This window comes from Vibrio sp. QJM3NY_15 (assembly GCF_057785995.1).
Map to the genome: position 1 here is coordinate 3,229,139 of NZ_CM173517.1, position 114,030 is coordinate 3,343,168.

Sequence of the window (114,030 nt, forward strand, 5' to 3'; positions counted from 1 at the left end):
TTTTTGCCGCATTCTTATTCGCAATGCTACAAATCAGCCGCAGTGAGAAGAAGAATGGTGATGCCTTTCTTGAAGAGCAAGAATCTGAAGTTCCTGAAGGTGTAAGCAACCCTAAAGCCGCAATGTGGGTGGTGGTTGGTCTAATTGTTCTGCCTCTCGCTGCCAATATGCTGGTTGATAACGCGGTTGTTATCGCGAAGTTCTTTGGTATGAGCGACCTTGTGATCGGTTTAACTATCATTGCCGTTGGCACCAGCCTACCTGAACTTGCAGCCTCTCTTGCAGGTGTAATGAAGGGTGAAGATGACATGGCCGTGGGTAATATCATCGGTTCAAACGTATTCAACATTCTTGCGGTTATGGGTATTCCGGGCATCTTAAATCCATCAATATTGAGTGAATTTGCGATGGGTCGTGATTTCTGGGTAATGCTAGGCGTATCCCTACTGCTTGTTGTAATGGCACTCGGTAAATCTCGCAGTGTGAATCGTATTGAAGGTGGCGTATTGATTGTGACGTTTGTGGCGTATCAAAGTTACCTACTAATGAACATGTCAGCTTAATTATTGATTTAACTTCCCGTACTTGGAGTATTTGATGTCTCAGTCATTCGATTATCGCAGTGTTGCAAAGCAAGTTTTGGAAACCGAAGTTGCAGGTCTTACTCAATTGGACCAATATTTTAATGATGATTTTTGCAAAGCTTGCGACCTTATCCTGAACAACAAAGGAAAAGTGGTTGTGATGGGAATGGGGAAATCTGGTCACATCGGCAACAAAATAGCAGCAACATTGGCAAGTACAGGTACATCCGCTTTCTTCGTACACCCTGGGGAAGCCGCGCACGGTGATCTAGGCATGATCGGAGCTGGTGATGTTGTGATAGCGATATCCAACTCGGGTGAATCAGGTGAGATCCTGAGCTTATTCCCAGTATTGAAGCGTTTGAACATCAAAATCATCAGCATGACTGGTAAGCCAGCTTCAAACATGGCGACGTTATCTGATATTCATTTACAAATATCCGTGCCAGAAGAAGCGTGCCCGCTAGGACTTGCACCAACAACCAGCACCACGGCAACCTTGGTGATGGGTGATGCATTAGCCGTCGCACTTTTACAAGCCAGAGGCTTTACTGCGCAAGATTTTGCTTTGTCTCACCCTGGCGGTGCTTTAGGTCGACAACTATTATTGAAGCTTGAAGATATCATGCACACTGGTGACGCACTCCCTGTCGTTGCACCTGATGCCCTAGTCAGAGACGCTCTACTAGAAATATCGCAGAAAGGTTTAGGTATGACCGCGGTTGTTGGCGATGACGGTCAAATGGCGGGTATTTTTACCGACGGTGATTTACGTCGTATCCTAGACAAGCGCGTTGATATTCATAGCACGCAGATCGGCGATGTAATGACACAGAACCCAACCGTTGCAGAACCAAACATGCTCGCGGTTGAAGGCTTAAATCTGATGCAAGCAAAAAGCATTAATGGTTTGATGTTATGCCATGAAGGTAAGCTAGTTGGCGCCCTAAATATGCATGACTTACTCAAAGCAGGAGTAATGTAATGACAAACACAGTAGAAACCTTATACGGCACAGCAGACGCAGCCGTATTTGAATTGGCAAAAGATATCAAGCTACTGATTTGCGATGTCGATGGTGTATTCTCAGATGGTCGCATCTACATGGGCAACAACGGCGAAGAGCTGAAAACCTTCCACACTCGTGATGGTTACGGCATTAAATCACTGATGAACGCAGGCATTGAAATCGCGATCATCACCGGTCGTAAATCTCAAATTGTTGAGAACCGTATGACAGCTCTTGGTATTAAACTTATCTACCAAGGTCAAGATGATAAAGTTAAAGCCTACCAAGATATTTGCGATAAGCTTTCTGTAGACCCAATCAATACGGGTTACATCGGTGACGATCTGATCGATTGGCCAGTGATGGAAAAAGTTGGCTTGAAGGTATGTGTGGCAGATGGTCACCCACTGCTTGCTAGACGAGCGAATTACGTGACAACCATTAAAGGTGGTCATGGTGCGGTGCGCGAAGTCTGCGACCTTATCCTACAAGCAAGAAATGAACTCGACATGCATAAAGGTTTAAGCATATGAGTTTTACTCGTATTATCTATTTAATACTCATATTTATTGCTTCTTGGTCGACCTATTACTTGTTCGACAAAGAGCAACAATCAACGATACAAGTAGCTCCAAATTTAGAGCTGCCGGCTTTTAGCGGCAAAAGCCTAGATAACATCAGTTATGACGAAAGCGGTATTCGTAGCTATCAGGTTGAATCAACCTACTTGGAACACTACTCCGTTGTTGGTGATACACATTTTCAAAACCCGGTTCTCTCAGTTTTCCGTGAAGGGCATACTATTGAATGGCAAGTGACCGCTGATCGCGCGATCATGGATGAAAATCAAGTCGTCACTTTTTATGATAACGTTGTAGCCAAGAACCTATTGCCAGAGGCGAGCTTCGATACCATGACAACCGATAAAATGGTTGTTGAGCTCACTAGCCGAGATTTTTATTCAGATACTCCGGTCCATATGATCGGTACATTTTTTGAAACTGAGGGACAAGCAATGAAGGGTAACTTCGGTACCAACAATGCAACCCTCTTTAATTCTGTTCAAGGTAGATATGAAACTCTTACACCTTAGTTTACTTGCTTTTGCCTTTGCTGCGCCAAGCGTATACGCCCTATCTTCGGATAGCGAGCAGCCTGTCTACATTGATTCAGACAGTCAGCAGCTGGATATGAAAAGCAACAAAGTCACATTCATCGGCGATGTTGTTCTTAAGCAGGGCAGCATCAATATCAATGCTGATAAAGTGATTGTTACTCGAAATGCGGTCAACGGTGAAATTGAAGAAATTCAAGGCTTCGGTAAGCCTGCAACCTTCTCTCAGCTTACTGACGACGGAAAGACACTTTATGGCGAAGCTGACGACTTACATTATCAGCTTGTTGCTGACAGATTGATCATGACTAAGAATGCAATGCTATCGCAAGATGGCAGCATCATTCGTGGCTCTAAAATCACTTACCAGATCGGCTCTCAAAAATTAGTCGCTGACAGTGGTGAAAACAAACGTGTATCAACGGTTTTACAACCTACTGAAGTGAACAAGTAATCATGGCAGTCCTTACAGCAAAGAACCTAGCGAAAACATACAGCAAGCGTAAAGTCGTAACCGACGTAAGCTTACAGGTAGAGTCAGGCCAGATCGTAGGATTACTTGGCCCCAACGGCGCAGGTAAAACCACGTCTTTCTATATGATTGTTGGCTTAGTTGCGCGTGATGAAGGCACTATCAGCATTGATGACCTCGATATCAGTATCTTGCCAATGCACAGTCGTTCACGCCTTGGTATTGGTTATCTGCCTCAAGAAGCGTCGATTTTCCGTAAGTTGTCAGTTGAGAATAACATCATGGCCGTTTTACAAACGCGTGATGAGCTGACTCACGAACAGCGTCAGGATAAGCTAGAAGACCTGCTTGAAGAGTTCCATATCCAACATATCCGAACCAGTAATGGTATGGCTCTGTCGGGTGGTGAGCGCCGTCGTGTTGAGATTGCCCGCGCACTGGCAGCCAATCCTCAGTTTATTTTATTGGATGAACCGTTTGCTGGTGTTGACCCAATCTCGGTTATTGATATCAAGAAAATCATTGTTCACCTACGTGATCGCGGCTTAGGCGTTTTGATTACCGACCACAACGTTCGTGAAACATTGGACGTGTGTGAAAAAGCTTACATTGTGAGCCAAGGACACCTGATTGCAGAGGGTACTCCTGAAGATGTTCTCAATAACGAACAAGTTAAACAAGTTTATCTAGGCGAACAATTCCGTCTATGATTATATAGAGAGTATCGAGAGTTCTTAGAATAATAACTAGGTAAGTACCACTGAATGAAACCCTCATTACAACTTAAGCTAGGCCAACAGTTAGCAATGACTCCTCAATTGCAGCAAGCGATCCGTTTGTTGCAATTGTCTACATTAGATTTGCAGCAAGAGATTCAAGAAGCACTAGAATCCAACCCACTACTCGATGTCGAAGAAGGCAATGAAGAAACGCCTACATCAGAAGAGAAACCTAGCAGTGACGAGAAAGAAACAGTTGAAACCGCAGAACCGGACTTACCTGATAGCTCCGAATTAATCGAAAAATCAGAGATTGGCAACGAACTAGAAATCGATACCACTTGGGAAGACGTTTATAGCGCAAATACCGGAAATACGGGTATTGCCATTGACGACGATATGCCCGTCTATCAAGGTGAAACAACTCAAAGCCTGCACGACTACCTACTTTGGCAACTCGACCTAACACCATTTTCTGAAACTGACAGAAGCATTGCTTTCGCGCTGATTGATGCCATTGATGACTATGGCTACCTCACTGTATCTTGTGAAGACATCCTTGAAAACTTCGATAGCGAAGAAGTAGAGCTTGATGAGATTGAAGCCGTCCGCAAACGAGTTCAGCAATTTGACCCACTCGGTGTTTGTTCAGTGAACCTACAAGATTGTTTGCTACTGCAACTGGCAACCTTCCCTCAAGACACACCTTGGCTCAACGAGGCTAAGTTAGTACTTACTAGCCATATCGATCAACTCGGTAATCGTGATTACAAACTGGTCATCAAAGAGACTAAGTTGAAAGAAGCCGAACTACGTGAAGTTTTGCAGCTCATTCAACAACTGGACCCTCGTCCTGGCAGTAAGATAACCCCAGACGAAACTGAATATGTCGTTCCCGACGTATCGGTATTCAAAGATCTGGGTAAATGGTTAGTGACCATTAACCCCGACAGCGTGCCTAAACTAAAAGTAAATCAGCAATACGCTGACTTAGGTAGCAAAGGTAATAGCGCCGATAACCAATACATCCGCTCAAATTTGCAAGAAGCGAAATGGTTAATTAAAAGCCTAGAAAGCCGAAATGAGACGCTACTCAAAGTTGCACGATGTATTGTTGAACATCAACGCGGTTTCTTCGAACATGGCGCAGAAGCCATGAAGCCGATGGTACTGAATGATGTGGCTTTAGCCGTCGACATGCACGAGTCGACCATTTCTCGTGTAACGACTCAGAAATTCATGCACACCCCTCGTGGCATATTTGAACTCAAATACTTTTTCTCTAGCCATGTCAGTACTGACAATGGCGGTGAATGTTCATCAACAGCAATTCGCGCGCTCATTAAGAAGCTTGTCGCGGCTGAAAATACCGCAAAACCTCTCAGTGATAGTAAGATTGCTGCTTTACTGGCTGACCAAGGAATTCAGGTAGCTAGACGTACGATAGCGAAATACCGTGAGTCTCTGGGCATTGCCCCATCGAGTCAGCGTAAACGTCTGCTGTAGCTTATTTAGTTAGCTATTTAAGTGATATATCAGGCAACAAACTGAAAAGGAAAGTCTATGCAAATCAATATTCAAGGCCATCACGTTGATCTTACCGATTCAATGCAAGACTATGTTCACACCAAATTCGACAAACTTGAACGCTTTTTTGACCATATCAATAGTATTCAAGTTGTTTTAAAAGTTGAGAAAATCAATCAGATTGCAGAAGCGACCCTTCATATAAATCAAGGCGAAATTCATGCAGCAGCAACAGATGAAAGTATGTATGCTGCGATTGATTCATTGGTTGATAAACTCGTTCGCCAACTCAACAAACACAAAGAAAAGCTAAGTAGTCACTAACATGCAATTAAGCGAAGTACTTTCATTGGACTGCACCAAAAGTGCAGTCCAATGCACAAGCAAAAAAAGAGCCCTTGAGCTCATCAGTCAAATCGCCGCTGAAAGCTGCGGTCAAGATTCAACAGAACTGTTTGAGTGCATGTTGAGCCGTGAAAAGATGGGCAGTACTGGCATCGGCAATGGCATCGCGATTCCGCATGCTCGTATGAATGTCAGTGATAAAGCGATTGCTGTATTACTGCAATGCCAAGAACCCATCGAATTTGATGCGATTGATAACCGTCCTGTCGACCTATTATTTGCTCTGCTTGTTCCTAGTGAACAATGTAAAGAACATCTAAAAACCCTTTCTTGTATGGCAGAACGACTTAACGATAAGCAGACCCTTAAACAGTTGCGTAATGCTCAGAGTGATCAAGAGCTTTACGACATCATGATTCAAGTGCCAACTTGCGAGCAATAGCATGCGATTAATCGTTGTTAGTGGCCAATCTGGGGCCGGTAAAAGTGTTGCGCTACGAGTCCTTGAAGACTTGGGATATTACTGTGTTGATAACCTACCAGTAAATCTACTCAGCGACTTTGTCGAATCAGTGCGCGAAATCAATCAGAACGTTGCCGTCAGCATTGATATCCGTAATCTGCCGAAAGAACCGAAATTGGTCACAGATACGCTAGAACAGCTAGAATCTGCAACCGACATCGACGTCAATGTGTTGTTCCTAGATGCAAGCAAGCAGACGCTACTGAAACGCTACAGCGAAACGCGCCGAATCCACCCTCTTTCGATTGGCCAAGACAAGTTATCACTTGAACAAGCTATCGACTTAGAGAAAACCCTTCTTACACCTCTCGCAGAGCAAGCTTGCATCGTCATTGATAGCAGTGACTGCAATCTTTACGAGTTAAGTGAAAAGGTTCGATTTAAAGTTGAAGGAAAAGAGAAGCAAGAGTTAATCATTGTCTTTCAATCTTTCGGTTTTAAATATGGTCTGCCTAGTGATGCAGACTATGTGTTTGATGTTCGTTTCTTGCCAAACCCTCACTGGGAGCCGGCTCTTCGACCATTGACTGGGCTTGATGCGCCTATCCATTCTTTTCTAGAAAAACACTCTGAAGTGCTTGAACTCAAACAACAGATCCAAGGCTTTGTTGAGCAGTGGTTACCGATGTTAGAGAAGAACAATCGCAGCTATCTAACAGTCGCAATTGGCTGCACCGGAGGCAAACATCGCTCGGTGTATTTAACGCAGAAAATTGGTGAATACTTCGACCAACTTGGACACCAAGTCCAAATTAGACACGCCTCCCTAGAGAAACAACAGCAGGTTTAACCATGGAATTAACTCGAACTGTACTGATCCAAAACCGTTTGGGTCTTCATGCTAGAGCGGCGGTAAAGTTAGTTGAGCTCGCACAAAGCTTTGATGCCACTATCACTATTCACAGTGAAGAAGACAAAGTCGCGACAGCTGACAGTGTTATGGGGCTGCTCATGCTGGAATCAGCGCAAGGCCAACATATCACCATTCAAGCCGCAGGGACTGATTCGCAACAAGCCTTGGATGCTGTCTGCCATTTAATTGAAGACAAGTTTGATGAGGGCGAGTAGCTCAAGATCACGACGCCAAATACCCAATAGTCCGGAGCAACTTCCGGACACGATTAAATCTTAGTTCTAGCTAAGTTTATGATTTAAATAAGCCCCAGAATTAAGTTACTATTCCAAGCATTGTTAGAATAATGAGATAGGAGGAAAATATGGCAGAGCAATTAGAATTCGACCAAGCTCACCAAACCCTCCAAGAAGTCAGCGAAGCCCTAGAAAACGGCCGATTTGTTCACGTACGCCGACTACTTCAGGACATGGAGCCTGAAGATATTGCACACCTTTTAGAAGCCTCCCCTCGCAAAAGTCGTGATGTACTCTGGCAACTCACCGATCCTGAAGACTACGGTGAAATTCTTGATGAGCTAAACGAAGACGTCAAAGATGCTCTTGTGTCGAAAATGGCACCAGAAACCTTGGCAGAAGCAACCGAAGGTATGGAAACCGATGACGTCGCGTACGTACTTCGAAGCCTACCCGACGATGTTTCTCGCGAAGTCCTTTCTCAAATGGACTCCGTTGATCGTGCCTTAGTTGAAACAGCACTATCGTACCCAGAAGATTCAGCGGGTGCGTTAATGAACACCGACGTAATCACGATCCGTGGTGATGTCGATGTTGAGGTCGTCCTGCGTTATTTACGTATGCGTGGTGAATTACCAGACGCTACCGATGCATTGTATGTTATTGACGACGACGAACGCCTGATAGGTAACCTATCGCTCAGCACACTGATTACGACGCAACCCGATGTTGCGGTTTCCGAAGTGATGGAAGATGCAGACGAAGCTATCGCGGTTGAAACCAGCGCCTCTGATATCGCTAGCCTGTTCGAACGTCGTAACTGGGTGTCAGCTCCTGTTGTCGATGTAAATCAACACCTTGTCGGTCGTATCACGATCGATGATGTGGTTGATGTCATTCGTGAAGATGCCGAACACTCAATGATGAGTATGGCGGGTATGGACGATGACGAAGATACCTTCGCTCCGGTCGTAAAATCCGCACGTCGTCGTAGTGTCTGGTTAGGCGCAAATGTTTTGGCAGCACTCGCCGCAGCGTCTGTGTCTAACATGTTTGAGGCGACACTGAATGAGATGGCAGCCATCGCTGTTTTGATGACCATCGTACCGTCCATGGGTGGTGTTGCAGGTAACCAAACCGTCGCTCTAGTCATTCGTGGTTTAGCACTTGGTCATATCGGTGACAGTAACAAACGCGAACTACTACTCAAAGAAGCCTCTATCGGCTTCCTTAACGGCATTCTATGGGCCGTTATCATTGGCGGTATAGTCGTAGCTTGGAAAGGCAATTGGATCTTGGGAGGCATTATCTCAGCAGCGATGATGACGAACTTGATTGTCGCGGGTATTGCAGGTGTAACCATTCCAGTGATGCTGAAGAAGATGAATATCGACCCCGCGCTTGCTGGCGGTATGGCTCTCACTACGGTAACCGATGTGATTGGCCTATCGGTGTTCTTAGGCTTAGCGACCATACTGATCTAGTTAGCAAAAACAGCTAGCCAATTTTTGGCGAAATATAGAAAACCAAAAGGGAGCCAATGGCTCCCTTTTTTAATTCGTCAATTAGTGTTAATTGAATTATTCGCCCGCGACTTTCATCGACTCAAGCAAGATAGAACCGGTTTGAATTTGCGAACGTGTTTCAACGTCGTTACCTACCGCTACAATCTGAGTGAACATGTCTTTTAGATTGCCCGCGATCGTCACTTCCGATACCGGGTATTGGATCTCTCCATTCTCAACCCAGAAACCTGCTGCGCCACGAGAGTAATCACCGGTTACGGTATTCACACCTTGACCCATCACTTCAGTCACAAGGAAACCTGTGCCTAATTCTTTTAGCATTTGCTCAAAGTTTTGACCGGTAGATTTAACGAACCAGTTATGAATACCACCCGCATGGCCTGTCGGTGTCATTTCCATCTTACGTGCTGCATAGCTAGTAAGAAGGTAAGTTGCTAACACACCATCCGTGATAATTTCACGATCTTGAGTGTAAACACCTTCGCTGTCGAACGGACTTGAAGCCAAACCACGCAAGATATGTGGACGCTCAGAAATATTGAACCAATCTGGCAGGATTTTCTGACCTAGGTGATCCAGTAAGAACGAAGACTTGCGGTAAAGGTTGCCACCGCTAATTGCCATCACAAGGTGGCCAATTAGGCCTGTAGCGACGTCGTTAGCGAACATAATTGGGTATTGACCTGTTGGAAGCTTCTTCGCATCCAAACGGCTTACAGTCTTTTCTGCGGCTTCTTGACCAACACGCTCAGGCGTCCAAAGCTCATCACGGTGACGTGCAACGGTGTAGCTGTAATCACGTTCCATTTCGCCATTAGCACCTTCACCAATCACACAACAGCTTGTGCTATGACGGCTTGATGCGAAGCTGGCTAGTAGACCGTGACTATTACCATAAACCTTAACGCCATAATGGCTGTCGTAGCTTGCGCCATCACTTTGTTTGATCTTGTCGCTGTACGCGAGCGCTTGTCTTTCGGCAGCAATCGCAATCTCAGCGGCATAGTCAGGGTTCGGCTCGTCAGGGTGAAAAAGATCCAAATCAGGAATTTCTTTCACCATATATTCTTTAGGTGCTGGACCTGCAAACGGGTCTTCAGAAGTGTATTGAGCAATATCAAGCGCGGCTGCGACGGTTTGAGCAATCGCCTTCTCGCTCAGATCAGATGTAGATGCGCTGCCTTTCTTCTGGCCGCGATAAACAGTAATGCCTAGAGCACCATCACTATTAAATTCAACGTTTTCCACTTCACACATACGTGTTGAAACACTTAAACCCGTTGACTTAGTAATAGCGACCTCAGCTGCGTCTGCACTCACTGATGCCATATCCAACGCTTTAGCTACTGCGGCTTCTAGCTCAACTCTTTGCTGGGCGACTTGCTGTTTTACATCCATATCTATTCTAATTTTTTAGGTCAATATTACGTAGGATAACAAGAATTTCGCTTTCTCCCCAAGATTCTTGCTAAAATAGGCAATATATTCGTTTGAGATAGTGACATAGGCAGAAAAGATGGCTCGCAAAAACCAAAAAGCCCCATGGGAACCAGAAGAAGAAATCATCTGGGTAAGTAAGACTGAAATGAAAACGGACATGGACGCCCTGCAAAAGCTGGGAGAAGAGCTTGTTGAACTAAAGCCTTCTATTCTTGATAAGTTTCCTTTGTCTGAAGATCTGGCTTTAGCGATTAAAGATGCACAGCGCTTTAAAAATGAAGCAAAGCGCCGTCAGCTTCAATACATTGGTAAAGTAATGCGTAATGTAGATCCAGAGCCGATTCAAGCGGCTTTAGATAAGATTCGCAACAAACACTCTCAAGCAACAGTTGAACTGCACAAACTAGAGCAACTGCGTGACCGCGTTGTTGCTGAAGGCGATGCTGCCATTTCAGACGTGATGGATATGTACCCTGAAACAGACCGTCAGCGTCTTCGTCAGCTAGCTCGTCAAGCTAACAAAGAGAAAGCGGCAAATAAACCTGCTAAGTCTTCTCGTGAAATCTTCCAAATCTTAAAAGAGCTAAAGCTAGGCGATTAATCTTCGTCTCCCTTTACTCAGAAAGATAGTAAAAGACCTAGCACATGCTAGGTCTTTTTGTATTCGACGCTCTCAATATTAAGAAGTATTCAATATCAGGAGTCAGTCGTTATTCTCCGGCTCGAACAAAGGAACTCAATTCGCCTTGTGGGTGATCGACAGTTAGTGCATCTATCGAGTCTTCGACTAAAACCTTACCCAGGGCCACAAACACAAACTTGTTCGCGATACTGCGCGCATCACCTAAGTGGTGTGTCACCATCAAAACAGTAATGTTTCGCTCTGCTGCTAATCGCTTCACTAAGCTCAGCATCTCTTCACGAAGCAAAGGATCAAGCGCCGAAAAGGGCTCATCAAGCAGCCAAATGTCATGTGGCTGTACGAAGCATCGAGCTAGCGCTACACGCTGACGTTGACCGCCCGATAAATGCTCCGGCAATCTATCCAAATACTCCGCGACCCCAACTTGTGCGGCTGCTTGCTCAACTTCAAGCTTTTGGGTTGCCGTAAGCTTTAACCCTGGGTGCAGCCCCAAACCAATATTTTCACGCACGGTGAGATGGGCAAACAAGTTATGCTCTTGGAACAACATAGCTAATGGGCGTTGGTGCGCCTCTTTACCTATCAAAGATTGCCCTGCTACCGAGATCTCACCCGATGTCGGCTCAATAAAACCAGCAACCAGTGCCAGCAGTGTTGATTTACCCGCCCCACTAGGCCCCATCAGTGCAACAATGTCGCCCTGCTCTGCTTGAAAATCAAAACTAAACAACTCTCGGTGATAGTGGTAGTCCACATCTTTCATCACTAACATCATCGGTTCCTTAACCCTTTAGCATCTAGCTTTGAGTTTCGTGTAAATAAAAATTCAATCAGACTAAAACTGCTGACACTCAATAACAGCAGACTGACCGAAACAACGGCGGCGGCTTCCATCTGATAGCTGCCTAGCAATTGGAACAGATACAAAGGTAGTGTTCTAAAATCATGACTGCCAAACAAGGCAATCGCACTTAAGTCTCCCATTGCAAGCATGAAGCTAATCGAGAATGCGTGCGCCATAGGTTTACGTAATGCCCGCCATTCCACGAGTCTGAATCGGGTAAAGCCGGTCATCCCTAAGCTCGCGCACACATATTGATACTGCTGAGACAGGTGCAACATAGGTTGAGCCAAGGTTTTAATCACGTAAGGCAGCGCCATCAAACTGTTTACTGCAATCACAATAAAGAAAGCCAAGCTGAACACATCGGTAAATGAACGCAGCAATAAGAAAAGACCAGTACTGATGACTAGACCCGGCGTCACTAAGATAATAGTGCCAATCAGTTCGATTTTATCGGCTCGAAAATTCTTATTCTGCAAACGCCACGCACGACTGGTAAGCAGTATCGCAATACCAATAAAAACGGCGATAACACTGGCCAAAGAAGCGACACGAACTGAGGTCATTAACGCCGCCCAAAACGGTTCACTGCTGAGTACCGTCAATGCTTGTGAATTAATACCACTAAAGATAACCATGGCTAATGGCGGCAATACCAGCATTGAGACTACGATGATCCAAAAGCTATCCCAAGCCTTTGACCACCAGCTGTCCTTAACCAAATATTTCTCTTCCGACAGCTGGCTGGCTGTCACGGAGATAGGCTTAGACAGGCGCTGAATACTCACCGCTAACACACCACACAGTAGCATTTGCCATATTGCGAGTAACGCACCAGCCTGTAAGTCAAAGTCGAATTTAATCGCTTGATAGATGGCTAGTTCAATAGTGGTCGATTTCGGGCCGCCACCAAGAGCCATCACTGTCGCAAAGCTGGTAAAGCACAACATGAAAACTAAACCACAAACATGTGGTAATTGCTGCCTTAAACGCGGCCATTCAACCCATTTGAATTTATTCCAATGGCTCATCCCCAAATGCGCACACAGCTTGTGTTGCTCGGCAGGCACGGTATCCAAAGCTTGTAAAAGTAAACGGCTAGCATAAGGCAGATTAAAGAAGACATGCGCCAGCAAAATGCCATTCAAGCCATAAATCGAGAATGGTAATTCAATGTCGAAGTTAGCCAAAAATTTAGCTAACCAACCACTATTCCCATAAATCGCGAGCAAGCCAAAGACACCGACTAACACAGGCAGAACCAAAGTCGACGCGAACAGTCTTAACAACAAAGCTCGTCCAAAAAATTGCCTGCGACACAGAGCGTGAGCAACGGGTATAGCAAAGCCAACACTCAGCACAGTTGAGAGTATCGCTTGATAAAAACTGAATTTCGTTACATGCCAATAGTAAGGATCTGACCATACTTGGCTGATATCAAGAGAAGGGGCATTGCTAAGCAATGCCCCAACTGCTGAAACCACGAAGGCGGTAATGAGTATCGCAACCCAGATCCCGACCTTAGGTGTTTTCTTTATCATAAATAAATTATTTACCGTAAATGGCTCATTCCAAACATCACGAATAAGCCTTTTAATTACAGGACGCTCATTTTTTTAATAGTAAGTTAAAAAGTAAGTGCACTCTGCCATTCACGAATCCAAGGCTTGCGCTTAGCGGCAATTTCTTCAGGCGTAAAGCTCAGAGCTTTCTGCGGTACCGTTAACTGTTCGAACCCTTTTGGTAGTTCGATGTCAGTCACTGGGTACATCCAGTTGCCCGTTGGCATCGCTGATTGGAACTCGTCACTTAGAATAAACGCCATAAACTCATCAGCAAGTTTCTCGTTCTTGCTGCCTTTGACCTTAGCTGCCACTTCAACTTGAGTGTAATGACCTTCTTCAAAGCTTGCTGCTGCGTACTTAGAATCACTTTCTGCAATGATGTGGTAAGCCGGAGAAGTCGTGTAAGACAACACTAAATCCGACTCGCCTTCTAAGAACATAGAGTAAGCTTCAGACCAACCTTTAGTCACAGTAACCGTTTTCTGAGCGAGCTTCTTCCACGCGGCTGTCGCTTCATCACCGTAAACCGACTTCATCCATAGCATCATGCCTTGGCCTGGTGTTGATGTACGTGGATCTTGATAGATAACCTTGAGGTCATCACGCTGCTCAACCAATTCTTTCAAACTCTTAGGCGGGTTTGCTAATTTCTCTTTGTTATAGATAAACGCAAAGTAACCAAAATCATAAGGAACAAAGGTGCTGTCGTTCCAACCGTTAGGAAGTGTCACTGATGACGTATCAACACTGTGCTCAGCTAATAAGCCCGTCGCTTTCGCCTCAGCCATTAGATTGTTATCTAGGCCTAACACGATGTCTGCTTTGCTGTTACCACCTTCAAGACGCAAGCGGTTAAGAATAGACACGCCATCTTCTAGCGCGACAAAATTCACATCACAGCCACACTTTTCTTCAAATGCTTTTTCAACGACAGGACGAGGGCCCCAATCCGCAGCAAAAGAATCATAGGTATATACAGTTAGAGTATTGTCTGCAGCAACGGCAGAAAAAGAGATGGCTGTAGTAACAGCAAGGGTTGTTAATGTGAATTTCACTGGACGCTCTCCATGGTCTGAGCGGCACAGGTTTGAGGGAGGAGAACGGTAGAAGTTGTTCCTAACTCAATTCCTACGCCAGCATTATCTGGTTCAGGTTTACGGGTCCCAAGCACTTGCTTGATCTCAGCTCGCATTCATTATTTGAATGGTTAGCTCCCCGATGAGTGTTCAGAATTGTAATTCGAATTTTAACAATAAGCTATCAAGTTTGGATCAATTACGTTGATCGTAACCCCAACGTGGCACTAAACCTTGCTCAATACCAAGATGATCCAAAATACGCGCCACCATAAAATCGACCAGATCTTCGATCGACTTAGGTTGGTGATAAAAACCCGGAGCCGCAGGCATGATCGTTACGCCCATGGTCGAGAGTTTGTGCATGTTCTCTAGATGCAGCGTAGAAAATGGCGTCTCACGAACCACCAACAGCAGCTGGCCTCGCTCTTTCATAACCACATCAGCAGCTCGCTCAATCAGGTTATCTGATAGACCATGAGCAATTGAAGCTAAGCTTCCCGCAGAACATGGACACACCACCATCTGCTTCGGTGCTGCAGAACCAGAGGCAACCGGTGAGAACCAGTCATCTTTGCCACACACCACCAGCTTTTCTGGGTCGCAACCTAAATGCTTAACCAAAGCTTGTTTCGCAGCATCTGGCCCAGCAGGTAACTTAAGTTCATGCTCAGTCGCCAACACCACTCGCGCTGCCGACGATATCAGCAAATAGACCTGATAATCTGCCGCCAATAGGCATTCAAGTAAACGCAGTCCGTAAGGCGCACCAGATGCGCCTGTGAAAGCGAGGGTTATAGCTTTATCGTGTTTTGTCATGTTCTCAATTACTTCAAATTATAGGGTCTTGGATCAGTTAGCCCTGAGTGCCAACGCATCCAACAGTTTCTGGTGAATACCACCAAAGCCACCGTTACTCATTACCAAGATTTGGTCGCCCGCTTGTGCCTCTGAGACAATTTTAGCAACGAATACGTCCATGTCATCACTCACGTGTGCGGGTTGATGGCACGCATCGGCCACGTCTTGTACAGACCAATCAATGTTATCCGGTTGGAATAAGTAGGTAGAATCCGCCTGCTTGAGCGAATCAGCCAAGGTTTCTTTGTGCACACCACGCTTCATGGTGGCAGAACGAGGCTCTAAAACGGCAATGATTTTCTTTGTGTCGACCTTATTACGTAAGCCACCCAGCGTAAGTTCAATCGCTGTAGGGTGATGAGCAAAATCGTCATAGACAGAAACACCTGCCACTTCGCCTTTAAACTCTAAGCGACGCTTGGTATTAATGAACGTCGCCAGTGATTCGCACCCTAAATCGGGGGTGACACCCACATGCCTTGCCGCCGCAATCGCCATCAAAGCATTGTTGACGTTATGATCGCCAACCAAATCCCAGTCTACGGTTCCAACACATTCGCCTTGGAGGTACACCTCAAATTTAGAGCCGTCTTTAACCAGTTTCTTGGCATCCCAATCACCGAGTTCACCACTCGACTCAGTTTCACTCCAGCAGCCACGAGATAACACATCTTGGATCGCGGTATCTTGCTTCGGTGAGAAAATACGACCATTACTTGGCACAGTGCGAACCAAATGATGGAACTGTCGCTTGATCGCTTCAAGATCGTCAAAGATATCCGCATGATCAAATTCGAGATTATTCATCACTAACGTTCTTGGGTGGTAATGAACAAACTTAGACCGCTTATCAAAAAAAGCACTGTCGTATTCGTCGGCTTCAACCACAAAGAACATGCTTTCACCAAGACGAGCAGAGATACCAAAATTACCCAGCACACCGCCGACAAGAAAGCCCGGTGCATAACCGCAGTCTTCAAGGATCCAAGCCAGCATGCTCGATGTTGTTGTCTTGCCATGCGTTCCCGATACCGCCAGAACCCAACGGTCATGCAACAAGAACTCTTGCAACCACTGCGGCCCTGAAGTGTATCTAAGGTTGTTATCCAATACATACTCAACACACGGGTTACCACGGCTCATCGCATTGCCAATGACTACTAAGTCAGGTCTTGGTTCTAATTGGCTCGGGTCGAACCCTTCAATAATCTCAATCCCCTGAGACTCCAACAAGGTACTCATTGGAGGATAAACATTCGCGTCACTACCAGTAACCTTGTGACCTAATTGACGAGCCAATACCGCAGCACCACCCATGAAGGTGCCACAAATTCCTAAGATATGAATATGCATATATTGCTTCCAAACGCTTGGCTAAATGAGCCATGTCTAAATCAAACTACTTGCACTCATTATCATTAAATGGCGATTAAAAGCGAGCCACAATGCAAAACAAATTTAGTCGACATAGTAAGTGAGATCTGTGTCGCTTAGTTCATTACCATTAAAAAGATCTAACCTTTAGAATTTAGGTAAGCGTCTAGATGAATAAAGCCCATATAAGAGGCTAATTCTACAGTGCTCAAATCCCCCCTAATATTCAGAGAAGTTTAAGGAAATAACATGTCTGAGATGCGCACCCTTGGTGAATTCATTGTTGCAAAACAAAATGATTTCCCCCATGCAAGCGGTGATCTATCATCCCTTTTGTCATCAATTCGTCTTGCTGCGAAAATTGTTAACCGCGAAATTAACAAAGCAGGTCTTGTCGACATTACTGGCGCTGTTGGTACAGACAACGTTCAAGGTGAAGAGCAACAAAAGCTAGACCTATACGCGAACGACAAGTTTAAAGCTGCACTTGAAGCCCGAGACCAAGTTTGTGGTGTTGCGAGTGAAGAAGAAGACGAAGCCGTTGCCTTCAATAAAGAGCTCAACAAAAACGCAAAATACGTCGTGCTGATGGATCCACTTGATGGTTCTTCAAACATCGATGTGAATGTATCGGTTGGTACAATCTTCTCTATCTACCGTCGAGTATCACCGATTGGTACTCCGCCAACACAAGAAGATTTCCTACAACCTGGGCACAAGCAAGTTGCCGCGGGTTACGTAATTTACGGTTCTTCAACCATGCTTGTTTACACAACAGGTGCTGGTGTAAATGGTTTCACCTATGACCCATCACTGGGTACCTTCTGTCTATCTCATGAAAACATGATGATCCCTGATGAAGGCAAGATCTACTCGATCAACGAAGGTAACTACTTCCGCTTCCCAACGGGTGTTAAAAAGTACATCAAGTACTGCCAAGAAGATGAACCGAGTGACAACCGCCCTTATACTTCTCGTTACATTGGTTCTCTAGTATCAGATTTCCACCGTAACCTGCTAAAAGGCGGCATCTACTTATACCCAAGTACACAAAGCCACCCTCAAGGTAAGTTGCGTTTGCTTTATGAGTGCAACCCAATTGCTTTCCTTATGGAACAGGCTGGTGGTATCGCTTCAGACGGTGTTCAACGTATCATGGATATCAAACCAACAGAGTTACACCAACGTGTACCTTTCTTTGTTGGCTCAACAGACATGGTTCGCAAAGTAGAAGAGTTTCTTGAACTTAACCAAGACTAATCCTCTCGTTTATTTCTCAAAATAACGTCATTAAAAAAGCCAGCATTCACATGCTGGCTTTTTGTTTATTCGGTTATCGAGTATCGACTCTGTGATGTATTCATCAACTAAAACTATTGTTCCGCTTACACCAGTCACCCGAAAGTATTTCTTTATTAGCTGTTAGATCAAGCTGATACAAATATACCCATGCTAATCCAAATATAGTCTCTATTTGCTCGCGACGATACTCAACAGGAACATCTTCTAGCCGATCGAGCGACTCCAAAATTTCGTCGTTAATGATATAGACCTCGCCAGCGACACTTTTCTTTCCAAAAATCATCGCCGGATAGGCACCTAAATCAAAAAGGGCAAACGACTCTGGTGTATCAAAGCGCCCCAACAACTCACAACTCTGCAAATAGTGGTGATTGTATTGGCCTTGTCTCAACGTGCCATAAACGAACACAAGATGCTGCATAAACCCTCCACAAGCCCTTCATACTTGTACTTAGATGAATGGCTGAAACATTATCGACTCGCTCTCAAATTGCTTTATTCGAACTCAAATTGATAAAGAAGGTCCACAGCACTGTCTAGGCCCGATACGGCTTCAACATAGAGATCCTGCATCAATCGATAACGAACAGTAAATTCACCTAACGAGTTGAAGATACCCACGCCATATTTCACCTGTAAGCCAGGCAGAATGTAGCCACTTACCGTTACTTGTGAGTCATCACCAGAACCTGCGGTATCCAGTTGTAAATCTTGCACACCAAACGCTTCACCGATTTCGCCGACAACTTTACCGCTCTTCGCCAAGCTCAAGCCAATTAAGGTGGTTGTCATCGAACCGCTCGACTCGCCGTCGATATCTTGGCCACGCAATATATAAGACAGCGCATTCGCTTGAGGCATCGCTGGGTCAGAATAAATCTCAATGGTCGGCTCTGTCGCAGGGCCTGTCACTCGAATACCTGCAGTCACATCGTCCTGAGTATTATCTGGGTTACGTATCGCATTGATTGCTACGTATGGTTGGTCCGGCGGACCATTCATAAGAATCTTACCTTCTTCGATCAACAGGTCTTGTCCGAATGATTGGTAAGTACCATCGACGATGTTCACTTCACCGGTAATGAATGGACCTTGGTCTTTTTGAGCCACATTGAGCTTACCAACCAAGTCGCCTTCAAGACCGAATGCTGACAATTTAAAGTCATCCCCAATGGAGATGTTAATATTGGTCATCACATTGAACGGAATCGTATCTTCATTTTCTGGCTCAAGATCTTTATTCAAGATAACTTGATCAGAGGACACACCAACCGCTGATGGTGGCAAGTCTTCAACAACAATACGTCCCCATGGTAATGCAATGTCACCGGTTATTTTCGCAAGCTCTGGCGTGACATCAATGGTCATGTCGGGAACAACCTTCACTTTAACCATAGGCGGGATAACAACCATCAACTCGTCGGCAAACACTCTGACATTAGAGTGCCATGCTTGAAGGTCCTGCCAACCCCCAGAGCCTTCGATATCAAGGTGACCATCCGGTGTTTCAACATTGGCATCTAACTTCGCGCTGTAGCCGTCAAAGTCGAGGTCAATACGGCCATCTTTAATATCGACTGGCGTGACATCGCCTTTGACTTGAATACCATCAACAGAGAATTGGCCAAAGACTTGAGGATGCATCAAAGAGCCTTTTACTTTTAAATCACTCTCAAGATCCGCCTTCAATAGGCTATATTCACCAAGAATCGGCTGCAAGAAATCCAGATGGAACGTTGTCAGCTTAATTGCCGCATCAACCATTTTGTCTTCAGCGAGGATATCCGGTAGCGACACCGTGCCAGACAAGTCGCCATTGTCGGAAACATCCAACTTAAAATCGGCATCCAGTTTGTTATCTTTCAGTTGGGCATTCAATGCAACACTTTCCCAACCTAGTGTGATTGGCTCACCAACTTGCTGAACAACCTGACCTTTCGGCATATCGACGCTAACCGTCACCTCAGGTTCACCTTGTTCCGACCACTTAGCATGAGCGGTCGCGTTCACTAAGCCCTGTAGTTGTGTTTCTTTAGGCACAAAGGCTTTAATCTGTTCGAAGTCGAATTGGTTGATCGCCAATTTGGCCTCACCCGACTTTCCGACACGCACGTCTTCATCCAGACACACACTCGAACCCGATTGCTTCCAACAGTGCGCTTGTACATCAGCAAACTGATTATCGACATCCGCCTTAATTGCGACAGGTTGATCTAATATCCAAGGCCCCTGCTGAGTGGTAATTTTGACTCTGTCTAACGACCCATCCCAAATAAGAGAAGGCTTTTGAATCAACTCACCAGAAATCGCTAAGCTTGTAGACACGATGTCGGATATCACATCAAGTGTCACGGTATGCTTCTTCTCACCACCACTCACCGTTAAGTCGATGCTTTCAACGCTTTGATCTTGATAGGTTAAGTTCTTGGCTTTTAGTACAAGATCAGCTTGAGCTTCAGGTAATGGCAGTGGAACCACAGAGCCATTAAGAGACAAGGACTCCAGTGTAGCCTCGTTATTCCAATCGACCTTATCAACATTCAAAGCAAGGTCGACTTCAGGCTCTTTCGTTGGACCGCTCAGTTGAATGCTACCAATCACTCTGCCTTTCAACTCGGGAATACTTTTTGCGAGCTCAGGGAAGAAGATCTCAACGCCCATGTCCCATTGCTTATCAAGCTCACCCAGCGCCTTAATCGAGTTAACACCGTGAGCCAAACTCAAACCACTGGTTTTCAGTTTAGGTTCACCGCTCGCGCTGCGATCAGACGCTGACAACTGCCCTTCGATATCCAGAGGGTATTCTCGCAAGATCCCTTCGATATCGAGCTTAGGCAGTTCAATCGCCCAACCACCCGCTTCCGTCAACTCACCCGAAGTGACGATGCCTCCGCTAATGTTACCTTCGGCTTCTGGCCACTGTAGACCCGGTTGAATGTCTTTGAGCGTCACATCGGCTTGCCAATTAACGAGCTTCTTCCAGTTCGCTTTGACTACACCATTGAGTTCGCCACCCAAGGTATTCAGTTTCAAGCGTTCAAGTTCAATCTGTTCTGTGGTGCCTTTGCCTTGCAGGTCGATGGCTAACGCAGGTATCTCCTTACCATCTCCTTTACCTTTAAGCTGCACATTAAAACCATCTAATGAACCATCGGCTTTGAATTTCTCAATCACAGCTTGGTAGTCACTTTTACCTGTCAAAGGCCATTGCGCTTTACCTCCCTCTAATAGAAGGTCAAATGGCAGAGTCGGCTCTAAAGGTTGAATGTCCCCAGACAGTTGTGCCTCAATCAATTCAGAAAACTGAGAATCTAAGTGCAGCTTAGCCACGCTGCCTTGTGCTTTCAGCGATAGTTTCTGACCAGCGAGGTCGGTTTCTTTCACTAACGCATCCAAAGAAAGTTCTAGCGGATAACCATCCTTGAGCTCAACCTTCGTCGCTAAATTCGCGCTTACTTGTGGCATATCGAGTTCGAGAGTAGAAACATCGACCGTATGTTTCCCTGCTCGAGCTTCTAATCCAAGGTGGTTTACCACAATCGGTGTTTCTTGTTCTAAAGTGAAATTGTTGAGATCAAAACGCTCAAGTACAACCTGCAAAGGAATTAAGACTTCAGGCAACTCGATAGCCGTTTTAGTGGCAGCCTCTGGTTCTACCGTTTCTGTTTGCGGTTCTTCTGTCGATTCTGCAAGCTTAACTTTTAGGTCATTGAACAAGGTTGGCGATACCGTCAGCGTTTCCCCCTGCATACTCAGAGCCGTTGAGAACAAACCCCATTCAATTTCATGACCTAAGATATTCAGTTTGATATCAGATAAAGCGATTCGATTGATCACGATTGGTAGTGGTGTTTTCACCGATGTCACGGGCGGAGTCGGTTCTGCTTCTTCTGTAGAAGCTGGTGGTAATTCAGTAAATGCGAAATCCAAACCTTGAATCGCTAAGCGGTCGACACACAATTTAGGGTCGAGTAAACAACGAGGATTAATCGCCAAGTTAAGCTTTTGAACCTTGGTGTCGATATGCAGGCTGTCATCTTTAAACTGAACATTATTAAGCGTAAAGCTTGGGAACAGAGCCCCTTTAGTGCTTTCTACTTTAAGTTGTGGCAATGCTTTTTCAGCGCCCCATAGCACTGTATTCAACCCAGGATTGGTGAACAAAACAAAACCGAGTAGGGCTATCAAAAACAGCAAAATAGACGTCAGTGAAATTGACGTCCATTTTATGCATTTACCCATCACTTTGATCATAATTCTGGCCCTAAGCTAAAGTGTAACTGGAACTCATCACCTTTTGCTGCATCTAGACCCCAAGCAAAATCTAAGCTCACAGGGCCGACGGGCGACGCCCAACGAACCCCGACGCCGGTACCATGTTTCCATTCAGGTTTATCATTGAAGGCATCACCAATATCGTAGAAAGCCGCACCCCACCAATTACCAACCAATCGGTATTGATATTCAAAAGAGCTGGTTGCAATAAATTTTGCACCCGTTAGTGCACCACTTTCATCACGAGGAGAGATAGATTCATAACCATAACCACGAATACTGTTATCACCACCGGCAAAGAACCTTAGCGAGGGAGACAGCTTCTCAAACTCGTCGGCAAAGTTTCCGCCGAATTGAAGGCGAGTTAAACCGCGGTGATTATTACCAATGCTGCGAATCCATGCTGTTTGTCCTTGAAAACGCACTACCTTAGTTTCAGATAATAAGGTGTCATCAGCCGCTTCAAACATAATGGTTTGTTTATCGCCCCACATCGGCATCGACCCACCACGCGTTCGAGTTCGCGAGAAAGAGATACCCGGCAACACGAATTGCGCTAAGTCATCTTGCAAACCTTGTTCATAGTTTTCGACCAAGTATCGAATAAATACAGTACGTTGCCAGCCATTATCCAGACGCCAATATCTTTCTAAGGCTAAGTTTGACTCCAAACTTTTGGTATCTCGGTTATCCAAGTTCTTCATACCGTACTTAATTTGATAGTAGTCATTAAGCACGTCATCCAATGGGATTTTATAAGCCGCGGTAATCGTCTGCTCGGGCTTGGAGATCGACAGGCTACTATTGAAGCTATGACCTTTCTCGTTAACCCAAGGTTTCTTCCATTTTAGGGTGCCTTTTACACCAAGGTCTGTTGATACACCGATACCGGTTTCGATTTGGTTACGCGCTTGCGGAGCAAGACTCACCTTCATCGGTATTTCACGGCCTTCGCCCAATTGGCTTAAATCAGGTTCCACAAAAACAGAAGAGAACCAATCCGTATTGGACAGGTTTTGGTTGTACTCACCAACTTTGGTTATCGAGTAAGGTTCGCCATCCTCAAATGGTTTGAGTGACTGCACCTTATCTTCTTCAATCTGGCTACCGGTAACCTGAGTGGTACCAAAGTGGTAGCGGATACCACTGTCATAATGAAGGCGAACATAAGCACGGTTTAATTCGGGAGCGACTTCGAGCTTACTGAGGTCGTAAGCCCCATCAAAATAACCTTTCGCTAATCCAAGGTTACGTATCGACGATTTCAAAGAATCATAATTACCATGATTAAGCACTGAGCCTTTAGACAGATTGCTCTTGGCGATCAAAGCCAAAAAGTCAGGATCATCTTTGGCTTCACCAGTTAGAACGATATCTGAAGTATAAATAACAACAGGCTCTCCCTGCTCAACCGTGACCGTCAGCTCGGTATCATCTTCGGCGTGAGTAAATGTGATGCGAGGTTGGTAGTAACCTAATGCTTTTAGAGCTTCTTTGATCATAGATTCCAAGCGTGATTGGAACCTTAGCGAAACCGAATACTCTTCTTCAGGGATCGCACTCAGATAAGCATCAACATTATCCTCAAGCGCTCCATCTAGCCCTTTAATTTCAAGGGAAACGTCAGCGAAAGCGAGCGTCGATGACAGTAGAGTGCCAATCAGAACTGGTAAAGTTTTTCTTATCATGTTTAATTGGTGAAGAAGTTATCAATACGTTAATAAGTGAAAAGAAATAATACCGCTAAAAAGGCATTGAGTCTGTAATAAATCCTGCAATAACACGGTCTAATTTAAAGACTTAGTCAATATGAACTAACCGTTGATATGAACCTACAGTTAGTAAAAGCCAACGCGGTAAACGTATGCGAAAAGGAATATAACATGCTAAACAAACAACAACTGGTTTCCGCAGCAACCGCATTACCGGGAAATGCTGACCCAATCCAAATCACTGAGCGCCATTTTGTCAATCAAACGGACCTACTCAATGCTCCGACGGGTTCTCAACAAGAAGTCCTACTTGGTATGGGATGCTTCTGGGGAGCTGAGCGTTTGTTCTGGCAACTGGATGGCGTGATCTCCACATCCGTTGGCTACGCAGGTGGGTACACGGTCAATCCTACTTATGAGCAGGTATGTAGCGGGCAAACTGGTCATACCGAAGTTGTTCGTGTCATTTTTGATAGCGAACAAACGTCTTTAGCTCGAATACTTGAGACCTTTTGGGAACGCCATGACCCAACTCAAGGTATGCGCCAAGGCAACGATTTGGGGACCCAATATCGCTCGGCAATTTACACATTCAGTGAACAGCAGCAAGCTGTCGCCGAACACTCCAAACAAGAATATCAACGAGCGATGACTGAATCTTTAGGCAACGAGATCACGACGGAAGTTCTACCTGCTGGAAAATATTTTTTCGCGGAAACCTACCACCAACAATACCTAGCAAAAAACCCTAACGGTTACTGTGGGTTGGGCGGTACGGGTGTGTGCTTCCCTCCGCAATAATGTGTGTTAGGCATACCAACTAGAACGTCACCCATAAAAAAAGGGCTTCCACTTAGGAAGCCCTTTTTCACTATAAATCTATTTAATACAAGACAACTCAATACAGCTTAGTTACACCGGCAGTGCAGCAATAGTGCCGTTAACTTCTTTAAAAATAGTGAGCTTTTGTTTGTCTGAAACTTCAGGAAGAAGCACCTTGCCTTGGTCGAAGCGAAACTCTCCGATACCTTCAATAGCAAACTGGCCTTTGAACAGGACTTTAACGAAACGCGCCACCTGATGTGGACGGTAAGTAGAAAATTTTCTTAACATAATACAACCTCAATTCCATTTGAGTACTACAGTCACGCACCTGAACACCACCGCATTCAAAGCACATTAAATCGCTAATTCCTTTAGCAAACAGCAAGATAATCTATTGTTCATCTCGATATTGATGCATTATACCTTTTGATAACAAGCCTGCAACTTATTTCTACGTCGTACGATAAAAAAGTTAAAGAGGCATTTTTCAAATTTCATATTATACTTCCAGAGCAAACCAATAAGCGGAACAAAAAATATAATGAAAAACAAAACTCTACTGGCTTTTTTAGCCGCAGCCTCTCCACTCTTTGCCAATGCTCACAACTTATCTGTAGGTGAAACTCTGCCTGCTGTCGATGTTAGCAACTATGGTGAAATCGTACTAAACGACGGAAATACTGGATATCAAGCTTGGGCAACCAACGCTCTTCTAGGTAAAGTTCGCGTCGTTCAAGCAATCGCTGGCCGCAGCAGCTCTAAAGAGCTCAACGCACCACTGATGGCAGCCATTACAGCATCGAAATTCGCAGAAGACAGCTACCAAACCACTACCATCATCAACCAAGATGATGCGATTTGGGGTACGGGGTCTTTTGTTAAATCATCAGCCGAAAGCAGCAAAGAAGAATTTCCATGGTCTTCTATGGTGCTAGATGAAGACGGAGCCGTCGCGTCATCATGGGCTTTAGCAGAAGAAAGCTCAGCGATTATCGTTCAAGACAAGCAAGGTAAAATATTGTTTGTTAAAGAAGGCGCTCTCAACGAATCAGAAGTCACGCAAGTTATTGAATTGATTAAAGCCAGCCTTTAATCAGATAATCGCGTCTTTTTCGAGACCTGACCAAAGGATATTGTTATATTATAACAGTATCCTTTTTTAATTCTGTGGTTAATCATCCTCATGTGGCAAAACACACCTAACAATGTGAAACGCAAAACAGGCTTGTTGCTTGGGCTGATGCTCATGTTAAGCGTGTTAGCAGCGACGCATATTGTGGATATCGACCCAGATCATCACTCTTCACATCATTGTGAACTGTTTTCGATAAATCAGTTCATTACGGCGCACTCACTGCCACAGATCCCAGAGTTCCATTCAGAATTTACTGCCACTATCACAGAATCAGTAATTTCGTTACAGCGCTTGTATTTCGCTTATTTAGCACGTTCACCTCCTGTAAAGATCGCTTAATTACCACTATTTTTTAATTAATCTTTATTCAGGAAAAAAACATGAAACCTACTATTTTAGCCGTTGTTATCGGCATGACTGTCTCTGCGAATGTTCTAGCTAACGAAGAGTTCCGCTCTCACGAAGCACACGTGCACGGTAAAGTTGAAGTAAACATCGCTCAAGATGGACAAGAACTGCTTGTTGAAGTAACGGCTCCCGGCGCTGATGTGGTTGGCTTTGAACATGCTCCAGAGACTGCCGAGCAGAAGAAAGTGTTTGAGCAAGCTATCGCGCAATTAAATAAGCCAGAAGAGCTATTTGGTTTCAACAATGCAGGCTGTACGCTGAAGTTCAAGTCAGTGACGAACACCTTGGAAGGCGATCATGATGACCATGAAGGCCATGACCACGCAGAACACGATCATGACGACCACAAAGGCCATGACCACGCAGAACACGATCATGACGACCACAAAGGCCATGACCATGCTGAACACGATCATGACGACCACAAAGGTCATGATCATGCTGAACACGATCATGATGACCATGAAGGTCATGATCACTCAGAAGGTGGGCACGGTGAGTTCACTGTCGAGTATCATTACCAATGTTCAAACATTGCGAAGCTGGATACCGTTAACACCCAATGGTTCTCTAAATTCGGCAACACCAAGTCTATGACTGTGAACCTGTTAACTGACAGCGCGCAAATTCAAGAAATACTTAATGCCGAGCGTATTAGTTTTCAATTCTAATCACGATTAGATTGAATTAAACGCAGATAAACAGCCAAGTAACGACCTGCTTACTTGGCTGTGCAAATCGGTGTGTTCTGGGAATTTATTTTTCTAATAGCTGTCCAGTAAATACACCGCTTTAATCATTGGAGCTAATATGTCTTTTGACAGTTCATCACTTGTGGTCAAACTCGAAAATATCAGCTTTCGTTGGAAGCCTGAATTATCCCCAACGCTAGAGATCCCCTCACTGCATATCCAAGCCCAAGAGCACCTTTTCATCAAAGGGCCTAGTGGTTGTGGGAAGTCAACATTATTAGGGTTATTGACCGGAATTAACCAAGCAGAGCAAGGTGAAGTTTCTATCCTTGGCCAAGATCTCACACAGCTAACACCTCGTCAGAGAGACAAGTTCAGAGCCGATCATATTGGCTATATATTCCAACAATTTAATCTGCTTCCTTACTTATCAGTGATCGACAATGTGACGCTCCCTTGCCAATTTTCAAAGATTCGTAAACAGCAAGTCACTGAAAGTCAGAACAGCCTGCAAGCCACCGCTCAAGAATTATTGCTCAGATTAAAGCTACCGCAAGCCTTAATGAACAAACCTGTTACTGAGCTGAGTATTGGTCAACAGCAACGTGTCGCTGCAGCTCGCGCTTTAATCGGCCAACCAAAGATCATCATTGCCGACGAACCAACATCGGCTTTGGATCATGACAACCGAGAAGCCTTCATCGAATTGTTACTCGAGCAAGCAAATCAAGCCGGGTCTACTCTGATATTTGTCAGTCACGATCCAACATTAGAAAAGCTGTTCACTCGAACCATAGATTTAAAAACCGTTAACCAAGCTAAGGTTGTCGTATGAAAGTAATTACTCACTTAGCCCTAAAAAGCGTACTCAACCGTAAAGCCACCGCTATTCTGACGATTCTCACCGTGGCAGTGTCAGTGATTCTATTACTCGGTGTTGAACGCGTAAGAACCGAAGCAAAGAGCAGTTTTGCTAATACGATTTCAGGTACTGACCTTATTGTTGGTGGCCGCTCTGGTCAGGTAAACCTACTGCTTTATTCGGTATTTAGAATCGGTAATGCGACCAACAATATCGACTGGAAAAGTTACCAAGAATTTAGCCAGCATAATGCCGTAAAGTGGGCGATACCCATCTCGTTGGGAGATTCGCATAAAGGCTTCCGTGTTATGGGTACAAACCATAGCTACTTCGAAAACTATCGCTATGGAAGTAAGCAACCACTTACTTTTCAGCAGGGTAAGGAGTTTAAACAGCTATTTGATGTAGTGATTGGGGCTGATGTCGCGAAGAAGTTAGATTACAAAATCGGTGATCACATCATTCTTGCACACGGTATCAGTGATGTTGCCTTTAGTCGCCATGACAACCTGCCCTTCACAATTGTCGGAATACTTGCGCCAACTGGCACACCAGTAGATAAAACCGTGCACGTTTCGTTAGAGGCTATTGAAGCGATTCACGTGGGCTGGGAATCAGGAGCCAACCTAGGGCACACGCCAGATGCAGAAACATTAAAGACCTACGACTTCCAACCTAAGCAGATTACCGCGATGATGGTTGGCCTGAAATCGAAAATCCAAACCTTTGCACTGCAACGAGAAATCAATAACTATCGCCAAGAACCTTTGAGCGCCATTATGCCGGGTATTGCGCTTCATGAGTTGTGGGGAATGATGGCTGTGGCAGAACAAGCACTACTTATTGTTTCAGGGTTTGTTGTAGTCGCGGGACTATTAGGAATGCTAAGTAGCCTACTGACTAGCTTGCAAGAAAGACGTCGAGAGATGGCAATTTTGCGTGCGATGGGAGCAAGGCCTCGCCATGTCTTTGGTTTACTGATCAGTGAAGCAAGTGCACTGACCTTCCTTGGTATAACACTAGGGGTTGCAGTTTTGTTTGCCCTAATCGCAGTAGTTGCTCCTATTGTGCAACAAAGCTATGGTATCAATATATCGATATCCGCAATCACCCCTCATGAGTGGAAACTGCTTATACTGGTACAAGTTGCCGGAATCATTATCGGCTTTATTCCCGCTTTCAGGGCTTACCGTCAGTCATTGTCTGATGGCATGACTATTCGAATCTAAAATAGGAACCTACGATGCAACGCAAATTCCTACTGATATTTGGGCTACTTCTATTCCCATTTATCAGCACAGCTCACGCTGAAACCGCACCGACTGACGAATCGGTACTAACTCTGGATTGGATTGATTTGATTCCGGAATCAGAACGGGCTCAGTTGGATTCGTTCGGCATGCCGACGGTTAACCACGACAGTATGGACAAACCTCAACAATCGACACTTGGCGCTGTTCGCCCTGAGCTGAATGGCAGCACAGTAAAGATTCCTGGCTTTGTGATTCCATTGGAAGGTGATGAAAACATGATCACTGAATTTCTGCTGGTACCGTACTTTGGCGCATGTATCCACGTGCCGCCACCGCCGCCGAACCAAATCATCTACGTGAAGTTCCCTAAAGGTGCACCAATACAGCAGCTATGGGATGTGATTTATTTAGTAGGTACGCTAAAAACCGAGTCAATAAGCCACGACTTAGCTCAAACAGGTTATCTTATTGAAGGTACAGCGATAGAAGAATATGACGACATGTAGTCATTAGAAGGGTGGCTCACGGATGAGCTGCCATCACTGAACAAGTGAACTTATTCAATAACAGTTTCATAACGATATTGTTTGACTAGATTACGCGATGTAATTAGACAAATATGCTAGGACAGCTACATAAGTAGCGAGTAATAACCCTATACTAAGCTGTTTCTTCAGCTTGTTATCATTGACTTGATTCATAACTCCTCCTTGAGAATTACAACAAATTTAACATTTTATTATCATTATAAAAAGTAAAATTTTGTTGAAACCTTCAACTCTGCACGCAAAATCTAGCCACCAATAAGATAAAGAGTTACATTTTAGACAGTTAAGTCGTCTCCTAACGGTACTCTTATGTCAGAAACCAAACAGCCAGTGATCATTGAGCATGCTAGCGATACACAGCACAAGCATGAGAAAAAGCCTCATATTGCCGACAGCACAAGCAGAATGCTGCACATAGCACAGAGCTTCGGCTTAGATTCCTTAATCAGTCATAGTGCAAAACCAATCGATAAAGCTGAGAGTACGCTTATCGAGCGGGCGCTATTACGAGAGAAAAAACGTAAAGAACTGCGACAGAAGAATCTAGAACAGATTCTGAAATTGGCGCACTCTTCATGTAAGGATGAAGCGGCTGGAGATCCTGATCAGGACTGGTTATATCGCTTTTTCGATATGGCACAAGAGATCCACAATACATCGATGCAGAGACTATGGGCTCAGGTATTAAAAAGAGAAGTCACCAATCCAGGTTCGACGTCGATGAAGGCACTGCAGATCTTGCAAGACATGACACCAAAAGAAGCACTCACCCTACAAAGAGCGGCGTCACTTGGCTGTAGTTTTGGTAGTGATAGCAGCAGAAAGCTATTACTTGGTTTCAAATCTCATGCTGGAATATTCAGTTTCGGCAAAAGAGACACCACCATCACCATCAACCTTGGTGGACACAACCTGCCCTACTCTAGCCTACTCCATTTAATTGAGCTCGGTATCATTCTAGGCACTGAATTAGAGTCTGGTGAGATTGACTTCGACCCAGCGTTGCACCTGACTTATCAAGGTAAGAGCATGTCACTGGCGCCTATCTCAAAAGGGGTTAAGCTTGTTTACTACCGATTCAGCCCAACAGGTAATGAACTGTGCACCTTACTTGGTAACAAACCCAACATGCAGTATTACGACCAACTGATTGCTCTATTAAGTCAGAAGTTCACGGTACAGACAGAAGTCAAAAGCAGTGTGAATTACACCGTCTAGGCACTCGACGGTGTAAAAGGTGAAGAGTATTAAGAAGAATAAAGAGAATCTAGAGGATAGGTTTCTTGTCTCGGTAAACCAAGGCTGCACTATTTATCGGCTGTGAAGAAACAGATAAACAGCTGAGTAGCCTTAGTCATACCAACGATCTCAATTGGCTAAGATATTACGCTTCTCTAAAGCATCAATACACAATTCGACCAGTTCATCGAGTGTCTTCTCACCCGCAGGTAGATCTATCTCAGGGTTCTGAGGCGCTTCGTACACTGAGCTAATGCCAGTAAAATTCGGAATTTCTCCAGCGCGCGCTTTCTTATACAAACCTTTAGGATCACGCTGTTCGCAAACCTCAAGTGGCGTATTAACAAACACCTCTAGAAACTCACCTTCCGGCAATAAATCACGCACCAACTGTCTCTCCGCTTGATGTGGAGAAATAAACGCTGACAACACGATCAAACCCGCGTCCGCCATCAATTTAGCGAGCTCACCAATACGACGAATATTCTCTCGACGGTCTTGCTCAGAGAAGCCCAAGTCGCTACATAATCCGTGACGGACATTATCACCATCCAATAAGTAAGTATGGTAACCAAGCTGTGCCAAGCGGTTTTCTAATGCTCCAGCGACTGTCGACTTCCCAGAACCAGACAACCCCGTGAACCAGAGCACGGCTGGTTTTTGTGATTTCAGATTAGAGCGAAATGCTTTATCAATCGAGTGTTGATGCCACACAACATTCTCATCTTTTGGTTTGAGTACTGCGGTCATAATTAGTCCTTTAAATAAACAGCATTAAAATGGGAAAAAGTAAGGAATTAGGGTCAGCACCAAGCCCGAATAGACAATCGAGATTGGGATGCCGATACGCAGATAATCCGTGAGATGGTAATTACCTACGCTATAAACAAGTAAATTAGTTTGGTAGCCGTATGGCGAAATAAAGCTGGCACTGGCACCAAATAGAACCGCCATAATGAATGGCATAGGGTCAACGCCATAGCCGATAGCCATGCTGTAGCCGATTGGGAACGAGAGTGCTGCGGCCGCATTATTGGTCACCAACTCAGTCAGAACCAACGTCATAAAGTAGGTCGCGACTAACGCACCAAACACGCCCCAGCCATTAAAGGCTTCCATAAACATCAGCCCCATCCGCTCAGACAAACCCGATGAAATCATCAATTGAGCAATAGAAAGTGCAGAGCCAACGATCACCACAATATCAACCGGAAAACGGCGACGAAGCTCACCCAGTTGCACCACACCAAAGGCCACCAGCAACAGTAAGAAACCAGCCAGCCCTTTGATAATCGGCACGACTTCAGCAAGAGCTAAACCAATCACACTGGCAAAACCGAGCAACACAAACGTCGACTTATCCGCATCAAGCTTGGCACTTGAATCTAAGTCATTCATCAACACAAACTCTTTGTTGTGTTGCTGGCGCTGCTCTTCAAAGCGTTTGCCAGGAACCAGAATCAAGGTATCGCCAGCGGTTAGTGTGATGTTTCCAAGACCACCTTCAAGGCGCTCATGGCCACGACGAATGGCAACCACAACCGCATCGAAACGGTCTCTGAACTGGCTGGTTTTCAGGGTTTTGTTACAGAAGCTTGCCGACGAGCTCACCACAACCTCAACAAAGCTCTGGCCGTTAAGGTGATGTTGGCCAAACAGGGTTAATCCTTGGATTTCTTGCAGTGTCGCCACACTCTCGACATCGCCACAAAACAGCAGTCGGTCACGAGCTTGCAATATGAAATCAGGGTCGATAGACGCCGTGGTTTTACCGTCTCGAATCACTTCCGCTAAGAACAATTTTCTCAGAGCTCTAAGATTATTTTCGCTAACACTGCGGCCAACTAACGGTGAACCGGGCTCAACTCTAGCTTCTAGAAAGTAAGGCAAATCATCTTGGGAACCATCATCGTAGCTTGGTAAGAAGTAACTCAGAGGAATAAGGATCAACACGCCACCGACCAAGACCGCCAGACCGATCAAGGTTGGTGTGAAAAAGTTTAAGCTCGGCAGCCCTGCATCTTCAACAAAGCTATTGATGATCAAATTGGTTGAAGTGCCGATCAATGTCAGCGTTCCACCTAAAATGGCAGCGTAAGACAAAGGGATAAGTAACTTAGATGGCGCGTGCTGCTGATTGCGTTTGATCGCTCCGATCAAAGAGACAACCACCGCTGTATTGTTGGTAAAAGAAGAAAGTAACGCTGTGGAAATACCCAACTTCGCAACCACGGTGCCTAGCCTACCTTCAGAGATATTGCGGCTAACCCAGCTGATTAAGCGAGTTTTCTCCAACGCACTTGATGCGAGGATCAGAAGAATTAAAGTCAGTAACGAGGAGTTAGTGAAATTGTTAGCTAGGCTCGACAAGTCGATCATGCCAGCCATAAAAGCAATAAACGCCGCGCCAGCAAAGATAAAGCTTGGCTTAATACGGGTAACGAGCAGGCAAGTAATGATGCCGAGCAAAATCGCTAATACAAATCCTTGTTGCCACATATACCCGTCCTTTATGGCGGAAACGATGGGTTTCCGCCTGATTCAATAAGCTGTTGCTTAGTCGTTTATGACTTCAGTAGTTGGCTTAGATCTTTGGCATCCCAATGAGGGAAATGCTTACGAACCAGAGCGTTGAACTCAAGTTCAAATGCAGAGAAGTTACCGACTTGCTGTTCAACAGAATCCAAACGGTCTCGAATCAAACCCGCACCAACCGTCACGTTGGTTAGACGGTCGATAACGATGAAGCCACCGGTATCGGCACTTTCACGGTATTTATCCAATGCGACAGTCTCGTTCAGTGACCATTCACACAAGCCAATACCATTCAGTGGTAACTCATCGACAGCGTGAGTCGACAGATTGTTGATGTCATATTGATGACGAACCGTTTCAACCTGACCGACGGTTTTCTTGCCTGCGATTTTGATGTCGTAAGCTTTACCCGGTTGCAATGGTTGCTCTGTCATCCACACGATGTCTGCCAATACGTGGTTAGTGGATTCAATTTGCGCGTTTTCCAGCACAATCAAATCACCACGACTGATATCAATTTCATCTTCAAGAGTCAGTGTTACCGCCAAACCCGCTTGTGCTGATTCAAGTTCACCATCAAAGGTCACAATGCTTGCCACCTTAGAGGTTTTACCTGAAGGCAACGCCTTGATTTCATCACCCACGCTGACACGACCAGAAGCCACAGTGCCGGCAAAGCCACGGAAATCTAGGTTAGGACGATTGACGTACTGCACTGGGAAACGGAATTCGCCCGCTGAACGTTTTTGGTCAATGTCGACGTTCTCTAACACTTCTAATAGAGACGGACCTTCGAACCATGCAAGCTCTTTGCTTGGCGCAGCAACGTTAATACCTTCAAGTGCCGAAACTGGCAAAATCTGAATGTTAGTTTCGCCCTCTAGGTTTTCAGCAAACTCTAGGTACTGATCGCGAATCTCCTCAAAACGATCTTGCGAGTACTCGACGAGATCCATTTTGTTGACTGCGACTATGAAATGCTTCAAACCAAGTAGGTTAGAAATAAACGAGTGACGACGTGTTTGATCCAGTACGCCCTTACGAGCATCAATCAAGATCACAGCCAGATCACACGTTGAAGCGCCTGTTGCCATATTACGCGTGTACTGCTCATGCCCTGGGGTATCAGCAATAATGAATTTACGTTTTTGAGTCGAGAAGTAGCGGTAAGCCACATCGATCGTGATCCCTTGCTCACGCTCAGCCTGCAGGCCATCAACAAGCAATGCTAAGTCAGGTTTCTCACCTGTAGTACCCACTCGTTGGCTATCTGAGTGAACCGCTGCTAGCTGATCTTCATAAATCTGTTTTGTATCATGGAGCAAGCGACCGATTAGCGTACTTTTACCATCATCTACCGAGCCACAAGTTAAAAATCTAAGCATAGATTTATGCTGATGCTGACTTAGATAACCTTCAATCCCTAGTTCAGCCAATTCGGCTTCTACTGCACTATTCATTTTTCTTTCCTTAGATTCTTAGAAATAACCTTGGCGCTTTTTCAGCTCCATAGAGCCCGACTGATCATGGTCAATCGCTCGGCCTTGACGTTCACTGGACGTTGCCACCAGCATCTCTTCAATAATGCCTGTTAGCGTATTCGCCTCAGATTCAACGGCTCCGGTTAGTGGGTAACAGCCCAAAGTACGGAAGCGAACGCTTTTCTCTTCAATCACTTCACCTTCTTGCAGTTCCATACGGTCATCATCAACCATGATCAGCATGCCATCACGCTCAACCACAGGACGTTTGTCTGAAAGGTAAAGTGGAACAATATCGATGCTCTCTAGGTAGATGTATTGCCAGATGTCGAGCTCAGTCCAGTTAGATAGCGGGAAAACACGAATGCTTTCGCCCTTATTAACCTGACCGTTGTAGGTGTGCCAAAGCTCAGGACGCTGGTTTTTTGGATCCCATGTATGGTTCTTGTCGCGGAAAGAATAAACACGCTCTTTCGCTCGAGATTTTTCTTCATCACGACGCGCACCACCAAAAGCGGCATCGAACCCGTACTTGTTTAACGCCTGCTTAAGGCCTTGAGTTTTCATGATGTCAGTGTGCTTAGAAGAACCATGTACGAACGGGCTACATCCCATCTCAATACCTTCTGGGTTCTTATGTACTAAAAGGTCGAAGCCGTACTTTTTAGCCGTACGATCACGAAACTCAATCATCTCGCGGAATTTCCAATCGGTATCAACATGCAATAGTGGGAATGGAATCTTGCCTGGATAAAACGCTTTGCGAGCTAAATGAAGCATCACAGAAGAATCTTTACCGATGGAGTACATCATCACTGGGTTATCAAACTCAGCAGCAACTTCACGGATAATATGAATACTTTCCGCTTCAAGCTGTTTTAGGTGGGTTAAACGTTCTTGGTCCATTTCAGTGCTTCCTTTAAGGCTCGCAGTACGAGCAATTCATTACTTGGTCTTGCCAAGCAAGGGATTTAACTCATCCACTTGAGTGAATGGGAGTATTGGCACTAGAAGAAAACAGAAGCTTCGTTTTGAGCTATCCTTGCTATTCATCTGCCTGATACGTCCTTGATATAGGCATTATGACGAGCCTCTCATATTACTGGAAATTCTAAAATTTCATTTTTTATTCGAAAAGCTGATAAGGGATGAGATTCATCGATAAATAGGTGAAATGAATGGACTAATACTATCGATGTGATTTGTACATTGATTGAGCAGGTTTGGGAGGCGTCTTGCAGAACACCATAAAGTAATCGATCTAAGTCACGAATTAACATTCGTTGTAATCATTGTTTCATTCGGTTTTGTTACATTACGCAACGAATTTTCTACTATCCACTTTGGAGCTACAAAATGAAAGTTGCAATGAAACCTTTGTCATTGGCTGTACTTGCGGGTCTTGGTTTGACTCTAGCAGGCTGCACAACAACACCAGATACCGATGAAGTGATTAAATTACGTGTCGTAGAAACGACGGATATCCATACCAACCTAATGGATTACGACTACTACAAAGACAAGCCATCGAAAAAAATCGGCTTAGCACGTACTGCAACTCTAGTAAAAGAAGCTCAAAGCGAAGTAACCAACAGCGTATTAGTTGATAACGGTGACTTGCTGCAAGGTAGCCCAATGGGTGACTACATGGCAGACAAAGGTATCGAAGCGGGCGAAGTTCACCCTGCATATAAAGCAATGAATCAACTAAGCTACGACGCTGCAAACCTAGGTAACCACGAATTCAACTACGGTCTTGAGTTCCTAGAAGAGTCTATCAACGACGCTGATTTCCCATACATCAGTGCTAACGTTTACGACGCAGAAACTAAAGAACACTACTTCACACCTTACATCATCAAGACGCACACGTTTGAAGATACTGCTGGCGTAAAACATGAAGTAAAAGTCGGCTACATCGGTTTTGTTCCACCACAAATCATGACGTGGGATAAGAAGAACCTTGAAGGCAAAGTGATCGCTCGTGACATCATTGAGACAGCTAACGAGTTAGTGCCTCAAATGAAAGCGGAAGGCGCTGAAGTTATCGTTGCTATCCCTCACTCAGGCGTATCAACTGACCCTTACAAAAATGGCGAAGAGAACTCAACGTTCTACCTATCTGAAGTAGATGGCATTGATGCAATCGCATTCGGTCACTCTCACGCAGTGTTCCCTGGCAAAGGTTTTGATGACATCCAAGGCATCGACAACGAAACGGGCACAATGAACGGCGTTGCGGCAGTAATGCCAGGTCGTTGGGGTAGCCACGTTGGTGTTATGGATCTAACACTTGCACAAAAAGACGGTAAGTGGGAAGTCGTTAAAGGCCAATCAGAAGCACGCCCTATCTACGACAAGATCGAGAAGAAATCTCTTGCTGCCGCTGATGAGGGCATCGTAACAGCACTAGAAAAAGACCACGCAGGTACTCGTGAGTTTGTTAACCAACCTATTGGTAAAGCAGACGATGTGATGTACAGCTTCTTATCTCTAGTACAAGACGATCCAACAGTTCAAATCGTTAACCTTGCACAGAAAGATTACGTTGAACAGTTCATCCAAGGCGACCCAGACCTAGATGGTACGCCTGTACTTTCAGCAGCTGCACCATTCAAGGCCGGTGGCCGTAAGAATGACCCAGCAAACTTCACTGAAGTTGAATCTGGCCAACTGACATTCCGTAATGCAGCTGACCTGTACCTTTACCCGAACACGCTAGTCGCGATGAAGGTAACAGGCCACGAAGTAAAAGAGTGGCTTGAGTGTTCTGCAGGTCAGTTCAACCAAGTGGATGTTAACTCAACAGCACCACAACAGTTGATCGAGTGGGATAACTTCCGCACTTACAACTTTGATGTTATCGACGGTGTTGATTACCAAATCGACGTAACTCAACCTGCTAAATACGATGCAAACTGTAAAGTCGTTAACCCTGACTCACAACGTATTGTTGGCCTAACTTACCAAGGTAAGCCAATCGACATGAAGCAAGACTTCCTGATCGCAACCAACAACTACCGTGCATACAGTGCTAAGTTCCCAGGTACCGGTGAAGACTTCATCGCATTTGATGCACCAGATGAAAACCGTACTGTTCTTGCGAACTACATCTCTCGCGTAAGCAAAGAGCAAGGTCAAGTTAGCCCAACGGCTGATAACAACTGGTCATTTGCCCCAATCAAAACGGATAAAAAACTAGATATCCGCTTTGAAACATCGCCAAGCGACAAAGCGGCAGAGTTCATCAAAGAAAAGGGTCAATACCCGATGAAACGTGTTGCGACTGACGATGTTGGTTTTGCTGTTTACCAGATTGACCTAACTAAATAGATTACCCAGTAATCCATAGTTAACGTTCTGAAAGGCTGAGTTTAACGACTCAGCCTTTTTCTTTTGTTATTTATAAATCGAATCTACTGCCCTACTTTTCTCACCGTAAACGCCCGCTAATTCAATACCCAAACAACACGACTCAAACCGTCAATCGATTTAAGTCCCCACAAAAAAAACACTAATAAGCTGTAAGTTTTTCTCTGCTCCTCCTGTCTATTTAATTTACTACACTCAATGAATGGCCAATAAGCCATTCATCTATAGGATAGATAAGGGTATTTGATGAGCACCGTCGAGAGTATTCAAGCATGGTTAAATACAGGAGAAGAATCGCTGCTATGGCTGATGCTTGGCATTATCGTGCTTTCTTACTTGCTTGAAGATCTGGCGATTGTTACAGCGGCAGGTTTAGCAACTCAAGGGCTCATGCTTCCTCAATATGCGTTGCTTGCTATTTTCATCGGCATTGCCACCGGTGATCTCGGTCTCTATTACCTAGGTAAATCAGGACGTTATTTCCGAGGCATCCGTTACAAAGCCCTCACCAACCGATACTTTCGTGCACTTCGCTCTAAATTACGTCAAAACGCTTTCAGCAGTCTTTTTGTCATCCGCTTTATTCCCGGGCTTCGTACCGTCGGTTTTACCTTAAGCGGCTTTTTCGCAATCCCACTGCCTACTTTCTTGTTTGCCGTTATTAGTGCCACTGCGCTCTGGACTGGCATTGTCTTCTCTGCCATCTACTATTTAGGGACATCAGCGTGGCTGCAAGCCTCTGAATATCAATGGATCATCATCCCGTGTGCCTTCGCTTTGCTGTTTATCGGCAACCGATTAATGAATAGAACCTACTCTAGAGGATTATCATGAGTTCACCGCAAGATATTCGCATCATTCCAGCACATCAAATCAATGCAGGCATGCCCTTGCTTGAAAAAGATACCGTGCGCAGTGTCTCTCCTTATGAGTTTCTTCCAACTTGGTTCTTCTACACGCCAGTGGTGATTCAAAGCCTGATGCAAGGGTTACGGCACTTTGACTGGGCGCTGCCGCTCATCGCCAACCCGAGTATTAAGTTAAGCGGCATGGTAGGCGAATCAAAACACGAGATACTGAGCCTTGCCGGATCATCGAGCCAGCGTTGGATCTCTCCGTTTATCACCTTAACCAAAACGGATCTTAGCAGTAAGAAACAAGCCGAAGATGCGCGTAGCGCACTCATACAGTCGGATCTCGATTTCCCGATTGTGGCTAAACCGGATCTTGGCTGTCGAGGTGTTGGCGTTAAGCTGATCAACACGCAAGATCAACTTGAGCAATATGTTGAATCTTTCCCAAATAATGCTCGCTTTCTATTGCAAGAAAAGGCGCCTTATCAAGCCGAAGCGGGTGTTTTCTATGTTCGCTACCCAAATAAAAAGCAAGGCGAGATCATCTCGATCACACTCAAATACGCACCAATGGTGGTGGGCGATGGCAGCTCGACACTCAAGCAGTTAATTGAAAATAGCCCGCGTGCTGGGCAGCTTAGTCACCTGTATCTGCCAAGGCATCAAGATAAATTGGATCAAGTGCTCGCAGAGGGCGAAGAGTTCCAACTCGCGTTTGCAGGTAGCCATAGCCGTGGCTGTATCTTCCGAGACGGCAACCAATACATCACTCAGGCTTTAACCGAACGCTTAGACGAGATATTCGACGACTTCGATGGCTTTCACTTTGGACGACTCGACGTCAAATTCAAGGACATGCACAGCCTAATGAACGGCGAGGACTTCACTATCCTTGAGGTCAATGGCGCAAGCAGTGAAGCCGGGCACATCTGGGATCGCAACACTCCGCTGCGAGAGATATTTTCGACGCTACTCCTGCAATACCGCATTCTTTTTGATATTGGCGCTCAACAAAAACAAAGAGGCCACCAGCCTCCTTCTTTCAAGAGCTTATTTAACGCGTGGCAAGAAGAGCGACGCCTTGTTCAACAATATCCGACCACCGATTAACTTTGTACGAGGATCATGAATGAACCCCATAGCCCAACCGAGCGCCCTCACCTCTTTCTCTCCTAGTATCAAGGGAGCGGTAGAGATATTGAATCAGGGTTTAGAGTTTTTGTTAGCGATATCTGACAGCGACTATCTGACACGAGCAAAGCCGCACGTCACAAGCTCTATTGGTGAGCATACTCGTCACACGCTCGATCTTTTTCACGCTCTGATTTTAAAAGAGAATGCGACCGTTGATTACAACACTCGTCGTCGTGGTCACCCCGTCGAATTCGATAGGTCGATTGCGCTGAAAGAGATCCACTATGTGATCAACTGGCTTGAACGGTTAGACCGTAGAGATCTCGAAGCGCCTATCATGATCCAAACCGAAGTTTCGATGGATACACAAGTATTTGCCAGCCTGCCTTCTACGCTAGAAAGAGAGGTTACCTTTGCTGCGCTGCACGCCAATCATCATTACGCGATGATCAAAGTGATCACAACCTTTCTTGATGTCGAAACATGCAACACCTTTGGTTATGCCCCAACCACCAGCAGCTATTTGAGGGAGCAATAATCATGTGTTCAGTATCTTGGCTGCTTGAAGACAATGGCTATCAGGTCTTCTTTAATCGTGATGAACAAAAGACACGTGCACTGGCGATGCCACCTAAACAATATCGAGTTAACGGCGTCGATATCATCATGCCACTCGACCCAACCGGTGGTGGTAGCTGGATCAGTATCAATGAGTTCGGGCTTTCGTTATGCCTACTCAATAACTATCAAGGCATCGTACCTGATGGCCTTTTAGTCAGCCGTGGTTTGTTACTCAAGAACCTATCATCGAGTCGTAATATCAGTCAGCTCTCTGAAGCATTTCATAAGCTCGACCTGCACTCTTTTGCCCCATTTACCTTGCTGGCTTTCGCGCCGAACTTAACTCAACACCATGGTTTGGTTATCGCCTACATGTGGGATGGCATTCAACAAAAAATAGTCGACACCGATTCTCCACTCTTCTCATCCGGTGTTGATTTAGAGCGAGTACAAGCCTATCGACAAGCAAAATACGATCAGCTTATGGCAACGGGTAAGAATCAACAGAACTTACTTCAGTTTCACTCTCACCATCACAGCGAACAACCTCATTTAGCGACCTGTATGCATCGTGAAGACGCGCGCACCGTGAGCTTTACACATTTACGCAATCTACACGGCCAAGCCTCGATGTTTTACGCACCCGGCTCGCCTTGTGAACCCATTAAACCATGCCAGATAAATCAACAGCGTTTTACCTTCGATTTATCACCAGCAATCAATCTATAGATGGAGTCCATCATGAGAAAACTATTAACCATGGTCATGCTACTTGTTAGCCCATATGTATTTGCCGCCGATGAAATCTACACAGGGTTCTTTAGCAGTAAGGCGCTCGATGGCTACGACACTGTGGCTTATTTCACTTCAGGTAAGCCCACTGAAGGCAGTAAAAAATTCAGCACAGAATACAAAGGCGCGGACTGGTATTTCTCTTCTGAAAAGAATCTGACTTTATTTGTTAATAATCCTGAAAAATATGCCCCTCAATATGGTGGTTATTGCGCTTGGGCTGTTTCAGCAAAAAGTGATTTTGCACCCGGAGACCCGAATCAATGGACGATTGTTGATAACAAGCTTTACCTCAACTACGACCAAGAGATTAAACAGCGTTGGGAACAAGACCGAGCACAACATATTCAAAAAGCCGACACCATTTGGCCGCAACTGATCAAATAAGGGAATAACCATGACATTCACTCCAGCTAAACATATCCCTGCGGCATTTATTGCGTTTGTGTTCATTCAGTCGCTATTTTTTAAGTTCACCGGCTCATACGAAACTGAGCATATCTTTGGCACCTTGGCGACATGGTCTGGCTTAAGTTGGTTCGGTTCATTTGGCGGCTACTTGATTGGGGGCGCTGAATTGATTGCGGCCATTTTGCTGTTTACTCGTTGGCATGGCCTAGGTGCCATCATGAGTATGGGAATTATGAGTGGTGCGATTTTCTTCCATCTGTTTACGCCGCTCGGTATTCAAATGCCTGAGTTTAATGCAGCGGGTGAAATTGTTGGTTATGACGGTGGATTACTGTTTGGTATGGCATGCCTAGTGTGGCTGTGCGGTGCATTTTTAAGTGTGAAAGATTTCAAGAATCAAGACGGTTTCCTAAACAACTTTAGTCAATAAGGTAGCTTCATTATGATTGATAGTCCTTTTCGTTTACCACGTTACACGCCTTTTGGTTTAGGTGAGTCTGTTGTCGAGTGGGCAACTGGGCTATCTAAGCTAGACAAACTCTATCAAGATAGACCTGATGAGTTGTCTAGTTTTGAATTCATGCATCACACCCTGTCGGCATTGAATATCGACTATTCTGTTTCCGCAGGCGCCACTGATAATATCCCAGAAGAAGGGCCAGTAGTCATTGTGGCTAACCACCCGCTTGGCGCAATTGAAGGTGTGATCCTTGCCGATCTCGCAGGATCAGTAAGGAAGGATGTGAAGGTGCTGGCCAATGAGTTACTTAAGCGCCTGCCTGAGCTGGATGATCTTTTCATCGGTGTAGATGTCTTTAACAGTAAAGAATCAAAACGCACCAATGCCAAAGCCATTCGAGATGCCAATCGTCATTTGGCAGACGGTGGATTGTTGATTGTGTTCCCTGCTGGCGAAGTATCGAGTTACCGTAAAGGGGCAAAAACACTAACAGACATCGAATGGAGCAAATCGGTTGCCAAGTTTGTTAAGCGTCACCAAGCCACCACAGTGCCTATCTTTATCAATGGTAAAAATAGCGAGCTTTTCTACCAAGCCGGACGAGTTCATCCACTGTTACGAACTGCTTTACTTGGTCGTGAACTTCTTAATAAACGAGCGACTACCATCTCTATCTCTATTGGCTCTTCGATCCCATATTCAGAGATAAAATCGTTTGAACAAGAGATGGATATCGTCAACTATCTGCGACTCAATACCTATCTGATGAGTCAACAAGATAGCCCTAGCACGCCAATCCATGCACCCTCTTTTGACACTCAGGTTATTGCTCCTATTCCATCAGAAGTACTCTCTATAGAAGTCGCGTCACTTCCTCAAGAAATGAGATTACTTGAACAGGGCGATTTTGAGGTGTATTGCACACCGAGCCAATCGATCCCCAATTTAATGCGCGAGATTGGTCGAGTAAGAGAAGAAAGCTTTAGAGAGGTCGGCGAAGGCAGCGGGCTTGCCTGTGATTTAGATGAGTATGACCTTTACTACCATCAACTGTTTGTGTGGAACAAAGCTAAGACTGAACTGGTCGGGGCGTACCGACTTGGTATGGTCGACAAGTTGATCACTGAGCACGGGCTTGATCAACTCTATTCCCGCAGTCTGTTTAACTACAATCAAGAATTCATCGATACCTTAGACAACAGTATCGAGCTTGGGCGTTCTGTAGTGAGTAAGCCTTATCAAAAGAGCCTTAACTCACTATTATTATTGTGGAAAGGTATCGCGACCTTCGTATATCGTCATCCTCAATACACTCACCTATTCGGCCCAGTCAGTATCAGTAATGATTACAGCCACAATGCGCGCCTGTTGATTGCGACGACTTTATCGATACATCATTATGACGAAGAAAAAGCAAACTTGGTTTCTCCTTCGTCACCACTCAACACCAGTAATCATGTGTTCTGGCAAAATCATCTGTTATCGTCATTGGCAAGTGTTCCTCTGCTCTCTAAAGTGTTAGCACGTATGGAGCAAGGAAAAGGCCTACCAGTACTACTGCGCCAGTATCTAGGGATGAACGGTAAGTTGGTGTGCTTTAACGTCGACCCATCATTTAATGATGCTCTAGATGGCTTGATTGTGGTTAACCTTAAGAAAGTACCACTGAAAACTCTTGGTAAATACATGGGTAGAGAACTTGCTCAAGATTATCTAGAACAGCACGCTCGACGCTGATTTAGCCTGCTCTGTACCTATACTCAAATAAGTGCGATGATTTCGACACTTATTTGGGTTAGGTTATTTCCATGCACACCTCTTTTATCGAACAACTACAAAGCTTTGACTTCTCTGAAAGTCAGATTGAATCTCTATTAGCCGTCGCCAAGCCGCTTGAGCTACCAACCAGACACATCCTGATCAATCAAGGTGAAATGGCGAGTTCAATCTACTTTGTACTCGAGGGATTGTGCCACGCTTGCTACCTCACCAATGACGGCAAGCAATACAGCAAAGAGTTCTACTGGGAACAAGATTGGATCATCGGCTTTGAGAGTTTGATAAAAAACCAAGCGTCCCCTTACCTGTTAGAAACGCTCACACCAATTACTATGTTAGAACTGCCAATGAATGCGGTTATCGAGTGGCGCGCATCAAACAACCCTTTGTATTTAAAGCTGTTAGAAACACAACTGATGCATAAGGAAAACAAAGAACGCTTCATGCTGCTCTATACCCCTGAGCAACGTTATCAGCTTTTCTGCGAACACTACCCAGACCTTGAACAACGCCTCAACAACAATCAAATTGCCGCTTACCTAGGAATAACTGCGATCAGTCTGAGCAGAATTAAAGGTCGAATTAACAATAGTTAATGCCAACAATCATCGCACATAGTACATTCAGAGCATCGATAACCTCTGGATGTAAACATGATCACTTGGCACTCAATTCCCTTCTCTGAACTTTCAACACAACAGCTTTATCAACTACTTAAATTACGAGTAGATGTGTTCATCGTTGAGCAAAATTGTCCTTATCCAGAGCTCGACGGTAAAGATATAATCACGGGTGTTGAACACTTGCTTGGCTATGCTGATGCAGAGCTAGTAGCGTGTGCACGCTTGTTACCACCAGGAACTTCTTACGACAACACCAGCATCGGCCGAGTGGCGACTAAGCAATCAGCAAGAGGTGATGGTTTAGGGCATCAATTGATAAAAGAAGCGTTAACACGCTGTGAGGCTCTTTGGCCTAGCACGACTATCGATATTGGTGCGCAACAACACCTAGAAAACTTCTATGCGAGCCACGGCTTCAAAACGATCTCTGAGATGTACTTGGAAGACGATATTCCGCACGTTGATATGAGATTAGAGAAGTAATGTCGAATATCACTGTCGGTATCCTATTGCTGATCGCAGGTAATTTGTTTGCCTCGCTTTCTGACGTAGCGGTAAAACTGTTGAATGGCGAAGTGCCACCTCTTCAGTATATTTTTTTCCGACAGTTGATATCTCTGCTCATCATCACCCCTTTGTGGCTACAGCAGAAAAAGGAACAACGACGCTTACAGCAAGCCAAAGTGACCATCATACGCGGACAGCTGATACTAATTGGCAGTGGATGTATGGTTGTCGCGATTACCCATTTATCTCTGGCTACCGCCAACGCTGTATTTTATGTCGCACCCTTGTTGATGCTGCCTTTATCGATGTTTCTACTCAAAGAGCAACCCGCACTGGGTAAGGTGATAGCAACCACTATCGGTTTTATTGGCGCATTGATTGTCTTAAGGCCATCGCAATTTCATTGGGCAGCATTGTTTGCACTAGGCACAGCGCTGACGCTCGCACTGTTCAATGTGTTGGTAAGAAAGCTTCCAAGTGAGCAAACGGTAGTCACTACGCTGTGGTGGACAACGTTATTCTCTATACCAGCATCATTAGTGCTGTGCTTCCTATACTGGCAACCGGTCTCCGTGGAGCATTTGGGATACATAGCACTCAGCGCAACACTCATATTGAGTTATAACGGACTTGCTGTTTCCGCCTACCAGAAAGCGCATTCGAGCCAAATCGCCTTGGCTGAATATTCAGGATTAGTGTTTGTCGCACTAATAGGCGCAATATGGTTTGATGAGATTCCAGATACGTTAACCTTTATCGGAATCATGCTTATCATCTTGCCACTCGCCCCTTTCAAGCGACCAAAAAAAAGAGCTAACAGTTAGCTCTTTTCTATCGTCTATCTATGTCTACCGAAACGTTTTAGCGCACGGCTCTATATTAAACCTATTTGCTGCGGCCAAAACCACCGTCAGACAAACGGAAAAACATCACTGACGTGTCGCCCTTCTCTAGCTGCAGAATATCCAGTTGCCCAGTTTCGGCTAGCTTGAATCTAACTAGCTGACCTTTTCTGATCTGACTCAGTGGCTTATCTGAACCTTCAATCCGTACTAGCGCATTCAGATCAGACAACGGCAAATCGTTGTTTCGAAAAACCTGTGCCAACGTATCGCCCTGTTTAACCAGGTACTCCTGCCAGTTGTTGTTGCTCGGTTCTGATGAACTGTTCTTGGCATTTTGCTGTTCGCTTAAGCCGACGGTGTTTATCTCAAGCTCAACGCGCGATGTGGTTGGAGCAGCGTCTACTTTAGGTTCTGGTAGCGGCACGAAAAGTAAGATTAATACGATCGGCGAAATCACCATCAATAGTCTCTGGTGTAATTTCGGTAGTGATCCCCAAGTTTGTACGGTTGAGGTTTTCATTTTCTTTATATCGATCGAACTTAATTTCTCTTTGACCTGATTCAGTCGATCCTTGAACTCTGCTAAGTGGTCTACTTTCTGTTTTTTCTTTTGACGACGATTCATGCCACTGCGTCCTATACATTGAATAACTACAGTATAAAAACCAAAGTACCAACAGTATAGATCTTTCCGCTACAACAGAGACCAAAGCAAGAAAATTGACATAGCTGTGATTTGGACACGGTAAAGCGTAAGTGATCAGGGGCTAGCCGTTTATTCAGGCTGCTAATACTGGTATTCTTACCCTTTTCGTACTGACAAAAAGAGTGACTTTTCATGTCTGAAGTAAAATTTGAAACTGTAGAGCAAAAAGCTAGCTACGGTATCGGTCTACAAATGGGCCAACAACTTGCTGGTTCTGGTCTTGAAGGCCTAAACGTTGACGCAATCGCTGCTGGTATCGCAACAGCTCTAGTTGGTGACATGCCAGCTATCGAAGTTGACGAAATCAACAACGCACTACAAGAGCTACACACTCGTGGTGAAGCTGCACGTCAAGAACTAGCTAAAGCTGCAGCTGCTGACGGCGAAGCTTTCCTATCTGACAACGCTCTTCGTTCAGAAGTAACAGTTCTTGAGTCTGGCCTTCAGTACGAAGTACTAACTGAAGGTACTGGCGAAATCCCTACTGCAGACAAGCAAGTACGTGTTCATTACCACGGCGAACTAACTGACGGTACTGTTTTCGACAGCTCTGTATCTCGCGGTCAACCTGCTGAATTCCCAGTAACTGGCGTAATTCAAGGTTGGGTACAAGCTCTACAAATGATGCCTGTTGGCTCTAAGTGGAAGCTATACATCCCTCAAGATCTAGCATACGGTGAGCGTGGCGCAGGTGCTGCAATCCCACCATTTGCTGCTCTAGTATTCGAAGTAGAACTTCTAGCTATTCTTTAATTTTTATAAAAACCTTTAGTAAAACAAAATACTATAGGCAAATAAAATTGAAATAATTCAACGGCGATGTGACTACATCGCCGTTTTTCGTTTATAGTGAATAGGTCGATTACTTTATTACTTAAGGAAGAATAATGAAGAAGATACTCATCACTGTACTCAGCAGCCTTGCTGTAGTCTCTTGCGCTAGCACGAGCGATTCTGAACAAACCGGTTCATCATCAGATACCAACTATTCCCAACTATCACAAACTGCACTGATGGCAGCGGTGAATATGTGGTCTCAACAAAATGAAACAACGCCACTTGCTGATACCGTTGCTGACCAAGCATCTGTAACAAGCGATCAAGCTATCGGCGGAATCGGTTCAATGTTGGCGCTTGCACAAAATTCACTTGGCTCTGCCGACAATAAAGAACTTGCGACGCTTATTCCTGGAATGTCTTCACTTGAATCTACTGGCTTATCATCGGTTCTAAGCTCACAAGGTGCTGTTGAAAGTGCGTTTGCTGGGTTAGGTATGGATTCGTCAATGGTTACGACATTTGCACCAATCATTCTTCAGGCGCTTCAATCTCAAGGTGCAACCAGCGGATTGATGGATTCACTTGCCGCTATTTGGCAGTAGGCCTTCGCGAATAACGAATAGTTGAAGAATATTGTAAGGGCACTTCGGTGCTCTTTTTTGTGCGTGGAAGAAAAGGTATTTGAGATACGAGATACGAGATACGAGATACGAGATACGAGATACGAGATACGAGATACGAGATACGAGATACGAGATACGAGATACGAGATATTTTTGAAAAGTGAAGCAGAGAAGGCAAGAATAAATGCCAAATATCGTGGTACAAGTTTCTTACTCTAAAGACACAAAATCCAGATACAAAAAAGCCGAGCTAATGCTCGGCTTTTGTATTAAGAATCTAGTATAGATTACTCAGCAGCTTCTTCAGCAGCTGGGCGGTCTACAAGCTCAATGTAAGCCATTGGAGCTTTATCACCAGTACGGAAACCACATTTAAGAATGCGAGTGTAACCACCTTGGCGAGCCGCAAAACGCGGGCCTAGTTCATTAAATAGTTTTGCCACAACTTCGTTATCACGAGTGCGAGCAAATGCAAGACGACGGTTAGCAACACTGTCTGTCTTAGCTAGGGTAATCAACGGCTCAATTACGCGACGTAGTTCTTTTGCTTTAGGCACGGTAGTTTTGATAACTTCGTGACGAACAAAAGAGCTAGCCATGTTGCTGAACATCGCTTTGCGATGACTGCTGTTGCGGTTGAGTTGACGACCACTTTTACGATGGCGCATGACCTAATCCTTCTAACTTTTCGATTAATCTTCAGCGATTGACGCTGGTGGCCAGTTTTCTAGGCGCATGCCTAGAGAAAGACCACGTGAAGCAAGCACATCTTTAATCTCTGTAAGAGATTTCTTACCAAGGTTTGGCGTTTTAAGTAGCTCAACCTCAGTGCGCTGTACAAGATCACCGATGTAGTGAATCGCTTCTGCTTTCAAACAGTTAGCAGAGCGAACTGTTAGTTCAAGATCGTCTACAGGACGCAGTAGGATAGGATCGAATTCTGGCTTCTCTTCCTTCTCCTCAGGTACACGTACATCACGAAGATCTACGAACGCATCCAGTTGTTCAGCTAAAATAGTAGCTGCACGACGGATTGCTTCCTCAGGTTCAAGAGTACCGTTCGTTTCCATATCGATAACAAGCTTGTCTAAGTCAGTGCGTTGTTCTACACGTGCCGCTTCTACAGCGTAGGCGATTTTATCGACCGGGCTGTAAGTAGCGTCAACAAGTAGACGACCGATTGGACGCTCATCTTCTTCAGTATGGATACGAGCTGAAGCTGGAACGTAACCACGACCACGTTCAACTTTGATACGCATAGCGATCTCAGCGTTGTCATCCGTTAGGTGACAAATAACGTGCTCAGGGTTAGCGATCTCTACATCACCATCGTGGGTGATGTCACCTGCAACAACAGGGCCTGAGCCTGATTTGTTCAGTGTAATAAACACTTCATCTTTGCCTTCAGCAACGCGTACAGCCAAACCTTTAAGGTTTAGAAGGATTTCTAGGATATCTTCCTGAACGCCTTCTTTAGTGCTGTATTCGTGTAGCACACCTTCGATTTCAACTTCTGTTACGGCACAACCCGGCATAGAAGATAGAAGAATGCGGCGAAGAGCATTACCTAGAGTATGGCCGAAACCGCGCTCTAATGGCTCAAGAGTTACTTTCGCGTGTGTCGTATTGATCTGTTCAATGTCAACAAGACGCGGCTTAAGAAATTCTGTTACAGAACCCTGCATTGTGTCCTCTCTTTTTTTAACCTTACTTAGAGTAAAGTTCGACGATCAAGTGTTCATTGATGTCAGCTGATAGGTCAGAACGCTCAGGCATACGCTTGAATGTACCTTCCATCTTGCTAGCATCTACTTCAATCCAAGTTGGCTTTTCACGTTGTTCAGCAACTTCTAGAGCCGCTTTAATACGAGATTGCTGTTTAGCTTTCTCGCGGATAGAAACAACGTCGTTTGCCGCTACTTTGAAAGAAGGAACGTTTACAACTTTACCGTTAACTAGAATAGACTTGTGGCTAACTAGTTGACGAGATTCAGCACGAGTAGCGCCAAAGCCCATACGGTAAACTACGTTATCAAGACGACCTTCAAGAAGCTGAAGCAGGTTTGCACCTGTGTTGCCTTTAAGACGTGCAGCTTCTTTGTAGTAGTTGCGGAATTGTTTTTCTAGAACGCCGTAAATACGACGAACTTTTTGCTTCTCACGAAGCTGAACGCCATACTCAGATAGACGACCGCGACGAGCGCCGTGTACACCTGGTGCGTTATCAATTTTACACTTGGTATCGATCGCACGGACACCAGACTTAAGGAATAAGTCAGTACCTTCGCGACGGCTAAGCTTCAGCTTAGGACCCAAATATCTTGCCATGATCTTTCTCCAATATTCCTAGAAACGAAACTTAAACGCGACGTTTCTTAGGTGGACGACAACCGTTATGAGGGATTGGTGTCGCATCAACAATGTTAGTGATACGGAAACCAGCAGCGTTCAGTGCACGAACAGTAGATTCGCGACCTGGACCTGGACCCTTAACCATAACTTCCAAGTTCTTTAGGCCATATTCTTTAGCCATTTCACCACAACGCTCAGCTGCAACTTGTGCTGCGAACGGAGTAGATTTACGAGAACCACGGAAACCTGAACCACCAGCTGTAGCCCATGCAAGAGCGTTGCCTTGACGGTCAGTGATAGTTACGATTGTGTTGTTGAAAGAAGCATGGATGTGCGCTACGCCATCAGCTACTTGCTTGCGTACGCGCTTACGCGCGCGAGTTGGTTGTTTTGCCATTGTACTCTACCTTATCCGACTATTTCTTGATCGGCTTGCGCGGACCCTTACGGGTGCGAGCGTTGGTTTTAGTACGCTGTCCACGTAGTGGTAGACTGCGACGATGACGAAGACCGCGGTAACAGCCAAGGTCCATAAGACGCTTGATGTTCATCGATACTTCACGACGTAGATCACCTTCTACAGTGTACTTAGCTACACCATCACGCAGTTGATCGATCTGCTCTTCAGTTAGTTCACTGATCTTAGCATCTTCAGCAATACCCACTTCAGCTAGAATAGCTTGAGAGCGAGTTTTACCGATACCGTAGATTGCAGTAAGTGCAATTACAGAATGCTTATGATCAGGAATGTTAATGCCGGCTATACGGGCCATTATTCACTCCTAAGGGGTTCATAAAAGAATTATCCGCAGCAAAGCCCGTGATGGATACGCTGCGGCATACTACTTCTTTTGCACGCAAAAGGTAGGCCGAGGAATATACTCGACTCTACCTTGTATTTCAAGTAAAAATTTCTGCTAATTAGCCTTGGCGTTGCTTATGCTTTGGCTCACTGCAAATCACGCGAACGACACCGTTACGCTTGATAACTTTACAGTTACGGCAGATTTTTTTAACGGAAGCACGAACTTTCATTGCTAAACTCCGTAATGGAATCTAAATGCTACAACCGAATTAACGGCCGTAACCTTTAAGATTCGCTTTCTTTAACACAGAATCATACTGTTGTGACATCAGATGAGTCTGTACCTGTGCCATGAAATCCATGATAACAACCACTACGATTAGTAGGGATGTGCCGCCAAAGTAGAAACGAACGTTCCACGCGACCATCATGAACTCAGGAATCAGACATATAAAAGTAATGTATAGAGCGCCCGCTAGGGTTAGTCTAGTCATCACTTTATCGATATATTTCGCTGTCTGCTCACCTGGGCGGATACCGGGTACGAATGCACCAGACTTCTTCAAGTTATCAGCTGTTTCACGTGGGTTAAACACCAACGCTGTATAGAAGAAACAGAAGAAGATTATAGCTGCTGCATAAAGCATTACATACAAAGGTTGACCTGGGCTAAGAGCTAATGACACGTCAGTTAACCAACCGAACGCGCTGCTTTCACCATTTTGACCAAACCATTGCGCTAATGTTCCTGGGAACAAAATAATACTTGATGCAAAAATCGCTGGTATAACACCTGCCATATTAATCTTAAGTGGCAAGTGAGAACTTTGTGCTGCGAACACTTTACGACCTTGTTGACGCTTCGCATAGTTAACGACGATACGACGTTGACCACGCTCCATGAAAACCACGAAGTAAATTACAGCAAAAGACAATACCGCGATAAACAACAGAAGAAGCACATGCAATTCACCTTGACGCGCTTGCTCGATTGTTTGACCGATTGCAGAAGGCAATCCAGCAACAATACCTGCAAAAATCAGAATGGAAATACCATTACCGATTCCTCGCTCAGTGATTTGTTCACCTAACCACATCAAAAACATGGTACCAGTTACTAAACTCACGGTAGCAATAAGCGTAAACATGGTTTGGTTGATAACAACCAGATTGTCGACCATGTTTGGTAAGCCTGTTGCGATACCAATAGCTTGGAATGTTGCAAGTACAAGCGTGCCGTAGCGTGTATATTGGCTTATCTTACGACGGCCTGCTTCACCCTCTTTCTTGAGTTCCGCTAACGCTGGATGAACTACAGTTAGCAATTGGACTACGATCGATGCCGAAATGTACGGCATGATACCCAATGCTAATATAGATGCACGCTCAAGAGCACCACCGGAGAACATGTTAAACATTTCTACGATGGTACCTTTTTGCTGATCGAACAAATCGGCAAGTACAGCTGCGTCAATACCAGGGATCGGCACAAAAGAGCCGGCTCGGAATACTAAAAGTGCACCAATTACGAATAACAAGCGCGACTTTAATTCACTTAAGCCGCTCTGAGCACTACGAAAATCTTTTCCTGGTTTCTTAGCCATCTGTACCTCGTTCCTCGAGATTATTCCTCGATTTTACCGCCTGCAGCTTCGATTGCAGCTTTAGCGCCTTTAGTCACGCGTAGACCTTTAACAGTCACAGCTTTGCTTAGGTCACCAGAAAGAACGATCTTAACAAACTCGATGTTCTTAGTGATAACGTTAGCAGCTTTAAGGCTGTTAAGATCAACTACGTCACCTGTTACTTTCGCTAGCTCAGCTAGACGAACTTCAGCAGACACTAGGCTCTTACGAGAAGTGAAACCGAATTTAGGTAGACGTTGTTTTAGAGGCATTTGACCGCCTTCAAAACCTGGACGAACAGAGCCGCCAGAACGTGACTTTTGACCTTTGTGACCGCGGCCACCTGTTTTACCAAGGCCAGAACCGATACCACGACCTACACGCTTCTTAGAAGGTTTAGAGCCAGCAGCCGGTGATAGAGTATTCAAACGCATTCTGATTACTCCTCAATCTTAACCATGTAGTAAACCTTGTTGATCATACCGCGTACGCACGGTGTATCTTCAAGTTCTACTGTATGGTTGATGCGACGAAGACCTAGACCTTTAAGACACGCTTTGTGCTTAGGTAGGCGACCAATTGAGCTTTTAGTTTGAGTTACTTTAATAGTTGCCATCGTGTTCTTACTCCGAAATAGATTCAACAGTTAGACCACGTTTAGCAGCAACCATTTCTGGTGACTTAACGTCTACTAGAGCACCAATCGTTGCGCGAACAACGTTGATTGGGTTCGTTGAACCGTATGCTTTAGAAAGTACGTTATGTACGCCTGCAACTTCAAGTACGGCACGCATTGCACCACCGGCAATAACACCTGTACCTTCAGCAGCTGGCTGCATGTAAACTTTAGAGCCCGAATGACGACCTTTCACCGGGTGGTGAAGAGTGCCTTCGTTAAGCGCAACAGTAACCATGTTACGACGCGCTTTTTCCATTGCTTTTTGAATCGCAGCAGGTACTTCACGAGCTTTGCCGTAACCGAAACCTACGCGACCATTACCGTCACCAACTACTGTTAGTGCAGTGAAGCTCATGATTCGACCACCTTTAACCGTCTTAGATACACGGTTAACAGCGATCAGCTTTTCTTGCAAATCATTAGCTTGTTGTTGTTCTTTAGCCATCTTCCAACCCTACCTTAGAATTTCAGACCAGCTTCGCGAGCAGAATCTGCTAGCGCCGCTACTCGACCGTGGTATTGGAAACCAGAACGATCAAATGCAACTGTAGCTACGCCTTTTTCAAGAGCGCGCTCAGCAACAGCTTTACCAACTGCTTTAGCTGCATCAACGTTACCAGTGTTCTTAACTTGCTCACGGATCGCTTTTTCTACAGTAGAAGCAGCTGCGATAACCTCAGAGCCGTTTGCCGAGATAACTTGAGCGTAAACGTGGCGAGGAGTACGGTGTACTACCAAGCGAGTTGCGCCAAGTTCTGCAATCTTACGACGTGCACGTGTAGCACGACGGATGCGAGATGCTTTCTTATCCATAGTGATACCTTACTTCTTCTTAGCTTCTTTAGTACGCACATTTTCATCTGCGTAACGAACACCTTTGCCTTTGTAAGGCTCAGGAGCACGGTAAGAACGAATGTCAGCCGCAACTTGACCTACTACTTGCTTATCGCAACCAGTAATGATGATCTCAGTTTGGCTAGGGCACTCAGCTTTAATACCTTCAGGTAGAGCGTGCTCTACTGGGTGAGAAAAACCAAGAGTTAGAGCTACAGTATTGCCTTTCATAGCAGCACGGTAACCAACACCCTTAAGAGTTAGCTTCTTAGTGAAGCCCTCAGTAACACCCACAACCATGTTATTAACTAGAGCGCGAGCTGTACCAGCCTGTGCCCATGCGTTAGTAACGCCTTCTTTCGGACCGAAAGTAAGGTTGGTTTCTTCCTGTGCAATAACTACGGCGCTGTTAAGAACGCGAGTAAGCTCACCTTTGCTACCTTTTACAGTAACTTCTTGGCCGTTTAGTTTCACCTCTACGCCAGCTGGAATAGCGACAGGTGCTTTAGCAACACGAGACATAATCTACTCCTTAAGCTACGTAACAGATGATTTCACCGCCAAGACCTGCTTTACGAGCAGCACGGTCAGACATCAGACCCTTGGAAGTAGAAACAACTGCAATACCAAGACCACCCATCACTGTAGGTAAAGAGTCTTTATTCTTATAAACTCTTAGACCAGGACGTGATACACGCTTGATTTGCTCGATTACAGGTTTAGCTTGGAAGTACTTAAGAGTAACTTCTAGCTCAGGTTTTGCTTCGCCGTCAACAGCGAAGTCTACGATGTAACCTTCAGCTTTAAGTAATGCAGCAATTGCAACTTTAAGCTTTGAAGAAGGCATTTTTACAGCAACTTTGTTTGCTGCCTGACCGTTGCGAACGCGGGTCAGCATATCCGAAATCGGATCTTGCATGCTCATAAGATTTACTCCAAATGATTAAGTGGCAATTACCAGCTAGCCTTACGAAGACCCGGAATCTCGCCTTTCATGCAAGCTTCGCGAACCTTAATACGGCTTAGACCGAATTTACGTAGGTAACCGTGTGGACGACCAGTTTGGTTGCAACGGTTGCGCTGACGTGATGCACTTGAATCACGTGGAAGAGATTGCAGTTTAAGAACCGCATTCCAACGATCTTCTTCAGATGCGTTTACATCGCTAATGATAACTTTTAGCGCAGAACGCTTTTCAGCGAACTTAACTACTAGTTTTGCACGTTTAGCTTCACGTGCTTTCATTGATTGTTTAGCCATAACAGTAACCCTACCCTTACTTACGGAATGGGAAGTTAAAGGCAGCCAGCAGAGCTCGGCCTTCCTCATCGGATCCCGCAGATGTCGTGATAGTAATATCAAGACCGCGGACACGATCGACTTTATCGTAGTCGATTTCCGGAAAGATGATTTGCTCGCGAACGCCCATGCTGTAGTTACCGCGTCCGTCAAAAGACTTAGCGCTAACACCACGGAAATCACGTACACGTGGAAGTGCGATAGAGATTAAACGCTCTAAAAATTCCCACATGCGCTCACCACGCAAGGTTACTTTACAACCGATTGGGTAGCCTTCACGAATTTTGAAACCAGCTACAGATTTACGCGCTTTAGTGATAAGTGGCTTTTGACCAGAGATCGTTGCCATATCAGCTGCTGCGTTTTCTAGCAGTTTCTTATCGTTGATTGCTTCACCAACGCCCATGTTTAGGGTGATTTTCTCAATCCTAGGGACTTGCATGACGCTTGTGTAGCTGAACTCTTTGGTAAGCTCAGCGACTACAGACGACTTGTAGTAATCATGCAGTTTCGCCATAGTAGAACTCCAAATTACTTCTAATTAGTTAGAAACAGTTTCGCCGTTAGATTTGAAGAAACGAACTTTCTTACCATCTTCGATACGGAAACCGATACGGTCTGCTTTACCAGTAGCCGTGTTAAAGACTGCAACGTTAGAAGCATCAATAGCTGCTTCTTGTTCAACGATGCCACCTTGTTGACCTAGAGCCGGAACCGGCTTTTGGTGTTTTTTAACAAGATTGATGCCTTCAACAACAACTTTACCAGTTGTCAGAACCTTAGTTACTTTACCTTTCTTGCCTTTATCTTTACCAGCAAGAATGATTACTTCGTCATTACGACGGATTTTAGCTGCCATGTTGCCGCTCCTTACAGAACTTCAGGTGCTAGTGATACAATCTTCATGAATTTCGCGTTACGAAGTTCACGAGTCACAGGACCAAAGATACGTGTGCCGACTGGTTGCTCAGTAGTGTCATTTAACAATACACAAGCATTACTGTCGAAGCGAATGACAGAACCGTCTGGGCGACGAACGCCTTTACGGGTGCGCACTACTACCGCCTTCAGAACATCACCTTTCTTTACTTTACCGCGAGGAATCGCTTCCTTCACTGTAACCTTGATGACGTCACCGATATGTGCATAACGGCGGTGAGAGCCACCCAGAACCTTAATACACATTACCTTGCGCGCGCCAGAGTTATCTGCTGCGTCAAGTGTACTTTGCATCTGGATCATTGTTAGTGCTCCGCTAAATATTAAAACTAGACCCTCTCGGGTCGGGCTGCCTCTTTAAAAGGGACGCGAATTGTACCACCCTTTTTTTAAATTGGGTAGACAAAAAACAAGCGGCTCCAAAAAATTATTTGGAGCCGCTTTAAGTCATAGAATTACAAAGATTAAATCTTCGCCTTTTCTAGAACTTTAACCAATGTCCAAGACTTAGTCTTAGACAGAGGACGACACTCAGCGATTTCAACTTTGTCGCCTAGGCCACAAGTGTTGTCTTCGTCGTGTGCGTGTACTTTAGTCGTGCGTTTGATGAACTTACCGTAAATTGGGTGTTTTACAGTACGCTCAATAGCAACAACGATAGACTTGTCCATCTTGTCACTTACTACACGGCCTTGCTGGATGCGGTTAGTTTCGCTCATTATGCGCCTGCCTTTTCAGTCAAAACAGTTTTCACACGTGCGATGTCACGGCGTACAGCTTTTAGAGTATGAGTTTGCTGTAGTTGACCAGTTGCAGCTTGCATGCGCAAGTTAAACTGTTCACGTAGCAAATTCAATAGCTCAGCGTTAAGCTCTTCAACGTTCTTTTCGCGTAGATCTTGTGCTTTCATCACATCACCTGCTTAGTTACAAAAGTAGTTTTAACAGGCAGTTTACGTGCCGCTAGGCGGAACGCTTCACGTGCCAACTCTTCAGGTACGCCATTCATCTCGTACATAACTTTGCCTGGTTGGATTTGAGCAACCCAGTACGCAACTGAACCTTTACCTTTACCTTGACGAACTTCAAGAGGCTTTTCAGTAATCGGTTTGTCTGGGAACACACGGATCCAGATTTGACCTTGACGCTTAATGTGACGTGTCATAGCACGACGTGCCGCTTCGATTTGACGTGCAGTCAGACGACCACGGCCAACAGCTTTAAGACCGAATTCGCCGAAGCTCACTTCAGTACCTTTAGCTAGACCACGGTTACGACCAGTCATAACCTTGCGGAACTTAGTACGTTTTGGTTGTAGCATCGTTCGACTCCTTACTTACGGCCTTTACGCTGCTTCTTAGGCTTATCGCCTTTAGGCTCTACTGCGTTAGCAGCTGGCATACCGCCTAGAATCTCACCTTTGAAGATCCAAACTTTAATGCCGATCACACCGTATTGAGTGTGAGCCGAAGAAGTTGCGTAATCAATGTCTGCACGTAGAGTGTGTAGAGGCACACGGCCTTCACGGTACCACTCTGAACGTGCGATTTCAGCGCCGCCAAGACGGCCGCCTACTTGTACTTTGATGCCTTTAGCGCCTAGACGCATAGCATTTTGTACCGCACGCTTCATTGCACGACGGAACATAACACGACGCTCTAGTTGAGACGCGATGCTATCAGCTACAAGCTGACCATCTAACTCAGGTTTACGTACTTCAGCGATGTTAATCTGCGCTGGTACACCTGCGATTTTAGCTACAGCTGCACGTAGTTTCTCTACGTCTTCACCTTTCTTACCGATAACAACGCCAGGGCGAGCAGTGTGAATAGTCACACGGATGCTCTTAGCTGGACGCTCGATAACGATACGAGATAATGATGCTTTTTGTAGTTCCTTAGTAAGGAACTGACGTACCTTGAAGTCGCCGTCTAGGTTGTCAGCGAATTCGTTGGTATTAGCAAACCATGTAGCATTCCAAGGCTTAACGATGCCAAGACGAATACCATTAGGATGTACTTTCTGACCCATTGCTTAATCTCCTAGTCTTTAGCGATCTGCTACAACAATAGTGATGTGGCTTGAACGCTTCAAGATACGATCCGCACGACCTTTAGCACGAGGCATAATGCGCTTCATGATAGGGCCCTCATCTACGAAGATTTTAGCGACATTTAGATCGTCGATATCTGCACCTTCGTTATGTTCCGCGTTAGCGATAGCTGACTCAAGAACTTTCTTAACTAGTACAGCAGCTTTTTTGTTGCTGAAAGTTAGAATTTCTAGAGCCTGGTCTACCGACTTACCGCGAATTTGGTCTGCAACTAAGCGAGCTTTCTGTGGAGAAATACGAGCAAAGTTATGTTTAGCTAAAGCTTCCATCATCTACTCCTTATTTCTTCTTAGCTTTCTTATCTGCAGCATGACCGCGATAAGTACGAGTTGGTGCAAATTCGCCCAGTTTGTGACCGATCATTTCTTCGGTAACGAAAACTGGAACGTGCTGACGACCATTATGGACAGCGATGGTCAAACCAATCATTGTTGGGATGATCATTGAGCGACGGGACCAAGTCTTAATAGGCTTTTTGTCTCCGCTTTCCACCGCTTTCTCTACCTTCTTCAGCAAGTGTAGGTCAATAAAAGGACCTTTCTTGAGAGAACGTGGCATGGCGATTCCTCTTTATAGATTATTTATTACGACGACGTACGATGTACTTGTCAGTGCGTTTGTTCTTACGAGTCTTGAAGCCCTTAGTAGGAACGCCCCAAGGAGAAACTGGGTGACGACCACCAGATGTGCGGCCTTCACCACCACCATGTGGGTGATCCACCGGGTTCATTACTACACCACGTACGGTTGGACGTACGCCGCGCCAGCGTGAAGCACCAGCTTTACCAAGTTCACGTAGCATATGCTCAGAGTTACCAACTTCACCGATCGTTGCACGACCTTCAGAAAGTACTTTGCGCATCTCACCAGAACGTAGACGGATAGTTACGTATGCACCATCGCGAGCGATGATTTGTACATATGCACCAGCCGAACGAGCTAGTTGAGCACCTTTACCAGGCTTAAGTTCAACACAGTGTACAGTAGAACCTACTGGGATGTTGCGCATCGGCAGAGTGTTACCTGCTTTGATTGGCGCATCAGAACCAGATTGAATCTGGTCACCTGCGTTAACACCTTTAGGTGCAATGATGTAACGACGCTCACCGTCTGCGTACAGAACTAGAGCGATGTTAGCACTACGGTTTGGATCGTATTCTAAACGCTCAACTTTCGCTGGGATACCGTCTTTAGTACGTTTGAAGTCAATCAAACGGTAATGGTGCTTATGACCACCACCGATGTGACGTACTGTGATACGACCGTTGTTGTTACGACCACCGTTCTTAGAGTTTTTCTCTAGAAGTGGTGCGTATGGCTTACCCTTGTGCAGGTCAGCGTTAACAACTTTAACGACGTGACGACGACCAGGGGAAGTCGGCTTACATTTAACAATAGCCATTTTTACTACTCCTGTTATTCCGCGCCGCCAACGAAGTCAAGATCTTGACCTTCTTTCAAAGTAACGTAGGCTTTTTTCACGTCTGAACGACGGCCTTCACGCATACCTTGACGTTTGGTCTTACCCTTTTGTACAAGAGTATTTACTGACTTAACTTCAACTTCAAATAGCTTTTCTACAGCTGCTTTGATCTCTTTCTTAGTTGCATCTTTAGCTACTTTGAAAACGATAGTGTTCGCTTTCTCAGCCGCCATAGTTGCTTTTTCAGAGATGTGCGGAGCACGTAGAACTTTTAAGATACGTTCTTCAGTGATCATGCTAGCATCTCCTCAACTTGCTTAACTGCGTCAGCAGTCATTAGAACCTTGTCGAATGCAATTAGAGATACTGGATCAATACCAGCAACATCACGTGCGTCAACTTTGTACAGGTTACGAGCAGCTAAGAATAGATTTTCATCTACTTCGCCAGTTACAATCAGAACGTCGTTAAGCTGAAGCTCATTAAGCTTAGCTAAAAGTTCTTTTGTTTTTGGTGCTTCTACAGAGAAGTTATCAACAACGATTAGACGCTCTTGACGAATCAACTCAGAAAGAATGCTTTTCATAGCACCGCGGTACATTTTCTTGTTAACTTTTTGGCTGTGATCTTGTGGTTTCGCAGCAAAAGTAACACCACCTGTACGCCAGATTGGGCTACGAATTGTACCAGCACGTGCACGGCCAGTACCTTTTTGGCGCCATGGCTTAGCACCGCCGCCTGATACTTCAGAACGAGTCTTTTGAGCACGAGTACCTTGACGAGCACCTGCTGCATACGCAACAACTACTTGATGTACTAGAGCTTCGTTAAAGTCACGTCCGAAAGTAGTCTCGGAAACAGTTAGTGCATCAGCACCTTTAACCATCAATTCCATTACTTACTCCTAGACGTTATGCTTTAACAGCAGGTTTTACGATCACGTTACCGCCTGTTGAGCCTGGTACTGCACCTTTAATAAGGAGTAGATTGCGCTCAGCGTCAACACGTACGATCTCTAGGTTTTGAGTCGTTACACGCTCAGCACCCATGTGACCTGCCATTTTCTTGCCTTTAAACACGCGGCCTGGAGTTTGACATTGGCCAATTGAACCCGGTGCGCGGTGAGACAAAGAGTTACCGTGAGTCATATCTTGAGTAGAGAAGTTCCAACGCTTGATAGCGCCTTGGAAGCCTTTACCTTTAGATGTACCAGTAACGTCTACTTTTTTAATTTCGTTGAAAAGTTCTACGTTTAGCTCAGCGCCAACTTCAAACTCTTCGCCGTTTTCTAAACGGAATTCCCAAAGACCGCGACCTGCTTCAACACCCGCTTTCGCGAAGTGACCAGCTTCAGGTTTAGTTACACGGTTAGCTTTCTTAGCACCAGTAGTTACTTGGATTGCTGCGTAGCCGTCTGTCTCAAGAGTTTTAACTTGAGAAATACGGTTCGCTTCAACCTCAACAACAGTTACTGGGATAGAAACGCCTTCTTCGGTAAATACGCGGGTCATACCCACTTTACGTCCGACTAGACCAATCATTATTCTTATCTCCCTTAACCTAGGCTGATTTGAACATCAACGCCAGCTGCAAGATCAAGACGCATTAGAGCATCAACAGTTTTATCTGTTGGCTCAACGATGTCGATCAAACGCTTGTGAGTACGAATTTCGTACTGGTCACGTGCATCTTTGTTGACGTGTGGAGAGGTAAGAACAGTGAAACGCTCTTTACGAGTAGGAAGTGGAATAGGACCACGAACCTGTGCGCCAGTACGTTTTGCTGTTTCAACGATTTCCGCAGTTGAAGCATCGATTAACTTGTAATCAAACGCTTTAAGGCGGATACGAATACGTTGGTTCTGCATGAGACAGAGCTCCAATTATTAAAAATTACACAAACAATATCGCCACTCAAGCTCGAAAGAACGAGAGAATGCCGATTGATTTATGTGAAACCGTAGCATCCAAAATCAGGACGCATTGTCAGTTAACTTTTGAAGTAAACACAAGGTTTACTATTTTTATTAACCGCGAACATAAGCTGAGTATACATTACTAGGTAAGACCTACTCCTCAGTGCTCATTGGTTCACAAACCGGCGTTAGCCAGTGCGATGCATTATACAGATCACATTTTGGTATGCAAGTGGCGTTGGAAAAATAATCGGAATATATTTGATGAAAGCAATCGATGGTAGCTGAATGACGAAAGTCGAATAGCAAAGAACGGGGAAACACTTGGGGAATTGTAGAAACGAAAAAGGTTAGAAAAATAAAAGGGAAGCCGAAGCTTCCCTTTTTTAATGCAGTTCTTCTAATGAAGAGTGTGCAAAATCAATACGCGATTAAGCGAAGATTTTAGCTACAACACCAGCACCAACAGTACGGCCACCTTCGCGGATTGCGAAACGTAGACCTTCGTCCATTGCGATTGGAGCGATTAGCTCAACAGTCATTTGAACGTTGTCACCTGGCATTACCATTTCTACGCCTTCAGGTAGAGTGATATCGCCTGTTACGTCAGTTGTACGGAAGTAGAACTGTGGACGGTAACCCTTGAAGAAAGGAGTGTGACGGCCGCCTTCGTCTTTAGAAAGTACGTATACTTCAGACTCAAACTTAGTGTGTGGGTTGATTGAACCTTTAGCAGAAAGTACTTGGCCACGTTCAACGTCATCACGCTTAGTACCACGTAGAAGTGCACCAACGTTCTCACCTGCACGACCTTCGTCAAGCAGTTTACGGAACATTTCAACACCAGTACAAGTAGTAAGAGTAGTCTCTTTGATACCAACGATTTCTACTTCGTCACCTACACGTAGGATACCGCGCTCGATACGACCAGTAACAACAGTACCACGACCTTGGATTGAGAATACATCTTCAATAGGAAGTAGGAACGGTAGGTCAACAGCACGCTCTGGAAGTGGAATGTAAGAATCTAGTGCTTCTGCAAGCTCAACGATCTTGTCTTCCCACTGCTTTTCGCCGTTTAGAGCGCCAAGTGCAGAACCTTGAATTACTGGAAGGTCGTCTCCTGGGTACTCGTACTCAGAAAGAAGTTCACGAACTTCCATTTCTACTAGCTCAAGTAGCTCTTCGTCATCAACCATGTCACATTTGTTCATGAATACGATGATGTAAGGGATACCAACTTGACGACCAAGTAGGATGTGCTCACGAGTTTGTGGCATAGGGCCATCTGTAGCAGCAACAACTAGGATACCGCCGTCCATTTGAGCAGCACCAGTGATCATGTTTTTAACATAATCGGCGTGTCCAGGACAGTCTACGTGTGCGTAGTGACGTTCAGGAGTATCGTACTCAACGTGAGAAGTTGCGATTGTGATACCGCGCTCGCGCTCTTCTGGAGCGTTATCGATAGATGCGAAATCTTTAGCAACACCGCCGTACACTTTTGCAAGTGTAGTACAGATAGCAGCAGTTAGAGTTGTTTTACCGTGGTCAACGTGGCCGATAGTACCAACGTTTACGTGCGGTTTCGTACGTTCAAATTTTTCTTTAGACACAATCGTGTTCCTTCCTAGTTATGATTCGCCACGTTCATTATTGAGCGAGACGCGCCAGAAATTGCTATTTTATGCGCCAACTCTCGTTAGCGCAATATTTGGACGCATTGATCTTTCAAAAAATGAAAAAAATGCATCCCTTTTGTTTAACCACGCTCTGCAATGATTGCATTAGCAACATTTTTTGGCACTTCGGCGTACTCACTAAACTCCATAGAGTAAGAAGCACGACCTTGTGTCGCAGAACGTAAATCAGTTGCGTAACCGAACATGACAGACAACGGAACTTGTGCACGAATTATCTTCAGGCCAGCTGTCCCCTCGTCCATACCTTCGATGATGCCGCGACGACGGTTAATATCGCCAACAACGTCACCCATCCAGTCTTCTGGAGTAGTTACTTCAACTTTCATCATAGGCTCAAGCAAAACTGGTTGCGCTTCTAGTGCACCCGTTCTGAAAGCCATAGAGGCAGCGATTGTAAACGCCATCTCACTTGAATCTACTTCATGGTAAGAACCATCATATAGTGTAGCTTTGATATCCAAAACTGGATAGCCCGCTAATACACCATTGTTCATTTGCTCTTCAACGCCTTTAGCGACAGAGGTAATGAACTCTTTTGGCACGATACCATTGGCAATTTCATCTACGAAGACAAAGCCTTCACCGGCTTCTGATGGTTCCAGTTTCAGCCACACGTGACCGTACTGTCCTTTACCACCATGTTCGCGGATAAATTTACCTTCAGCTTTCGCTGTACCACGAATGGTTTCACGATAAGCAACTTGCGGATTACCAACGTTGCAGTTCACACTGAATTCACGCTTCATGCGGTCAACGATGATATCTAAGTGCAGTTCACCCATGCCAGAGATTAGTGTCTGACCAGTTTCGTCATCCGTTTCAACACGGAACGATGGATCTTCTGCCGCTAGCTTACCTAACGCGATAGTCATTTTATCTTGATCAGCTTGAGAGCGAGGCTCTACAACGATCTGAATAACTGGATCTGGGAATTCCATACGCTCAAGAACAATTTTATGGTTCTGGTCACATAGAGTTTCACCAGTAGTAACATCTTTAAGGCCGATAATGGCTGCGATGTCACCTGCTCGTACTTCTTTTACTTCTTCACGTTTGTTTGAGTGCATTTGAACAATACGCCCTAAACGTTCACGTTGTTTCTTCACAGAGTTGTAAGCTGTTTTACCGCTTTCAACAACACCAGAGTAAACACGGATGAAAGTTAAAGTACCAACAAATGGGTCTGTTGCAATTTTAAATGCTAGCGCTGAGAACGGTTCTTTGTCGTCCGCGTGACGCTCGATTTCATTCTCGTCATCATCGATACCTTTAATTGCAGGTACATCGACTGGAGAAGGAAGGAAATCAACAACTGCATCTAGAACAGCTTGTACGCCTTTGTTTTTGAAAGCACTACCGCAAGTTGCAAGTACGATTTCATTGTTAAGGGTACGAGTACGAAGACCTTGTTTGATTTCAGCTTCTGTTAATTCACCTTCTTCAAGGTACTTATCCATCAGCTCTTCATTTGCTTCTGCAGCAGCTTCAACAAGTTCTGTACGATATTCTTCAGCCATTTCTTGCATGTCTGCTGGAATGTCTTCGTACGTAAAAGTCATGCCTTGGTCAGCTTCGTTCCAGTTGATTGCCTTCATCTTAATAAGATCGACAACACCTTGGAAGTTTTCTTCAGCACCAATGTTCAGTTGAATCGGAACAGGAGTCGCACCTAGGCGGTCCTTGATCTGTTCAACTACGCGCAAGAAGTCTGCGCCGGTACGGTCCATTTTGTTAACGAAAACCATACGTGGAACTTGGTACTTATCAGCTTGACGCCATACTGTCTCTGACTGAGGTTCAACACCAGATGAGCCACAGAAAACAACAACTGCACCATCAAGTACACGCAGAGAACGTTCTACTTCAATTGTGAAGTCAACGTGTCCAGGAGTATCGATGATGTTGATACGGTGGTCAGAATACTGAGCTTCCATACCACGCCAAAACGTAGTAGTTGCTGCTGAAGTGATCGTAATACCGCGCTCTTGCTCTTGCTCCATCCAGTCCATGGTTGCTGCACCATCGTGAACTTCGCCGATTTTGTGAGAAAGACCGGTATAGAACAGAATACGTTCACTTGTGGTTGTTTTACCTGCATCTACGTGAGCAACGATACCGATATTACGGTATTGCTCAATAGGAGTTTTACGAGCCACGGTTGAATCCTCTTATTAGAGACTTAGGGACTATTGCTATGTCTAGATTGTGCGTTAAAAGCGATGCTTCGCTAAAAAGCTTTGCCCTAGAAATAGCAATAGTTCCTAGCATAAGCATAGGAACTAAAGAAGTGCTGCAAGGAACCTTGCAGCACTGAAAAGGTATTACCAGCGGTAATGTGCGAACGCTTTGTTTGCGTCAGCCATGCGGTGAACGTCTTCACGTTTCTTAACCGCAGTACCTTTGTTCTCAGACGCGTCTAGCATTTCAGCAGCTAGGCGTTGAGCCATAGATTTTTCACCACGCTTACGCGCAGCTTCAACTACCCAACGCATAGCAAGAGCGTTACGGCGAACCGGACGAACTTCTACAGGTACTTGGTAAGTTGAACCACCCACACGGCGAGATTTAACTTCTACCGCTGGGCGAACATTTTCAAGAGCTTCTTCAAATACAGCTAAGTGATCTTTACCAGATTTCTCAGCCATAGTTTCTAGTGCAGTGTAAACAATCTTCTCTGCAGTAGATTTTTTTCCGTCAACCATAAGGATGTTAACGAATTTTGCCAGCAGTTCAGATTTGAACTTAGGATCTGGAAGGATCTTACGCTGGCCTATTACGCGACGACGTGGCATGGAATTTCTCCGTTGTCTTCTTCAGGTTTTTTCCAAAACTTTTCAGAATAATAAATAAATAGTGTTTGGCCTTACTTAACGCTTTCTTTTAAAAAAAGACGCATTAAGACTTAGGACGTTTCACACCATACTTAGAACGACCTTTCTTACGGTCGTTAACGCCTGCACAGTCAAGTGCACCGCGAACAGTGTGGTAACGCACACCTGGTAAATCTTTAACACGACCACCACGGATAAGAACAACACTGTGTTCTTGAAGGTTATGACCTTCGCCGCCGATGTATGAAGTAACTTCAAAGCCGTTAGTTAGACGAACACGACATACTTTACGTAGTGCTGAGTTCGGTTTTTTTGGAGTAGTAGTATATACGCGAGTACATACACCACGTTTTTGTGGGCACGCTTCTAGTGCAGGCACGTTGCTTTTAACAACCTGCTTTACACGAGGAGTACGTACCAACTGGTTAATAGTTGCCATTAACTAGCTCCTGATTTACTTGAAAGTAAGCTTGATGAAAAATCTAGCCCTATTACACATAGTGTAAATAGGGACGCAAAATTCTATTCAGCAGTGGGATGTGTGTCAAGAAATATACAGATCTTTTTTAGCCGTCTAGAGCTCAGGATGGTCTTTTTTTAACCATACTGATAAAACACAGCTACCAAGTTACTGATTTGTCGTTCAAAACCGTCAGTTTGACGAATCCATCGAAGTCCACTTGATTCAGAGTGCTTGAAGCAAGTTGTTGTAAACCTCGGCTATCTAGATCTGTTTTTAATACCGACACGTGTTCAACGGTTGAGATTTGATTGAATAACTCATGATTTGGTAGGCAAACATACACCGCATCTTCCAACAAAAGGATGTGATCCTGTTGTTGCGAGTACGCTAATGCAAGCTTGAGTTTATCTACTGATTTTACAATATGAAGCATAACGTTCCCTAGAAAGTCAGTATTTTTTGGCTCTGAGCTAACTTCTGCGTCAACTCACTCACTTCTAGCGCAGTCACATCGATCAACAAGTTATCTGTCGAGAGGCCGAACTGATTGAGGCTATGTTGGCACACGTAAACCTGCTCTATGTCGTAGAGATCCATGAGCTTGAATGCAGAAATATAGTCACGTGATAGGGATTCATCTGGCTGTTGAGCCTTGAGAAGCTGTGTAACGCCATCACCGACAAAGAATACGGTAATGTCTTCACTATAGGCTGAAGCCGCTAGCAGTGCGTCTAGCCCTTCCCTACCCGCAGCCGTCGTATGAGGAAAAGTGTTAAATACAAAGGCCAATTTGCTCAAAACTGCACAACCCTATCTTGCGTTAAAAGTGCTTCAGATAAGCTCCCTAACCCAGCTTGGGTAAACCCAGCCGCCAAGTTAGAGGCACTCAATTGATGTTGTGTGGCTTCGTCCGTACTGATCACTCCGCGTCTGAGCGCAGCAGCAACACATGTCTCTAGGCTAATATTGTGCTCATCCGCCAGTTTTTGCCAAGCGGAAGCCAAGTCAAATTCATCATTAGCAGGTACAGTAATGCCAGAGCCATTGCTAACACCATCTTGATAGAAGAACACACTGTGGAGTTTGTGGCCCTGTTTCAATAGAGCCACTGCAAACTGATAAGCACTTCTTGCGGATTGTGAGCCGTAAACCGGCCCATTAACTAGGAGTGTGTAGCTTAACAACCCTCTTCATCCTCTGTTTTGCGTTGACGAATGTATAAGTAAACGGTGTGCTTAGAGATATTCAATCGCTCAGCTACACGGTTAATCGCGTCTTTAATATCGAAAATACCTTTGTCGTAAAGCTCCATCACGATTTGACGGTTCTTAGTATTGTTCGATACTGATTTGTCTGCATTGATTTCTTCAATGGTGCGTTCAACCGTTTGGTCGACAAGCTCTTCCACATCACTTGCAAAGTTTACTGATGATGCAGCTTCGTCCGCATCTTGCGTAGGCATGAAAGATTGCAGTACTTGTGAGAATGGCGCATCTAGGTTTACGTTAATACACAACAAGCCAATCACTCGGTCTTCACCATTGCGGATAGCAACCGTGATCGACTTCATCAATACTCCGCCTTTAGCACGAGTAAAGTATGAACGTGAGAAGTTACGCTTAGAACCTTCAATATCTTTCAGCATCTTTAATGCAAGATCGGTGATCGGCGAACCAACCTGACGACCTGTATTTTCGCCGTTGGCAATTTTAATCGCAGAAGTATTGAGGTCTTCTAAAGAGTGTAAAACGATTTCACAAAACGGACCGATAAGACTCGCAATACCGTCAACCACGGCCTCATAAGATCTTAAGATAATTTTATCGTGTTCACTGAATGGCATGACGTGGACTGATTCCATTTCAAGTAACACATCCGCATTGACTGTTTCTGTAGTAGTCACTTATTCCTTACCTTCGTGTGAAAAATCAACAAATTTATGTAAGTTTATCAGAAAATTTTAATTGCACACCTAGCTAACATTGCAACTAGTGATTTAGAACAACTTTAAAAATCAAATACTCATTTAAAAAGCAAAAAAAAGCCCAACTCAACGTTAGGCTTTTTATTCAATCCACGAATTTTAATACGAAATATTCATTCGATACTTTCGTTCGATATTACTGAGCAGGAGCTGCTTCAGCGTTATCGATTTTCAGTAGCTCAACTTCAAATACTAGTGTTGAGTTAGCTGGGATAGTCGGTGTGTCTTGCTCACCGTATGCTAGCTCTGGCGGGATTACGAATTTGTACTTAGAACCAACTTGCATCAGTTGTACGCCTTCAGTCCAACCCGGGATTACGCGGTTTAGTGGGAATGTTGCTGGTTCGCCACGATCGTAAGAGCTGTCGAACTGAGTACCGTCTGTTAGCGTACCTTTGTAGTGTACTTGAACCGTATCAGTGTCTTTTGGAGATGCGCCTTCGCCAGCTGTCATTACTTGGTAAAGTAGGCCAGATTCAGTTTGCTTCACGCCTTCAGTTTTAGCGAACTCAGCGCGGAAGTCATCACCCACTTTCTTCACTTCAGCTGATTTCTCTGCCGCTTGTGCTTGCATTGTTTCAGCAACACGCTTGTCTAGAGCTTCAAGCGCAGCGCGAGTTTCTTCTTCGTTCAGTGCAGTTTTTTCTGCAAATACGTCTTCGATACCTTGAAGAACCATATCTTTGTCTAGGTTGATGCCTAGCTCGCTTGGCTTATCAATGCTTGTGCTTAGGTAGTTCGCGAAAGATACGCCGATTGCGTATGCCGCTTTGTCGTCTTCTGTTTTAAAGTTTACTGCTGCAACTTTAGCTTCTTCTACCTGTGGAGCTTCTGCCTTTGGTTCTTCTTTCTGACAACCAACTGCTAGCATAACCGTTGCGGCAAGCAGTGATACTTTTAAAACTGATTTCATTGAATTCTCCAATTAATGGCCAAGCCATTGGTTATTGTGCACAAATCTAATGATTAGATTGGTGTGAATACGTTAGTTATAACAATATACTAGTCATATGTCTTTCGACAAAAACCGGATTATTAGACGTGATGCAAATATTTTTCCATTCATTGCTATGTGCAATTGTCATCACCTTGTTAAATGGATGTTTTTTCTTCCAAGATGATGAGCAACGTTGGGAAATAGAACCCAATGGTGCCACCAGCTTTGCCCTAAGCAGAGATGGACGCTTCGCGCTACTCTACTCTCAGCAAAAACACTTACTGCTCTGGGACTTAGACCAAAACAAAGAGCTCGCTCAACTCGGCCCGCAAGACCAATCCGAAAACCAAATATCGCGGATTCGCATCTCTGACAATGGTCGCTTTGCGATTACCGCCAGTCAGATGAATTTCGCCGTTTGGGACCTATCTTGGACTCAAGCTGAAGGGCTATGGTCTATTTCCGATGGCTTGATTCGCGATGTCGACATATCCAGCAATGGTGAAAAAGTCTTACTTGGCCTGTCTAACGGCAAAGCCATCTATGTGGACTTAGTCACCGGACGCCGTCTGGAGTTCCTCGCTCACCGAGAAAAAGTTAATTCCGTCTCCCTCTCTTCGAATGGGCGCTACGCATTATCGGGCGGTAACGACTACAAAGCTTACCTTTGGGATACCGAATCCGGCTTGGTGTTACGTACTTTCGAGCATGAACAAAGAGTAGTACGAGTTGCACTACAACGGGATGGAGAATTGGCTTTTACTTCCGATGGCGGCAACCAAGCGATGATTTGGGATCTAGAAACGGGTGAACCTCAAGCGCAATTGCAGAGCTGGTCTCGACAGCTGATATTCTCTAGTGCTCGCTTTTCTGACGACGGTAGTATGTTGGTGACGGGTACGCCATCAAGCCAAGTGAGCGTGTGGAATACTCAAGATGGAAAACGAATTTCTCGCCACGATGCTAAGCCATTAAAAGATGCTCGCCCTCCCCGTGCGGTAGTGTATGATGCAGCCTTTGATGAAAAGAACCGTGTGATATCGGGCACCTCTGCGGGCATCGCCCAAGCTTGGAATGTGGATTAAGAACGATGACAGAAAAGCGAATTGAACAACTAGAAAGCCGCGTGAATGACCTAGAATGTCAGTTGGCTTTCCAAGAACAAACCATTGAAGAACTCAATGAAGCGCTTAGCCAACAACAGATGTTGATCACGAGAATGCAAGATCAAATGAAGTTCGTGGTGGGTAAAGTGAAAAATATGGATGGCTCAAACCTCGCTGACGCATCAGAAGAGACGCCACCTCCCCACTATTAAGTGCGGCTCCAAATAACGAATGGGTTCTAGTGACGCACATCGCTAGTCTCTCGTCCTCGATGTGTAAGCACATTTCAGGACGGAACATAGAAAACTAAAAGGGCGACAGATGCTTATCTGTCGCCCTTTTGTTTGTTTAGTCTGCACTAATTCAACTAAAGCCAGTTAAGCCAATACAAGCTTAGTCATCGGCATAAATCTTCACTTCTACGCAGCCGTTCGTATCAACACTCGCGCGATACATTCCTGAACTGTTCATACCGAAGTGAATATCACCTTGGCCATCGATAGCAATCAAGCCACCTTCACCGCCCATGGTTTTCAGTTCACCTTGAATGATGTGTTCACAAGCCGTATGCACATCTTCTTTGAGATAACGCATTCGTGCTGCTACATCACCGGCAACCATCTTTCTAAGGAAGAACTCACCCATGCCTGTCGTTGACACGGCCACGTTGCCATTTTCAGCAACAGTGCCTGCACCGATAATTGGAGAATCTCCCACACGGCCGTATTTTTTATTGGTTACGCCACCAGTGCTGGTTGCGGCCGCTAAATTGCCTGCTTGGTCTAACGCCACCGCGCCAACCGTGCCGTACTTTTTGTCGTCTGGGTATTTCTGAGCTTGTTGTTCATCATATTTCGCTTCAGACAGAGCAAAGATGCCTTTCTCTTTCATCGATTGAAGTTGGTCATAACGACGCTCAGTAAAGAAGTAATCTTGCTCGGTGAAGGTGTACTCATGCTCAAACGCAAACCTCTCTGCGCCTTCACCAATCAGCAGTACGTGATCGCTTTTAAGCATCACGTCACGAGCCAGCTCTACCGGGTTTTTGATATGACGGACACCGGCAATAGCACCCGCATCCATTTCGCGACCGTGCATGACAGAAGCATCCATCTCAACAAATTCATCATGAGTCAGAACCGAACCTTTACCGGCATTAAAATGCGGACTGTCTTCCATCACTTTAACCGATGCAACCACCGCATCCAGAGCATCACCACCCGATTGCAACACTTGATAACCGGCCAAAACAGACTTTTCCAAAGCCTCGGTAATACCCGTTTTTAATTCATCGCTCATTTGCTCTCGTAAGATGGTGCCTGCACCACCATGAATGGCAATTGAAAAAGGCTGTGACATGCGAACTCTCCACTGACGTCGTCTTATAATGTTGTGCTATCAATACCACATCCAAGGTTTGATGTCTGATAGCGAAAACCAAACTTTTTACGAATGCTTAGATTTACGGATGCTTAGATTTAAGGATACTGAGTTCGGTAGATTAAAAGCCAGCTCAGAAAGCTCCGCTCCTAAACGAAAAAAGCCTCCGCAAGGGAGGCTTTCAATATTCTTAAACTAAACCGTTAATTCGGTATTAGTGAGAACCACAGCTACCGCCGCCGCAGCAGCCGTCTTTTTTCTCTTCACCGTGGTCATGGCCTTCGCCACCACAACAACCGCCTTCGTGGTCGTGATCATGGTCGTGACCGTGGCTGCCACAGCCGCCTTCTTGGTGTACGTGACCGTGCTGAACTTCTTCTTCAGTCGCTTCACGAACCGCTACAACTTCAACGTCAAACGTTAGAGTTTGGCCAGCAAGCATGTGGTTACCATCAACAACAACTTCGTCGCCGTCTACTTCAGTAACTTCAACTGGGATTGGACCTTGGTCAGTATCCGCTAGGAAACGCATGCCAACTTCGATTTGCTCAACACCTTGGAACACGTCAGCAGGAACACGTTGAACTAGGTCATCGTTGTGATCGCCGTATGCGTCTTCTGGAGTAACAGTTGCTGAGAACTTGTCGCCAGCTACTTTGCCTTCAAGCTCTTTTTCAAGACCTGTAATTAGGTTGTTGTGACCGTGAAGGTAATCTAGTGGAGCTTCTGCAGTTGATTGGTCAACTACTACGCCATCTTCAAGTTTCACTTGATATGCAACACTAACTACTACGTTCTTTTCAATTTTCATGAGAGCTCCAAGGAGGTTTGGACTAAACTCGAACAGTTGAGCTTAGGAAAAATTCTGTACCGGGATATTATGGGGATCAATTAACGAAACTCAATCATTCTGGCTTAAAAATACCGATCATTTCTTGATTTGCGTGTTCAGATTTCTCTACAGTTTTCGGTTTACGCTGCTCGGTGAAGTCACAATCGACGCATTCCACCAGCTCGATATTATTTTCAACCCACCAACGGAGTGTGTCTTGAGTACTGCAGCTTGGGCAGCTCGCCCCAGCGATAAAGCGTTTTTTCTGTTTCACGTTCATATCCTTTACTACTCTGGATTCGCAGTTCTTCTATTCATCTCTGAGTTAAAGACTCTGTAGAGACCGCGTTTATTATTAGGGTGTATTGTTGTTGACTATAATATCTGGATTTTAAGTTCTGAAGAGCTATTCACTCCAGACTATTGCCAGTAATTTCGAGATTGGTGATCGTTTTCCATCTCGTGTCCAAAAATCTCTTCGAGCTCTTTACGAGCCTCTTTCGCTCGCTGGGCTAACTCGGCATCTTCATTATGCTGAGGAAGTAACTCTTTCAGCATACCATTATCCAATTTCCTAAAGTGTGCTTCTGCTCGCTTCGCTTTATATGGATGCATGCCAAGTTCGGTCAATGTTTGACGACCTAAATCTAATGCCCCAAGGAAGGTTTCACGCGAGTAGTTACTCACACCATGGTTAAGTAATTGATACGCTTCAACACGGCTTCGAGCACGCGCTAAAATCTTTAACTGTGGGAAATGCTGCTTACATAAATCCACGGTCTTCATGATTTCATCGGGAGAATCGGTACACAACACAATGGCTTCTGCCTTATCAGCTCCCGCAGCTCGTAATAATTCAAGGTGAGTAGAATCACCGTAGAACACCTTGTAACCGAACTTTCTAAGGATGTGTATTTGGCTGGCATCACTTTCAAGGACAGTGATACGAATCTTATTGGCATACATCAGACGACCAATGATCTGACCGAAACGACCAAAGCCCGCAATAATCACTCGAGGGCTACGATCAACCACATCCGAAGACATCGCACTTTCACTGATTTGGTTAAGTTGACGAGCAAAGAATCGGTCTTGCAGTTTAAGCATCAATGGCGTGGTCACCATAGAAAGGCTTACAACAACCAATAAGAACGACACTTGGTCGCCGCTTAAGATGCCTTGTGCACTCGCTGCGGTAAAAATAACGAAGGCAAACTCACCACCTTGGCTGAGAATCATCGCCATTCGGCTACGCGCTTTAGCTTGAGTGCCGAAGATACGAGCCAGCGCATACAGCACCAAACCTTTCAATACGACCAGAGACGACACTGCGATAAGTATTGCGAATGGGCTTTCTGCCAATAAACCTAGGTTTACCGCCATACCCACAGAGATAAAGAACAGACCAAGCAGTAACCCTTTGAATGGATCAATCGCGATTTCTAACTCGTGTCGATATTCACTTTCAGCCAGAAGGACGCCCGCCAAGAAAGTACCTAATGCCATCGATAAACCAATCTGCTGCATGATGACGGCAATACCAATCACCAATAACAACGCTGCAACCGTGAACAACTCACGCACACCGCTCATGACTACATACCGGAACAGTGGTCTCAACAAGAAGTGACCACCGACAAGCAAGCCAATCACACCGCCTAGCATCCACAACATGTCAGCCCAACTGCCGCCCGTATTACCCGCGAGCAAAGGCAGCATCGCCAACATAGGGATTACGGCAATATCCTGAAAAAGTAAGACTGCAAAGCCTGACTGCCCCGCTTCTTTGCCACCAAGTTCTCGCTCTTCAATAACGCGCAAGGCAATGGCTGTCGAAGACAGCGCTAAACCCATACCTATTACCAGGCTGGTTTGCCAAGTTAACCCGAACAGACAGGCGATGGCGGTAATAATCAGAGTGGTGATCAACACCTGCGCGCCACCCAATCCGAGAATAGGCGCCCGCATCTGCCACAATTTTTTAGGGTTAAGCTCTAAACCAATCAGAAAGAGCAGCAGTACCACCCCGAACTCGGAGAAGTGCAGAATCGCTTCGACATCACTGATTAAACCAAGCCCCCAAGGGCCAATCGCCACGCCAGCTAATAGATAGCCGAGTACTGAGCCTAGGCCAGCTCGCTGCGCGATAGGAACCGCGACCACAGCAGCCGCTAAAAAAATAACGCTACTTTGTAGAAAATCGTTAGTCAGAGCCATCATTCGCTCCTATATCTTGTAGCGGGTCTCGCAACCAGTTTCGATAAGCTTCCGCGTGTTGGTAACGCGTCATGTCCGAGACGTTTCTTGCCCAGTGTAAAACCAAAGGTGACATCCAGTGCATCTGACACAAAGCAGCGGTTAACTCGAATGGCTGCAAAATCTCTTGTAATGGATATTTATTATAGCCTGCCTCTCCAAACGCCTCTTCTTTACCACCAGTCGTGATCACACTGCGCCAGTGTTTTCCCTTAAGGGCACTCTGCTCACCAAACGCAAAACCTTTGCCTAATACTCGGTCAAACCACTCTTTCAGTAGTGATGGGCATGAATACATAAACAAAGGGTGTTGGAAGACAATCACATCATACTGAAGCAGTAGCTCATGCTCATAAGGCACATCAATAAAGAAATCAGGATACGTCGCGTAGAGATCATGGATTTTGACATGCCCAAGCGACTCTATCTTTTTAACCATCATTTGATTGGCAATAGAGGTTTGTGGCTCAGGGTGTGCGTAGATCACTAGCACCTTTGGCACAGCTTTTTGTGTCGAGGGAGTATTACTCATTCCTTTGAAACATTCCTTTTAGAGCTAAACGGTGGCAAGGCCACAAGAATTTAAGCAAAAGTTATTAATATGTTATTGGCATCATAACGCAAATTGCATTGTGATCGACTTTTATCTGGATTCAGCCTACTATGCAGGCGTCTGTTCACCTCTAATTTCTATGCTACCTCTATATGATTACTTTCTCTGATATTCAATTGCTACGCGGCGGTAAGCCACTTCTCGACCAAGCATCTGCAACCCTTCATCCTGGCGACAAAGTCGGTTTAGTCGGTAAAAATGGCTGTGGTAAATCTACGTTGTTCGCCTTAATTAAAGACGAGCTATCGATTGATGCCGGTTCATTCAGTAAACCCGCTCACTGGGAAATGGCTTGGGTTGCACAAGAAACCCCTGCATTAGAAAGAAAAGCCATTGAATATGTGATTGATGGTGACAGAGAATATCGTGGCCTTGAAGAGCAGCTGGCAAAAGCGGAACAAGCCGACAACGGCACACTGGTAGCAGAGATACACGGCAAGATTGAAACCATTGGTGGTTACACCATCAATTCACGAGCAGCTGAATTACTTGATGGCCTTGGTTTTCGCCAAGAGCAAATGACATGGAACCTGACCCAATTTTCGGGTGGTTGGCGTATGCGTTTGAACTTAGCGCAAGCCCTTCTATGTCGCAGTGACTTACTGCTACTCGATGAACCAACCAACCACTTAGATTTAGATGCTGTGATGTGGTTAGAGCGCTGGCTACAAAACTACCCAGGCACACTGGTTCTTATCTCGCACGATAGAGACTTCTTAGACCCTATCGTCAACCGCATCGTGCATGTTGAAAACCAACAGCTGAACGAATACACCGGTAACTACTCGTCGTTTGAGACTCAACGTGCTCAAAAACTTATTCTGCAACAAGCGATGTTCCAAAAGCAGCAGAAACAAATGTCTCACATGCAGAGCTACATTGACCGTTTCCGCTACAAAGCTTCAAAGGCTCGCCAAGCTCAAAGCCGTATTAAAGCGCTTGAAAAGATGGAACAAGTGCTACCCGCTCAATTTGATAACCCATTCAGCTTTGAATTTAGAGAGCCAGACGCGCTGCCTAACCCAATCATGATGATGGATGAGGTATCAGCGGGTTACGACGACAACCTGATTCTAGAAAAGATTCGCCTTAACCTTGTTCCGGGTAGCCGTATCGGTCTACTGGGTCGAAACGGTGCGGGTAAATCGACACTGATCAAACTGCTTTCAGGCGAACTGAAACAGCAAGGTGGTGAGCTGAGCTATTCGCAAGGCGTTAAGATGGGTTACTTCGCTCAGCATCAATTAGAGACGCTGCACCCAGAAGAAACGCCACTGCAACACATGATGCAGATTGCGCCAAAACACACTGAGCAACAACTGCGAGATTACCTAGGCAGCTTTGGCTTCCAAGGTGAAAAAGCACTCGATAAAGTGGCTCCGTTTTCGGGTGGTGAAAAAGCACGATTAGTACTGGCTCTGCTGGTATGGCAAAAACCAAATCTATTATTACTCGATGAACCAACCAACCACTTGGATCTCGACATGCGTCAGGCGCTGACCTTTGCACTGCAAACGTTTGAAGGTGCGATGGTTATCGTATCGCACGACCGTTACTTACTGCGAGCAACCACCGATGACTTGTACCTAGTACATGACCGTCAGGTTGCGCCGTTTGATGGTGATCTTGACGATTACTATAAATGGCTGACTGAACAGCAAAAAATTGAACGTAAAGAAGCGCAAGCGTTAGCTCCGGCTAAAGACAGTGCAAACAGTGCGGCATCGAAGAAAGAACAAAAACGTAAAGAAGCCGAGTTCAGAAAACTGACCGCGCCTATTCGCAAACAATTGACTCAGTTTGAAAAGAAAATGGATAAGTTGACGCTTGATCTTGAAGAGGCTGAACAGCAATTATCTGACACTTCACTTTATGAAGCTGAAAATAAGGCTAAACTGAATAAAGTACTCGCTCTGCAAGCGAGCAGTAAATCACAGCTAGAAGAAGTTGAAATGGATTGGATGTCCACTCAAGAAGAGCTTGAGCAAATGGAACAGGAAATGGATAGCTTATGAGCCCAGAGCACGCCCCGATATCACTAACACTGGAACGACTATGGCAATTTAGCCTTCAGTATTACAGTGTGCGCGGTGTAAAGGATGCGTGCTTAGCTTTGCAAAACCAGTTCCACGGCAACGTCAATCTACTGCTGCTTCTCAAATGGCTTGATGAGCAGCAATTGTCTTTTGCTGAAGAAGAGTGGCACAAAGTTCAACAGTGCTTGAGCCGCTCTGAAACTCTTCTTCACAGCTATCGAGAGCTGCGTAAGCACCTCAAACCTCAAGTTGTCGATTCTCTCTACCGCGAAGCACTCCAGTTTGAGCTGCAGTTAGAGAAGCAACAGCAATCTGATCTCGTTGATTGCATCAACTCTCTGCATCTCTCTGACAATCAACAATCGCCACTCGCATTTGAGTATTGTCGGCTACTCGGCGCAGAAAACCTCTATGATGCTTTTTCTGAACCAGCCCCTCAGCCTTAACTCGTTGCCTTTCCCTTTTATTTCGTCTAGATCCAAGCTTAACCTTGATATTATTCAACCAGTTACTCATGGCGTGTTTTTGTAGCCCGTCTTTGTGAAACCCTTGCGCTTATGCCGAGAATCAACCAAGCTCAAATAAAAACGTGGGCGTTTCACTAAAAGCTCAACACTTTTCAAAGCCCATAAATAAGCATGGACTGTTTTATGACAATATTTACCGCTGCTGCTGGTTTATCAAATCCTCACCTACAGACCTTGGTACCTAGGTTTATTAGAAAGCAGGCGTTGTTTGCTCCTCAATGGCAAACCTTAGAAACACCCGATGGTGACTTTCTCGACCTTGCATGGAGCGAATCCCCTGATGATGACAGCTCCTCTAGTGATAACTCGACTAATGACAATCCACGCAGTGACAAACCAAGCAGTGACAAACAAAGCTCCGACAAACAAAGCAACAAACCCATCTTCATCCTATTCCATGGATTAGAGGGCAGCTTTGAGAGCCCATACGCCAATGGATTGATGAACGCGTTTGCTAAGGATGGTTGGTTGTCCGTGATGATGCACTTCAGAGGTTGCAGCGGAAAGCCGAATCGCTTAGCTCGTGCTTACCACTCTGGAGAGGTCGAAGATGCTCGCTTCTTTTTAAGGCATCTGCATTCAAGGTTTCCCAATAACCCTAAGGTTGCAGTTGGGATATCGCTAGGCGGCAACATGTTGGCTAATTATCTCGCCGACTACGCAGATGATCCGTTAATCTCAGCGGCGACGATTGTTTCAGCCCCCTTTGACCTTGCTTGTTGTTCAAGTCGTATTGAACAAGGCTTCTCCAAACTCTATAAAAAGTACCTGCTCAATTCTTTGAAATCGAATGCATTGAAGAAACATAAACTGCTGCAAGAGAAGATTGGCATCTCAGCGGAAAGCATTAAGAAGATCGATAAGCTGTATGAGTTTGATGAGCGAATTACTGCGCCTTTGCACGGCTTCAAGAATGCACAAGATTACTATGCTCAATGCTCTGCCTTACCGAAGTTGAATCGGATTAAGCTACCCACACAGATCATTCATGCGAAAGATGACCCTTTCATGACCGATGATGTGATTCCAAAATTCGTTCTACCTGACAACATCGACTATCGTCTGTTTCAAAAAGGCGGCCATGTGGGGTTCATTACTGGTAGTACGCTCAAACCAAGGTTTTGGTTAGAAGAAGCATTACCCGCTTACTATGAAAGTATTCAAGATTCGGCATAATGGCCGAGCCTTTTAAGGGCTGAGTGATAGGCGTCGCTAGACACACTAATCAACACATCAATAAACCTATTTATGAACATATCCATGAACATAAAAGAGAGAAGTATTTATGATCATCCCATGGCAAGACATCGCACCAGAAACGCTAGAAAACCTCATTAAAGAATTCGTGCTACGTGAAGGCACAGACTACGGTGACGTAGAGGTTTCACTGCAAAACAAGATTGACCAAGTGAAACATCAATTAGCCTCAAAGGAAGTCAGTATCGTGTTTTCTGAGCTGCATGAAACCGTTGATATTCAAGTCACAAAACGCTTCTAAGCTGCGCTCATAAAGGAGCCGTGTTATAGTGGTAAACGATTGCTAACAAGTAAGTTACTCAAAAGACAAGGGTTGTCATGTCCGCTAAACATCCAATTATTGCGGTGACGGGTTCATCTGGAGCCGGCACCACCACTACCTCAGAAGCCTTCCGTAAAATGTTCAATATGATGGACGTGAAGGCAGCTTGGGTTGAAGGGGATAGTTTCCATCGCTTCACTCGACCAGAGATGGATGTCGAGATCCGTAAGGCGCGCGAGCAAGGTAAGCACATCAGCTACTTTGGTCCACAAGCTAACGATTTTGGCGCATTAGAAGAGTTCTTCCGCCAATACGGAAATGAAGGCACGGGTAAAGTCCGTAGCTATCTACATACCTTCGATGAAGCCGTTCCTTACAACCAAATGCCCGGCACCTTTACGCCATGGCAAGAGATCCCTGAAAACTCGGATGTGATGTTCTACGAAGGCCTTCATGGTGGCGTAGTCGATGGCGACATTAACGTCTCGCAACATGTCGATCTGCTTATCGGCATGGTACCGATCGTAAACTTGGAGTGGATCCAGAAATTCGTTCGTGACACACGCGATCGTGGGCACTCTCGCGAAGCGGTGATGGATTCTATTGTTCGCTCAATGGATGATTACCTTAACTACATTACCCCGCAGTTTTCGCGTACTCATATCAACTTTCAGCGTGTACCTACCGTAGATACATCGAATCCACTGAACGCCAAAGGGATTCCAAGTTTAGACGAAAGCTTCGTAGTTATACGTTTGCGCGGCATCAAAAACGTCGATTTTCCTTACCTTTTGGCTATGATTGATGGCTCATTTATGTCACGTCATAACACGCTTGTGGTGCCAGGAGGCAAGATGAGTTTTGCTATGGAGCTCATTGTAAGGCCAATTCTACAACAACTAATCGAAACCGGAAAAATAGGTTAACAAAACGACATTCTGGTTGATTACTTTTCATACCGTGATCATGTGCACAATTTTGCGTAAAAAATCGTAGCTTGGTCACGATTAAAATCAAGAAATAGTACCTGAAAAAGGATACTATTCTTAAACGAAACACAAGATAGCTTGCAGCACTCAACGAGTGCTCTTATCCTAACTGAGTCAATTCAGGCTTAGCTAAAATACGGAAAGCGGCAAGCATACCCTGCAGAGGAAGTGAGATATTATGGTTCTAGGTAAACCTCAAACCGATCCAACATTAGAGTGGTTCCTTTCACACTGTCATATTCATAAGTACCCTTCAAAAAGTACTTTGATTCATGCTGGTGAAAAGGCAGAAACCTTGTACTACATCGTTAAAGGTTCTGTGGCTGTTCTTATCAAAGACGAAGAAGGTAAGGAAATGATTCTTTCTTACCTAAACCAAGGCGACTTCATCGGTGAACTTGGACTTTTCGAAGAAGACCAAGAGCGTACTGCGTGGGTTCGTGCTAAATCTCCTTGTGAAGTAGCTGAAATTTCTTTCAAGAAATTCCGTCAACTTATCCAAGTGAACCCAGATATCCTGATGCGCCTTTCAGCGCAAATGGCAAACCGTCTACAAGTAACTAGCCAAAAGGTTGGTGACTTAGCGTTCCTTGACGTAACAGGTCGTATCGCTCAAACGCTACTAAACCTAGCGAAACAGCCAGATGCAATGACTCACCCTGATGGCATGCAAATCAAGATCACTCGTCAAGAGATTGGCCAGATCGTTGGTTGTTCTCGTGAGACCGTAGGTCGTATCTTGAAGATGCTTGAAGAGCAGAACCTAATTTCTGCACACGGTAAGACTATCGTGGTATACGGCACTCGTTAATCTCGATTAACTGAGCCAAAAATTTGAAAGCCACCAAATGCAAATTTGGTGGCTTTTTTGTTTTCTAGAGATCTAGAGAGCAGATGCGAGATGCGAGATGCGAGATGCGAGATGCGAGATGCGAGATGCGAATAGAGCACCTACCGCGTCCCAGCGCAAACACTCTCGATGCGAAGCGCACCCGCACCTCGAGGGCAAAGCCCGTGCTCGTATCTTCTTTAACCGTTGGTGCTTTCAAAGATTTTGTCAGCAGATGCCGCGACAAATCCGGTATAAAGATCACCATTGGCCATCGCATAACGCTTAGCGAACTCATAGAAGCCCCCAGGAATCATCTCATTGCCTTCAACAAATGAAACTGGGACTTTATCTGCCATTGTTGATGATTGCTCTAATAAGACCTCTGGAGAGCCTTTCACCTCGCCGCCAGATGCATTGATAGTGAATCCTGATTCGCTCAGGTAATCATTTACTGCCTGAACTTCATCAAAAGCGTCAAGTTGATTAACGCTCACCGTAAAGTGGTTTGCACCGTAACCATGAGCTGCGAGCCAAGAAGCGTATTCACTCTCTTTTGCTAGCACTTGGAAATCTGCGAAGCTCAAATCCCAAAGACGACCACCAAACAAGAATTCATGACCTTGAAGCTTACTTGCGTCAACTTGCTCAACCAACTTAGCAACGATCTGTTGTAAGCCACTTGAACACTCTTCTACCTTCAACTCACTAATGAACACTTTTGGTTGGTTTGGATCTGGGTGCTCGTAGTGCTTAGCCACTAGCTTCTTGCTCTCAAATAAGTAATCACCACACGCCTTGTAACCTAACTCAAGGAAAGGTTTAGCCAATGTTTCAATACCTAGCGGTGCAACATTGAAAGTACGCAGTGCAATGTGATCATTAATCAGAGCTTCGTCTTCTTTCAGCAAGTGATGCACTTTCTCAGCCGATGGACAAAGCCTGTGAATGTAATCGTCCCATAGTGATTTAAAGAGTAGATCGGGCGTCATGGTGACTCCTTGTCAGAGGTTCTAGCAAGCTAGTAATTTGGATTAGAAAGGGAGAGGCTGGACATAGAGTCAGCAGCCATCAGCCTGTGACATACTTGTTCTATTATTATCTACCGTCCAATCGAGGTGTCGGACGTGGGTGAAAAGAGGAAGCGATAACACCGCTTCCTTATTACACAATCAATCAATGAATCTGTTATTCATGAACTTAGAGCTCATAAGCTTATGATTCATCAAGTTATAGCTTAAAAGCCAAAACTACAGCTCAATACCTGGGCTAAACGTAGCTGGCAGTTGAGTTTCACCACCTTCCATTGACGCCATTGGGTAAGCACAGTAGTCCGCCGCGTAGTAAGCACTTGGGCGTAGGTTGCCTGAAGCACCCGGGCCACCAAATGGTGCATCACCACTTGCGCCTGTTAGCTGGCGGTTACGGTTAACAATACCCGCACGGATATGGTCAACGAAGTATTCCCATTCAGAATCATCTGTTGATACAAGACCCGCAGACAAACCAAAGCGCGTGTCATTAGCCAGTTCAACTGCTTGCTCTAGCGATTGGTAGCGAACCACTTGCAGCAATGGGCCGAAGTACTCTTCATCTGGCAACTCAGCAATGTTGGTTGCATCGATAATACCCGGAGAAACAAACGCCGCTTCGCCCGCTTTTGCTTCAACTAGGCTTACACCACCTAGTGATTGCAGATTAGCTTGCGCGTCCAAAATGAACTTAGCCGCCGCTTCAGAGATCTGTGGTCCCATGAAGGGTGCTGGCTCAGCGAATGGCTGATCAACACGAATCTTCAAGGTCGCCGCAACGAGCTTATCGAGCAGTTGATCGCCCTTCTCGCCAACAGGAACATACAAACGACGAGCACATGTACAACGTTGACCTGCACTGATGAAAGCCGATTGGATAATGGTATAAACCGTCGCGTCAGCATCACCAAATTGGTCACTGATCACCATCGGGTTGTTGCCACCCATCTCTAGCGCCAGCATCTTGCCCGGTTGACCTGCGAATTGACGGTGAAGGATATGACCAGTATTCGCACTACCCGTGAATAGCACGCCATCAAGACCTTTAGCATCGGCTAGTGCGATACCTGTCTCTTTAGCGCCTTGCACTAGGTTGATCACGCCAGCAGGAAGGCCAGCTTCTTGCCATAGCTTCATCGCAAACTCACCAGTCCAAGGTGTCTGCTCTGACGGCTTAAATACCACGGTATTACCCGATAGCAGTGCTGGAACAATATGACCGTTAGGTAGGTGACCTGGGAAGTTGTAAGGACCAAATACCGCCATAACGCCTAATGGACGATGACGCAGTACGATTTGGTTACCTGCCGCTTCACGCGAAGCTTCGCCCGTACGTTCGTGGTATGCACGAATAGAGATAGCGATTTTACCCGCCATTGCGCCCGCTTCAGTGCGAGTTTCCCAAATCGGTTTACCCGTCTCTTTTGCAATAATCTGTGCTATCTCTTCGCTGTTCTCTTTTACTTTCTCAGCAAAGTTCAACACGATCGCTTCACGCTCTGCAAAGCTCAGTTTTTTCCAAACTAAGAACGCATCACGAGCCGCTGCTACTGCAGATTCAACCTGCGCTGGTGTTGCACTATCGCCTTGCCACACCACTTCATTGTTGTATGGGCTTACTGATGTCATGGCGTCGCCTTGACCTGCCACCCACTGTCCTGCTATCCACTGAGTCATACTTCTATCCTTAAAATCTTCGACAGATAATCGCCGCTCTTATTGAGCCAACATGCGAACGAATTCGCCTTCTTTTACTTCAAGAGCGCTTGCTACTTCAGATGATAAAATCACTGTGTCGCTTGCTTGGTCATACGCGCCTTTCGCGGCTACTGCGCGGAAGTTCTCAAACGAGGTATTACCAATTAGGAAGTCTTTAGAGCTTGAGTGCTCTGCAATTTTCACCTGAGCTCGAATCGCATGACGCACTGATTCAATGTTTCTTAAATCACACTCAACCGTTGGGCCTGCATCAAAGATGTCAACATAACCGCGGTTAGTGAAACCTTCACGTTCCAACAACTTAAGTGCTGGGCGTGTATTATCATGTACCTCTCCAATCACCGCCTGAGCCTCTTTGCTCAGTAGGTTCACGTAGATAGGCAGCTTTGGCATTAGGTCAGCAATGAAGCCTTTCTTACCGATACCAGTGAGGTAATCTGCAAGCGTGAAATCAATTGAGAAGAAGTGCTCTTGCAGCCATTGCCAGAAAGGTGAGTTACCTTCCGCATCCGATACACCACGCATCTCAGCAAAAATCGTTTTCGAGAAACGCTCTGGGTGTTCAGACATGATCAGGAAGCGACACTTCGACATCAAACGACCATTCAATCCACCACGGAAAGCTGGGCGCAAGAACAGTGTGCAGATCTCACTGCATCCGGTGTAGTTATTGCCGAAAGTCAGCAGCTTAACGACGTTATTCACGCCAAGCTTTTGCGATGAGTGAACCACTTTGCTGATGTGGTAAGAGTAAAACGGAACATCCCAGCCAATTGAGGCTTCGATGCCTGTGGTACCGGCGACTTCTCCCGTTTCAGTGTCGAAGCCAACCATTAGGTAGCCTTCATCACCAGGTTCAGTCACGTCTTGTTTAGCAAAGCTGTATTCAGAGTGAGTAATTCGGTTAGTTAACAGTTCTTCGTTAACCGGAAGAGATGTGAATCCGTGACCAGATTCAACCGCGCAGGTATGCAGCGCATCGTAATCAGATAATTTTATTGGGCGAACAACTAGCATCAATATTCCCTCCAGATGCAAAACAGGCCCAAAACCAGAAGCTTGGGCCTTTAGCAGTACGTCATGGGATCGCTCTAATGGCGATCATTCCTATGACGCCGCTCAGGCTAAACTAGCGTAGCGATTGCTTTGTCTAGTTTTGATAAACCTTCTTCAATTTCTTGTGTAGTGATAACCAGTGATGGTGTGAAACGAACCACGTTTGCACCCGCAACCAGTACCATCAAGCCTTGTTCGCCTGCTGCTACTAATACATCACGAGCTCGACCTTGCCATGCTTCATTAAGCGCAGCGCCTAGCAATAGGCCTTTACCGCGAACTTCACTGAATATTTGGTATTTGTCGTTAATCTTAGCTAAACCATCACGGAATAGTGCTTCGCGTTCTTTCACGCCAGCCAACGTTTCAGGTTGGCTTACTACGTCAACAACTGCTTCAGCAACGGCACACGCCAGTGGGTTACCACCGTAAGTAGAACCGTGCGTGCCCACTTTTAGGTGCGTCGCAAGTTCAGACGTTGTTAGCATTGCACCGATAGGGAAACCACCACCTAGTGATTTCGCAGTGCTTAGGATATCAGGTGTTACACCTAGGCCTTGGTAAGCGTAAAAGTTACCCGTACGGCCATTACCTGTTTGCACTTCATCAAAGATAAGCAGCGCATTGTGTTTGTCACACAGTTCACGAACTGTGTTCACGAACTCAGATGTTGGAGAGATGATACCGCCCTCGCCTTGCAGAGGTTCCATCATGATTGCACATGTGCGATCTGAGATGTGCGCTTCTAGCGCTGCAATATCGTTGTAAGGCAGGTGAGTTACATCGCCCGGTTTAGGACCGAAGCCATCAGAGTAAGCCTCTTGACCACCCACAGTTACGGTAAAGAAAGTACGACCGTGGAAACCTTGTTTGAATGCAATGATTTCAGATTTCTCAGGACCGTGAACATCCGCTGCCCAACGACGAGCTAGCTTCAATGCAGCTTCGTTCGCTTCAGCACCAGAGTTGGCAAAGAATACTTTTTCTGCAAAACATACGTCTGTTAACTTCTTCGCTAGACGTAGTGCAGGTTCGTTGGTCATTACATTACTTAAATGCCAAATCTTGTTTGCTTGCTCAGTAACTGCGTTAACCATTGCTGGGTGACAGTGACCCAAACAGCTCACAGCGATACCACCAGCAAAGTCGATATACTCTCGGCCTTGTTGGTCCCAAACGCGTGCGCCTTCCCCTTTTACTGGGATCATTTCCATTGGGTTATAACAAGGCACCATCACCTCATTAAACAGACTACGTTCTACTTTTTTTTCCACTGTCATCGTACATTCCTTCTCGATACCGCAAGCTTCGCAAATAAGCGTACTGGTTCATAAGTGAGACAAAGATATTTTCTCTCGCCATAATCCCGCCGCAGCATTATATTTACATTTAATTAACGTTTTCAATAGTGGATTATTCTTTAGCCATCCCTAACAACCAGCTAAACGTCACTACCTATGACTATTTATGCATCAATTAATCTGTTTTATGAAGCTTTTTTTACCTAAACGCATAACCAGTAATAGCAAAGCCTTACTGGCATTGCGGTATATAGGGTTCGAGACGAAATAAGGCGAATAATTTTGCATAGGCTAAAAACTTAGCCTGAAGAGAGAGAAATGTTATAAAAAGTGATCGGCGTCAGAGGAGTAAGAGACGCGTAGCGCCCGAATTTAAACGCTTAACGAATGGGCTAACAGGTTCAACTGGCTAATTTAGACGGAGAAAGAGTCAAATTTAAACACTCAACGCGCTAAGAAGTTAGCGAGAAGCTGGTGTCCTTGCTCTGTTTTAATCGACTCAGGGTGAAATTGTACGGCATCAATCGGCAAGGTTTTGTGTTGATAACCCATGATTTCATCCATACTGCCATCTTCAAATTCCGTCCAAGAGGTCAATTCAAAGCAGTCAGGTAGCGTGCCATTTTTCACCACTAGAGAATGGTAACGTGTCACGGTTAGAGGGTTATTAAGCCCTTGAAAAACGCTCTTGCCATTGTGCCGGATTGGAGAGGTTTTACCGTGCATCACTTGTCTGGCTCGCACTACTTCACCACCAAAGACTTGAGCAATGGCTTGATGACCAAGGCACACACCTAAGATAGGCAACTTACCCACGAAGTGTTCAATGACTTGCAGAGAGATTCCCGCATCATCGGGCGTACAAGGTCCCGGCGAGATAACAAGATGGCTAGGATTCAGCGCTTCAATACCCGCAATATCAATCTCATCGTTGCGAACAACTTTCACAGTGACCCCTAACTCACAGAAATACTGATACAAGTTATAGGTAAAAGAGTCGTAGTTATCGATGATAAGTAACATGGGTCGAAATCGTTTGCTAAATACTAAAGGATTGGGAGATATAGGGGCGGTATTGTGCAATACCCATGGCGAAAGGCAAGTGGAAACTGCATTTCGCCAATAATTAAGGCCAACCTAAGTTGACCTTAATTGTTTACAGATAACTTTCAGTTACCTGTATCTGCTGGCTTGCGCAGTTAACGATGTCGCTACTTGCGACGACGCCACATTGCTAAGCCAAACAATGACATCAGTGCACCGAAGCCAAATGAACCGCCTACTCGCAGTTCAAGAACAGCGGGATCATGATCCGATGAACGGAAGTGATCTTGGTACTTAGGTAGGTCACCTTTGAACTCTTCGTTGTAGTCAAACAACGTCGACTCACCACCATTGATGTGCCAATCGGTCGCATCAACAACCCTATCTTTCAGGCTGTCACTGATCAACAAATGATCCAAGGCACCGACTTCATCATTGTATGAGTAGCTCCAGCTGTCTGGGTGCTTTTGAGCCACTGCATTAATGTAGCCGTAGTTCTTAGTAATTACCGCACCGCTGTCACCAAACTGTTCAACGCCGTCAATGTAAGTGTTACGCGCCGCTTTGATTTGCTTACCGTATTTCTCTTCAGAGTAGTCCGTCAGTACCAGCATTGGGTCTTCCATGCCGTACGAGTTCATATCACCCAGAATCACTTTATGGCCTTTGATGCCGTCTAGCGCTTCACCCAGTGCAACAGCCGCAGCAACACGGAAGTTCTCACATGAACCTTGCTTATCGGCATCAACGCCACCTTGACCGCCCTGCTCAACCGGTGCTGCATCTTCCCAACACTTAGAACCTTTCGATTTAAAGTGGTTGATCGCTACAGTCAGTTTCTCTTTGGTGCCTTTAACTTTAAAGGTTGGCGCCAATGAGTCGCGCTGGTAGTTCTTACCGTCTTCAATCACCTTACCAGAATCGTCTAACACCTCTGGTGCTTGTTGGCTTGGCATCGCGATAACACGACTGTCTTTAAGCTTAACCACTTTCTTACGGTAGATAACACCTGTTGTAATGACATCAGTACCAATCGAGTCCATCTCGTCGGTTACGCCATCTTCGTTCGAATCGACAGCCACAAAGGTATAGCGGTCTTTCTTGCGCTCAATGCGGTCATTCAGTTGGTTAACAAGCTGCTGAATGGCAGAGCCTTCACCAAAGCCGTTGTTCTCAATTTCCATCAAACCAATAATGTCAGCGTCTAAGCGAAGAATCGCATTCACAATCTTCTCTTGCTGCATCTCAAACTCAGTGATGGTGTTCGCGCCACGGTTGTTACCATGCTGATTCGCGTCGCCACCAAATGGAGAGTTAAAGTAGTTCAAGACATTGAAAGTCGCGATACGTAGATCACCTTCATCCATATCAGGCTTGTCAGTACGTGGGTCATTACGTACAAAGTTCTCAGCCGAGATCTGGTTGGTTGTCACTAAGCGGTACTCGCCGTAGCTGTAAGTCAGCACGCCTTCTAGGCCAACAATGGTGTCATCAATACGGATGTAGTCTTCCGTCGAGCCATCTTGGTCGATATCGGTGCGGCCAAAGTCTGGATAGAAAGGAACTTGTCCGTCACCCGCTTTTTGATCGGTTTCAACGAAAAGACGGCGGTCTGCGTTATCTTCCGTTTGTTGTTTCGCCTCTTCAGAACCTGCAGCGAAAAGCTGATTCGGTTGCATGTTAATACGCTCATGCGCCAGTACCATGTTGTTACGACGACCTGCGTAGTCATAACCAAAGGTACGAGTGACACGCATATCAAGCGCTTCCGTCGTTTTCACCAACATGCCTTCGTAGCGTTCAAGCGTTGCAGCGAAGTTCTCATCACGGTCTAACGCTTCAATCGCCGTTGCTTCAGGCGCTTGTTGTTCGCCCTGTTTTAGCCATTGGTTGTTTTCAACTTTAAGCTGAGTATGGCTGTAGTATTCTTGAACCTTACCTTTCACACACACCACATCGCCCGCAGCCAGTTCTGAACTCGATTGATTGGTGTGAATAAATAGGCCTTCAGAAGTGCTTGAATTAAAGTCGTCATCAAGTGCTTGCAGGTAGAAACCTTTGGTTATGCCTGTAGTCACCGCACTCACAACACCTTTGACGAAATACTCATCGTCAGTGATGTAAGGATAGCCATCAATGAACGGCGATGTTGCGCCCTCACCTTGGATCTCTTGAATGGTGGTGAATACTGGGTCAGAGCCATCCTGTGTACAGGTGAACGCTTCTGGCAGCTCAACACTGTCTAATGAACCTAGCCCTTCAATGTTGTCTTTTGGTAGCGATACCCATTGCGAAGCATCAAACGTCGCAGTAGGTGTTTGTGCCGCACGAACCAAAGTAACATCTTTGCCCCAGTCCACATCGCCCATCAAACCAACAACATCATGTACCGAACCATCTGAATTCAAAATAGCCAGCGGGTCATCACCGTTATGGTTAGCGATAGAAGCATTAATGATGTCAGCTTTAGCTTTAATCTCATCACTCGCACTAGAATGTGCGACTACAAGTACTTCACCGGGCGCTAAAACGTGGCCATCCAAAGGTAAAGTGGCACCCCATGATCCGTTGCCGTTCGCTGACTTAGCCAGTGAATAACCATCTAAATTAATGCTGCTATCGCCGTTATTGGCAATCTCAACCGCTTTGTTGTAGCTGCCGCCTTCCACATATTGTGAAATAAACAAATCAGCGTGTGCACTTGCCGTTAGCAAGCTACCAATTGCCACTGCTAGCAATGAAGGTTTGTGTAAAAGAGCCATCCGTTTCACCTGAGTACATTGATTTATAGTCACTGCCATCTATGGGCAGTCATGTATTTTGTGGTAACTATCAGGTTTATTTATGAAAGGAATAAGTCAGTTGGCAAGGAAATGAGGAACTTATCACTTTGGAATCATCAATTGTTTGGCACGTTATATATTTCCAACACAAATAGAAATGAGCTGAATTTTATAAACTTAAAGACCCATTAACAGGATCATCTGCACAGCATTAATATGATGAATATGTTAGCTAGATAATGCTTAAATTATCAATTCAAACAAGAGGTTTACTGGGAAGGCAAATGGAGCGGGCAATAAAAAGCCCAAAGTAAACAAAGTCACTTTGGGCTCAAATTCTCAAGCGAGTTATTTTAGTTCACTCTATGGGCGAGTAACAAAACCTACCGCTTCGTATGCTTTTTTCAGTGTTACTGCAGCACGCTCAGACGCTTTTTCAGCACCCGCTTTCATTACTGCGTCCATGTAAGCACGATCAGCACGGATACGGTGGTATTCAGCTTGAATCGGCTCAAGCATCTCAACTAATGCTGCGCCTACGTCTTTCTTGAATGGACCGTACATCTCAACGCCTTGGTATTGCGCTTCGATCTCTTCGAACGTTTTACCCGTCGCCGCAGAGTACAGACCCATTAGGTTAGAGATACCTGCTTTGTTTTCCCAATCGTGAGCAATACGTGGTGGCGTTTCTGCATCCGTTTGCGCTTTGTTGATCTTCTTGATGATCGACTTAGGCTCTTCTAGCAGAGTAATTACGTTCTTACGGTTGTCATCCGACTTAGACATTTTCTTCGTCGCATCTTGCAGGCTCATTACACGTGCATTCACTGTTGGAATGTAAGGTTCTGGCACTTGGAAGATTGGCGTTTCAGGGCCGTAGATGTTGTTAAAGCGGTTGGCGATATCACGCGCTAGCTCTAAGTGTTGTTTCTGGTCGCTACCTACTGGAACTTGGTGAGCACCGTAAAGCAGGATATCTGCAGCCATCAACACTGGGTAGTCGTATAGGCCTACGTTTACGTCATTTGAATGACGTGCAGACTTATCTTTAAACTGAGTCATACGGCTCAGTTCACCCATTTGTGTGTAACAGTTAAGAAGCCAACCAAGTTGAGCATGCTCTGGTACGTGTGACTGAACAAATAGCGTGCTCTTCTTTGGATCAACACCGACAGCAAGACAGATTGCTAATGCGTCTAGAGTCGCTTCATGCAGTGCTTTCGGGTCTTGACGAACCGTAATTGCGTGAAGGTCTACAACACAGTATTGGCAATCGTAATCATCTTGCATCTGTTGCCATTGACGTAGAGCACCCAAGTAGTTACCGATACTTAGTTCACCAGATGGTTGAACACCACTCAATACGATGGGCTTGCTCATGGTTTTAATTCCTTTGCTTGTTCGCTAAGCTCGTTAACTTAGTTTCTTAACGTAGTATCTGAAAAACTTAGCTTCTTAACTTTAAAATAGAAAAGCCGCACAGCTCTTCTGTACGGCTCATCCAGTGTACTCATTGATAAGTATTTTGCTAGTGGGTTAGCTAACTTTTGTCCGCTTTATGCTGAAACTAGAACGACATCTAGTAATTGCGCAATGTTGTCTGCGACATAGTCAGGGTTTGATGCTGAAATCGGCTCACCGTGGTTGTAGCCGTAAGTCAGACCAAACGAGTGGCAGCCTGCATTCTTAGCGGCTTTGATATCGTTGCTTGAATCACCAACCATTAGCATCTCTTCAGCCTTCACATTGTGCTTTTCTAGCAACCAGTTCAGCGCCACTGGGTTCGGCTTTTTCTCTGGGAAAGAGTCGCCGCCCAACACATCAACAAAGTACTTATCGATACCGTGCTGCGCCAGAACGTCTGGTACAAATTTCGATGGTTTGTTGGTTACCAGCGCCATGGTGAAGCCCGCTTTGTCCAACTCAGCAAGCGTTTCTTTTACTGATGGATAAAGGTGGCTTAGCTTATGGCCGCCCTGCTCGTAGAAATCATCAAACAGGATGCGCGCTTTCTTCAGTAGCTCTGGCTCTAGGCTTGGGTCAACCATCAGGTTGCGGCTCAATGAACGTCCGATAAGAACATCAGCACCATTACCTACATAGTCGCGAACTTGTTCTTCGCTTACTGAAGAAAACCCTAGTTCCTGACAAGCTTGGTCAGCGGCGACAGCTAAATCAGGCACGCTATCTAATAAGGTTCCATCCAAATCAAAGGCGATCAGTTTTATTGAGCTTAATGACATCTTACTTTCCTATTTATAATTTTCGCCTTATGAGTTGAGCTATAAGACGTAAAAAAGGGGCCAATGAGCCCCTTAATCTAAATTTTTTGATTTTAGGTCAACAGACCCTAGTTCTACTTTTATGCGTTAACTTTTGCAAGCTCTGCACGCATCTCATCAATCACTTCTTTGTAATCTGGTTGATTGAAGATCGCTGAACCGGCAACGAACATATCTGCGCCCGCTTCTGCAATTTCACGGATGTTATCAACCTTCACGCCGCCATCAATCTCAAGGCGGATATCACGGCCAGATTCGTCAATTAGTTTACGAACAGCGCGCAGCTTATCAAGAGTATGAGGAATGAAAGATTGACCGCCAAAGCCAGGGTTCACTGACATCAGTAGAATCATGTCGACTTTGTCTAGGATGTAATCAAGGCAAGAAAGTGGCGTTGCTGGATTCAATACTACACCTGCTTTACAGCCGTGTTCTTTGATTAGCTGTAGAGTACGATCAACGTGCTCAGACGCTTCAACGTGGAAGGTAATCATTGATGCGCCGGCTTTAGCAAACTCAGGCACAATGCTATCCACAGGCTTAACCATTAGGTGAACATCGATAGGCGCTGTAATACCGTAGTCGCGTAGCGCTTTACAGATAGGAGCGCCAAAAGTCAGGTTCGGTACGTAGTGGTTGTCCATCACATCGAAGTGCACAACATCAGCACCTGCTGCGAGTACTTTCTCTACGTCTTCACCAAGACGAGCAAAATCTGCAGACAAAATCGATGGAGCGATTAGAAAATCTTTCATACCAAACCTCTTAAGAGTGAGTAAATTGCGAATATCACCGCCTTGTGACCTCTCGTACACAAATACAAGACTCGATCCCAAGACTATTTGGTGTGCAATTCTACCTAAGCACCTAAGCAGATCCTAGCAGTTCGAAAGATTAGTTTATGAAAGTCCCCGTGGGTCACTCAATTTGATGAGTTCGGGGGTTATTCTGACTACTATAACTCTGTTGAAGCGTGTTGCTGGTTTTTCTCTTTATGAAAAAGCGCCAGTAACTCATCGACTTTATTGCGCCCTGCGCCATTACGGCTAATGGTGCGCTTAACCTTGACCACGTTCAGCTCCGCACCATGGTATAAACGGCGCGTTAAAGTGGTGTCATGGTTTGAAATCAAGACTGGGATGCCTCGTTCCATTGCCGCTCTTTCTGCAACATCAGCCAAAGCCGCTTGATCATCTAAGCTGAAGCCATTACCCGCGTAAGAGGTAAAGTTAGCAGTGCTGGACAATGGCGCATAAGGAGGATCACAATAAACCACACAGCCTTTACGGGCGCGGCTAAAGGTCTCACTGTAGCCTTCACAAACAAACGTCGCTTTTTTTGCTTTCTCAGAGAAAAACTCAAGCTCAGCTTCTGGGAAGTAAGGTTTTTTGTATGAACCAAACGGAACGTTAAAACCACCTTTCTTATTGTATCGACATAAGCCATTGAAGCCAAATCGGTTCATATACAAGAAAGCAAGCGAGCGATACATGACATTGTCGGTACCATTGAACTCAGCTCGAATATCTAAAAAGACTTCTTTGCGATTATTCTCAGGACAGAACCAGCGCTTCGCTTCAGAGATGTAAGTTTCAGGGTCAGTTTTAAGAAGGTTGTACAAGTTGATAAGATCGGGATTGATATCCGCAAGCAGGTACTGTTCAAAATCAGTATTCAAAAACACTGAGCCTGCACCGACAAAAGGTTCTACCAATTTTCGAGCAGGTGGCAGGTGACGTTGGATGTCTTCAACTAGGCCATATTTACCACCAGCCCATTTTAGAAAGGCACGCTGCTTTTTCATTTACTGCTCTATCTATCAACTCAAAAATAAGGCTGCGGAATGTAACATATTTTGAGGCTAAGCTCAGGGTTATTTCGCACGTTCTATCTCTCGATGTACTTGATTCATCGATTTTGCCCAAGGTTCCAACTGTTGAAGTGGTTTTGATAAAGCACTTACCGCGTCTCGCGCCACTTGAATCGTTGGGTAATCTTGATAAGTGATGATAAACCACTTGGTATCGTTACGAAGTGTTGGGTAAATACGAACCTTGTCCTCGACTCCATATTCTTCAATAAAAGACTGAACATCTTCTAATGACGTCATCGCACTCAACTGTAAGGTATACGCGCGTGGCGAGATAGCTTGTAACTCTTCACGAGCAAATGAGAAGGTGATCTTTTTCGTCGGCGGTGTTGATTCAATTAGGTCTGCATCTTCATCAACCGAAGCTTGTGACTCGTTTTTCGCCGCATCAGGTTGCGAGTTAACCTCAGCACCTGTGTTTTCTTCAACGGCAGCATCAATCGCACTGGTATCGGCACTTTTCGGCTTGTCATCCAATAGCGCATCAACCACATCAGAAGTAATCACCACACGTTGCTGCTCTTGTTTCACCTCGCCAACACTGGCTGTGCCTTCCACCACAACCGGTGGTAAAGATGAGCTGTCATCGTCAGCACCTTGGTAACTCATGTCAGTGTCGGTTTCAGAATCAACCGAACCGTCGATTCCAGTTTGCTCTGTGCCATTTTCTACTTCAACCGTCGGGATAGCAGTCTGTTCTATCGGTGCAATAAGAGATTGCGCTTTATCATCAGGGGTTGGCTGACTGAACATCCACCAGTAACCGCCGCCGATAACAACCAACAACAACGCCACCACAATCGCGATATTGATAGGTGAACCAATAATTGAGCGAATAATAATCCTTTTTTCCACTTTCAATTCTCCTAAGGCCATTAACTCACCGGGCAAAGGTTGCGCTTTATTAAACGCACGTCGCACGCGAGCTTCAGACTCATCATCAACATATCGAATCACCAGTGATTCAAAGAAATGTTCAGCTTCGGGTTGGGATAGATTATCGATTTCTAGATCGATAGGCTTGTGTTGTTGACCGTAGCTCAGACGTGTTAACAGCGGGTCTAAATGGCCAGGTTCCGAGAAGAGAACGATATTGATCGTCCATTGAGGATTAGATTGAGCCTCAAGTACCAGCATCCACAGTTCGGATACTAGGAGTTCTGAGAGTCGGTGGGCATCATCGATAACGATAACCACATGACACGAATCTCCATCCAGTAACCGTGCAAGGCTATCTGATAAAGAGTCATGTTGATTAAAGAGTGGATCAGAAACGATCTGACTAAGAATAAGAGTTCGGTGTTGCTGATCATCTTGGCTTGGGTGACAAAGCAGTAAGCACTGATTCTTTTCTGTCGACCACGCCTCTAGATAACGCTGAGCTAACCATGAACGGCCAGAGCCAGTTTTACCAGCGACCGTGACGAGGTTTGAGCCAAAGTTAGTCAAAAGCTGTAAGCGTTCTAATAGCTCAACTTGAGATTCTAACTCTAATACTCTTAATTCATGAGCCAAACTCATTGGGGATCCCTACTGATAAGATCGATCAGTAAAACGCTTCAGTTGCCTAGGGGTTAACTAGGCAACATCACAACCAAATTTAAAGAGTACGGCAGAAATCAATCGCTTGTTTAATGATGTCTTGAGGCACATCAGCGACCACTTCAGCAGTACCAATACTTGTTGGTAATACCAAACGTAACTGACCAGACAGCACTTTTTTATCGCGCATCATGTGCTTCATAAAGTCTTCAAAAGACATGCTTTCTGGCGTATGGATTGGCAGTTTCGCATTCTTGAGTATAGAAATAATTCGCTCAAGCTGCTGCTGAGAGATCAGTCCCTGTAATTGAGCCGTTTTGGCTGCCATTACAGTACCTGAAGACACAGCTTCACCATGTAGCCAATTACCATAGCCTAGTTCTGCTTCAATCGCATGACCAAATGTATGACCTAGGTTCAATAACGCTCTGATTCCTGACTCTTTTTCATCAATAGCAACCACTTCAGCCTTAATTGCACAACAACGAGCAATTGCGGTGATCAGTGCTTGTTCATCAAGTTGATAAAGTTTCTCTAGATTCAGTTCCAACCAATCAAAGAAGGTTTCATCATAGATGATGCCGTATTTGATGACCTCAGCAATACCCGCTGCAAACTCACGCTCAGGAAGCGTTGATAAACAGTTTGTATCGATGATGACAGATTTTGGTTGATAGAAAGCGCCGATCATATTCTTGCCAAGGGGATGGTTCACTGCGGTTTTACCACCTACAGAGGAATCCACTTGAGAAAGAAGTGTCGTCGGGATCTGAATGAAATCAATACCGCGTTGGTAACAAGAGGCAGCAAAACCGACCAAATCACCGATAACACCACCACCTAAAGCAATCACCACCACATCGCGGCTGTAATTTCCTTCAAGCATGTAGCTCATCACTGAGTTGAACGTTTCAAGTGTTTTGTACTGCTCACCGTCTGGCAACTCTAAAAGAGAAGTTTGACAGCCTACTTGATCCAATAGCGATAAAATTTTATCGGCATAAAGAGGCGCTACTGTCACATTACTGATAACAACAACTTTCTGTTTGCCTGATAAAAAAGAAAGGTACGCCGGGTCTTCAAATAACCCGGCGCCAATAGAGATAGGGTAGCTACGCTCAGCTAGATTGACCGTAATCCGTTCCATGGGTTTGCTCTCCGAAAAAATGAACTTAACGTTCTTCTAGCATTTTTACGATCTGGTTGGCTACCACTTTTGCACTTTGGTCGTCAGTACGAACTGTGTAGTCCGCCACTTCGTCGTATAGTGCGTTGCGAGATACAGCTAGATCTTCTAGCACATCACGCGGGTTGTCTGTTTGAAGTAGAGGGCGTTTCTTGTCGCGGTTAGTGCGAGCAAGTTGCTTTTCAATTGTTGTCTCTAGGTATACAACAATGCCTCGTGCAGATAGACGGTTACGGTTCTCTTTGCTCAGTACTGAACCACCACCTGTCGCAAGAACAATACCTTGTTCTTCTGTCAGATCGTTGATTACAGATTCTTCGCGCTTACGGAAACCATCTTCGCCCTCAACATCAAAAACCCATGCGATGTCTGCGCCAGTGCGCTCTTCGATCACAGTGTCAGAGTCTAAAAACTCCATATGAAGTTGGGAAGCTAGGTGTCTACCAATTGTACTTTTGCCGGCGCCCATTGGGCCAACAAGAAAAATATTGCGTTTCTCAGCCATGTTTTTAGCAGTAATTTACAACGTTAATTCAATGACATCGCCACAAGGTAGGTCAGTACAAGTACTGAAATTAAAAGGCCCGTGGCACCGATTCCTCACAGATAATTCGTGATAAGACCCGAAATTATCAAGGTTAGGTGCCACTAATGCAACTTTATTTTTAATCTAATTGTTCATTACTGAATCACAACTTTAGGTGTAACAAAAATAAGTAGTTCACTTTTACCCACATTTTCATAGCTGCGACGGAATAATGCCCCCAAAACTGGCAGGTCTCCCAACAACGGAACTTTGTCGACTGTGCTGCTAACACTGTGTTGAAATATTCCACCAAGAACAACCGTTTCACCATTATTAACAAGCACTTGCGTGCCGATTCTTTGGGTGTCGATTGCCACAGCCTCGCCAGTTCCTGTTTTCACAACCTGACCCGGTCTGTCTTGAGTCACACTCAAATCTAATACCAGACGATTATCAGGGGTTATCTGTGGTGTGACCTTAAGACTTAAGACCGCTTTTTTAAATGCGACGGAAGTTGCACCACTGGAAGAGGATTCTAAATAAGGGATTTCAGTACCTTGCTCAATGTAAGCGGGCTTTTTATTGGTGGTGATTAAGCGTGGGCTAGAAATAATCTCAGCTTTAGACTCTTGTTGTAGTGCCGATAATTCAAGATCAAGCAAGGTATCGGAACCCAGCTTAGCCACCTGAAACGCAATGCTTGATGCATTAGGCGATGTCGCCCCTAGATTAACGTTGAGGTAATCGTCAATCGCACTATCTCCACCATTATCGTCATACGGTGCAATTTGCGATGGATGGTTCCCTTCTATTGAGCCGCCGATTTTAAAGCTTCCGTTGGTCGAAGAAACGCCCCAACGCACTCCTAGTTCATCAAGATTACCCTCAGTAACAGTGACAATACGTGCTTCTATCTGAACTTGCTTCACGGGAATGTCTAGCGATTCAATGATGCCTCGTATCACCGCAATGTTTTCTTCCAATTCACGAATGAGCAGTGAGTTGGTTCTCTCATCAATGGTAATTGAACCACGATCAGACAGCATACTCACCGCTCCTTCTCCACCAATCATATCGGCGATGTCGGTCGCTTTAGCAAAGTTAATCTTGATGATTTCCGATTTAAGCTCGCCCAACTCTTCTTCCAAACGAGATTTTTCTAAGGCTTGCTGCTCTCGAAGGTCAAGCTCAGCTTTCGGCGCAACCAAGATGACATTGCCATCAACACGCTTATCCAAGCCTTTAACTTGCAAGATAATGTCGAGAACTTGCTGCCAAGGTACGCCATCTAACCGTAAAGTGAGGTTACCTGAAACCGAGTCAGACACCACTAAGTTAAAATCGTTGTAATCGGCAATGAGCTGAAGAACATTACGAACTGGAATGTCTTGGAAGTTAATTGAGATGAGTTTGCCCTCTTTCTCCAACACACTCTTCTCAGCGGCACTCTCTTTAACTAGCGGCTTACTCACGATGACCTCAATAAAGCGACCTTTTAGGTTGTACTCGTATTGATAATCATCGGCGATCGTGGCTAACAGTCGGGTACTCGGCGTTTCTCTAAAGACCTCAACCCCTTCAACTAAGGTGGCAAAGTCTTTTACATCCAACAAGTAAAGCTTGTCGTCATCCACCTTAGTATTAAGCAGTTCAATGCTCAGCCCTTCTTGAACTCTTTGAACATCGACCACCGCAGTGCTGGTTGCCAATTCAATAATAATGACCGCATCTTTGTTCTTGTTGACCCTGAAATCGATGTTGTCCAAATTATTGGGTGATGTCTCTGCGTGACTCATCACGCTAAAAAACAACATCATAGACAGCACTGCACCCTGTAGCCCTTTGTTCATTGTCTCGCTTATTCCTTTAATCATAGTTACATCTCATATCCACATCGTGTGGCATTGGTTTACTTCAGAGCCAGCCTAACGTTGCGCTTATGCCAACAACCTAAGCCATCTGGAAGAGTTTCATTAATCTGAACGTACTGGCTCGTCACCTTAGTCACTCGGCCATTGTTGAGGCCGATAAACTGGCCCTTCTTCACATTCACCACATTGCCCCTTGGCGTTTGCACTAAACCAAACACACTGGAGCCGCTGCCCATCACGCCTCTTAAACGCAGCTTACTCAGCGGATACTTCTCTAGCTTGCCATTACGAGAGCGTGCGCTTGGTTGCCAACAGTCTTTCTTAACCAAAGGTTGGTTTTGTACGATGGCTTCTTTAGGAAGCTCAAAGGGAGGGCGAAATGCTCTTCGCTGATAGTTAGCGGCTACAAATTCCGCTGCTGGGACAAGTTGCTCGACCTCTTTTTTTGCTTTGGCTTCAACTTGCACCACAAAATCTTCTAACGAATCTTGATTGGCTTTACAGCCCGTCAGCGCAAGCAGTAACAAGGTTGAACACAACGCTCTATTGAGTTTCATCGTCTACCTCCTGTTTAAACTGGTAGGTATAAGCGCGAACTCGGAAATGCAACGTGCTGCTTTCTTGACTGACTCGCTGCCAATTCACATCATCGAAACTAATAATGCGTGGCAGCTTTGCGATGGCCGCAGAGAAGTCACCAATCTCATGGTAGTCACCCGTCAGCTCGATATTGAGCGGTAAGCGATAAAGAAACTCTTTGTTCTGCTTTTGTCCCCAATCAATTCGAGTAAAGGTCAGCGCATTATCCAAGCCAAGTTCATTGACGGAAGCCAACATACTGGCGAGCTCTTTTTGCACGGGTAATTGCTCTAACAGATAATCGTAACGGCTAGTCAGCTCATCCAGCTGGCTCTGAAGCTTCGGTAGTGCTGCGACCTTATTGGCTTTAATCCTTAAAGTGGCTTTCAAGGTCTGCTCTTGCTGCTTCAATTGTTGCAGTTCATCCTCCATTGGCATGATGTAGAGCCAAACGCCAACGCCCTGAATCAATATCATCAGCAATAGGACCACCGCCAATTGAGGAAGCAGCGGCCATTCAGTGATCTCATCGACATCAAGGTCTTGCAAACTGACCATATTTTGAAAACTAGCCATGGTTCGCCCCCTTCTCTTTTATCTTCGCGGTTGTGTTGTCTAAAGAATCAGGGCTAAACACAAAAGAGACCTTGAAGGTCTGGAACTCCTTATTGAAGCGCTTACGGTTATGAACAATAGAATGCATCTCGACACTTTTAAGTGACTCAGAGCGCTCCAAGTTATCCAACATAGTCGCAAGACGAGCGGTACTGTCGCTGATGCCCGACATTTCAATTTCCTGACCATTCATCTTTATCTTGTCGACATAGACGCCCTCAGGAATCAGCTCTGGCATCAAGTTCATAAAGTCAGTGGTCTTATTGCGACCAAGCTGTAAGGACTCCACAACGTCGAGCCGAGTCAGGATCGCTTTATGTTCTTGCTCCGCGACTTTCAGTGATTGGATTTGTCGGTCGAGCTGGGCAATGTATTGCTTTAGGTAAGTAAGACGTGCTTGCTGCTTGTCTTGCTGAGCATGGAAATAGTTGCCCACCGCCCATTGCCCTGCAAGCGCGATGATGACACCAAGAATGACCAGATGAACAAAGCGCTTTTTGTGCTGAGCGCGAATCTCATCACGCCAAGGCAACAGGTTAATTTGATGCAACATGCTTTCCTCCTTGCCATTTAAGCCCGCTCATCGCCATACCCGCAGCAATTCCAAAGTGTTGCCAGTCCATCGGCAGTCGGTATCTCTTGGCGACCTTATTCTCAAAAAGAGATAAAGGGTTCAGCGACTCACAGCTCAGCTGAAAGTGACGCTCAAGCTCTTCGGTGACCATGGGAATGCTGACACCCTCACCCATCAACCAGATCCCTGAGATCGGTTGAAGCGTATTGACCGAGGAATAGAGCTGCAACTGACGCTTAAGCTTTTCAATCAAGTTAACAATGAACTTATGTGTCTCCTCTGCGGTGCCGAATACGCTCTCGATATCATCAGGGGTGTCAGTGCTACGGAGATCTTGGGTACCAAAAGCAATATCTTTGTAAAACGGGGCTGAACCTTGTGGAATGATGCCTAATGATGTTTGGTCGACACCCACATCCACCAGCAACCAATTACCCTTTTCTGGATACATGCGCGAAGCCAACTGCCAGATATTGAGTAACCCATGCGCCTGCGTATCCACCACTACAGGTTTAAAACCTGCCTTGGTTAAAGCATCCGCTCGACTCTCTACGACTTCTTTACGAGTGGCGTACACCTGATAACTGCTTGTCGATCCTTTACCAAATCGTTTGTCTTCCAGCTTTACAAAATCTAAACTCAGCTCCTCGATAGGAAAGGGAGACTGGTGAGCAAAGGTTTGATAGATCGAAAACTCTTTTTCTCTGTCTTCTAACTCACTCTCTATTTGCAGTACTTTGCTGATCACTGTGTTATCAGGTACCGAAATGGCGACGTTGCGACAGCCAAAAGGCAGTTCTTTCCTAAGTTCTTTAAGTTTCTTAACAGTTTTCTGATACTCCAGAGTATGGTTAGCTGTAAAAATGTCGTCCGAAATCGGCAGCTCTTTGTATCCCACTAGGGCATACAACTCCCCCACGGGTTTTAGTACCACGGCTTTGATGCTGTGATGATTTATATCTATACCTGTAATTAATGATGAACCCATGTGACCTAGCTCCTGAAGTGCCAAGCATTTCGTTGATTATCTAGGGGTTGTGATTATTAGTTAAATAAGCGTTAATAAACGAAAGCTAAGTTTTTAGCCTAGAGTACAAGGGTTTGCTGCTTATCAGCCTTAACTAATCAGGGATTATCCGGTGAAGTTCATAAAGCGATTATTCATATTTACATTGATTTGCATGATTCTTGGAGTCAGTACAATTTTCGGGTTTTATTATTACGTAAAACCAGAGTTACCTGATGTTGCCACTTTGCGTGACGTAGAACTCCAAACGCCAATGCAAGTCTTCAGTCAAGACGGTAAGTTGATCTCTCAATTTGGTGAAAAACGTCGCAACCCAGTGACTTATGACGAGATACCTCGCCACCTTGTTGAAGCCCTGATTGCTACCGAAGACAGTCGTTTCTACGAGCACCCAGGTATTGACCCAATTGGTATTACTCGTGCTGCGATCGTAGTTGCGATGTCAGGATCCGCAAAACAAGGTGCGAGTACCATTACTCAGCAGCTTGCGCGTAACTTCTTCTTATCTAATGAGAAAAAGGTTATGCGTAAGATCAAAGAGATCTTCATTGCGATCCACATTGAGCAATTGCTTAGCAAAGAAGAGATCATGGAGCTTTACGTCAACAAGATCTTCCTAGGCCACCGTTCATATGGCTTTGGCGCTGCTGCACGCGTTTACTTTGGTAAAGACCTCCCTGAACTTACTCTTAGTGAAATCGCTACGCTTGCTGGTATGCCAAAAGCACCATCAACCATGAACCCTATCTACTCTCTTGAGCGCGCGACAAACCGTCGTAACGTAGTATTACGCCGCATGTTAGACGAGCAATACATCACTCAAGAAGAATACGACCAAGCTCGCAATGAAACTCTGGTATCAAAATACCACGGTGCAGAGATTGAACTCAGCGCACCATATGTTGCTGAAGTCGCACGTGCTTGGATGGTAGAACGCTACGGTGAAGCTGCTTATACATCAGGCATGAAGGTCTACACGACCGTCGATTCAAAACTACAAAAAGCCGCTAACCAAGCCGCGATTAAAAACCTACTTGGCTACGATGAACGTCACGGCTACCGTGGTGCTGAAAAAGTATTGTGGCAAACTGAGCAATCAGCTTGGGATCATGAACAAATCGTTAAGCACCTTAAGTCTCAACCAACCTATGGTGACCTTGTCCCTGCCGTTGTGACGGACGTTGATGCGAAAAGCGCACAGATTTGGGTTAAGAACCAAGGCAAGGGCTCTATCGAATGGCAAGGCATGAACTGGGCACGTAAGTTCTTAACGGATAATCGTCAAGGCCCTGCCCCATCTCAAGCAAAAGAGATTCTTGCGGTCGGTGAACAGATCTGGGTTCGCCATGAAGCAATAACAGGAGACGAAGTCTCTGAAGAACCATCAGAAGAAGCAACGACTGAAACTGAAACACCGATTGTATGGCGACTAAGCCAAGTACCAAATGCGAACACCGCTTTTGTTGCAATGAACCCGAACAACGGTGCAGTACTGTCGATGGTGGGTGGCTTTAACTTTGTTCACAACAAATTCAACCGTGCGACGCAATCTATTCGTCAGGTGGGATCTGGTATCAAACCATTTATCTACTCAGCGGCGATTGATAAAGGCCTAACGTTGGCATCACTGATCAACGATGCGCCTATCAACCAATGGGATAAGAGCCAAGGTACAGCATGGCGACCAAAGAACTCACCACCGACTTACGTAGGTCCAACTCGTTTGCGTATTGGCTTAGCTCAATCTAAAAACGTAATGGCAGTACGTGTATTGCGTGAAGTAGGCCTAGATAATACTCGTAACTACCTAACTCGATTTGGTTTTGATATTGACGAAGTTCCTCGCTCTGAAACCATTGCTCTGGGTGCGGGTAGCTTAACGCCAATGAAAGTTGCACAAGGTTACTCAGTATTCGCTAATGGCGGCTACTACGTTGAACCTTTCTACATCAGCCGCATTGAAACACCCTATGGTGAGACTGAATTTGAAGCGACACCGAAAGTGGTGTGTAAAGACGATTGCCAACAACCAATGACCGCAGACCCAATGGCGGATGAATTTGCAGAGCAAGACGTTGATGCCAAAGTACAATACGCACCTCAAGTTATCTCTGAACAGAACGCATTCCTTGTTCGTGAAATGATGTACAGCAACATCTGGGGTGGCGGTGATTGGAGCGCAGGTACTGGTTGGAACGGTACAGGTTGGCGTGCACAACCGTTGAAGCGTCGTGACATTGGCGGCAAAACCGGTACCACCAACGATTCGAAAGATACTTGGTACAGCGGTTACGGCCCTGGCATGGTTGCAACGGTATGGGTTGGTTTTGATAACCACAACCGCAACCTAGGTCGAACCAAAGCGAATTCTAACCTTGGCAAGAGCCAGATTACTGGTGCAGAAGCTGGCGCAAAAACAGCAGAACCTGCATGGGTTGATTTCATGGGCACAGCGTTAGCGGGTGTTCCTGCGCAGCGTAAAGAAATTCCGGAGAACATCGTTCGTGTTCGTATCGACCGTGAAACCGGCTTACTGACTAACAAGTTCGATAGCTCATCAATGTTCGAGTATTTCGAGAAAGGCACTGAGCCAACCGAGTACATTACTGAACGTTTCAACGATGACATCTACTCAACGTCATCAGGCGAAGCAGTAGAAGAACTGTTCTAGTTAGGGTCTATTGAACCTAGTAAGATGAACCAACAAAAAAGGGTTGATATGAATTCATATCAACCCTTTTTTTATATCTAGAATCTTATCTATCTACAATTTAAATTAAACGGCTAAACAGCTTTATCTAATTGAGTTCGGATAGCCTCAGCCAATTGCTCAAAGCGCCCCTTTAGCGGAGAACCCGGTCGGTAAGCCACGACAATTCTACGTGAGGGTGTTGGATTCACCGCAGGTACGTAACACACTCCATCTTTCTGCTTTTCTTTTGGTACCGATAGCTGAGGTAGCAAAGTAATACCTGCTCCAGCCGCTACCATATTACGCAGCGTTTCTAAGCTGGTCGCTTTAAAACGTTCATCATCTTTTGCTCCCGCAGCAAAACAGAAGCCCAAGGCTTGGTCTCGTAAGCAGTGACCATCACCTAGCGCAAGTACAGTTTGTCCATTTAATTGCAGCATATCGACAGTGTCCTGCTGAGCCCACTCATGACCACACGGTACAGCAACACTTAATGGCTCGTCATAGACATCAATCTCTTTGAACGCTGCCGTTTCATCAACCGCAGCCAGCACCAAGCAATCAAGCTTGCCATCTTCTAGTTGGCTCACTAACTGATGGGTCTGTGCTTCGTGCAGGTAAAGCTCAAGATCTGGGAAACTCTCTTTTAGATGAGGAATAATCTTTGGCAAAATGTACGGGCCAACGGTAGGGATAAAACCAATGTGCATTGGTCCCGTCATCGCTTCACCGTGTCCGCTCGCCATATCTTTAAACGTCTTTACCTCGTTGAGAATACGCTTGGCTTGTTCAACAAGTTGTAAACCTGATTCTGTAAATATTACCTTCCTTGGGCTACGCTCGGTTAACTGAAGTCCAATTTCATCTTCCAGTTTGCGTATTTGACCGCTCAATGTCGGCTGACTTACAAAGCACGCTTCTGCTGCTTTTCGAAAATGTTTGTGCTCAGCGAGCGCCACCAAGTATTCAAAGTCACGAATGTTCATGATCAGTCTCTTACCTCAGGTTTTAATAAGAACAAGGTTTTTAATAGAAACATTTAAAAGAAAAATGCTCTTGATAGAATTTACCTATCAAAACCATAACATCAAACGATTAGAGCTATCAAAGGATTTATCTAATAATGGGCTCAACGAAACGAAACAGAGCAAAGAAAAACGTTAAGCTCTGATAGAACAAAATTAAAATACTATTTAAGGAAATCAATATGTTTGCATCTAAAGAAGGTCAATCAATCCCTCAAGTAACATTCCCAACTCGCCAAGGCGATGCATGGGTTAACGTAACGACGGAAGAGCTATTCAAAGACAAGACAGTTATCGTATTCAGCCTACCAGGTGCGTTTACACCAACATGTTCTTCAAGCCACCTACCTCGTTACAACGAACTGCACTCAGTGTTCAAAGAAAACGGCGTTGATGACATCCTTTGTGTTTCTGTAAACGACACGTTCGTAATGAACGCGTGGAAAGCAGACCAAGAAGCTGAAAAAATCACATTCATCCCAGATGGCAACGGTGATTTCACAGACGGCATGGGTATGCTAGTTGAGAAAAACGACATCGGCTTTGGCAAACGTTCATGGCGCTACAGCATGCTGGTTAAAAACGGCGTGGTAGAAAAAATGTTCATCGAAGAAGACGTACCAGGCGACCCGTTCAAGGTTTCTGATGCTGATACTATGCTTAACTACCTTGCTCCTGAGCACAAAGAGCAAGAGTCAATCACAGTATTCACTAAGCCAGGCTGTCCTTTCTGTATGAAAGCGAAACAAAACCTAATCGACAAAGGCCTAAACTACGAAGAAGTGGTTCTAGGTAAAGACGCAACGACAGTAAGCTTACGTGCAATCTCTGGTCGCACTACCGTTCCTCAAGTCTTCATCGGTGGTAAGCACATCGGTGGTAGCGAAGAACTAGAAGCTTTCCTAGGTTAATCACTTAGTCGCTAATAAACGCCTAGCAATTAAATAACCTAAGTAATACCAGCTAACCCACCCTCTTGTGGGTTAGCTATTCCAAACCACTCTTATCTGAGCTTTGGAAAAAGAGACAGCTTCTGACTCGCTAACTTTTAACTAACCTATAGTTAATTAAAAGAAGAGTTAGCAACAAGAAGCAGTTAGTAACAAAAAGCTGAATCACAAGCGAAACCTAATAAAACAGAATCACAAAACAGACCCGCAATCCTGACTCTTAAAAAATCACCAGAGTTGGAGGGGTTCGTTCACACTAAATTTAGCCATTGCGAGAAAATTATTATGAAACAAGTCAATGTAGATGTAGCAGTTATCGGGGGCGGTACGGCAGGTCTAGGTTCTTACCGCGCTGCAAAAGCACACACTGACAGTGTCGCGATGATTGAAGGCGGCCCTTACGGTACAACCTGTGCTCGTGTTGGTTGTATGCCATCTAAACTGCTTATTGCAGCTGCAGAAAGCGTACATCACATCGAGAAAGCTCCGGCTTTTGGCGTTCACCCACAAGGTGATATCGTGATTAACGGCCGTGAAGTGATGGACCGAGTGAAGTTTGAACGTGACCGTTTTGTTGGTTTTGTTTTAGAAGGCGTTGATGAAATCCCAGAGCAAGACAAGATCTCTGGCTACGCAAAGTTTTTAGACGACAACACGCTACAAATAGATGACCACACGGTTGTGACCGCTAAGCGTATTGTTATCGCAACAGGTTCTCGCCCTGCATACCCTGCAGTTTGGAATGAACTTGGTGACCGTCTAATCATTAATGATGACGTATTCAACTGGGATGATTTACCAGAATCGGTTGCGGTATTTGGCCCGGGCGTTATTGGCCTAGAGCTTGGTCAATCACTACACCGCTTGGGTGTGAAAACAAAACTGTTCGGTTTAGGTGGTCAAGTAGGCCCAGTAACCGACCCAGAAATCATGGCTTACGCAGACAAAGCCTTCAATGAAGAGTTCTACCTTGATGCCGACGTAAAAATCGAAAGCATGAAGCGTATTACCACTGAATCAGGTGAGGCGCGCGTCGAAATCCAGTTCATAAATAAGCAAGGTGAACTAGAAACTAACGTCGTTGAATACGTACTGGCAGCAACAGGCCGTCGTCCAAACACCGACAAGCTTGGCCTAGAGAATACCTCTCTAGAACTTGATGAACGTGGTGTTCCTATCGCCGACCACTACACGCTACAAACATCGCTACCATCAGTATTTATTGCCGGTGACGCAAGTAACCAACTGCCTCTACTGCATGAAGCAGCAGACCAAGCACGTATTGCGGGTGATAATGCAGGTCGCTTCCCTGAGATTCGCGCAGGCTTACGCCGCTCTAAAATCTCTGCGGTATTCTCTGACCCACAAATCGCGATGGTTGGTGAAACATACAAAGAGATCATAACTCGCTTAGGCACATGTGGTTGTTTCGCAACGGGTGAAGTGTCTTTCGAGAACCAAGGTCGTTCACGAGTGATGCTACGCAACAAAGGTATTCTGCACGTTTACGGCGAGCAAGGTACAGGCCGCTTCCTTGGTGCTGAGATGATGGGACCAAACGCAGAACATTTGGCCCACTTACTCGCATGGGCACACCAGAAAAAGATGACGGTTTCTGAAATGCTGGATATGCCTTTCTACCACCCAGTGATTGAAGAAGGTGTGCGAACAGCACTACGTGACCTCAATGCGAAACTGCACCTAGGTCCAGAGATGGTGAAACACTGTCTAGATTGCGGCCCTGGTTGTTAATCTCAGGCCATAGAGACCGGTAGCCGTTTGATCTGTTAACAAAGACTAGATACTAAAAAGGAAAGCCATTGGCTTTCCTTTTTGTTTTGGCTTCGAGCATCATCATTCCAGAACTGAGGAACGAAGTATCTGGAATCTCTTAAACCGTTACTTATCGCTAAATACGAGAGAATTACTTCTCAGCAGCAATCACAGAGATCTCAACCAGTAGCGCTTCACGAGCCATGTCGCCAGTCACACATGCGCGAGCTGGAGCGTGACCTTCAGGTACCCATGCATCCCATACTGCGTTCATTTCTTGGAAGTCTTTCATGTCTTTCAAGTAAATCGTTGCTGACAGCATGTGCTCTTTGTCGCTGCCTGCTTGTTCAAGTAGCGCTTCTACTTTATCTAGCATTGTCTGTGTCTGTTCTGTGATGTCTTTGGTTGCATCCGCACACACTTGGCCACATAGGTAGATAGTACCGTTGTGTTTAACAATACGGCTCATGCGTTGCTTCGTTTCTTGGCGCTCAATCATCGATCTTCTCTCTCTATGTCACCGTGATCCAATATCTTGTGACGTGGTATTATCAAGGCAACAAGCATAACGCGAATTAAGCCTAAGATGACATGTGTTCATTGCAATAAAAATGAAAAAATCTTCAACAAACTCGGTCGCTGCCAACGTTGCATGAACCAACTAATGGTGTTGTCGCTAGTAAGTTGGGGAGCATGGTGGTTATTTTTCAGAGAAGACCCGAAAACCATCAATGCTATCGCCTTGATGATGGCCGCGTTGGCATTCAGTAGTTTGCTGTCACTGCATTGGATAATGAAATTTGTGGTGCTGCCTTTAAGGAAGAAGAAGCATTAGCAGAGAGGCTTTGTTAGATAAACGATAATGGTTAGACAAACGATAATGGTTAGACAAACGATAATGGCTAGATGTTCGATTCAATGACCCGATAGTGCTTCGATTTAACGACCTATCCTCATTTCCCAAACAACAGATAGAAAAAAGCCCCAGAACCAATCGATTCTAGGGCTTTCTTAGAAAATTCTAAGAAAAAGCAGTGGTACTTTAATAGACCGGGCTTTTCTTAATTTGTTCCCAAAAAAGATCAGATTTTTGATCTTTTTTTTAGGGACTATAAAATCAATGCCTTATGCAACATTCACCTTAGCGATAATCTGTTCGACCAAGTTCACTTCCAACGCCACTTCATCACATGCATGTTGACGAGGACACTGGTCGCAATCTTTCAGTACCTTCTCAGGTAGCAAAGATTTCGATGTTGGTAAGAAATCATGCTTCATGAAGAACTCAGGAGTACGAGTCAGCACAAACACCTTCTTAATGGCCATTTGTCGTGCTTTCTCAACCAAGTGCTGCACAATCGCGGTACCTTGCCCTTGACCTTGCCAGCCAGCTTCAACACCTAACGAACGGATTTCCGCTAAACCAGAGTCATACACATAAAGTGATGCACAACCCGTTACCTCGCCATGATGTTCAGCGACCGCAAACGAGCCAATATCACGCACTAGCTCATTACGAGAACGAGGTAGGTTTTCACCGAGGTTAGCCCAGTAGGCCACCATGCCTTCCAATGATTCGATATCGGTCAAACGAGCCGGACGAACTTTAACAATGGAAGTATCACGCTGTGATAAACGCTTCTCGGCTTGGTCAACTGCGTAAGCGACTTGCTTAGGTGATACACCACCCAGCGCGCTACGCTTCTCAAGACACGATTCAATAGTCAAGATGTCATACACATCATCTTCAATCACCTCAGAGAACTCTTTCATCTCTGCGATGGTTAATTCTTCTAATGCACAGCCTTTAGCAATCGCAGCAACTACCGTTACACCAACAATATGGTGAGCTTCACGGAAAGGAATACCTTTCGCTACTAGGTAATCAGCCAATTCTGTTGAGTTTGCATAACCTTGCTTCGCCGCTTCAAGTGTACGTTCACCGTTCACTTTAATGCCGTCAAAACAAAGAGCAGCCATTTCCATACAATCATTCCAAGTGTCTAAAGCGTCAAACAGACCTTCTTTATCTTCTTGCATATCTTTGTTGTAAGCCAAAGGCAGAGCTTTCACTGTCATCATCATTGCGGCTAATGAACCGTATACACGGCCAGTTTTGCCACGGATAAGTTCTAGCGCATCCGGGTTTTTCTTTTGTGGCATCAGAGATGAACCTGACGTCACGGTATCAGCTAACTCAATGAAGTTTGATTCACCTGAGTTGTAGAAAATCATATCTTCTGCAAGACGTGAAAGGTGAAGCATTGAGATAGAAGCAATCGACATCAGCTCCATCACATGGTCACGGTCGGAAACTGAATCTAGAGAGTTACGCGTTGCACGACGGAAACCTAAGTTGTGAGCTAACTCTTCACGGTCCATCGGGTAAGCGGTTCCTGCAAGGGCACCAGAACCCAGCGGACATGTATCTAGACGCTTAATCGCATCATTCAAACGAGAATAATCACGCTCAAGCATTTCAACGTAAGCCAAGCACCAGTGAGCAAAAGTTACCGGCTGAGCACGTTGAAGGTGAGTATAACCAGGAAGCACGGTTTCTTGATGCTGAGAAGCAACGTTCACCATTTGGCTTTGCAGGCGATCAAGCGCTAGCAGCAGTTGATTACCTTGCTGACGACACCAAAGTTTAAGGTCAGTCGCTACTTGGTCATTACGAGAACGGCCAGTGTGAAGTTTTTTGCCCAAATCACCGACTTTACCGATAAGTTGTTGCTCAACCCAGCTGTGAATATCTTCCGCATCAGAACGTAAGATCTGTTCAGGATCTTCCATCACTTCGAGTTTTAGCTCGTTCAGTGCAAGCTCTAGTCTTTGCTGCTCTTCTTCTGTTAGAACATTGACCGACTGTAGAGCCTTTGACCAGGCAATAGAGCCCACAATGTCTTGCTCAGCCAATCGGTAATCAAAACGAAGAGAATCGTTAAAATCTTTGAACCGCGTGTCTGCTGCTTGGGTAAATCTACCGCCCCATAATGCCATTGTGTATCTCCTAATTGCACAGTGCTCACTGTTTTTTGCAAATGATAATTCTGATTAAGATTCAGTATTTTTCTGATGGTTTAAACTTACGGCAATTCAAAATGAAAATAAAGTATTAATTCATTATTTTCACATATTTATTCACCGCAAAGTCATTCCATTGATTATTTTCAGCGTGGAGCGCGAATTATATGCCATTCAATGGTAAAAGCTGAAGCTGATTTATTAAGCGGATAGAAAACAAAAAGCCCATTCACTGTTTAGTAATAAATGGGCTTTGCATAATAATGTCGGTTTACTGGCCTTTAACCTTGCGCTAAAGGCTAGCTCGCTAACTCATTGTTAGGATTACTTTTGGCTATTCAAAGCACGGATACGGCTTGATAGCGAGTAAAGACGGATGAAGCCTTCAGCGTGGCTTTGGTCGTAAACTTCATCTTCACCAAAGGTTGCAAACTCTTCTGAGTACAGGCTGTTGTCAGAACGCTTCTGAGTCACCGTTGCATGGCCTTTGTAAAGTTTGATAACCACTTCACCATTCACGTCTTGTGCTAGCTCATCTGTTGCTGCAAGAATTGACTTACATAGCGGAGTGAACCAACGACCGTTGTATACAAGGTGAGAAGCCTTAACACCCAGTTCTTCACGGAATTCGAACGCCGCTTTATCCAGAACCAGTTGCTCTACTGCACGCAGTGCTTCCATCATGATCGTGCCACCCGGAGTTTCGTAACAACCACGAGACTTCATGCCAACAAGACGGTTTTCTACGATATCGATACGACCAACACCGTGCTTCGCACCCTTCTCATTTAGGTAAACCAGTGCGTTGTATGGCGTCATTGTTTCGCCATCAACCGCTACCACTTCGCCTTTTTCAACTTTAAGTGTCACTGTTTCAGATTCGTTTGGCGCTTGCTCTGGGTCTACAGTCCAAGCCCAGCAATCTTCATCCGGTGCGTTCCATGTATTTTCTAGAACGCCACCTTCTGTAGAGATGTGCCATGCGTTTGCATCACGCGAGTAAATCTTAGTAAGAGAAGCGGTACAAGGAATATTACGCTCTGCTAGGTAATCTAGACACTCTTCACGGCTCACTAGATCCCATTCACGCCAAGGTGCAATTACGTGTAGGTCTGGTGCAAGAGCAGCAAATGCGCCTTCAAAACGA

127 protein-coding genes and 1 riboswitch (2 of these 128 only partly in view) are annotated in these 114,030 nt (G+C 45.2%); of the genes, 48 read left to right on the forward strand and 79 right to left on the reverse strand.

Features of this window, described 5'->3' with window-relative positions; all coding sequences use genetic code 11:
- From AC3CKG_RS14455 to mgtE, 12 genes are all read left to right on the forward strand, one after another.
- A protein-coding gene (locus AC3CKG_RS14455; protein WP_017107773.1) for a calcium/sodium antiporter crosses the window boundary here: on the forward strand, nt 1–563 show its 3' portion. 403 nt of this gene lie to the left of the window's left edge; only the last 563 of its 966 coding nucleotides appear in the window; its start codon lies off the left edge, out of view; the stop codon is at nt 561–563.
- A 34-nt stretch (nt 564–597) separates the two neighbouring features.
- The gene (kdsD, locus tag AC3CKG_RS14460; RefSeq protein WP_017107772.1) at nt 598–1,569 is read left to right on the forward strand and encodes an arabinose-5-phosphate isomerase KdsD; all 972 of its coding nucleotides are present in this window, start codon (nt 598–600) and stop codon (nt 1,567–1,569) included.
- Nucleotides 1,569–2,126, forward strand: coding sequence for a 3-deoxy-manno-octulosonate-8-phosphatase KdsC (gene kdsC / locus AC3CKG_RS14465; RefSeq protein WP_017107771.1), 558 nt, complete (start codon nt 1,569–1,571; stop codon nt 2,124–2,126). Before kdsD ends, kdsC begins: the two co-directional genes overlap by 1 nt.
- Nucleotides 2,123–2,686: an LPS export ABC transporter periplasmic protein LptC gene (lptC, locus tag AC3CKG_RS14470; protein WP_065104181.1), complete on the forward strand. Its 564-nt coding sequence runs from the start codon at nt 2,123–2,125 to the stop codon at nt 2,684–2,686. Before kdsC ends, lptC begins: the two co-directional genes overlap by 4 nt.
- A complete protein-coding gene (gene lptA / locus AC3CKG_RS14475; RefSeq protein ID WP_099165091.1) occupies nt 2,667–3,161 on the forward strand; it encodes a lipopolysaccharide transport periplasmic protein LptA in 495 nt (164 codons plus the stop codon). Before lptC ends, lptA begins: the two co-directional genes overlap by 20 nt.
- A 2-nt stretch (nt 3,162–3,163) precedes the next feature.
- Nucleotides 3,164–3,889: an LPS export ABC transporter ATP-binding protein gene (gene lptB, locus AC3CKG_RS14480; protein ID WP_017107768.1), complete on the forward strand. Its 726-nt coding sequence runs from the start codon at nt 3,164–3,166 to the stop codon at nt 3,887–3,889.
- A 54-nt stretch (nt 3,890–3,943) separates the two neighbouring features.
- Nucleotides 3,944–5,404, forward strand: coding sequence for an RNA polymerase factor sigma-54 (locus tag AC3CKG_RS14485; RefSeq protein ID WP_017110568.1), 1,461 nt, complete (start codon nt 3,944–3,946; stop codon nt 5,402–5,404).
- Between the two features lie 57 nt (nt 5,405–5,461).
- Nucleotides 5,462–5,749 carry a ribosome hibernation promoting factor gene (gene hpf / locus AC3CKG_RS14490; RefSeq protein WP_017107766.1) on the forward strand — a complete coding sequence of 96 codons (288 nt, stop codon included), beginning with the start codon at nt 5,462–5,464 and terminating at the stop codon, nt 5,747–5,749.
- A gap of 1 nt (nt 5,750) precedes the next feature.
- Entirely contained in the window at nt 5,751–6,212 is a 462-nt protein-coding gene (gene ptsN / locus AC3CKG_RS14495; RefSeq protein ID WP_017107765.1) for a PTS IIA-like nitrogen regulatory protein PtsN, read from the forward strand.
- Nucleotide 6,213: 1 nt separating this feature from the next.
- On the forward strand, nt 6,214–7,083 hold the full coding sequence (gene rapZ, locus AC3CKG_RS14500; RefSeq protein WP_017110570.1) for an RNase adapter RapZ: 870 nt from the start codon (nt 6,214–6,216) through the stop codon (nt 7,081–7,083).
- Nucleotides 7,084–7,085: 2 nt separating this feature from the next.
- On the forward strand, nt 7,086–7,361 hold the full coding sequence (locus AC3CKG_RS14505; protein WP_017110571.1) for an HPr family phosphocarrier protein: 276 nt from the start codon (nt 7,086–7,088) through the stop codon (nt 7,359–7,361).
- 149 nt (nt 7,362–7,510) lie between these two features.
- Entirely contained in the window at nt 7,511–8,866 is a 1,356-nt protein-coding gene (gene mgtE / locus AC3CKG_RS14510) for a magnesium transporter (RefSeq protein ID WP_065104182.1), read from the forward strand.
- 96 nt (nt 8,867–8,962) lie between these two features.
- On the opposite strand, the gene pmbA is transcribed toward mgtE, so the two are convergent.
- Entirely contained in the window at nt 8,963–10,306 is a 1,344-nt protein-coding gene (pmbA, locus tag AC3CKG_RS14515; protein WP_099165089.1) for a metalloprotease PmbA, read from the reverse strand.
- A 118-nt stretch (nt 10,307–10,424) separates the two neighbouring features.
- Here pmbA and yjgA point away from each other — a divergent pair, with 118 nt between their 5' ends.
- Entirely contained in the window at nt 10,425–10,949 is a 525-nt protein-coding gene (gene yjgA / locus AC3CKG_RS14520; protein ID WP_488528513.1) for a ribosome biogenesis factor YjgA, read from the forward strand.
- Between the two features lie 109 nt (nt 10,950–11,058).
- On the opposite strand, the gene thiQ is transcribed toward yjgA, so the two are convergent.
- The 5 genes from thiQ to mpl form a co-directional block, all read right to left on the reverse strand.
- Nucleotides 11,059–11,763 carry a thiamine ABC transporter ATP-binding protein gene (thiQ, locus tag AC3CKG_RS14525; RefSeq protein ID WP_099165088.1) on the reverse strand — a complete coding sequence of 235 codons (705 nt, stop codon included), beginning with the start codon at nt 11,761–11,763 and terminating at the stop codon, nt 11,059–11,061.
- Nucleotides 11,763–13,376 (reverse strand): thiamine/thiamine pyrophosphate ABC transporter permease ThiP, encoded by a 1,614-nt coding sequence (gene thiP, locus AC3CKG_RS14530; RefSeq protein WP_488528514.1) that lies wholly within the window; start codon nt 13,374–13,376, stop codon nt 11,763–11,765. Before thiP ends, thiQ begins: the two co-directional genes overlap by 1 nt.
- Nucleotides 13,377–13,462: 86 nt before the next feature.
- Nucleotides 13,463–14,455: a thiamine ABC transporter substrate binding subunit gene (gene thiB, locus AC3CKG_RS14535; RefSeq protein ID WP_076669205.1), complete on the reverse strand. Its 993-nt coding sequence runs from the start codon at nt 14,453–14,455 to the stop codon at nt 13,463–13,465.
- 53 nt (nt 14,456–14,508) lie between these two features.
- Nucleotides 14,509–14,628: riboswitch (TPP riboswitch) on the reverse strand.
- A 43-nt stretch (nt 14,629–14,671) separates the two neighbouring features.
- The gene (locus tag AC3CKG_RS14540) at nt 14,672–15,295 is read right to left on the reverse strand and encodes a flavin prenyltransferase UbiX (RefSeq protein WP_016787846.1); all 624 of its coding nucleotides are present in this window, start codon (nt 15,293–15,295) and stop codon (nt 14,672–14,674) included.
- 33 nt (nt 15,296–15,328) lie between these two features.
- Nucleotides 15,329–16,690, reverse strand: a complete 1,362-nt coding sequence (mpl, locus tag AC3CKG_RS14545) for a UDP-N-acetylmuramate:L-alanyl-gamma-D-glutamyl-meso-diaminopimelate ligase (RefSeq protein WP_488528515.1) — start codon at nt 16,688–16,690, stop codon at nt 15,329–15,331.
- 270 nt (nt 16,691–16,960) lie between these two features.
- On the opposite strand from mpl, the gene fbp reads away from it, so the two are divergent.
- Nucleotides 16,961–17,971, forward strand: a complete 1,011-nt coding sequence (fbp, locus tag AC3CKG_RS14550) for a class 1 fructose-bisphosphatase (RefSeq protein WP_017107754.1) — start codon at nt 16,961–16,963, stop codon at nt 17,969–17,971.
- A gap of 103 nt (nt 17,972–18,074) precedes the next feature.
- On the opposite strand, the gene AC3CKG_RS14555 is transcribed toward fbp, so the two are convergent.
- The 3 genes from AC3CKG_RS14555 to tamA all read right to left on the reverse strand — a co-directional run bounded on the left by AC3CKG_RS14555 (nt 18,075) and on the right by tamA (nt 23,976).
- Nucleotides 18,075–18,434: a gamma-glutamylcyclotransferase family protein gene (locus AC3CKG_RS14555; protein ID WP_488528516.1), complete on the reverse strand. Its 360-nt coding sequence runs from the start codon at nt 18,432–18,434 to the stop codon at nt 18,075–18,077.
- A gap of 74 nt (nt 18,435–18,508) precedes the next feature.
- Nucleotides 18,509–22,267 carry an autotransporter assembly complex protein TamB gene (gene tamB / locus AC3CKG_RS14560; RefSeq protein WP_076669197.1) on the reverse strand — a complete coding sequence of 1,253 codons (3,759 nt, stop codon included), beginning with the start codon at nt 22,265–22,267 and terminating at the stop codon, nt 18,509–18,511.
- On the reverse strand, nt 22,264–23,976 hold the full coding sequence (gene tamA, locus AC3CKG_RS14565; protein WP_488528517.1) for an autotransporter assembly complex protein TamA: 1,713 nt from the start codon (nt 23,974–23,976) through the stop codon (nt 22,264–22,266). Before tamA ends, tamB begins: the two co-directional genes overlap by 4 nt.
- Nucleotides 23,977–24,171: 195 nt before the next feature.
- Between tamA and msrA the strand changes: the two genes are divergently transcribed.
- Complete coding sequence (gene msrA / locus AC3CKG_RS14570) at nt 24,172–24,801, forward strand: peptide-methionine (S)-S-oxide reductase MsrA (protein WP_017110581.1); 630 nt, start codon at nt 24,172–24,174, stop codon at nt 24,799–24,801.
- A 111-nt stretch (nt 24,802–24,912) separates the two neighbouring features.
- On the opposite strand, the gene AC3CKG_RS14575 is transcribed toward msrA, so the two are convergent.
- A complete protein-coding gene (locus tag AC3CKG_RS14575; RefSeq protein WP_004735283.1) occupies nt 24,913–25,113 on the reverse strand; it encodes a DUF1107 family protein in 201 nt (66 codons plus the stop codon).
- Between the two features lie 253 nt (nt 25,114–25,366).
- Between AC3CKG_RS14575 and AC3CKG_RS14580 the strand changes: the two genes are divergently transcribed.
- From AC3CKG_RS14580 to AC3CKG_RS14610, 7 genes are all read left to right on the forward strand, one after another.
- A complete protein-coding gene (locus tag AC3CKG_RS14580; protein ID WP_017107748.1) occupies nt 25,367–25,918 on the forward strand; it encodes a YtfJ family protein in 552 nt (183 codons plus the stop codon).
- Nucleotides 25,919–26,008: 90 nt separating this feature from the next.
- The gene (locus tag AC3CKG_RS14585; RefSeq protein ID WP_076669193.1) at nt 26,009–26,299 is read left to right on the forward strand and encodes a DUF2607 family protein; all 291 of its coding nucleotides are present in this window, start codon (nt 26,009–26,011) and stop codon (nt 26,297–26,299) included.
- A gap of 41 nt (nt 26,300–26,340) precedes the next feature.
- The gene (gene zrgA, locus AC3CKG_RS14590; RefSeq protein WP_102550694.1) at nt 26,341–27,039 is read left to right on the forward strand and encodes a zinc uptake protein ZrgA; all 699 of its coding nucleotides are present in this window, start codon (nt 26,341–26,343) and stop codon (nt 27,037–27,039) included.
- A 139-nt stretch (nt 27,040–27,178) separates the two neighbouring features.
- On the forward strand, nt 27,179–27,895 hold the full coding sequence (locus tag AC3CKG_RS14595) for an ABC transporter ATP-binding protein (protein WP_017110584.1): 717 nt from the start codon (nt 27,179–27,181) through the stop codon (nt 27,893–27,895).
- Nucleotides 27,892–29,151, forward strand: a complete 1,260-nt coding sequence (locus tag AC3CKG_RS14600; protein ID WP_102312182.1) for an ABC transporter permease — start codon at nt 27,892–27,894, stop codon at nt 29,149–29,151. The genes AC3CKG_RS14595 and AC3CKG_RS14600 overlap by 4 nt, the downstream gene beginning before the upstream one ends.
- Nucleotides 29,152–29,165: 14 nt before the next feature.
- On the forward strand, nt 29,166–29,681 hold the full coding sequence (locus tag AC3CKG_RS14605) for a DUF3299 domain-containing protein (RefSeq protein WP_065104194.1): 516 nt from the start codon (nt 29,166–29,168) through the stop codon (nt 29,679–29,681).
- 351 nt (nt 29,682–30,032) lie between these two features.
- The gene (locus AC3CKG_RS14610) at nt 30,033–30,941 is read left to right on the forward strand and encodes a TIGR03899 family protein (RefSeq protein WP_488528518.1); all 909 of its coding nucleotides are present in this window, start codon (nt 30,033–30,035) and stop codon (nt 30,939–30,941) included.
- Nucleotides 30,942–31,091: 150 nt separating this feature from the next.
- On the opposite strand, the gene cysC is transcribed toward AC3CKG_RS14610, so the two are convergent.
- The 4 genes from cysC to cysD all read right to left on the reverse strand — a co-directional run bounded on the left by cysC (nt 31,092) and on the right by cysD (nt 35,884).
- The gene (gene cysC, locus AC3CKG_RS14615; RefSeq protein WP_017107743.1) at nt 31,092–31,712 is read right to left on the reverse strand and encodes an adenylyl-sulfate kinase; all 621 of its coding nucleotides are present in this window, start codon (nt 31,710–31,712) and stop codon (nt 31,092–31,094) included.
- 24 nt (nt 31,713–31,736) lie between these two features.
- A complete protein-coding gene (locus tag AC3CKG_RS14620) occupies nt 31,737–33,461 on the reverse strand; it encodes an SLC13 family permease (RefSeq protein WP_009847766.1) in 1,725 nt (574 codons plus the stop codon).
- Between the two features lie 65 nt (nt 33,462–33,526).
- Entirely contained in the window at nt 33,527–34,957 is a 1,431-nt protein-coding gene (gene cysN / locus AC3CKG_RS14625) for a sulfate adenylyltransferase subunit CysN (protein ID WP_004735272.1), read from the reverse strand.
- An 18-nt stretch (nt 34,958–34,975) separates the two neighbouring features.
- Nucleotides 34,976–35,884, reverse strand: coding sequence for a sulfate adenylyltransferase subunit CysD (gene cysD, locus AC3CKG_RS14630; RefSeq protein ID WP_004735271.1), 909 nt, complete (start codon nt 35,882–35,884; stop codon nt 34,976–34,978).
- 450 nt (nt 35,885–36,334) lie between these two features.
- Here cysD and AC3CKG_RS14635 point away from each other — a divergent pair, with 450 nt between their 5' ends.
- The 11 genes from AC3CKG_RS14635 (at nt 36,335) to AC3CKG_RS14685 (ending at nt 46,295) form a co-directional block, all read left to right on the forward strand.
- Nucleotides 36,335–38,311, forward strand: coding sequence for a bifunctional 2',3'-cyclic-nucleotide 2'-phosphodiesterase/3'-nucleotidase (locus AC3CKG_RS14635; RefSeq protein WP_102314635.1), 1,977 nt, complete (start codon nt 36,335–36,337; stop codon nt 38,309–38,311).
- Nucleotides 38,312–38,596: 285 nt separating this feature from the next.
- Nucleotides 38,597–39,184, forward strand: a complete 588-nt coding sequence (locus tag AC3CKG_RS14640; RefSeq protein ID WP_488528519.1) for a DedA family protein — start codon at nt 38,597–38,599, stop codon at nt 39,182–39,184.
- A complete protein-coding gene (locus AC3CKG_RS14645; protein WP_102314633.1) occupies nt 39,181–40,314 on the forward strand; it encodes an ATP-grasp domain-containing protein in 1,134 nt (377 codons plus the stop codon). The genes AC3CKG_RS14640 and AC3CKG_RS14645 overlap by 4 nt, the downstream gene beginning before the upstream one ends.
- A 19-nt stretch (nt 40,315–40,333) precedes the next feature.
- Entirely contained in the window at nt 40,334–40,876 is a 543-nt protein-coding gene (locus AC3CKG_RS14650; protein ID WP_017078811.1) for a DinB family protein, read from the forward strand.
- Nucleotides 40,877–40,878: 2 nt separating this feature from the next.
- Complete coding sequence (locus AC3CKG_RS14655) at nt 40,879–41,628, forward strand: NRDE family protein (protein WP_488528520.1); 750 nt, start codon at nt 40,879–40,881, stop codon at nt 41,626–41,628.
- Between the two features lie 12 nt (nt 41,629–41,640).
- Nucleotides 41,641–42,078, forward strand: a complete 438-nt coding sequence (locus tag AC3CKG_RS14660; protein ID WP_102307531.1) for a YHS domain-containing (seleno)protein — start codon at nt 41,641–41,643, stop codon at nt 42,076–42,078.
- A gap of 10 nt (nt 42,079–42,088) precedes the next feature.
- A complete protein-coding gene (locus AC3CKG_RS14665; protein WP_488528521.1) occupies nt 42,089–42,532 on the forward strand; it encodes a hypothetical protein in 444 nt (147 codons plus the stop codon).
- Nucleotides 42,533–42,544: 12 nt separating this feature from the next.
- A complete protein-coding gene (locus AC3CKG_RS14670) occupies nt 42,545–44,299 on the forward strand; it encodes a bifunctional lysophospholipid acyltransferase family protein/GNAT family N-acetyltransferase (protein WP_488528522.1) in 1,755 nt (584 codons plus the stop codon).
- A 71-nt stretch (nt 44,300–44,370) separates the two neighbouring features.
- Nucleotides 44,371–44,937, forward strand: a complete 567-nt coding sequence (locus AC3CKG_RS14675; RefSeq protein WP_065606160.1) for a Crp/Fnr family transcriptional regulator — start codon at nt 44,371–44,373, stop codon at nt 44,935–44,937.
- Between the two features lie 57 nt (nt 44,938–44,994).
- The gene (locus tag AC3CKG_RS14680) at nt 44,995–45,447 is read left to right on the forward strand and encodes a GNAT family N-acetyltransferase (RefSeq protein WP_488528523.1); all 453 of its coding nucleotides are present in this window, start codon (nt 44,995–44,997) and stop codon (nt 45,445–45,447) included.
- Nucleotides 45,447–46,295, forward strand: a complete 849-nt coding sequence (locus AC3CKG_RS14685) for a DMT family transporter (RefSeq protein WP_280619444.1) — start codon at nt 45,447–45,449, stop codon at nt 46,293–46,295. The genes AC3CKG_RS14680 and AC3CKG_RS14685 overlap by 1 nt, the downstream gene beginning before the upstream one ends.
- A 61-nt stretch (nt 46,296–46,356) precedes the next feature.
- Here AC3CKG_RS14685 and AC3CKG_RS14690 read toward each other — a convergent pair whose 3' ends face one another.
- The gene (locus tag AC3CKG_RS14690; RefSeq protein WP_065104202.1) at nt 46,357–46,941 is read right to left on the reverse strand and encodes a LysM-like peptidoglycan-binding domain-containing protein; all 585 of its coding nucleotides are present in this window, start codon (nt 46,939–46,941) and stop codon (nt 46,357–46,359) included.
- Nucleotides 46,942–47,154: 213 nt separating this feature from the next.
- Here AC3CKG_RS14690 and bamJ point away from each other — a divergent pair, with 213 nt between their 5' ends.
- Both bamJ and AC3CKG_RS14700 read left to right on the forward strand, forming a co-directional pair.
- On the forward strand, nt 47,155–47,775 hold the full coding sequence (gene bamJ / locus AC3CKG_RS14695) for a BamJ family beta-barrel-assembly machinery protein (RefSeq protein WP_017107729.1): 621 nt from the start codon (nt 47,155–47,157) through the stop codon (nt 47,773–47,775).
- A gap of 134 nt (nt 47,776–47,909) precedes the next feature.
- Nucleotides 47,910–48,404, forward strand: a complete 495-nt coding sequence (locus AC3CKG_RS14700) for a DUF2780 domain-containing protein (RefSeq protein WP_017110598.1) — start codon at nt 47,910–47,912, stop codon at nt 48,402–48,404.
- Between the two features lie 308 nt (nt 48,405–48,712).
- On the opposite strand, the gene rplQ is transcribed toward AC3CKG_RS14700, so the two are convergent.
- The 37 genes from rplQ to fkpA form a co-directional block, all read right to left on the reverse strand.
- Nucleotides 48,713–49,093: a 50S ribosomal protein L17 gene (gene rplQ, locus AC3CKG_RS14705; RefSeq protein ID WP_372192932.1), complete on the reverse strand. Its 381-nt coding sequence runs from the start codon at nt 49,091–49,093 to the stop codon at nt 48,713–48,715.
- 24 nt (nt 49,094–49,117) lie between these two features.
- A complete protein-coding gene (locus AC3CKG_RS14710) occupies nt 49,118–50,110 on the reverse strand; it encodes a DNA-directed RNA polymerase subunit alpha (RefSeq protein WP_004729813.1) in 993 nt (330 codons plus the stop codon).
- Nucleotides 50,111–50,132: 22 nt separating this feature from the next.
- The gene (gene rpsD / locus AC3CKG_RS14715; RefSeq protein WP_017076303.1) at nt 50,133–50,753 is read right to left on the reverse strand and encodes a 30S ribosomal protein S4; all 621 of its coding nucleotides are present in this window, start codon (nt 50,751–50,753) and stop codon (nt 50,133–50,135) included.
- 31 nt (nt 50,754–50,784) lie between these two features.
- Nucleotides 50,785–51,174: a 30S ribosomal protein S11 gene (gene rpsK / locus AC3CKG_RS14720; RefSeq protein ID WP_004738778.1), complete on the reverse strand. Its 390-nt coding sequence runs from the start codon at nt 51,172–51,174 to the stop codon at nt 50,785–50,787.
- 19 nt (nt 51,175–51,193) lie between these two features.
- The gene (rpsM, locus tag AC3CKG_RS14725; RefSeq protein ID WP_004738779.1) at nt 51,194–51,550 is read right to left on the reverse strand and encodes a 30S ribosomal protein S13; all 357 of its coding nucleotides are present in this window, start codon (nt 51,548–51,550) and stop codon (nt 51,194–51,196) included.
- A gap of 148 nt (nt 51,551–51,698) precedes the next feature.
- Entirely contained in the window at nt 51,699–51,812 is a 114-nt protein-coding gene (gene rpmJ / locus AC3CKG_RS14730; RefSeq protein ID WP_000868186.1) for a 50S ribosomal protein L36, read from the reverse strand.
- A gap of 39 nt (nt 51,813–51,851) precedes the next feature.
- The gene (gene secY / locus AC3CKG_RS14735; protein WP_004736759.1) at nt 51,852–53,186 is read right to left on the reverse strand and encodes a preprotein translocase subunit SecY; all 1,335 of its coding nucleotides are present in this window, start codon (nt 53,184–53,186) and stop codon (nt 51,852–51,854) included.
- Between the two features lie 20 nt (nt 53,187–53,206).
- Entirely contained in the window at nt 53,207–53,641 is a 435-nt protein-coding gene (gene rplO, locus AC3CKG_RS14740; RefSeq protein WP_004736758.1) for a 50S ribosomal protein L15, read from the reverse strand.
- 5 nt (nt 53,642–53,646) lie between these two features.
- Nucleotides 53,647–53,823, reverse strand: a complete 177-nt coding sequence (rpmD, locus tag AC3CKG_RS14745; protein ID WP_004736756.1) for a 50S ribosomal protein L30 — start codon at nt 53,821–53,823, stop codon at nt 53,647–53,649.
- Between the two features lie 7 nt (nt 53,824–53,830).
- On the reverse strand, nt 53,831–54,331 hold the full coding sequence (gene rpsE, locus AC3CKG_RS14750) for a 30S ribosomal protein S5 (protein ID WP_004736754.1): 501 nt from the start codon (nt 54,329–54,331) through the stop codon (nt 53,831–53,833).
- Between the two features lie 14 nt (nt 54,332–54,345).
- On the reverse strand, nt 54,346–54,699 hold the full coding sequence (gene rplR / locus AC3CKG_RS14755; RefSeq protein WP_017104678.1) for a 50S ribosomal protein L18: 354 nt from the start codon (nt 54,697–54,699) through the stop codon (nt 54,346–54,348).
- A 9-nt stretch (nt 54,700–54,708) separates the two neighbouring features.
- Complete coding sequence (rplF, locus tag AC3CKG_RS14760; RefSeq protein WP_017104677.1) at nt 54,709–55,242, reverse strand: 50S ribosomal protein L6; 534 nt, start codon at nt 55,240–55,242, stop codon at nt 54,709–54,711.
- Nucleotides 55,243–55,252: 10 nt separating this feature from the next.
- Entirely contained in the window at nt 55,253–55,645 is a 393-nt protein-coding gene (gene rpsH, locus AC3CKG_RS14765) for a 30S ribosomal protein S8 (protein ID WP_017104676.1), read from the reverse strand.
- Nucleotides 55,646–55,674: 29 nt separating this feature from the next.
- The gene (gene rpsN / locus AC3CKG_RS14770; RefSeq protein ID WP_004736747.1) at nt 55,675–55,980 is read right to left on the reverse strand and encodes a 30S ribosomal protein S14; all 306 of its coding nucleotides are present in this window, start codon (nt 55,978–55,980) and stop codon (nt 55,675–55,677) included.
- Nucleotides 55,981–55,996: 16 nt separating this feature from the next.
- Nucleotides 55,997–56,536, reverse strand: coding sequence for a 50S ribosomal protein L5 (gene rplE / locus AC3CKG_RS14775; RefSeq protein WP_004738790.1), 540 nt, complete (start codon nt 56,534–56,536; stop codon nt 55,997–55,999).
- 24 nt (nt 56,537–56,560) lie between these two features.
- The gene (rplX, locus tag AC3CKG_RS14780; RefSeq protein WP_017108547.1) at nt 56,561–56,878 is read right to left on the reverse strand and encodes a 50S ribosomal protein L24; all 318 of its coding nucleotides are present in this window, start codon (nt 56,876–56,878) and stop codon (nt 56,561–56,563) included.
- A gap of 11 nt (nt 56,879–56,889) precedes the next feature.
- Nucleotides 56,890–57,261 (reverse strand): 50S ribosomal protein L14, encoded by a 372-nt coding sequence (gene rplN / locus AC3CKG_RS14785; protein WP_004736740.1) that lies wholly within the window; start codon nt 57,259–57,261, stop codon nt 56,890–56,892.
- Between the two features lie 161 nt (nt 57,262–57,422).
- On the reverse strand, nt 57,423–57,677 hold the full coding sequence (gene rpsQ, locus AC3CKG_RS14790; RefSeq protein ID WP_004736739.1) for a 30S ribosomal protein S17: 255 nt from the start codon (nt 57,675–57,677) through the stop codon (nt 57,423–57,425).
- The gene (gene rpmC / locus AC3CKG_RS14795) at nt 57,677–57,868 is read right to left on the reverse strand and encodes a 50S ribosomal protein L29 (protein ID WP_004736737.1); all 192 of its coding nucleotides are present in this window, start codon (nt 57,866–57,868) and stop codon (nt 57,677–57,679) included. Before rpmC ends, rpsQ begins: the two co-directional genes overlap by 1 nt.
- Nucleotides 57,868–58,278, reverse strand: coding sequence for a 50S ribosomal protein L16 (rplP, locus tag AC3CKG_RS14800; protein WP_004736736.1), 411 nt, complete (start codon nt 58,276–58,278; stop codon nt 57,868–57,870). The genes rpmC and rplP overlap by 1 nt, the downstream gene beginning before the upstream one ends.
- A gap of 11 nt (nt 58,279–58,289) precedes the next feature.
- Nucleotides 58,290–58,988 (reverse strand): 30S ribosomal protein S3, encoded by a 699-nt coding sequence (gene rpsC / locus AC3CKG_RS14805; protein WP_004736734.1) that lies wholly within the window; start codon nt 58,986–58,988, stop codon nt 58,290–58,292.
- An 18-nt stretch (nt 58,989–59,006) separates the two neighbouring features.
- The gene (gene rplV / locus AC3CKG_RS14810; RefSeq protein ID WP_004736732.1) at nt 59,007–59,339 is read right to left on the reverse strand and encodes a 50S ribosomal protein L22; all 333 of its coding nucleotides are present in this window, start codon (nt 59,337–59,339) and stop codon (nt 59,007–59,009) included.
- A gap of 10 nt (nt 59,340–59,349) precedes the next feature.
- On the reverse strand, nt 59,350–59,628 hold the full coding sequence (gene rpsS, locus AC3CKG_RS14815) for a 30S ribosomal protein S19 (protein WP_004736729.1): 279 nt from the start codon (nt 59,626–59,628) through the stop codon (nt 59,350–59,352).
- A gap of 19 nt (nt 59,629–59,647) precedes the next feature.
- Nucleotides 59,648–60,472, reverse strand: coding sequence for a 50S ribosomal protein L2 (rplB, locus tag AC3CKG_RS14820; protein WP_017104674.1), 825 nt, complete (start codon nt 60,470–60,472; stop codon nt 59,648–59,650).
- Between the two features lie 14 nt (nt 60,473–60,486).
- Nucleotides 60,487–60,789: a 50S ribosomal protein L23 gene (rplW, locus tag AC3CKG_RS14825; RefSeq protein ID WP_004738802.1), complete on the reverse strand. Its 303-nt coding sequence runs from the start codon at nt 60,787–60,789 to the stop codon at nt 60,487–60,489.
- Nucleotides 60,786–61,388, reverse strand: coding sequence for a 50S ribosomal protein L4 (gene rplD / locus AC3CKG_RS14830; RefSeq protein ID WP_017104673.1), 603 nt, complete (start codon nt 61,386–61,388; stop codon nt 60,786–60,788). Before rplD ends, rplW begins: the two co-directional genes overlap by 4 nt.
- A gap of 16 nt (nt 61,389–61,404) precedes the next feature.
- Nucleotides 61,405–62,034: a 50S ribosomal protein L3 gene (gene rplC / locus AC3CKG_RS14835; RefSeq protein WP_004736763.1), complete on the reverse strand. Its 630-nt coding sequence runs from the start codon at nt 62,032–62,034 to the stop codon at nt 61,405–61,407.
- A gap of 14 nt (nt 62,035–62,048) precedes the next feature.
- Complete coding sequence (gene rpsJ, locus AC3CKG_RS14840) at nt 62,049–62,360, reverse strand: 30S ribosomal protein S10 (protein ID WP_004736761.1); 312 nt, start codon at nt 62,358–62,360, stop codon at nt 62,049–62,051.
- Between the two features lie 479 nt (nt 62,361–62,839).
- Entirely contained in the window at nt 62,840–64,024 is a 1,185-nt protein-coding gene (tuf, locus tag AC3CKG_RS14845; protein WP_012604914.1) for an elongation factor Tu, read from the reverse strand.
- Nucleotides 64,025–64,170: 146 nt separating this feature from the next.
- Nucleotides 64,171–66,267: an elongation factor G gene (fusA, locus tag AC3CKG_RS14850; protein WP_017104672.1), complete on the reverse strand. Its 2,097-nt coding sequence runs from the start codon at nt 66,265–66,267 to the stop codon at nt 64,171–64,173.
- Between the two features lie 165 nt (nt 66,268–66,432).
- Nucleotides 66,433–66,903, reverse strand: coding sequence for a 30S ribosomal protein S7 (gene rpsG, locus AC3CKG_RS14855; RefSeq protein ID WP_017073678.1), 471 nt, complete (start codon nt 66,901–66,903; stop codon nt 66,433–66,435).
- Nucleotides 66,904–67,006: 103 nt separating this feature from the next.
- A complete protein-coding gene (gene rpsL / locus AC3CKG_RS14860) occupies nt 67,007–67,381 on the reverse strand; it encodes a 30S ribosomal protein S12 (protein ID WP_012604917.1) in 375 nt (124 codons plus the stop codon).
- Nucleotides 67,382–67,562: 181 nt separating this feature from the next.
- A complete protein-coding gene (gene tusB, locus AC3CKG_RS14865) occupies nt 67,563–67,838 on the reverse strand; it encodes a sulfurtransferase complex subunit TusB (protein ID WP_076668810.1) in 276 nt (91 codons plus the stop codon).
- Nucleotides 67,839–67,846: 8 nt separating this feature from the next.
- A complete protein-coding gene (gene tusC, locus AC3CKG_RS14870; RefSeq protein ID WP_017104670.1) occupies nt 67,847–68,203 on the reverse strand; it encodes a sulfurtransferase complex subunit TusC in 357 nt (118 codons plus the stop codon).
- Entirely contained in the window at nt 68,200–68,589 is a 390-nt protein-coding gene (tusD, locus tag AC3CKG_RS14875; protein ID WP_076668808.1) for a sulfurtransferase complex subunit TusD, read from the reverse strand. The genes tusC and tusD overlap by 4 nt, the downstream gene beginning before the upstream one ends.
- Nucleotides 68,583–69,308, reverse strand: a complete 726-nt coding sequence (locus AC3CKG_RS14880) for a helix-turn-helix transcriptional regulator (RefSeq protein WP_004729851.1) — start codon at nt 69,306–69,308, stop codon at nt 68,583–68,585. Before AC3CKG_RS14880 ends, tusD begins: the two co-directional genes overlap by 7 nt.
- Before the next feature lie 217 nt (nt 69,309–69,525).
- Nucleotides 69,526–70,302, reverse strand: a complete 777-nt coding sequence (fkpA, locus tag AC3CKG_RS14885) for an FKBP-type peptidyl-prolyl cis-trans isomerase (protein ID WP_102575132.1) — start codon at nt 70,300–70,302, stop codon at nt 69,526–69,528.
- A 131-nt stretch (nt 70,303–70,433) separates the two neighbouring features.
- Between fkpA and AC3CKG_RS14890 the strand changes: the two genes are divergently transcribed.
- Both AC3CKG_RS14890 and AC3CKG_RS14895 read left to right on the forward strand, forming a co-directional pair.
- Nucleotides 70,434–71,411, forward strand: a complete 978-nt coding sequence (locus AC3CKG_RS14890) for a WD40 repeat domain-containing protein (protein WP_102485518.1) — start codon at nt 70,434–70,436, stop codon at nt 71,409–71,411.
- A 5-nt stretch (nt 71,412–71,416) separates the two neighbouring features.
- Nucleotides 71,417–71,644: a SlyX family protein gene (locus tag AC3CKG_RS14895; protein WP_004729640.1), complete on the forward strand. Its 228-nt coding sequence runs from the start codon at nt 71,417–71,419 to the stop codon at nt 71,642–71,644.
- A gap of 181 nt (nt 71,645–71,825) precedes the next feature.
- Here AC3CKG_RS14895 and AC3CKG_RS14900 read toward each other — a convergent pair whose 3' ends face one another.
- From AC3CKG_RS14900 to kefG, 5 genes are all read right to left on the reverse strand, one after another.
- Nucleotides 71,826–72,791, reverse strand: a complete 966-nt coding sequence (locus tag AC3CKG_RS14900; RefSeq protein WP_428780968.1) for an isoaspartyl peptidase/L-asparaginase family protein — start codon at nt 72,789–72,791, stop codon at nt 71,826–71,828.
- Nucleotides 72,792–73,026: 235 nt separating this feature from the next.
- A complete protein-coding gene (gene slyD, locus AC3CKG_RS14905; RefSeq protein ID WP_017104666.1) occupies nt 73,027–73,623 on the reverse strand; it encodes a peptidylprolyl isomerase in 597 nt (198 codons plus the stop codon).
- A 94-nt stretch (nt 73,624–73,717) separates the two neighbouring features.
- Entirely contained in the window at nt 73,718–73,918 is a 201-nt protein-coding gene (locus AC3CKG_RS14910; protein WP_020477226.1) for a YheV family putative zinc ribbon protein, read from the reverse strand.
- A 146-nt stretch (nt 73,919–74,064) separates the two neighbouring features.
- Nucleotides 74,065–75,861 carry a glutathione-regulated potassium-efflux system protein KefB gene (kefB, locus tag AC3CKG_RS14915; protein WP_065104116.1) on the reverse strand — a complete coding sequence of 599 codons (1,797 nt, stop codon included), beginning with the start codon at nt 75,859–75,861 and terminating at the stop codon, nt 74,065–74,067.
- The gene (gene kefG, locus AC3CKG_RS14920; RefSeq protein ID WP_017104663.1) at nt 75,848–76,432 is read right to left on the reverse strand and encodes a glutathione-regulated potassium-efflux system ancillary protein KefG; all 585 of its coding nucleotides are present in this window, start codon (nt 76,430–76,432) and stop codon (nt 75,848–75,850) included. Before kefG ends, kefB begins: the two co-directional genes overlap by 14 nt.
- Before the next feature lie 173 nt (nt 76,433–76,605).
- On the opposite strand from kefG, the gene AC3CKG_RS14925 reads away from it, so the two are divergent.
- From AC3CKG_RS14925 to crp, 6 genes are all read left to right on the forward strand, one after another.
- Nucleotides 76,606–78,528, forward strand: coding sequence for an ABC transporter ATP-binding protein (locus AC3CKG_RS14925; RefSeq protein WP_017108555.1), 1,923 nt, complete (start codon nt 76,606–76,608; stop codon nt 78,526–78,528).
- Nucleotides 78,525–78,995 carry a TIGR02444 family protein gene (locus AC3CKG_RS14930; RefSeq protein WP_017108556.1) on the forward strand — a complete coding sequence of 157 codons (471 nt, stop codon included), beginning with the start codon at nt 78,525–78,527 and terminating at the stop codon, nt 78,993–78,995. The genes AC3CKG_RS14925 and AC3CKG_RS14930 overlap by 4 nt, the downstream gene beginning before the upstream one ends.
- A gap of 204 nt (nt 78,996–79,199) precedes the next feature.
- Nucleotides 79,200–80,252: a hydrolase gene (locus tag AC3CKG_RS14935; protein WP_488528524.1), complete on the forward strand. Its 1,053-nt coding sequence runs from the start codon at nt 79,200–79,202 to the stop codon at nt 80,250–80,252.
- 109 nt (nt 80,253–80,361) lie between these two features.
- Entirely contained in the window at nt 80,362–80,574 is a 213-nt protein-coding gene (locus AC3CKG_RS14940) for a YheU family protein (protein ID WP_004729649.1), read from the forward strand.
- A 77-nt stretch (nt 80,575–80,651) separates the two neighbouring features.
- Nucleotides 80,652–81,521: a phosphoribulokinase gene (locus tag AC3CKG_RS14945; RefSeq protein WP_004729650.1), complete on the forward strand. Its 870-nt coding sequence runs from the start codon at nt 80,652–80,654 to the stop codon at nt 81,519–81,521.
- Nucleotides 81,522–81,762: 241 nt separating this feature from the next.
- Nucleotides 81,763–82,395, forward strand: a complete 633-nt coding sequence (crp, locus tag AC3CKG_RS14950) for a cAMP-activated global transcriptional regulator CRP (protein WP_004729651.1) — start codon at nt 81,763–81,765, stop codon at nt 82,393–82,395.
- A 218-nt stretch (nt 82,396–82,613) separates the two neighbouring features.
- Here crp and AC3CKG_RS14955 read toward each other — a convergent pair whose 3' ends face one another.
- From AC3CKG_RS14955 to pilM, 18 genes are all read right to left on the reverse strand, one after another.
- Nucleotides 82,614–83,405, reverse strand: a complete 792-nt coding sequence (locus AC3CKG_RS14955; RefSeq protein ID WP_372161765.1) for a 2-oxoadipate dioxygenase/decarboxylase family protein — start codon at nt 83,403–83,405, stop codon at nt 82,614–82,616.
- A gap of 258 nt (nt 83,406–83,663) precedes the next feature.
- On the reverse strand, nt 83,664–85,121 hold the full coding sequence (gene astD / locus AC3CKG_RS14960; protein WP_012604932.1) for a succinylglutamate-semialdehyde dehydrogenase: 1,458 nt from the start codon (nt 85,119–85,121) through the stop codon (nt 83,664–83,666).
- Nucleotides 85,122–85,160: 39 nt separating this feature from the next.
- Nucleotides 85,161–86,180, reverse strand: coding sequence for an arginine N-succinyltransferase (gene astA / locus AC3CKG_RS14965; protein ID WP_029223029.1), 1,020 nt, complete (start codon nt 86,178–86,180; stop codon nt 85,161–85,163).
- 107 nt (nt 86,181–86,287) lie between these two features.
- On the reverse strand, nt 86,288–87,499 hold the full coding sequence (locus tag AC3CKG_RS14970) for an aspartate aminotransferase family protein (protein ID WP_012604934.1): 1,212 nt from the start codon (nt 87,497–87,499) through the stop codon (nt 86,288–86,290).
- Between the two features lie 465 nt (nt 87,500–87,964).
- A complete protein-coding gene (locus AC3CKG_RS14975) occupies nt 87,965–88,543 on the reverse strand; it encodes an aminodeoxychorismate/anthranilate synthase component II (protein WP_009848915.1) in 579 nt (192 codons plus the stop codon).
- Between the two features lie 188 nt (nt 88,544–88,731).
- The gene (locus AC3CKG_RS14980; protein WP_488528525.1) at nt 88,732–91,326 is read right to left on the reverse strand and encodes an ExeM/NucH family extracellular endonuclease; all 2,595 of its coding nucleotides are present in this window, start codon (nt 91,324–91,326) and stop codon (nt 88,732–88,734) included.
- A gap of 384 nt (nt 91,327–91,710) precedes the next feature.
- Complete coding sequence (trpS, locus tag AC3CKG_RS14985) at nt 91,711–92,727, reverse strand: tryptophan--tRNA ligase (RefSeq protein WP_004729658.1); 1,017 nt, start codon at nt 92,725–92,727, stop codon at nt 91,711–91,713.
- Nucleotides 92,728–92,903: 176 nt separating this feature from the next.
- Nucleotides 92,904–93,590 carry a phosphoglycolate phosphatase gene (locus tag AC3CKG_RS14990; protein ID WP_488528526.1) on the reverse strand — a complete coding sequence of 229 codons (687 nt, stop codon included), beginning with the start codon at nt 93,588–93,590 and terminating at the stop codon, nt 92,904–92,906.
- A 119-nt stretch (nt 93,591–93,709) separates the two neighbouring features.
- Entirely contained in the window at nt 93,710–94,384 is a 675-nt protein-coding gene (rpe, locus tag AC3CKG_RS14995; protein WP_029222055.1) for a ribulose-phosphate 3-epimerase, read from the reverse strand.
- A gap of 200 nt (nt 94,385–94,584) precedes the next feature.
- On the reverse strand, nt 94,585–95,433 hold the full coding sequence (locus AC3CKG_RS15000; protein ID WP_017104652.1) for a Dam family site-specific DNA-(adenine-N6)-methyltransferase: 849 nt from the start codon (nt 95,431–95,433) through the stop codon (nt 94,585–94,587).
- Between the two features lie 69 nt (nt 95,434–95,502).
- Nucleotides 95,503–97,020, reverse strand: a complete 1,518-nt coding sequence (locus tag AC3CKG_RS15005; protein ID WP_488528527.1) for an AAA family ATPase — start codon at nt 97,018–97,020, stop codon at nt 95,503–95,505.
- A gap of 79 nt (nt 97,021–97,099) precedes the next feature.
- Nucleotides 97,100–98,188: a 3-dehydroquinate synthase gene (gene aroB / locus AC3CKG_RS15010; RefSeq protein ID WP_017104650.1), complete on the reverse strand. Its 1,089-nt coding sequence runs from the start codon at nt 98,186–98,188 to the stop codon at nt 97,100–97,102.
- 25 nt (nt 98,189–98,213) lie between these two features.
- Nucleotides 98,214–98,732, reverse strand: coding sequence for a shikimate kinase AroK (gene aroK / locus AC3CKG_RS15015; RefSeq protein ID WP_004729664.1), 519 nt, complete (start codon nt 98,730–98,732; stop codon nt 98,214–98,216).
- A 176-nt stretch (nt 98,733–98,908) separates the two neighbouring features.
- On the reverse strand, nt 98,909–100,603 hold the full coding sequence (locus AC3CKG_RS15020; RefSeq protein WP_488528528.1) for a type IV pilus secretin PilQ: 1,695 nt from the start codon (nt 100,601–100,603) through the stop codon (nt 98,909–98,911).
- 59 nt (nt 100,604–100,662) lie between these two features.
- Complete coding sequence (locus tag AC3CKG_RS15025) at nt 100,663–101,181, reverse strand: pilus assembly protein PilP (protein WP_488528529.1); 519 nt, start codon at nt 101,179–101,181, stop codon at nt 100,663–100,665.
- Nucleotides 101,168–101,779 (reverse strand): type IV pilus inner membrane component PilO, encoded by a 612-nt coding sequence (locus AC3CKG_RS15030; RefSeq protein ID WP_488528530.1) that lies wholly within the window; start codon nt 101,777–101,779, stop codon nt 101,168–101,170. Before AC3CKG_RS15030 ends, AC3CKG_RS15025 begins: the two co-directional genes overlap by 14 nt.
- Entirely contained in the window at nt 101,772–102,371 is a 600-nt protein-coding gene (locus AC3CKG_RS15035) for a PilN domain-containing protein (RefSeq protein WP_102311506.1), read from the reverse strand. The genes AC3CKG_RS15030 and AC3CKG_RS15035 overlap by 8 nt, the downstream gene beginning before the upstream one ends.
- A complete protein-coding gene (gene pilM / locus AC3CKG_RS15040) occupies nt 102,355–103,380 on the reverse strand; it encodes a type IV pilus assembly protein PilM (protein WP_488528531.1) in 1,026 nt (341 codons plus the stop codon). The genes AC3CKG_RS15035 and pilM overlap by 17 nt, the downstream gene beginning before the upstream one ends.
- A gap of 151 nt (nt 103,381–103,531) precedes the next feature.
- Here pilM and AC3CKG_RS15045 point away from each other — a divergent pair, with 151 nt between their 5' ends.
- Entirely contained in the window at nt 103,532–106,090 is a 2,559-nt protein-coding gene (locus AC3CKG_RS15045) for a penicillin-binding protein 1A (protein WP_488528532.1), read from the forward strand.
- Nucleotides 106,091–106,203: 113 nt separating this feature from the next.
- Here AC3CKG_RS15045 and oxyR read toward each other — a convergent pair whose 3' ends face one another.
- Nucleotides 106,204–107,097, reverse strand: coding sequence for a DNA-binding transcriptional regulator OxyR (oxyR, locus tag AC3CKG_RS15050; RefSeq protein WP_017108572.1), 894 nt, complete (start codon nt 107,095–107,097; stop codon nt 106,204–106,206).
- Between oxyR and AC3CKG_RS15055 the strand changes: the two genes are divergently transcribed.
- The 3 genes from AC3CKG_RS15055 (at nt 107,096) to AC3CKG_RS15065 (ending at nt 109,838) form a co-directional block, all read left to right on the forward strand.
- Nucleotides 107,096–107,275, forward strand: coding sequence for a hypothetical protein (locus AC3CKG_RS15055; RefSeq protein WP_017086012.1), 180 nt, complete (start codon nt 107,096–107,098; stop codon nt 107,273–107,275). The two genes, oxyR and AC3CKG_RS15055, sit on opposite strands and share 2 nt — an antisense overlap.
- Before the next feature lie 43 nt (nt 107,276–107,318).
- On the forward strand, nt 107,319–108,047 hold the full coding sequence (locus tag AC3CKG_RS15060) for a glutathione peroxidase (protein WP_017073712.1): 729 nt from the start codon (nt 107,319–107,321) through the stop codon (nt 108,045–108,047).
- Nucleotides 108,048–108,371: 324 nt separating this feature from the next.
- Nucleotides 108,372–109,838 (forward strand): dihydrolipoyl dehydrogenase, encoded by a 1,467-nt coding sequence (locus AC3CKG_RS15065; RefSeq protein ID WP_488528533.1) that lies wholly within the window; start codon nt 108,372–108,374, stop codon nt 109,836–109,838.
- Between the two features lie 172 nt (nt 109,839–110,010).
- Here the strand turns inward: AC3CKG_RS15065 and AC3CKG_RS15070 are convergent, their stop codons facing one another.
- On the reverse strand, nt 110,011–110,358 hold the full coding sequence (locus tag AC3CKG_RS15070; protein ID WP_004729674.1) for a RidA family protein: 348 nt from the start codon (nt 110,356–110,358) through the stop codon (nt 110,011–110,013).
- An 87-nt stretch (nt 110,359–110,445) separates the two neighbouring features.
- Between AC3CKG_RS15070 and AC3CKG_RS15075 the strand changes: the two genes are divergently transcribed.
- Nucleotides 110,446–110,694: a DUF3624 domain-containing protein gene (locus AC3CKG_RS15075; RefSeq protein WP_488528534.1), complete on the forward strand. Its 249-nt coding sequence runs from the start codon at nt 110,446–110,448 to the stop codon at nt 110,692–110,694.
- A gap of 290 nt (nt 110,695–110,984) precedes the next feature.
- Here the strand turns inward: AC3CKG_RS15075 and argH are convergent, their stop codons facing one another.
- Nucleotides 110,985–112,859, reverse strand: coding sequence for an argininosuccinate lyase (argH, locus tag AC3CKG_RS15080; protein WP_017086009.1), 1,875 nt, complete (start codon nt 112,857–112,859; stop codon nt 110,985–110,987).
- A 348-nt stretch (nt 112,860–113,207) separates the two neighbouring features.
- Nucleotides 113,208–114,030: the 3' portion of an argininosuccinate synthase gene (locus tag AC3CKG_RS15085; protein WP_488528535.1), read on the reverse strand. Its footprint extends 389 nt past the window's final position; the window shows 823 of its 1,212 coding nt (coding positions 390–1,212); its start codon lies off the right edge, out of view — the gene reads right to left on this strand; the stop codon is at nt 113,208–113,210.

Bases quoted from the DNA above. Each gene is read 5' to 3' on its own strand.
- kdsD (WP_017107772.1), top strand. From the start codon at position 598: ATGTCTCAGTCATTCGATTATCGCAGTGTTGCAAAGCAAGTTTTGGAA.
- kdsC (WP_017107771.1), top strand. From the start codon at position 1,569: ATGACAAACACAGTAGAAACCTTATACGGCACAGCAGACGCAGCCGTA.
- lptC (WP_065104181.1), top strand. From the start codon at position 2,123: ATGAGTTTTACTCGTATTATCTATTTAATACTCATATTTATTGCTTCT.
- lptA (WP_099165091.1), top strand. From the start codon at position 2,667: ATGAAACTCTTACACCTTAGTTTACTTGCTTTTGCCTTTGCTGCGCCA.
- lptB (WP_017107768.1), top strand. From the start codon at position 3,164: ATGGCAGTCCTTACAGCAAAGAACCTAGCGAAAACATACAGCAAGCGT.
- AC3CKG_RS14485 (WP_017110568.1), top strand. From the start codon at position 3,944: ATGAAACCCTCATTACAACTTAAGCTAGGCCAACAGTTAGCAATGACT.
- hpf (WP_017107766.1), top strand. From the start codon at position 5,462: ATGCAAATCAATATTCAAGGCCATCACGTTGATCTTACCGATTCAATG.
- ptsN (WP_017107765.1), top strand. From the start codon at position 5,751: ATGCAATTAAGCGAAGTACTTTCATTGGACTGCACCAAAAGTGCAGTC.
- rapZ (WP_017110570.1), top strand. From the start codon at position 6,214: ATGCGATTAATCGTTGTTAGTGGCCAATCTGGGGCCGGTAAAAGTGTT.
- AC3CKG_RS14505 (WP_017110571.1), top strand. From the start codon at position 7,086: ATGGAATTAACTCGAACTGTACTGATCCAAAACCGTTTGGGTCTTCAT.
- mgtE (WP_065104182.1), top strand. From the start codon at position 7,511: ATGGCAGAGCAATTAGAATTCGACCAAGCTCACCAAACCCTCCAAGAA.
- pmbA (WP_099165089.1), bottom strand. From the start codon at position 10,306: ATGGATGTAAAACAGCAAGTCGCCCAGCAAAGAGTTGAGCTAGAAGCC.
- yjgA (WP_488528513.1), top strand. From the start codon at position 10,425: ATGGCTCGCAAAAACCAAAAAGCCCCATGGGAACCAGAAGAAGAAATC.
- thiQ (WP_099165088.1), bottom strand. From the start codon at position 11,763: ATGTTAGTGATGAAAGATGTGGACTACCACTATCACCGAGAGTTGTTT.
- thiP (WP_488528514.1), bottom strand. From the start codon at position 13,376: ATGATAAAGAAAACACCTAAGGTCGGGATCTGGGTTGCGATACTCATT.
- AC3CKG_RS14540 (WP_016787846.1), bottom strand. From the start codon at position 15,295: ATGACAAAACACGATAAAGCTATAACCCTCGCTTTCACAGGCGCATCT.
- mpl (WP_488528515.1), bottom strand. From the start codon at position 16,690: ATGCATATTCATATCTTAGGAATTTGTGGCACCTTCATGGGTGGTGCT.
- fbp (WP_017107754.1), top strand. From the start codon at position 16,961: ATGTCTGAGATGCGCACCCTTGGTGAATTCATTGTTGCAAAACAAAAT.
- AC3CKG_RS14555 (WP_488528516.1), bottom strand. From the start codon at position 18,434: ATGCAGCATCTTGTGTTCGTTTATGGCACGTTGAGACAAGGCCAATAC.
- tamB (WP_076669197.1), bottom strand. From the start codon at position 22,267: ATGATCAAAGTGATGGGTAAATGCATAAAATGGACGTCAATTTCACTG.
- tamA (WP_488528517.1), bottom strand. From the start codon at position 23,976: ATGATAAGAAAAACTTTACCAGTTCTGATTGGCACTCTACTGTCATCG.
- msrA (WP_017110581.1), top strand. From the start codon at position 24,172: ATGCTAAACAAACAACAACTGGTTTCCGCAGCAACCGCATTACCGGGA.
- AC3CKG_RS14575 (WP_004735283.1), bottom strand. From the start codon at position 25,113: ATGTTAAGAAAATTTTCTACTTACCGTCCACATCAGGTGGCGCGTTTC.
- AC3CKG_RS14580 (WP_017107748.1), top strand. From the start codon at position 25,367: ATGAAAAACAAAACTCTACTGGCTTTTTTAGCCGCAGCCTCTCCACTC.
- AC3CKG_RS14585 (WP_076669193.1), top strand. From the start codon at position 26,009: ATGTGGCAAAACACACCTAACAATGTGAAACGCAAAACAGGCTTGTTG.
- zrgA (WP_102550694.1), top strand. From the start codon at position 26,341: ATGAAACCTACTATTTTAGCCGTTGTTATCGGCATGACTGTCTCTGCG.
- AC3CKG_RS14595 (WP_017110584.1), top strand. From the start codon at position 27,179: ATGTCTTTTGACAGTTCATCACTTGTGGTCAAACTCGAAAATATCAGC.
- AC3CKG_RS14600 (WP_102312182.1), top strand. From the start codon at position 27,892: ATGAAAGTAATTACTCACTTAGCCCTAAAAAGCGTACTCAACCGTAAA.
- AC3CKG_RS14605 (WP_065104194.1), top strand. From the start codon at position 29,166: ATGCAACGCAAATTCCTACTGATATTTGGGCTACTTCTATTCCCATTT.
- AC3CKG_RS14610 (WP_488528518.1), top strand. From the start codon at position 30,033: ATGTCAGAAACCAAACAGCCAGTGATCATTGAGCATGCTAGCGATACA.
- cysC (WP_017107743.1), bottom strand. From the start codon at position 31,712: ATGACCGCAGTACTCAAACCAAAAGATGAGAATGTTGTGTGGCATCAA.
- AC3CKG_RS14620 (WP_009847766.1), bottom strand. From the start codon at position 33,461: ATGTGGCAACAAGGATTTGTATTAGCGATTTTGCTCGGCATCATTACT.
- cysN (WP_004735272.1), bottom strand. From the start codon at position 34,957: ATGAATAGTGCAGTAGAAGCCGAATTGGCTGAACTAGGGATTGAAGGT.
- cysD (WP_004735271.1), bottom strand. From the start codon at position 35,884: ATGGACCAAGAACGTTTAACCCACCTAAAACAGCTTGAAGCGGAAAGT.
- AC3CKG_RS14635 (WP_102314635.1), top strand. From the start codon at position 36,335: ATGAAAGTTGCAATGAAACCTTTGTCATTGGCTGTACTTGCGGGTCTT.
- AC3CKG_RS14640 (WP_488528519.1), top strand. From the start codon at position 38,597: ATGAGCACCGTCGAGAGTATTCAAGCATGGTTAAATACAGGAGAAGAA.
- AC3CKG_RS14645 (WP_102314633.1), top strand. From the start codon at position 39,181: ATGAGTTCACCGCAAGATATTCGCATCATTCCAGCACATCAAATCAAT.
- AC3CKG_RS14650 (WP_017078811.1), top strand. From the start codon at position 40,334: ATGAACCCCATAGCCCAACCGAGCGCCCTCACCTCTTTCTCTCCTAGT.
- AC3CKG_RS14655 (WP_488528520.1), top strand. From the start codon at position 40,879: ATGTGTTCAGTATCTTGGCTGCTTGAAGACAATGGCTATCAGGTCTTC.
- AC3CKG_RS14660 (WP_102307531.1), top strand. From the start codon at position 41,641: ATGAGAAAACTATTAACCATGGTCATGCTACTTGTTAGCCCATATGTA.
- AC3CKG_RS14665 (WP_488528521.1), top strand. From the start codon at position 42,089: ATGACATTCACTCCAGCTAAACATATCCCTGCGGCATTTATTGCGTTT.
- AC3CKG_RS14670 (WP_488528522.1), top strand. From the start codon at position 42,545: ATGATTGATAGTCCTTTTCGTTTACCACGTTACACGCCTTTTGGTTTA.
- AC3CKG_RS14675 (WP_065606160.1), top strand. From the start codon at position 44,371: ATGCACACCTCTTTTATCGAACAACTACAAAGCTTTGACTTCTCTGAA.
- AC3CKG_RS14680 (WP_488528523.1), top strand. From the start codon at position 44,995: ATGATCACTTGGCACTCAATTCCCTTCTCTGAACTTTCAACACAACAG.
- AC3CKG_RS14685 (WP_280619444.1), top strand. From the start codon at position 45,447: ATGTCGAATATCACTGTCGGTATCCTATTGCTGATCGCAGGTAATTTG.
- AC3CKG_RS14690 (WP_065104202.1), bottom strand. From the start codon at position 46,941: ATGAATCGTCGTCAAAAGAAAAAACAGAAAGTAGACCACTTAGCAGAG.
- bamJ (WP_017107729.1), top strand. From the start codon at position 47,155: ATGTCTGAAGTAAAATTTGAAACTGTAGAGCAAAAAGCTAGCTACGGT.
- AC3CKG_RS14700 (WP_017110598.1), top strand. From the start codon at position 47,910: ATGAAGAAGATACTCATCACTGTACTCAGCAGCCTTGCTGTAGTCTCT.
- rplQ (WP_372192932.1), bottom strand. From the start codon at position 49,093: ATGCGCCATCGTAAAAGTGGTCGTCAACTCAACCGCAACAGCAGTCAT.
- AC3CKG_RS14710 (WP_004729813.1), bottom strand. From the start codon at position 50,110: ATGCAGGGTTCTGTAACAGAATTTCTTAAGCCGCGTCTTGTTGACATT.
- rpsD (WP_017076303.1), bottom strand. From the start codon at position 50,753: ATGGCAAGATATTTGGGTCCTAAGCTGAAGCTTAGCCGTCGCGAAGGT.
- rpsK (WP_004738778.1), bottom strand. From the start codon at position 51,174: ATGGCAAAACAACCAACTCGCGCGCGTAAGCGCGTACGCAAGCAAGTA.
- rpsM (WP_004738779.1), bottom strand. From the start codon at position 51,550: ATGGCCCGTATAGCCGGCATTAACATTCCTGATCATAAGCATTCTGTA.
- rpmJ (WP_000868186.1), bottom strand. From the start codon at position 51,812: ATGAAAGTTCGTGCTTCCGTTAAAAAAATCTGCCGTAACTGTAAAGTT.
- secY (WP_004736759.1), bottom strand. From the start codon at position 53,186: ATGGCTAAGAAACCAGGAAAAGATTTTCGTAGTGCTCAGAGCGGCTTA.
- rplO (WP_004736758.1), bottom strand. From the start codon at position 53,641: ATGCGTTTGAATACTCTATCACCGGCTGCTGGCTCTAAACCTTCTAAG.
- rpmD (WP_004736756.1), bottom strand. From the start codon at position 53,823: ATGGCAACTATTAAAGTAACTCAAACTAAAAGCTCAATTGGTCGCCTA.
- rpsE (WP_004736754.1), bottom strand. From the start codon at position 54,331: ATGGCTAAAGAACAACAACAAGCTAATGATTTGCAAGAAAAGCTGATC.
- rplR (WP_017104678.1), bottom strand. From the start codon at position 54,699: ATGGATAAGAAAGCATCTCGCATCCGTCGTGCTACACGTGCACGTCGT.
- rplF (WP_017104677.1), bottom strand. From the start codon at position 55,242: ATGTCTCGTGTTGCTAAAGCACCTGTCGCTATTCCAGCTGGCGTAGAG.
- rpsH (WP_017104676.1), bottom strand. From the start codon at position 55,645: ATGAGCATGCAAGATCCGATTTCGGATATGCTGACCCGCGTTCGCAAC.
- rpsN (WP_004736747.1), bottom strand. From the start codon at position 55,980: ATGGCTAAACAATCAATGAAAGCACGTGAAGCTAAACGTGCAAAACTA.
- rplE (WP_004738790.1), bottom strand. From the start codon at position 56,536: ATGGCGAAACTGCATGATTACTACAAGTCGTCTGTAGTCGCTGAGCTT.
- rplX (WP_017108547.1), bottom strand. From the start codon at position 56,878: ATGGCAGCTAAAATCCGTCGTAATGACGAAGTAATCATTCTTGCTGGT.
- rplN (WP_004736740.1), bottom strand. From the start codon at position 57,261: ATGATCCAGATGCAAAGTACACTTGACGCAGCAGATAACTCTGGCGCG.
- rpsQ (WP_004736739.1), bottom strand. From the start codon at position 57,677: ATGAGCGAAACTAACCGCATCCAGCAAGGCCGTGTAGTAAGTGACAAG.
- rpmC (WP_004736737.1), bottom strand. From the start codon at position 57,868: ATGAAAGCACAAGATCTACGCGAAAAGAACGTTGAAGAGCTTAACGCT.
- rplP (WP_004736736.1), bottom strand. From the start codon at position 58,278: ATGCTACAACCAAAACGTACTAAGTTCCGCAAGGTTATGACTGGTCGT.
- rpsC (WP_004736734.1), bottom strand. From the start codon at position 58,988: ATGGGTCAGAAAGTACATCCTAATGGTATTCGTCTTGGCATCGTTAAG.
- rplV (WP_004736732.1), bottom strand. From the start codon at position 59,339: ATGGAAGCTTTAGCTAAACATAACTTTGCTCGTATTTCTCCACAGAAA.
- rpsS (WP_004736729.1), bottom strand. From the start codon at position 59,628: ATGCCACGTTCTCTCAAGAAAGGTCCTTTTATTGACCTACACTTGCTG.
- rplB (WP_017104674.1), bottom strand. From the start codon at position 60,472: ATGGCTATTGTTAAATGTAAGCCGACTTCCCCTGGTCGTCGTCACGTC.
- rplW (WP_004738802.1), bottom strand. From the start codon at position 60,789: ATGATCACTGAAGAACGTATCTTAAAAGTTCTACGTGCTCCGCACATC.
- rplD (WP_017104673.1), bottom strand. From the start codon at position 61,388: ATGGAATTGATGGTTAAAGGTGCTGATGCACTAACTGTTTCCGAGACT.
- rplC (WP_004736763.1), bottom strand. From the start codon at position 62,034: ATGATTGGTCTAGTCGGACGTAAAGTGGGTATGACCCGCGTATTTACC.
- rpsJ (WP_004736761.1), bottom strand. From the start codon at position 62,360: ATGCAGAACCAACGTATTCGTATCCGCCTTAAAGCGTTTGATTACAAG.
- rpsG (WP_017073678.1), bottom strand. From the start codon at position 66,903: ATGCCACGTCGTCGCGTAATAGGCCAGCGTAAGATCCTTCCAGATCCT.
- rpsL (WP_012604917.1), bottom strand. From the start codon at position 67,381: ATGGCAACTATTAACCAGTTGGTACGTACTCCTCGTGTAAAGCAGGTT.
- tusB (WP_076668810.1), bottom strand. From the start codon at position 67,838: ATGCTTCATATTGTAAAATCAGTAGATAAACTCAAGCTTGCATTAGCG.
- fkpA (WP_102575132.1), bottom strand. From the start codon at position 70,302: ATGAAATCAGTTTTAAAAGTATCACTGCTTGCCGCAACGGTTATGCTA.
- AC3CKG_RS14890 (WP_102485518.1), top strand. From the start codon at position 70,434: ATGCAAATATTTTTCCATTCATTGCTATGTGCAATTGTCATCACCTTG.
- AC3CKG_RS14895 (WP_004729640.1), top strand. From the start codon at position 71,417: ATGACAGAAAAGCGAATTGAACAACTAGAAAGCCGCGTGAATGACCTA.
- AC3CKG_RS14900 (WP_428780968.1), bottom strand. From the start codon at position 72,791: ATGTCACAGCCTTTTTCAATTGCCATTCATGGTGGTGCAGGCACCATC.
- slyD (WP_017104666.1), bottom strand. From the start codon at position 73,623: ATGAAAATTGAAAAGAACGTAGTAGTTAGTGTTGCATATCAAGTGAAA.
- kefB (WP_065104116.1), bottom strand. From the start codon at position 75,861: ATGGCTCTGACTAACGATTTTCTACAAAGTAGCGTTATTTTTTTAGCG.
- kefG (WP_017104663.1), bottom strand. From the start codon at position 76,432: ATGAGTAATACTCCCTCGACACAAAAAGCTGTGCCAAAGGTGCTAGTG.
- AC3CKG_RS14925 (WP_017108555.1), top strand. From the start codon at position 76,606: ATGATTACTTTCTCTGATATTCAATTGCTACGCGGCGGTAAGCCACTT.
- AC3CKG_RS14930 (WP_017108556.1), top strand. From the start codon at position 78,525: ATGAGCCCAGAGCACGCCCCGATATCACTAACACTGGAACGACTATGG.
- AC3CKG_RS14935 (WP_488528524.1), top strand. From the start codon at position 79,200: ATGACAATATTTACCGCTGCTGCTGGTTTATCAAATCCTCACCTACAG.
- AC3CKG_RS14940 (WP_004729649.1), top strand. From the start codon at position 80,362: ATGATCATCCCATGGCAAGACATCGCACCAGAAACGCTAGAAAACCTC.
- AC3CKG_RS14945 (WP_004729650.1), top strand. From the start codon at position 80,652: ATGTCCGCTAAACATCCAATTATTGCGGTGACGGGTTCATCTGGAGCC.
- crp (WP_004729651.1), top strand. From the start codon at position 81,763: ATGGTTCTAGGTAAACCTCAAACCGATCCAACATTAGAGTGGTTCCTT.
- AC3CKG_RS14955 (WP_372161765.1), bottom strand. From the start codon at position 83,405: ATGACGCCCGATCTACTCTTTAAATCACTATGGGACGATTACATTCAC.
- astD (WP_012604932.1), bottom strand. From the start codon at position 85,121: ATGACTCAGTGGATAGCAGGACAGTGGGTGGCAGGTCAAGGCGACGCC.
- astA (WP_029223029.1), bottom strand. From the start codon at position 86,180: ATGCTAGTTGTTCGCCCAATAAAATTATCTGATTACGATGCGCTGCAT.
- AC3CKG_RS14970 (WP_012604934.1), bottom strand. From the start codon at position 87,499: ATGACAGTGGAAAAAAAAGTAGAACGTAGTCTGTTTAATGAGGTGATG.
- AC3CKG_RS14975 (WP_009848915.1), bottom strand. From the start codon at position 88,543: ATGTTACTTATCATCGATAACTACGACTCTTTTACCTATAACTTGTAT.
- AC3CKG_RS14980 (WP_488528525.1), bottom strand. From the start codon at position 91,326: ATGGCTCTTTTACACAAACCTTCATTGCTAGCAGTGGCAATTGGTAGC.
- trpS (WP_004729658.1), bottom strand. From the start codon at position 92,727: ATGAGCAAGCCCATCGTATTGAGTGGTGTTCAACCATCTGGTGAACTA.
- AC3CKG_RS14990 (WP_488528526.1), bottom strand. From the start codon at position 93,590: ATGTCATTAAGCTCAATAAAACTGATCGCCTTTGATTTGGATGGAACC.
- rpe (WP_029222055.1), bottom strand. From the start codon at position 94,384: ATGAAAGATTTTCTAATCGCTCCATCGATTTTGTCTGCAGATTTTGCT.
- AC3CKG_RS15000 (WP_017104652.1), bottom strand. From the start codon at position 95,433: ATGAAAAAGCAGCGTGCCTTTCTAAAATGGGCTGGTGGTAAATATGGC.
- AC3CKG_RS15005 (WP_488528527.1), bottom strand. From the start codon at position 97,020: ATGAGTTTGGCTCATGAATTAAGAGTATTAGAGTTAGAATCTCAAGTT.
- aroB (WP_017104650.1), bottom strand. From the start codon at position 98,188: ATGGAACGGATTACGGTCAATCTAGCTGAGCGTAGCTACCCTATCTCT.
- aroK (WP_004729664.1), bottom strand. From the start codon at position 98,732: ATGGCTGAGAAACGCAATATTTTTCTTGTTGGCCCAATGGGCGCCGGC.
- AC3CKG_RS15020 (WP_488528528.1), bottom strand. From the start codon at position 100,603: ATGAACAAAGGGCTACAGGGTGCAGTGCTGTCTATGATGTTGTTTTTT.
- AC3CKG_RS15025 (WP_488528529.1), bottom strand. From the start codon at position 101,181: ATGAAACTCAATAGAGCGTTGTGTTCAACCTTGTTACTGCTTGCGCTG.
- AC3CKG_RS15030 (WP_488528530.1), bottom strand. From the start codon at position 101,779: ATGGCTAGTTTTCAAAATATGGTCAGTTTGCAAGACCTTGATGTCGAT.
- AC3CKG_RS15035 (WP_102311506.1), bottom strand. From the start codon at position 102,371: ATGTTGCATCAAATTAACCTGTTGCCTTGGCGTGATGAGATTCGCGCT.
- pilM (WP_488528531.1), bottom strand. From the start codon at position 103,380: ATGGGTTCATCATTAATTACAGGTATAGATATAAATCATCACAGCATC.
- AC3CKG_RS15055 (WP_017086012.1), top strand. From the start codon at position 107,096: ATGATCAGTCTCTTACCTCAGGTTTTAATAAGAACAAGGTTTTTAATA.
- oxyR (WP_017108572.1), bottom strand. From the start codon at position 107,097: ATGAACATTCGTGACTTTGAATACTTGGTGGCGCTCGCTGAGCACAAA.
- AC3CKG_RS15060 (WP_017073712.1), top strand. From the start codon at position 107,319: ATGTTTGCATCTAAAGAAGGTCAATCAATCCCTCAAGTAACATTCCCA.
- AC3CKG_RS15065 (WP_488528533.1), top strand. From the start codon at position 108,372: ATGAAACAAGTCAATGTAGATGTAGCAGTTATCGGGGGCGGTACGGCA.
- AC3CKG_RS15070 (WP_004729674.1), bottom strand. From the start codon at position 110,358: ATGATTGAGCGCCAAGAAACGAAGCAACGCATGAGCCGTATTGTTAAA.
- AC3CKG_RS15075 (WP_488528534.1), top strand. From the start codon at position 110,446: ATGACATGTGTTCATTGCAATAAAAATGAAAAAATCTTCAACAAACTC.
- argH (WP_017086009.1), bottom strand. From the start codon at position 112,859: ATGGCATTATGGGGCGGTAGATTTACCCAAGCAGCAGACACGCGGTTC.